Annotated in this window: 120 protein-coding genes (2 of these 120 running past the window's edge); 63 read left to right on the forward strand and 57 right to left on the reverse strand. The window is 58.2% G+C overall.

The features are described from left to right. Positions 1–651, reverse strand: partial view of an argininosuccinate lyase gene (gene argH / locus AC2FH9_RS11265; protein WP_496871571.1) — the 5' end (the start) only. 738 nt of this gene lie to the left of the window's left edge; only the first 651 of its 1389 coding nucleotides appear in the window; it begins with the start codon at positions 649–651; the stop codon falls past the left edge of the window. A 21-nt stretch (positions 652–672) separates the two neighbouring features. On the opposite strand from argH, the gene AC2FH9_RS11270 reads away from it, so the two are divergent. The 11 genes from AC2FH9_RS11270 (at position 673) to yddG (ending at position 9036) form a co-directional block, all read left to right on the forward strand. After that, positions 673–1239 carry a TlpA disulfide reductase family protein gene (locus AC2FH9_RS11270; protein WP_496871573.1) on the forward strand — a complete coding sequence of 189 codons (567 nt, stop codon included), beginning with the start codon at positions 673–675 and terminating at the stop codon, positions 1237–1239. 66 nt (positions 1240–1305) lie between these two features. After that, positions 1306–1671 (forward strand): hypothetical protein, encoded by a 366-nt coding sequence (locus AC2FH9_RS11275; RefSeq protein ID WP_496696463.1) that lies wholly within the window; start codon positions 1306–1308, stop codon positions 1669–1671. A 117-nt stretch (positions 1672–1788) separates the two neighbouring features. Then, the gene (locus AC2FH9_RS11280; RefSeq protein WP_496871575.1) at positions 1789–2175 is read left to right on the forward strand and encodes a hypothetical protein; all 387 of its coding nucleotides are present in this window, start codon (positions 1789–1791) and stop codon (positions 2173–2175) included. Beyond that, positions 2172–3143: a sterol desaturase family protein gene (locus tag AC2FH9_RS11285; RefSeq protein WP_496789416.1), complete on the forward strand. Its 972-nt coding sequence runs from the start codon at positions 2172–2174 to the stop codon at positions 3141–3143. The genes AC2FH9_RS11280 and AC2FH9_RS11285 overlap by 4 nt, the downstream gene beginning before the upstream one ends. Before the next feature lie 88 nt (positions 3144–3231). Further along, positions 3232–3420, forward strand: a complete 189-nt coding sequence (locus AC2FH9_RS11290) for a hypothetical protein (RefSeq protein ID WP_281995235.1) — start codon at positions 3232–3234, stop codon at positions 3418–3420. 85 nt (positions 3421–3505) lie between these two features. Further along, entirely contained in the window at positions 3506–4339 is an 834-nt protein-coding gene (locus AC2FH9_RS11295; protein ID WP_271948473.1) for an EAL domain-containing protein, read from the forward strand. A gap of 179 nt (positions 4340–4518) precedes the next feature. Then, a complete protein-coding gene (locus AC2FH9_RS11300) occupies positions 4519–5694 on the forward strand; it encodes an acetyl-CoA C-acetyltransferase (RefSeq protein ID WP_142635424.1) in 1176 nt (391 codons plus the stop codon). A 7-nt stretch (positions 5695–5701) separates the two neighbouring features. Then, positions 5702–6088, forward strand: a complete 387-nt coding sequence (locus AC2FH9_RS11305) for a hypothetical protein (RefSeq protein WP_496871576.1) — start codon at positions 5702–5704, stop codon at positions 6086–6088. 113 nt (positions 6089–6201) lie between these two features. Beyond that, positions 6202–6924: an acetoacetyl-CoA reductase gene (gene phbB / locus AC2FH9_RS11310; protein WP_271948478.1), complete on the forward strand. Its 723-nt coding sequence runs from the start codon at positions 6202–6204 to the stop codon at positions 6922–6924. 301 nt (positions 6925–7225) lie between these two features. Further along, positions 7226–8173, forward strand: coding sequence for a transcriptional regulator GcvA (locus AC2FH9_RS11315; protein WP_496696594.1), 948 nt, complete (start codon positions 7226–7228; stop codon positions 8171–8173). Next, positions 8170–9036 (forward strand): aromatic amino acid exporter YddG, encoded by an 867-nt coding sequence (gene yddG, locus AC2FH9_RS11320; protein ID WP_496871580.1) that lies wholly within the window; start codon positions 8170–8172, stop codon positions 9034–9036. The genes AC2FH9_RS11315 and yddG overlap by 4 nt, the downstream gene beginning before the upstream one ends. Here yddG and AC2FH9_RS11325 read toward each other — a convergent pair. From AC2FH9_RS11325 to AC2FH9_RS11335, 3 genes are all read right to left on the reverse strand, one after another. Next, on the reverse strand, positions 9033–9197 hold the full coding sequence (locus AC2FH9_RS11325; RefSeq protein WP_142635414.1) for a YdcH family protein: 165 nt from the start codon (positions 9195–9197) through the stop codon (positions 9033–9035). The two genes, yddG and AC2FH9_RS11325, sit on opposite strands and share 4 nt — an antisense overlap. 121 nt (positions 9198–9318) lie before the next feature. Next, complete coding sequence (locus tag AC2FH9_RS11330; protein WP_496749996.1) at positions 9319–10092, reverse strand: tRNA1(Val) (adenine(37)-N6)-methyltransferase; 774 nt, start codon at positions 10090–10092, stop codon at positions 9319–9321. Further along, entirely contained in the window at positions 10089–10304 is a 216-nt protein-coding gene (locus AC2FH9_RS11335; RefSeq protein WP_496696474.1) for a putative signal transducing protein, read from the reverse strand. Before AC2FH9_RS11335 ends, AC2FH9_RS11330 begins: the two co-directional genes overlap by 4 nt. A gap of 56 nt (positions 10305–10360) precedes the next feature. Here AC2FH9_RS11335 and AC2FH9_RS11340 point away from each other — a divergent pair, with 56 nt between their 5' ends. Beyond that, positions 10361–11359 carry a polyprenyl synthetase family protein gene (locus AC2FH9_RS11340; protein ID WP_496696476.1) on the forward strand — a complete coding sequence of 333 codons (999 nt, stop codon included), beginning with the start codon at positions 10361–10363 and terminating at the stop codon, positions 11357–11359. Here the strand turns inward: AC2FH9_RS11340 and AC2FH9_RS11345 are convergent. From AC2FH9_RS11345 to soxR, 4 genes are all read right to left on the reverse strand, one after another. Then, entirely contained in the window at positions 11352–12173 is an 822-nt protein-coding gene (locus AC2FH9_RS11345; RefSeq protein ID WP_496696478.1) for a 4-(cytidine 5'-diphospho)-2-C-methyl-D-erythritol kinase, read from the reverse strand. The two genes, AC2FH9_RS11340 and AC2FH9_RS11345, sit on opposite strands and share 8 nt — an antisense overlap. Further along, positions 12163–13971: a tetratricopeptide repeat protein gene (locus AC2FH9_RS11350; RefSeq protein WP_496696595.1), complete on the reverse strand. Its 1809-nt coding sequence runs from the start codon at positions 13969–13971 to the stop codon at positions 12163–12165. The genes AC2FH9_RS11345 and AC2FH9_RS11350 overlap by 11 nt, the downstream gene beginning before the upstream one ends. 7 nt (positions 13972–13978) lie before the next feature. Next, positions 13979–15625, reverse strand: a complete 1647-nt coding sequence (locus tag AC2FH9_RS11355; protein WP_496871584.1) for an electron transfer flavoprotein-ubiquinone oxidoreductase — start codon at positions 15623–15625, stop codon at positions 13979–13981. A gap of 136 nt (positions 15626–15761) precedes the next feature. Continuing rightward, positions 15762–16217, reverse strand: a complete 456-nt coding sequence (gene soxR / locus AC2FH9_RS11360; protein WP_142635400.1) for a redox-sensitive transcriptional activator SoxR — start codon at positions 16215–16217, stop codon at positions 15762–15764. A gap of 86 nt (positions 16218–16303) precedes the next feature. On the opposite strand from soxR, the gene AC2FH9_RS11365 reads away from it, so the two are divergent. From AC2FH9_RS11365 to AC2FH9_RS11375, 3 genes are all read left to right on the forward strand, one after another. Further along, the gene (locus tag AC2FH9_RS11365; protein ID WP_142635398.1) at positions 16304–16684 is read left to right on the forward strand and encodes a VOC family protein; all 381 of its coding nucleotides are present in this window, start codon (positions 16304–16306) and stop codon (positions 16682–16684) included. Positions 16685–16922: 238 nt separating this feature from the next. Then, positions 16923–17393, forward strand: coding sequence for a transcription elongation factor GreA (gene greA, locus AC2FH9_RS11370; protein WP_142635396.1), 471 nt, complete (start codon positions 16923–16925; stop codon positions 17391–17393). A gap of 17 nt (positions 17394–17410) precedes the next feature. After that, positions 17411–18403, forward strand: coding sequence for a hypothetical protein (locus AC2FH9_RS11375; protein ID WP_142635394.1), 993 nt, complete (start codon positions 17411–17413; stop codon positions 18401–18403). Here the strand turns inward: AC2FH9_RS11375 and AC2FH9_RS11380 are convergent. From AC2FH9_RS11380 to AC2FH9_RS11400, 5 genes are read right to left on the reverse strand one after another with little or no spacing between them, the layout of a single operon-like run. Then, on the reverse strand, positions 18400–19665 hold the full coding sequence (locus tag AC2FH9_RS11380) for a molybdenum cofactor synthesis domain-containing protein (RefSeq protein ID WP_496871585.1): 1266 nt from the start codon (positions 19663–19665) through the stop codon (positions 18400–18402). The two genes, AC2FH9_RS11375 and AC2FH9_RS11380, sit on opposite strands and share 4 nt — an antisense overlap. Then, positions 19662–20153 carry a molybdopterin-guanine dinucleotide biosynthesis protein B gene (gene mobB, locus AC2FH9_RS11385; RefSeq protein WP_496871586.1) on the reverse strand — a complete coding sequence of 164 codons (492 nt, stop codon included), beginning with the start codon at positions 20151–20153 and terminating at the stop codon, positions 19662–19664. Before mobB ends, AC2FH9_RS11380 begins: the two co-directional genes overlap by 4 nt. Then, positions 20150–20794: a molybdenum cofactor guanylyltransferase MobA gene (gene mobA / locus AC2FH9_RS11390; RefSeq protein WP_496701784.1), complete on the reverse strand. Its 645-nt coding sequence runs from the start codon at positions 20792–20794 to the stop codon at positions 20150–20152. Before mobA ends, mobB begins: the two co-directional genes overlap by 4 nt. Continuing rightward, positions 20791–21327 carry a hypothetical protein gene (locus AC2FH9_RS11395; RefSeq protein ID WP_496871587.1) on the reverse strand — a complete coding sequence of 179 codons (537 nt, stop codon included), beginning with the start codon at positions 21325–21327 and terminating at the stop codon, positions 20791–20793. Before AC2FH9_RS11395 ends, mobA begins: the two co-directional genes overlap by 4 nt. Next, positions 21324–22211, reverse strand: a complete 888-nt coding sequence (locus AC2FH9_RS11400) for a formate dehydrogenase accessory sulfurtransferase FdhD (protein WP_496750127.1) — start codon at positions 22209–22211, stop codon at positions 21324–21326. Before AC2FH9_RS11400 ends, AC2FH9_RS11395 begins: the two co-directional genes overlap by 4 nt. Positions 22212–22260: 49 nt before the next feature. Between AC2FH9_RS11400 and AC2FH9_RS11405 the strand changes: the two genes are divergently transcribed. Both AC2FH9_RS11405 and AC2FH9_RS11410 read left to right on the forward strand, forming a co-directional pair. After that, positions 22261–22971: an AzlC family ABC transporter permease gene (locus AC2FH9_RS11405; protein WP_282021650.1), complete on the forward strand. Its 711-nt coding sequence runs from the start codon at positions 22261–22263 to the stop codon at positions 22969–22971. After that, a complete protein-coding gene (locus AC2FH9_RS11410) occupies positions 22968–23300 on the forward strand; it encodes an AzlD domain-containing protein (protein WP_142635382.1) in 333 nt (110 codons plus the stop codon). The genes AC2FH9_RS11405 and AC2FH9_RS11410 overlap by 4 nt, the downstream gene beginning before the upstream one ends. Here AC2FH9_RS11410 and AC2FH9_RS11415 read toward each other — a convergent pair. The 7 genes from AC2FH9_RS11415 to AC2FH9_RS11445 form a co-directional block, all read right to left on the reverse strand. Then, complete coding sequence (locus AC2FH9_RS11415) at positions 23289–23921, reverse strand: hypothetical protein (protein WP_271948503.1); 633 nt, start codon at positions 23919–23921, stop codon at positions 23289–23291. The two genes, AC2FH9_RS11410 and AC2FH9_RS11415, sit on opposite strands and share 12 nt — an antisense overlap. 21 nt (positions 23922–23942) lie before the next feature. After that, the gene (locus tag AC2FH9_RS11420) at positions 23943–24077 is read right to left on the reverse strand and encodes an aa3-type cytochrome c oxidase subunit IV (RefSeq protein ID WP_142635378.1); all 135 of its coding nucleotides are present in this window, start codon (positions 24075–24077) and stop codon (positions 23943–23945) included. Between the two features lie 68 nt (positions 24078–24145). Continuing rightward, positions 24146–24706, reverse strand: a complete 561-nt coding sequence (locus AC2FH9_RS11425; RefSeq protein WP_496691823.1) for a hypothetical protein — start codon at positions 24704–24706, stop codon at positions 24146–24148. Further along, on the reverse strand, positions 24693–26558 hold the full coding sequence (locus AC2FH9_RS11430; RefSeq protein ID WP_496871588.1) for a glycerophosphodiester phosphodiesterase family protein: 1866 nt from the start codon (positions 26556–26558) through the stop codon (positions 24693–24695). Before AC2FH9_RS11430 ends, AC2FH9_RS11425 begins: the two co-directional genes overlap by 14 nt. A gap of 36 nt (positions 26559–26594) precedes the next feature. Then, on the reverse strand, positions 26595–27044 hold the full coding sequence (locus AC2FH9_RS11435; RefSeq protein ID WP_142635374.1) for a DUF6173 family protein: 450 nt from the start codon (positions 27042–27044) through the stop codon (positions 26595–26597). A 5-nt stretch (positions 27045–27049) separates the two neighbouring features. After that, positions 27050–28096 carry an MBL fold metallo-hydrolase gene (locus AC2FH9_RS11440; RefSeq protein ID WP_142635372.1) on the reverse strand — a complete coding sequence of 349 codons (1047 nt, stop codon included), beginning with the start codon at positions 28094–28096 and terminating at the stop codon, positions 27050–27052. After that, complete coding sequence (locus AC2FH9_RS11445) at positions 28096–29802, reverse strand: acyl-CoA dehydrogenase (protein ID WP_496871590.1); 1707 nt, start codon at positions 29800–29802, stop codon at positions 28096–28098. Before AC2FH9_RS11445 ends, AC2FH9_RS11440 begins: the two co-directional genes overlap by 1 nt. A 138-nt stretch (positions 29803–29940) precedes the next feature. On the opposite strand from AC2FH9_RS11445, the gene AC2FH9_RS11450 reads away from it, so the two are divergent. Then, entirely contained in the window at positions 29941–30891 is a 951-nt protein-coding gene (locus AC2FH9_RS11450) for an L-threonylcarbamoyladenylate synthase (protein ID WP_496701792.1), read from the forward strand. Here AC2FH9_RS11450 and AC2FH9_RS11455 read toward each other — a convergent pair whose 3' ends face one another. Next, positions 30892–31446 carry a YqgE/AlgH family protein gene (locus AC2FH9_RS11455; protein ID WP_496700966.1) on the reverse strand — a complete coding sequence of 185 codons (555 nt, stop codon included), beginning with the start codon at positions 31444–31446 and terminating at the stop codon, positions 30892–30894. Between the two features lie 145 nt (positions 31447–31591). On the opposite strand from AC2FH9_RS11455, the gene AC2FH9_RS11460 reads away from it, so the two are divergent. After that, on the forward strand, positions 31592–32404 hold the full coding sequence (locus AC2FH9_RS11460) for a protein-disulfide reductase DsbD domain-containing protein (protein WP_496871592.1): 813 nt from the start codon (positions 31592–31594) through the stop codon (positions 32402–32404). 7 nt (positions 32405–32411) lie between these two features. Then, entirely contained in the window at positions 32412–32828 is a 417-nt protein-coding gene (locus AC2FH9_RS11465) for an NUDIX hydrolase (RefSeq protein ID WP_496696497.1), read from the forward strand. Here AC2FH9_RS11465 and AC2FH9_RS11470 read toward each other — a convergent pair. The 6 genes from AC2FH9_RS11470 to AC2FH9_RS11495 form a co-directional block, all read right to left on the reverse strand. Continuing rightward, positions 32825–36223, reverse strand: coding sequence for an efflux RND transporter permease subunit (locus tag AC2FH9_RS11470; RefSeq protein WP_496709225.1), 3399 nt, complete (start codon positions 36221–36223; stop codon positions 32825–32827). The genes AC2FH9_RS11465 and AC2FH9_RS11470 overlap by 4 nt on opposite strands. 5 nt (positions 36224–36228) lie before the next feature. Next, positions 36229–37683 carry an efflux RND transporter periplasmic adaptor subunit gene (locus AC2FH9_RS11475; protein WP_496785873.1) on the reverse strand — a complete coding sequence of 485 codons (1455 nt, stop codon included), beginning with the start codon at positions 37681–37683 and terminating at the stop codon, positions 36229–36231. Positions 37684–37787: 104 nt separating this feature from the next. Beyond that, positions 37788–38330: a molybdenum cofactor biosynthesis protein B gene (gene moaB, locus AC2FH9_RS11480; RefSeq protein ID WP_496696503.1), complete on the reverse strand. Its 543-nt coding sequence runs from the start codon at positions 38328–38330 to the stop codon at positions 37788–37790. A gap of 6 nt (positions 38331–38336) precedes the next feature. Next, positions 38337–38957, reverse strand: a complete 621-nt coding sequence (locus tag AC2FH9_RS11485) for a LysE family translocator (protein ID WP_496696504.1) — start codon at positions 38955–38957, stop codon at positions 38337–38339. After that, a complete protein-coding gene (locus AC2FH9_RS11490) occupies positions 38957–39553 on the reverse strand; it encodes a metallophosphoesterase family protein (RefSeq protein WP_496696506.1) in 597 nt (198 codons plus the stop codon). Before AC2FH9_RS11490 ends, AC2FH9_RS11485 begins: the two co-directional genes overlap by 1 nt. Then, entirely contained in the window at positions 39553–40317 is a 765-nt protein-coding gene (locus AC2FH9_RS11495) for a uracil-DNA glycosylase (protein WP_496871666.1), read from the reverse strand. The genes AC2FH9_RS11490 and AC2FH9_RS11495 overlap by 1 nt, the downstream gene beginning before the upstream one ends. 40 nt (positions 40318–40357) lie before the next feature. Between AC2FH9_RS11495 and AC2FH9_RS11500 the strand changes: the two genes are divergently transcribed. The 10 genes from AC2FH9_RS11500 to AC2FH9_RS11545 all read left to right on the forward strand — a co-directional run bounded on the left by AC2FH9_RS11500 (position 40358) and on the right by AC2FH9_RS11545 (position 47812). Further along, positions 40358–41017, forward strand: a complete 660-nt coding sequence (locus AC2FH9_RS11500; RefSeq protein ID WP_496749980.1) for a scavenger receptor class F, member 2 — start codon at positions 40358–40360, stop codon at positions 41015–41017. Positions 41018–41091: 74 nt separating this feature from the next. Next, positions 41092–42027: an aspartate carbamoyltransferase catalytic subunit gene (locus AC2FH9_RS11505; RefSeq protein ID WP_496871597.1), complete on the forward strand. Its 936-nt coding sequence runs from the start codon at positions 41092–41094 to the stop codon at positions 42025–42027. Further along, entirely contained in the window at positions 42024–42542 is a 519-nt protein-coding gene (locus AC2FH9_RS11510) for a hypothetical protein (protein ID WP_496693549.1), read from the forward strand. Before AC2FH9_RS11505 ends, AC2FH9_RS11510 begins: the two co-directional genes overlap by 4 nt. Further along, a complete protein-coding gene (locus tag AC2FH9_RS11515; protein WP_496871599.1) occupies positions 42527–42913 on the forward strand; it encodes a hypothetical protein in 387 nt (128 codons plus the stop codon). The genes AC2FH9_RS11510 and AC2FH9_RS11515 overlap by 16 nt, the downstream gene beginning before the upstream one ends. After that, positions 42910–44190 (forward strand): dihydroorotase, encoded by a 1281-nt coding sequence (pyrC, locus tag AC2FH9_RS11520; protein WP_496696513.1) that lies wholly within the window; start codon positions 42910–42912, stop codon positions 44188–44190. Before AC2FH9_RS11515 ends, pyrC begins: the two co-directional genes overlap by 4 nt. After that, positions 44190–44798, forward strand: a complete 609-nt coding sequence (plsY, locus tag AC2FH9_RS11525) for a glycerol-3-phosphate 1-O-acyltransferase PlsY (protein ID WP_142635346.1) — start codon at positions 44190–44192, stop codon at positions 44796–44798. The genes pyrC and plsY overlap by 1 nt, the downstream gene beginning before the upstream one ends. 81 nt (positions 44799–44879) lie before the next feature. Continuing rightward, on the forward strand, positions 44880–45422 hold the full coding sequence (locus tag AC2FH9_RS11530; protein WP_496676669.1) for a GbsR/MarR family transcriptional regulator: 543 nt from the start codon (positions 44880–44882) through the stop codon (positions 45420–45422). A 65-nt stretch (positions 45423–45487) separates the two neighbouring features. After that, complete coding sequence (locus AC2FH9_RS11535; protein ID WP_496709231.1) at positions 45488–46324, forward strand: fatty acid desaturase; 837 nt, start codon at positions 45488–45490, stop codon at positions 46322–46324. Positions 46325–46540: 216 nt separating this feature from the next. Continuing rightward, positions 46541–47017, forward strand: coding sequence for a YHS domain-containing (seleno)protein (locus AC2FH9_RS11540; RefSeq protein ID WP_271948672.1), 477 nt, complete (start codon positions 46541–46543; stop codon positions 47015–47017). A gap of 261 nt (positions 47018–47278) precedes the next feature. Next, positions 47279–47812 (forward strand): outer membrane protein, encoded by a 534-nt coding sequence (locus tag AC2FH9_RS11545; protein ID WP_496871603.1) that lies wholly within the window; start codon positions 47279–47281, stop codon positions 47810–47812. Positions 47813–47856: 44 nt separating this feature from the next. Here the strand turns inward: AC2FH9_RS11545 and AC2FH9_RS11550 are convergent, their stop codons facing one another. Beyond that, the gene (locus AC2FH9_RS11550; RefSeq protein ID WP_496871604.1) at positions 47857–48840 is read right to left on the reverse strand and encodes a quinone oxidoreductase family protein; all 984 of its coding nucleotides are present in this window, start codon (positions 48838–48840) and stop codon (positions 47857–47859) included. Positions 48841–49035: 195 nt separating this feature from the next. On the opposite strand from AC2FH9_RS11550, the gene AC2FH9_RS11555 reads away from it, so the two are divergent. Then, positions 49036–49893 carry a DUF2189 domain-containing protein gene (locus tag AC2FH9_RS11555; RefSeq protein ID WP_496871605.1) on the forward strand — a complete coding sequence of 286 codons (858 nt, stop codon included), beginning with the start codon at positions 49036–49038 and terminating at the stop codon, positions 49891–49893. Positions 49894–49902: 9 nt separating this feature from the next. Here the strand turns inward: AC2FH9_RS11555 and AC2FH9_RS11560 are convergent, their stop codons facing one another. Together AC2FH9_RS11560 and AC2FH9_RS11565 are read right to left on the reverse strand one after the other, a co-directional pair. Further along, positions 49903–50889: an NAD(P)H-quinone oxidoreductase gene (locus AC2FH9_RS11560; RefSeq protein ID WP_496749977.1), complete on the reverse strand. Its 987-nt coding sequence runs from the start codon at positions 50887–50889 to the stop codon at positions 49903–49905. Between the two features lie 62 nt (positions 50890–50951). Beyond that, positions 50952–51644: a COQ9 family protein gene (locus tag AC2FH9_RS11565; RefSeq protein WP_496871607.1), complete on the reverse strand. Its 693-nt coding sequence runs from the start codon at positions 51642–51644 to the stop codon at positions 50952–50954. 111 nt (positions 51645–51755) lie between these two features. Here AC2FH9_RS11565 and rpsU point away from each other — a divergent pair, with 111 nt between their 5' ends. After that, complete coding sequence (gene rpsU / locus AC2FH9_RS11570) at positions 51756–51962, forward strand: 30S ribosomal protein S21 (RefSeq protein ID WP_005614280.1); 207 nt, start codon at positions 51756–51758, stop codon at positions 51960–51962. A 267-nt stretch (positions 51963–52229) separates the two neighbouring features. Next, the gene (locus tag AC2FH9_RS11575) at positions 52230–53357 is read left to right on the forward strand and encodes a CAP domain-containing protein (protein ID WP_496871608.1); all 1128 of its coding nucleotides are present in this window, start codon (positions 52230–52232) and stop codon (positions 53355–53357) included. Between the two features lie 57 nt (positions 53358–53414). Here AC2FH9_RS11575 and ppk2 read toward each other — a convergent pair whose 3' ends face one another. Continuing rightward, on the reverse strand, positions 53415–54332 hold the full coding sequence (gene ppk2 / locus AC2FH9_RS11580; protein ID WP_271948543.1) for a polyphosphate kinase 2: 918 nt from the start codon (positions 54330–54332) through the stop codon (positions 53415–53417). A 276-nt stretch (positions 54333–54608) separates the two neighbouring features. Between ppk2 and AC2FH9_RS11585 the strand changes: the two genes are divergently transcribed. Continuing rightward, positions 54609–55448: a CPBP family intramembrane glutamic endopeptidase gene (locus AC2FH9_RS11585; protein WP_496749975.1), complete on the forward strand. Its 840-nt coding sequence runs from the start codon at positions 54609–54611 to the stop codon at positions 55446–55448. 1 nt (position 55449) lies between these two features. Here the strand turns inward: AC2FH9_RS11585 and AC2FH9_RS11590 are convergent, their stop codons facing one another. After that, positions 55450–55908, reverse strand: a complete 459-nt coding sequence (locus AC2FH9_RS11590; protein ID WP_142635322.1) for an Lrp/AsnC family transcriptional regulator — start codon at positions 55906–55908, stop codon at positions 55450–55452. Positions 55909–56044: 136 nt separating this feature from the next. Between AC2FH9_RS11590 and ald the strand changes: the two genes are divergently transcribed. Next, on the forward strand, positions 56045–57163 hold the full coding sequence (ald, locus tag AC2FH9_RS11595) for an alanine dehydrogenase (RefSeq protein ID WP_271948547.1): 1119 nt from the start codon (positions 56045–56047) through the stop codon (positions 57161–57163). A 194-nt stretch (positions 57164–57357) separates the two neighbouring features. Here ald and AC2FH9_RS11600 read toward each other — a convergent pair whose 3' ends face one another. Together AC2FH9_RS11600 and mscL are read right to left on the reverse strand one after the other, a co-directional pair. After that, positions 57358–58167: a mechanosensitive ion channel family protein gene (locus AC2FH9_RS11600; protein WP_496696599.1), complete on the reverse strand. Its 810-nt coding sequence runs from the start codon at positions 58165–58167 to the stop codon at positions 57358–57360. Positions 58168–58265: 98 nt separating this feature from the next. Beyond that, positions 58266–58694: a large conductance mechanosensitive channel protein MscL gene (gene mscL, locus AC2FH9_RS11605; protein WP_142635318.1), complete on the reverse strand. Its 429-nt coding sequence runs from the start codon at positions 58692–58694 to the stop codon at positions 58266–58268. 134 nt (positions 58695–58828) lie between these two features. Between mscL and AC2FH9_RS11610 the strand changes: the two genes are divergently transcribed. Further along, positions 58829–59527, forward strand: coding sequence for a glutathione S-transferase family protein (locus AC2FH9_RS11610; protein WP_142635316.1), 699 nt, complete (start codon positions 58829–58831; stop codon positions 59525–59527). Between the two features lie 36 nt (positions 59528–59563). On the opposite strand, the gene AC2FH9_RS11615 is transcribed toward AC2FH9_RS11610, so the two are convergent. The 11 genes from AC2FH9_RS11615 to AC2FH9_RS11665 form a co-directional block, all read right to left on the reverse strand. After that, entirely contained in the window at positions 59564–60013 is a 450-nt protein-coding gene (locus tag AC2FH9_RS11615) for a YtoQ family protein (RefSeq protein ID WP_271948554.1), read from the reverse strand. A gap of 62 nt (positions 60014–60075) precedes the next feature. Continuing rightward, positions 60076–61035: a hypothetical protein gene (locus AC2FH9_RS11620; protein ID WP_496871612.1), complete on the reverse strand. Its 960-nt coding sequence runs from the start codon at positions 61033–61035 to the stop codon at positions 60076–60078. A 263-nt stretch (positions 61036–61298) separates the two neighbouring features. After that, the gene (pheT, locus tag AC2FH9_RS11625) at positions 61299–63695 is read right to left on the reverse strand and encodes a phenylalanine--tRNA ligase subunit beta (RefSeq protein WP_496871615.1); all 2397 of its coding nucleotides are present in this window, start codon (positions 63693–63695) and stop codon (positions 61299–61301) included. A gap of 85 nt (positions 63696–63780) precedes the next feature. Next, positions 63781–64188 carry a cupin domain-containing protein gene (locus tag AC2FH9_RS11630; RefSeq protein ID WP_496871617.1) on the reverse strand — a complete coding sequence of 136 codons (408 nt, stop codon included), beginning with the start codon at positions 64186–64188 and terminating at the stop codon, positions 63781–63783. A 67-nt stretch (positions 64189–64255) separates the two neighbouring features. Then, the gene (locus AC2FH9_RS11635; RefSeq protein ID WP_496871619.1) at positions 64256–65047 is read right to left on the reverse strand and encodes a CE1 family esterase; all 792 of its coding nucleotides are present in this window, start codon (positions 65045–65047) and stop codon (positions 64256–64258) included. A 238-nt stretch (positions 65048–65285) separates the two neighbouring features. Next, complete coding sequence (locus AC2FH9_RS11640) at positions 65286–65855, reverse strand: hypothetical protein (protein ID WP_496871620.1); 570 nt, start codon at positions 65853–65855, stop codon at positions 65286–65288. After that, a complete protein-coding gene (gene pheS, locus AC2FH9_RS11645; protein WP_281972601.1) occupies positions 65852–66925 on the reverse strand; it encodes a phenylalanine--tRNA ligase subunit alpha in 1074 nt (357 codons plus the stop codon). Before pheS ends, AC2FH9_RS11640 begins: the two co-directional genes overlap by 4 nt. Before the next feature lie 70 nt (positions 66926–66995). Continuing rightward, complete coding sequence (locus AC2FH9_RS11650; RefSeq protein WP_496676701.1) at positions 66996–68366, reverse strand: glutamate--cysteine ligase; 1371 nt, start codon at positions 68364–68366, stop codon at positions 66996–66998. Between the two features lie 65 nt (positions 68367–68431). Then, positions 68432–68959 (reverse strand): hypothetical protein, encoded by a 528-nt coding sequence (locus AC2FH9_RS11655; protein ID WP_271948569.1) that lies wholly within the window; start codon positions 68957–68959, stop codon positions 68432–68434. Beyond that, positions 68956–69804 carry a GNAT family N-acetyltransferase gene (locus AC2FH9_RS11660; RefSeq protein ID WP_496871625.1) on the reverse strand — a complete coding sequence of 283 codons (849 nt, stop codon included), beginning with the start codon at positions 69802–69804 and terminating at the stop codon, positions 68956–68958. The genes AC2FH9_RS11655 and AC2FH9_RS11660 overlap by 4 nt, the downstream gene beginning before the upstream one ends. After that, positions 69801–70526, reverse strand: coding sequence for a 16S rRNA (uracil(1498)-N(3))-methyltransferase (locus AC2FH9_RS11665; RefSeq protein WP_496701827.1), 726 nt, complete (start codon positions 70524–70526; stop codon positions 69801–69803). Before AC2FH9_RS11665 ends, AC2FH9_RS11660 begins: the two co-directional genes overlap by 4 nt. A 12-nt stretch (positions 70527–70538) precedes the next feature. Between AC2FH9_RS11665 and ubiA the strand changes: the two genes are divergently transcribed. From ubiA to AC2FH9_RS11680, 3 genes are all read left to right on the forward strand, one after another. Further along, entirely contained in the window at positions 70539–71501 is a 963-nt protein-coding gene (gene ubiA / locus AC2FH9_RS11670) for a 4-hydroxybenzoate octaprenyltransferase (protein ID WP_496871632.1), read from the forward strand. Between the two features lie 65 nt (positions 71502–71566). Continuing rightward, positions 71567–73465, forward strand: coding sequence for an OmpA family protein (locus tag AC2FH9_RS11675; protein WP_496696535.1), 1899 nt, complete (start codon positions 71567–71569; stop codon positions 73463–73465). A 1-nt stretch (position 73466) separates the two neighbouring features. Next, a complete protein-coding gene (locus AC2FH9_RS11680; RefSeq protein WP_142635291.1) occupies positions 73467–73787 on the forward strand; it encodes a hypothetical protein in 321 nt (106 codons plus the stop codon). A gap of 130 nt (positions 73788–73917) precedes the next feature. Here AC2FH9_RS11680 and AC2FH9_RS11685 read toward each other — a convergent pair whose 3' ends face one another. Together AC2FH9_RS11685 and hemC are read right to left on the reverse strand one after the other, a co-directional pair. Then, complete coding sequence (locus AC2FH9_RS11685) at positions 73918–74319, reverse strand: carboxymuconolactone decarboxylase family protein (protein ID WP_496749969.1); 402 nt, start codon at positions 74317–74319, stop codon at positions 73918–73920. 469 nt (positions 74320–74788) lie between these two features. Then, complete coding sequence (gene hemC / locus AC2FH9_RS11690; RefSeq protein WP_271948580.1) at positions 74789–75748, reverse strand: hydroxymethylbilane synthase; 960 nt, start codon at positions 75746–75748, stop codon at positions 74789–74791. 107 nt (positions 75749–75855) lie between these two features. On the opposite strand from hemC, the gene hemE reads away from it, so the two are divergent. Continuing rightward, positions 75856–76890, forward strand: coding sequence for a uroporphyrinogen decarboxylase (gene hemE / locus AC2FH9_RS11695; protein WP_271948582.1), 1035 nt, complete (start codon positions 75856–75858; stop codon positions 76888–76890). On the opposite strand, the gene AC2FH9_RS11700 is transcribed toward hemE, so the two are convergent. Further along, the gene (locus AC2FH9_RS11700) at positions 76887–77981 is read right to left on the reverse strand and encodes a CaiB/BaiF CoA transferase family protein (RefSeq protein ID WP_496871635.1); all 1095 of its coding nucleotides are present in this window, start codon (positions 77979–77981) and stop codon (positions 76887–76889) included. The two genes, hemE and AC2FH9_RS11700, sit on opposite strands and share 4 nt — an antisense overlap. Before the next feature lie 154 nt (positions 77982–78135). Between AC2FH9_RS11700 and AC2FH9_RS11705 the strand changes: the two genes are divergently transcribed. The 6 genes from AC2FH9_RS11705 (at position 78136) to uvrC (ending at position 84847) form a co-directional block, all read left to right on the forward strand. Next, positions 78136–79065, forward strand: a complete 930-nt coding sequence (locus tag AC2FH9_RS11705; RefSeq protein ID WP_142635285.1) for an ABC transporter ATP-binding protein — start codon at positions 78136–78138, stop codon at positions 79063–79065. Beyond that, positions 79062–79823: an ABC transporter permease gene (locus AC2FH9_RS11710; RefSeq protein WP_271948588.1), complete on the forward strand. Its 762-nt coding sequence runs from the start codon at positions 79062–79064 to the stop codon at positions 79821–79823. The genes AC2FH9_RS11705 and AC2FH9_RS11710 overlap by 4 nt, the downstream gene beginning before the upstream one ends. Positions 79824–79936: 113 nt before the next feature. Further along, complete coding sequence (locus tag AC2FH9_RS11715) at positions 79937–80734, forward strand: S49 family peptidase (RefSeq protein ID WP_496871637.1); 798 nt, start codon at positions 79937–79939, stop codon at positions 80732–80734. Between the two features lie 168 nt (positions 80735–80902). Beyond that, positions 80903–81865 carry a calcium/sodium antiporter gene (locus AC2FH9_RS11720; protein WP_142635277.1) on the forward strand — a complete coding sequence of 321 codons (963 nt, stop codon included), beginning with the start codon at positions 80903–80905 and terminating at the stop codon, positions 81863–81865. 16 nt (positions 81866–81881) lie between these two features. Continuing rightward, positions 81882–82661, forward strand: coding sequence for an SDR family oxidoreductase (locus tag AC2FH9_RS11725; RefSeq protein WP_271948592.1), 780 nt, complete (start codon positions 81882–81884; stop codon positions 82659–82661). A gap of 290 nt (positions 82662–82951) precedes the next feature. After that, positions 82952–84847 carry an excinuclease ABC subunit UvrC gene (uvrC, locus tag AC2FH9_RS11730; protein WP_496871638.1) on the forward strand — a complete coding sequence of 632 codons (1896 nt, stop codon included), beginning with the start codon at positions 82952–82954 and terminating at the stop codon, positions 84845–84847. Here uvrC and AC2FH9_RS11735 read toward each other — a convergent pair. Then, a complete protein-coding gene (locus AC2FH9_RS11735; protein WP_281995276.1) occupies positions 84844–85728 on the reverse strand; it encodes a DMT family transporter in 885 nt (294 codons plus the stop codon). The two genes, uvrC and AC2FH9_RS11735, sit on opposite strands and share 4 nt — an antisense overlap. A 175-nt stretch (positions 85729–85903) precedes the next feature. On the opposite strand from AC2FH9_RS11735, the gene pgsA reads away from it, so the two are divergent. From pgsA to AC2FH9_RS11750, 3 genes are read left to right on the forward strand one after another with little or no spacing between them, the layout of a single operon-like run. Next, positions 85904–86572 (forward strand): CDP-diacylglycerol--glycerol-3-phosphate 3-phosphatidyltransferase, encoded by a 669-nt coding sequence (gene pgsA, locus AC2FH9_RS11740; RefSeq protein ID WP_496871640.1) that lies wholly within the window; start codon positions 85904–85906, stop codon positions 86570–86572. A gap of 3 nt (positions 86573–86575) precedes the next feature. Beyond that, positions 86576–86821, forward strand: a complete 246-nt coding sequence (gene moaD, locus AC2FH9_RS11745; RefSeq protein WP_142635267.1) for a molybdopterin converting factor subunit 1 — start codon at positions 86576–86578, stop codon at positions 86819–86821. A 4-nt stretch (positions 86822–86825) separates the two neighbouring features. Next, the gene (locus AC2FH9_RS11750) at positions 86826–87269 is read left to right on the forward strand and encodes a molybdenum cofactor biosynthesis protein MoaE (RefSeq protein WP_281995277.1); all 444 of its coding nucleotides are present in this window, start codon (positions 86826–86828) and stop codon (positions 87267–87269) included. A 590-nt stretch (positions 87270–87859) separates the two neighbouring features. Here the strand turns inward: AC2FH9_RS11750 and AC2FH9_RS11755 are convergent. Further along, complete coding sequence (locus AC2FH9_RS11755; protein WP_142635263.1) at positions 87860–88552, reverse strand: Crp/Fnr family transcriptional regulator; 693 nt, start codon at positions 88550–88552, stop codon at positions 87860–87862. A gap of 179 nt (positions 88553–88731) precedes the next feature. On the opposite strand from AC2FH9_RS11755, the gene hemA reads away from it, so the two are divergent. Further along, a complete protein-coding gene (hemA, locus tag AC2FH9_RS11760; RefSeq protein ID WP_496691867.1) occupies positions 88732–89955 on the forward strand; it encodes a 5-aminolevulinate synthase in 1224 nt (407 codons plus the stop codon). 56 nt (positions 89956–90011) lie between these two features. On the opposite strand, the gene AC2FH9_RS11765 is transcribed toward hemA, so the two are convergent. The 7 genes from AC2FH9_RS11765 to AC2FH9_RS11795 all read right to left on the reverse strand — a co-directional run bounded on the left by AC2FH9_RS11765 (position 90012) and on the right by AC2FH9_RS11795 (position 96709). Next, the gene (locus tag AC2FH9_RS11765; protein WP_496749964.1) at positions 90012–90299 is read right to left on the reverse strand and encodes a cytochrome C oxidase subunit IV family protein; all 288 of its coding nucleotides are present in this window, start codon (positions 90297–90299) and stop codon (positions 90012–90014) included. 5 nt (positions 90300–90304) lie between these two features. Beyond that, complete coding sequence (locus tag AC2FH9_RS11770; RefSeq protein WP_496871641.1) at positions 90305–90853, reverse strand: cytochrome c oxidase subunit 3; 549 nt, start codon at positions 90851–90853, stop codon at positions 90305–90307. Next, positions 90850–92772 carry a nitric oxide reductase activation protein NorD gene (locus AC2FH9_RS11775; protein ID WP_496871643.1) on the reverse strand — a complete coding sequence of 641 codons (1923 nt, stop codon included), beginning with the start codon at positions 92770–92772 and terminating at the stop codon, positions 90850–90852. The genes AC2FH9_RS11770 and AC2FH9_RS11775 overlap by 4 nt, the downstream gene beginning before the upstream one ends. 9 nt (positions 92773–92781) lie before the next feature. Beyond that, positions 92782–93591: a CbbQ/NirQ/NorQ/GpvN family protein gene (locus AC2FH9_RS11780; RefSeq protein WP_416383916.1), complete on the reverse strand. Its 810-nt coding sequence runs from the start codon at positions 93589–93591 to the stop codon at positions 92782–92784. A 5-nt stretch (positions 93592–93596) separates the two neighbouring features. After that, the gene (locus AC2FH9_RS11785) at positions 93597–94964 is read right to left on the reverse strand and encodes a cbb3-type cytochrome c oxidase subunit I (protein WP_496676741.1); all 1368 of its coding nucleotides are present in this window, start codon (positions 94962–94964) and stop codon (positions 93597–93599) included. Between the two features lie 15 nt (positions 94965–94979). Then, on the reverse strand, positions 94980–95429 hold the full coding sequence (locus AC2FH9_RS11790; RefSeq protein ID WP_142635251.1) for a c-type cytochrome: 450 nt from the start codon (positions 95427–95429) through the stop codon (positions 94980–94982). 98 nt (positions 95430–95527) lie between these two features. Continuing rightward, positions 95528–96709, reverse strand: coding sequence for an NnrS family protein (locus AC2FH9_RS11795; RefSeq protein ID WP_271948613.1), 1182 nt, complete (start codon positions 96707–96709; stop codon positions 95528–95530). Between the two features lie 232 nt (positions 96710–96941). Between AC2FH9_RS11795 and AC2FH9_RS11800 the strand changes: the two genes are divergently transcribed. The 13 genes from AC2FH9_RS11800 to AC2FH9_RS11860 form a co-directional block, all read left to right on the forward strand. Next, positions 96942–98618, forward strand: coding sequence for a cytochrome D1 domain-containing protein (locus tag AC2FH9_RS11800; protein WP_271948614.1), 1677 nt, complete (start codon positions 96942–96944; stop codon positions 98616–98618). Between the two features lie 123 nt (positions 98619–98741). Next, positions 98742–100526, forward strand: a complete 1785-nt coding sequence (locus tag AC2FH9_RS11805) for a NapC/NirT family cytochrome c (RefSeq protein WP_496691872.1) — start codon at positions 98742–98744, stop codon at positions 100524–100526. Between the two features lie 53 nt (positions 100527–100579). Further along, a complete protein-coding gene (locus AC2FH9_RS11810) occupies positions 100580–100987 on the forward strand; it encodes a cupredoxin domain-containing protein (RefSeq protein ID WP_281972618.1) in 408 nt (135 codons plus the stop codon). Between the two features lie 189 nt (positions 100988–101176). Continuing rightward, on the forward strand, positions 101177–101938 hold the full coding sequence (gene cobA / locus AC2FH9_RS11815; protein ID WP_271948622.1) for a uroporphyrinogen-III C-methyltransferase: 762 nt from the start codon (positions 101177–101179) through the stop codon (positions 101936–101938). After that, positions 101931–102281, forward strand: coding sequence for a c-type cytochrome (locus AC2FH9_RS11820; RefSeq protein WP_271948625.1), 351 nt, complete (start codon positions 101931–101933; stop codon positions 102279–102281). Before cobA ends, AC2FH9_RS11820 begins: the two co-directional genes overlap by 8 nt. Next, positions 102278–103423, forward strand: coding sequence for a cytochrome D1 domain-containing protein (locus tag AC2FH9_RS11825; RefSeq protein ID WP_496691874.1), 1146 nt, complete (start codon positions 102278–102280; stop codon positions 103421–103423). The genes AC2FH9_RS11820 and AC2FH9_RS11825 overlap by 4 nt, the downstream gene beginning before the upstream one ends. A 3-nt stretch (positions 103424–103426) precedes the next feature. Next, positions 103427–104416: a siroheme decarboxylase subunit beta gene (gene ahbB / locus AC2FH9_RS11830; protein WP_496696563.1), complete on the forward strand. Its 990-nt coding sequence runs from the start codon at positions 103427–103429 to the stop codon at positions 104414–104416. After that, entirely contained in the window at positions 104413–104862 is a 450-nt protein-coding gene (locus AC2FH9_RS11835) for an Lrp/AsnC family transcriptional regulator (protein WP_496696565.1), read from the forward strand. The genes ahbB (AC2FH9_RS11830) and AC2FH9_RS11835 overlap by 4 nt, the downstream gene beginning before the upstream one ends. Beyond that, positions 104859–105359 (forward strand): siroheme decarboxylase subunit beta, encoded by a 501-nt coding sequence (ahbB, locus tag AC2FH9_RS11840; protein ID WP_496691876.1) that lies wholly within the window; start codon positions 104859–104861, stop codon positions 105357–105359. Before AC2FH9_RS11835 ends, ahbB (AC2FH9_RS11840) begins: the two co-directional genes overlap by 4 nt. Then, on the forward strand, positions 105347–106561 hold the full coding sequence (nirJ, locus tag AC2FH9_RS11845) for a heme d1 biosynthesis radical SAM protein NirJ (RefSeq protein WP_496785834.1): 1215 nt from the start codon (positions 105347–105349) through the stop codon (positions 106559–106561). The genes ahbB (AC2FH9_RS11840) and nirJ overlap by 13 nt, the downstream gene beginning before the upstream one ends. Continuing rightward, positions 106536–108089 carry a cytochrome D1 domain-containing protein gene (locus tag AC2FH9_RS11850; protein ID WP_496785833.1) on the forward strand — a complete coding sequence of 518 codons (1554 nt, stop codon included), beginning with the start codon at positions 106536–106538 and terminating at the stop codon, positions 108087–108089. Before nirJ ends, AC2FH9_RS11850 begins: the two co-directional genes overlap by 26 nt. After that, entirely contained in the window at positions 108046–108309 is a 264-nt protein-coding gene (locus tag AC2FH9_RS11855) for a hypothetical protein (protein ID WP_142635225.1), read from the forward strand. Before AC2FH9_RS11850 ends, AC2FH9_RS11855 begins: the two co-directional genes overlap by 44 nt. Before the next feature lie 598 nt (positions 108310–108907). Continuing rightward, positions 108908–110858, forward strand: partial view of a 4Fe-4S binding protein gene (locus AC2FH9_RS11860; protein ID WP_496691895.1) — the 5' portion only. Its footprint extends 173 nt past the window's final position; only the first 1951 of its 2124 coding nucleotides appear in the window; it begins with the start codon at positions 108908–108910; the stop codon falls past the right edge of the window.

The following is a 110858-nucleotide window of genomic DNA, read 5'->3' on the forward strand; positions in this document are numbered from 1 at the left end:
GGTCATGACCCGATCAATAGGGAACGAGGTTCCAGCCAGCGCGGCAGCCCCCAGTGGGGATTCGTTCATCCGCGCGCGGGCATCGCGGACGCGGGACAGATCACGCCCGAACATTTCGACATAAGCCATCATGTGATGGCCCCATGTCACCGGCTGCGCCGTTTGCAGGTGGGTAAAACCCGGCATGACCCAATCGGCCCCAGCCTCGGCCTGCGCCAAAAGCGCGCGGATTAGGGCCAGCAGACCGGTATCGGCGGCATCGAACTGATCACGCACCCACAATTTGAAATCGGTTGCCACCTGATCATTGCGCGACCGGCCTGTGTGCAAACGGCCCGCAGGTTCGCCAATGATCTCTTTCAGGCGCGCCTCGACGTTCATGTGGATGTCTTCCAGAGCTGTCGAGAACTGAAACGCGCGGTTCTGGATTTCTGACAATACGGTGAGCAGCCCTTCCCGAATGGCCTCAGCATCACTATCAGTTATAACGCCCGTGGCAGCCAACATGGCGGCATGGGCGCGCGAGCCTGCAATGTCCTGGGCTGCCATCCGCTGATCGAACCCGATCGAGGCATTGATTGCCTCCATGATCGCGTCTGGACCGGCGGCAAAGCGGCCGCCCCACATCTGGTTCGAAGATTGATCGGTCATGTAAGAAAACCCGGAGTTGATATGCACCTATTTCGTCTGATCCCCCTTTATATGGCCCTTGCGCTAGGTGCAAACGCGGCTTTGGCCACAGATGCGGAAACTCTGGGTCCGCTGCGCGAAGGCACCCTGAAGCGGTTGATCCTGCACAAAGAGCCCAAACCGCACACCTTGGTCGAATTTCAGTTGGAAGATGATGGTGGCACCGCAACGCTTGCGGATTATCAGGGCAAATACGTTCTGCTGAACTTTTGGGCCACATGGTGCGCACCGTGCCGAAAGGAAATGCCTCAGATCGCCGAGTTGCAGGCGGAATTCGGGGGTGACAAATTCGAAGTCCTGACATTGGCCACCGGGCGCAACTCATCCGCGGGGATCAAGAAGTTTTTCGAGGAAAACAACATCGAGAACCTGCCGCGCCATCAAGATCCGGGCTCGGCCGTGGCACGTGAGTTCGGTGTCATTGCCCTGCCAATCACGGTCATTCTTGACCCCGATGGCAATGAAATCGCCCGCCTGATCGGGGATGCCGAGTGGAATTCAGACAGTGCCAAGGCGATCATTGCGGCACTGGTCGCAGAAGAAAGCTAAGGTCGTTTTCCCGAAGTCTTGAATTTATGATAGCCTCCCCGTCGTTGTAACGAGGAGGCTTTCTTTATGAAGAACGTATTCACTCTGGCCATCGCTGCCTGTCTGGTTTTGGGCTCGGCATTGGTTGCCGAGGCCAAAGACATCAGGAAAGAAAAAGATTTTCAGAATGCTGTCGCTGGTAAAAAACTGGTAGATGGCGGCACTTGGGTGCTTATTTCACCCGACGGGAAGATTTCCGGACAAACCAGCGACAAGGTCAAATTCTCGGGCGCGTGGATCTGGAACAAACGTTTTTGGTGCCGAACGCTTGTTGTTGGCGGAAATCAGATCCCGCAGGATTGCCAGAAAGTAACGATAGAAGGGAACCAGGTGACCTTTACCCGCAACAAAGGCAAGGGTGATTCCGGGGGGACCTATACGATTACCAACTGACCTCTTTGCACGGGCACCGTGATCCCCAACCGGTGCTTCAGGTCGAATTTCAGCTTACGCGACGCCACCTTTGACAGCCAAGCCTCCGCTTTGCAGTTTGTGGGTCAGGAGGATGTCATGCCGCTGGAGATATTGTTAGTTCTGGTCATCGGGGGGATAGGCGGAATTACTATTCTGCTGCATCTGACTGGCCGTTCGCGGCAGTTCGCCCTGACGCCTGATCTGGCCCGCGCGCAATGGTCGCGCCATTTCCCCGATGACGTGATCGCAGATGTAACCGTAGCGCACGACCAACGTTCCGCGCTGATCCGAACCACAACCGGTTCGGGCCTTTTGTGGTCGTTCGGCGCGGATACCGTGGCCCGCCACCTGCAGGATTATGACTGGATCGAGCATCCGGACGGATTCGAAGTTCAGTTTCATGATTTCGGAACTCCCTCAACCCGCATCCACCTCGATGACATCGAACGCGCCCACTGGCGACACCTGATGGAGCCCGCATGACCGACCAGATTTCCTTTCCCGATGCCGTGCAATGGGCAGTCCCGTTCTTTATCGCCGCAATTCTGGCCGAGTTCGTCTGGATCGCTTTCAAAGGCCGGGGCGGGCGCTATGAAACGCGGGATGCGGTCACCTCGCTGATCATGGGCGCGGGCAATATTGCCTCGGGGTTTCTGCTCGGTTTCATCGCCTACGGGTTCTTTATGTGGTTGTGGCAGATTACTCCGCTGAACCTGGGCACCTCGATCCCGGTGATTATCCTGTGCTTTTTGCTGGACGATTTGCGTTACTATTGGGTGCATCGGTTCGGGCATCGCATCCGTTGGGTCTGGGCCAGCCATGTGAACCATCATAGCTCTCAGCATTACAACCTGACCACGGCGTTGCGTCAGACCTGGACTTATACATTCACCTTCATGATGGTCGTGCGCGCGCCGCTGATCCTGCTGGGGTTTCATCCGGCAATGGTTCTGTTTGTCGGCGGTCTGAACCTGATCTATCAGTTCTGGATTCACACCGAGGCCATCGGCAAGATGCCCCGCTGGTTCGAGGCGGTTATGAACACCCCCAGCCACCACCGCGCCCATCATGGCCGCAACGCACGCTATCTGGATTGCAACTATGCCGGCGTGTTCATCATCTGGGACAAAATGTTCGGCACCTTTGTGCCAGAGCAGGTCGATGACAAGGTCGACTATGGGTTGGTTCACAATATCGGAACCTTCAACCCGTTGCGCGTCGCCTTTCACGAATGGGTCGGAATCTGGCAGGATGCCACGCAATCGGGGTTAACTTTGCGCCAGCGGTTGGCCTATTGCTTTGCCCCACCCGGTTACAGCCATGACGGCAGCCGGGATAGCTCGGAGCAGATCAAAGCCAAGCATATCTCGCGCAACCCCAGGGATCGAGGGACGCCCGGATTTGAGCATTTTGAGACCGAAACGCACAAATCCGAAGCAAAACAAGCTTGAATCCGCCTGTCACGTGCTGATTTTCTTGAAAATTAGCTCAGCCTGCACATATCCAAACGATGTGCATTACGAGTGACCGGAGATTATCATGACCCGTTGGACAACATTTTCCACAGTTTTAGGACTGATAGGCCTGCTTGTCGCAATGCTGACAGCGCTGGCCGCCGGGACCGCAACGCTGATCGCGTTTGGACTGGCCATGATGGTGCTGGGATTTACGGGCGCAGTTATTGGTGCCGCTAGATCTCTGGGACGTGTTCTGGACGCAGCCCGCTGACATTTTCATTTCCATTAACCGCAGATTCACATCTTTGCCCTGAAATTGGATCCTGACCGACGACGGTAGGGAAGCGATTTCGATCATGCGGGACAGGAAACTGGCAGATTTACCCGAAGGATCAGACAGCCCGTTAAACGCGGCCGTGCTGTCGCGCGACAACTCAACGATCCAGATGGCTACGGATGCTGTCAAACACAAACAGTGCAAACTGGCCTTTCAACCGGTCATGCAGGCTAACGCGCCACATGGTATCGCCTTCTACGAGGGCTTCATCCGGGTGCTGGATGAAACCGGTCGTGTCATCCCGGCACGCGAATTTATGCCTCAGCTTGAAAACACCCCGATTGGCCGCGAATTGGACTGCATCGCGCTTGAGATGGGCCTGCGCACATTGGCGCGCACCCCGGACATCCGCATGTCGATCAATATGTCCGCAAGGTCGATCGGATATGGACGTTGGTCGCGTGTTCTTGACCGGTTCATGAAAAAAGATGCCAGTATCGGTGAAAGGCTGATCCTTGAAATTTCCGAAAGTTCGGCCATGACCGTGCCGGAACTCGTGGTCGATTTCATGGACCGGTTGCAACCACGTGGCGTTGCATTTGCGCTGGATGATTTTGGTGCCAGCAATTTCTGCTTCCGCCATTTCCGCGAGTTTCTTTTTGATGCCGCCAAGATTGATGGCCAGTTCATCCGCGGCATCAGTGAAAACCCGGATAATCAGGCGCTGGTTCGTGCCCTGATCGCAGTTGCAAGGGAATTTGAGATTCTGGTCACGGCCGAATCGGTCGAAACCAAAGCGGATGCTGAGTTTTTGGTGGCCAATGGTGTCGATTGTCTGCAAGGATTTCTGTTCGGCGCACCTACGGTTTCTGCGCCCTGGAAAACGGAAAACGAACAGAAATCGGCGGGTTAACCCCAAAAAACCAGGGACCTTGGGTCCTGAGACAAGCTGCCCGTTGCTGCAAATGCAGCATTGCGCTATTGCAGTGATACTTGAGCGGGGGATTACGGGGCGCTCTTGTTGCGGGGGGAACCTCTCGACCTGCGCCGTCAGACATTCCGCCGGACCATGTCGGTAAAGGACTGATCATAATGACCAATGTAGTTATCGCATCCGCCGCACGTACAGGCGTCGGCAGCTTTGGTGGTTCGTTCGCGAACACCGCAGCCCATGATTTGGGCACAGCCGTTCTTGAAGCCGTAGTCGAACGCGCCGGAATCGAAAAAGGCGAAGTCAGCGAGACAATTTTGGGTCAGGTTCTGACCGCAGCCCAGGGTCAGAACCCGGCGCGTCAGGCGCATATCAACGCCGGTCTGCCGCAGGAAAGCGCGGCCTGGGGCATCAACCAGGTCTGCGGATCCGGCCTGCGCGCCGTGGCACTGGGCGCACAGCATATCCAACTGGGCGATGCTGATATCGTCGCTGCTGGCGGGCAAGAGAACATGACCCTGTCGCCCCATGCCGCCGCTCTGCGCGCCGGCCAAAAGATGGGCGACATGAAGTATATCGACACAATGATCCGCGATGGACTGTGGGATGCGTTCAACGGGTATCACATGGGTCAAACCGCCGAAAACGTTGCTGAAAAGTGGCAGATCAGCCGCGATATGCAGGATGAATTCGCCGTCGCAAGCCAGAACAAGGCCGAAGCTGCGCAGAAGGCAGGCAAATTCGCCGATGAGATCACCCCCTTTACCATCAAGACCCGCAAGGGTGACATCGTGATGGACAAAGACGAATACATCCGCCACGGCGCAACCATGGAAGCCATGGCCAAACTGCGCCCGGCTTTTGCTAAGGACGGATCGGTCACCGCCGCCAATGCCTCGGGCCTGAACGACGGCGCGGCTGCGACCCTGCTGATGTCGGCGGCAAATGCCGAAAAGCGCGGGATTGAGCCTCTGGCGCGGATTGCATCTTATGCTACCGCTGGTCTGGACCCGTCGATCATGGGCGTCGGCCCGATCTATGCCTCGCGCAAGGCGCTGGAAAAGGCGGGCTGGTCGGTTGACGATCTGGATCTGATCGAAGCCAACGAAGCCTTTGCCGCACAAGCCTGTGCCGTGAACAAAGACATGGGCTGGGACCCGTCCATCGTGAACGTCAATGGCGGCGCCATTGCCATCGGTCACCCGATCGGCGCCTCGGGCTGCCGCGTTCTGAACACTCTGTTGTTCGAAATGAAGCGGCGGGACGCGAAAAAAGGTCTTGCGACTCTGTGCATCGGTGGCGGCATGGGCGTTGCCCTATGTGTCGAGCGCGACTGATCTAACAATGCCTTCTCGGCCCACTCTTATTTCGGCCCTTGTGATTTGCTTTGCAGGGGCCGCAGACGCACAGAACCGTCAACCGCTTTCGACCAGCCTGACGGAGTGCAGCGTCATCTTTACAGAGCTAGCCGAGCTGAGAGCACGCCGGAACAAGGACCAAACAACCACAGACGCCGCGCTTGCCAGCGCGGCGTTATTCGTTGTGGAAGCTCGTGATCAGGCCGCAAAGGAAGGCATTAAGAACCCCTACAAACACATCCAGTCCGCGCAGGTTCGATTGTCCGAGACATGGCAGGATCGCTTTGGCAAATTGGCTCTGCTGAACGAAAATAATGACTGGATCGACTATTGCCGTGCATTGGGTAAAGATCGTGGCCTCACACTACCCTGAGGCGAAACCAAAAACCTCAGCGCTGCGGCAACTTGCCTGCGCAATATTGTTGCGCTGGTTGGTTCGGAATAGTAACAGCATTACCAAGACGACTTAAATTGGAGGATTCCTAAATGGCACGAACAGCACTCGTCACCGGCGGTTCCCGCGGCATTGGCGCAGCAATTTCCAAGGCGCTTAAGGCCGAAGGGTACAATGTTGCAGCCACCTACGCGGGGAACGACGAAGCCGCCGCGAATTTCACCGACGAGACCGGAATCGCCACCTACAAATGGAACGTTGCGGATTATGACGAATCCAAAGCGGGCATCGAAAAGGTCGAAGCCGAGATTGGCCCGATCGACATCGTTGTTGCCAATGCCGGCATCACCAAGGACGCCCCATTCCACAAAATGACACCCGAGCAGTGGCATCAGGTGATCGACACCAACCTAACCGGCGTATTCAACACCGTTCACCCGGTTTGGCCTGGCATGCGTGAGCGCAAGTTTGGCCGTGTCATAGTCATCAGCTCGATCAACGGTCAAAAGGGTCAGTTCGCTCAGGTGAACTATGCCGCAACCAAGGCGGGTGATCTGGGAATCGTGAAGTCGCTGGCGCAGGAAGGCGCGCGCGCGGGCATCACCGCCAACGCTATCTGCCCCGGCTATATCGCAACCGAAATGGTCATGGCTGTCCCCGAGAAGGTTCGTGATTCCATCATCAGCCAGATTCCAGCGGGCCGACTGGGCGAACCGGAAGAGATCGCACGCTGCGTTGCTTTCCTGGCCTCTGAAGACTCGCAATTCATCAACGGATCGACCATCTCGGCCAATGGTGCTCAGTTCTTCGCCTAAGTTGGCTGTCAAAATGCAAGCGGGCCGGTTCTAAGCAGAACCGGCCCTTCTTTTATCCCGTAAGACCGCGCGCGCTGCGATCAGCGGGAACCAAAAATCCACTTAAACACATTCAGAACCGCTTTGCCCCGCGCCTCATGCGCGCGCAGAATCGCCGATTGTGCAGCTGGATTTGTTGTCATCTCAATCATGGCAGCCTCTCAACTCAAAACAGTTTTACTTGACTTGCAGCCAATATGATCCCTACCTGAAAAAGCTACAAACGAGCTTTTTTGAAGGGTCAGTTAAGAGTTTCTATACTATGAGCGATTACCTGCCCCCATTGACCGCTTTGCGCGCCTTTGATGCAGCCGCCCGGCACATGTCTTTCGCCAAGGCCGCAGCAGAGCTGCATGTAACACCCGCGGCGCTGTCGTTTCAGATCAAATCTCTTGAGGAACATCTGGGTCGCCCCCTGTTTCACCGCCTTAATCGAGCGGTGGAGCTAACCGAAGCTGGGCGAAAGCTCGCACCAGGAGCCGCCGAAGGGTTTAGCACTTTGCTAGCTGCATGGAGTGCGACACGCAGACTTCAGGATGAAACCACGCTTACCGTTGCGGCGGGGCCGGCCCTGACAGCGAAATGGCTTGCCCCGAGACTCTATGATTTCGCCAAGGCTTATCCTGAGATTAATCTGCGCATCTCAACATCGCTCCAGATGGTTGATCTGCACCGTAATGAAGCCGACGTCGCGATCCGTTTCGGTTATGGGGAATATGGTGATCTTTATGCTGTTCATGCTCGCAAGGAATGGTTGACCCCTGCAATGACCCCCGCCCTTGCCGAGCAGTTTCCCACTCCTGAGAGCCTTGTCGATGCCCCGCTGGTTATCAATGAATATGACAGTTTTCTTCAACCACCTTGTGATTGGCCCGCTTGGTTCAAAGCTGTCGGAATCAATGGGTTTGAGCCACATGGCATGCAATTTTCGAATGTAGAGCATTCGATCGATGCGGCCTGCGCCGGGATCGGTGTTCTCCTTGGTCGACGACCGCTGCTCATCAAAGATGTGCTTGAGGGCAGGCTTGTAACCCCGTTCAAGATTGCGATCGAAACCGATGCCCGATTTTCGTTTGTTTGCCTGCCCGGTCGGGAAAACCTTGCGCAGATTGCTGCCTTTCGGGACTGGTATTTGGCAGAGATCGAAAGAACCTCAAATATCTGGGGTGAGTTCAAAATTATCCCTGTCAAAGAGGTGACCGTTGAATGAGTAAAATGACCGCGACAGCAATCGGTTTTGTCGCTGTTTTGCTTTGGTCCCTTCTGGCCCTGTTCACCGTCGGTTCAGCACCGGTTCCTGCGCTGTTGCTGAATACGATCTGCTTCTCGATCGGGGGTACGCTGGGGCTGGTCTGGGCCTGGGCCAATGGCGGGCTGGGGCAGTTGCGGTCCGTGCGTTGGACCACCTATCTGTTTGGCACCATCGGGTTGTTTGGCTATCACGCACTCTACTTCTCGGCCCTGCGCATGGCCCCTGCAGCCGAGGCCGGGCTGATTGCCTATCTCTGGCCCCTGTTGATTGTGCTGTTCTCAGGTTTGCTACCGGGCGAGCATCTGCGTGCAGGGCACCTGATCGGAGCCTGCCTGGGCTTTGCTGGGGCCGCTGTGATCATCGCCGGGGGTGGTGGCGCAGGATTTAAGGCCAGCCACCTACCCGGTTACGGGCTGGCGCTGCTGTGTGCTCTGACCTGGTCGGGCTATTCCGTTATTTCCCGTCGTCTTGGGGATACGCCCACAAGCTCTGTCGCTGTGTTCTGCATCTTTACCGCCATCGCCTCGGGTGGTCTGCATCTAGCCATCGAAGAAACCGTTTGGCCGGGCACGGCCTTTGGCTGGGCTTCGATCGCGGCACTTGGGCTGGGGCCTGTTGGTCTGGCGTTCTATGTCTGGGACATCGGGGTCAAACAAGGCGACATTCAGATTCTTGGCACCGCGTCTTATGCAGCGCCCCTGTTGTCTACCGTCGTTTTGGTGGTTGCCGGGATCGCAGCCCCATCCTGGGGTCTGGCAATCGCAGCCATCCTGGTCACCGGCGGCGCGGCCATAGCCGCGCGCGCCAGCCTTAAAAGTTAACTGGAAAGTCGCTCTATCTCTTCCTTAAGCCTTAGCTTCTGTTTCTTGAGTTGAGCGATATGGAGATCGTCGATGCCTGGCGCGCGCTGGGCTTGTTCTACTTCGAGACCGAGAGTTTCGTGCTTCTTCTTCAGTTCCGTCAGATGTGCGCTCACGCTCATGGCGATACTCCTTCATTGGTGTCTCTGAATAACGTAGGAAGTTGAGCACATCGTTTCCAGCCTGTCACGCTGCAGACGCACAGATTCTATAATAAATCTGACAAATTCGGCTGGTTGGCGCCTATTGATCCGAAAACCCGTTCAGCGCAGCACCGTCGCGCAAAACGGACGATATCTGAGAGGTATAGCTTTCGCCGTCTTTTTCGTGGCGCAAACCCTTGTGCAAAATCAGCGGGGCATGCAGTTGAAACGCAGCCCGACCGCCTTTTCTGGCCCTAAGGACCACCAATTCAGCCTTCCGACCTGCCCGCGCGGCCAGGGGCAGAACTTCGACTGAGCCAAGCCGCCCCTCACAGGCTGACAGCATGTCGGGCAACCGATCGGCCTTTTGGATCATGTGCAGATAACCCCGCGGTGCGAGGCGCTTTGCCGCACAATCGAACCAATCGCGCAACGGGGTATCCTCGCCCAAGGCAATTCCGCGACCCGAGTCCGCCGCAGGGCTGTGGGCACCGGCCAAGTAATAGGGCGGATTCGCAATCACATGATCGAACTGCTGTTGTTTCAGTTCAGCGGGCAGTTTGCTCAGATCGGCCTGCACCACTGTCAGCGCCTGCGCATTCTGATCCGCGTTGCGGGTGGCCAGATCGGCATAGGGCGATTGCAGCTCAACACCCGTGGCGTTCAATCCCGGCACGCGCGCCATCAGGCACAAGATGGCGGCACCAGCGCCACATCCCAGCTCCAGCACGGATTGCCCAGCCTTGGCCGGTACCGCTGCCGCCAGCAAGACAGGATCGACCCCGGCGCGATAGCCGGACAGGGGCTGCCAAAGCCGAACGCGCCCATTAAGAAAGTCGTTCAAACTTAGCTCTGGGTCAGTGAATTGCGTCATCGGCCCAGCGGGATCTCATTGTCGCGCATCACCCGTTCCGCGCGGGTCAAATCATCTGCCCGCACCATAAGGCGACGCGGGAAAATACCGATGCCACCTTCTAGGATGCTCATATTTACGTCCATCTGAAAGCAGTCTATATCCTCGCCCTGAAGTAGGGCGGATGCAAAGGCCAGGATCGTCGGATCAGTGCTGCGCAAAAGTTCTTTCATGGGGATGGATGTAAGGGCAAGGTGAGGCGGAAGTCGAGCCTTGTATCAGGAGTGTGATGAACATCAGCACAGTCTCAAAACCGCATGAGCGGCTGGCCGAGATTCTTTCGGGTGAAATGGACGCGGTCAATGACCTGATACGCACGCGCATGGCCTCAGAACACGCGCCCCGCATTCCCGAAGTCACCGCACATTTGGTCGAAGCGGGTGGCAAGCGCCTGCGTCCGATGCTGACACTGGCCGCGGCGCGGCTGTTCGACTATGCCGGGGACCATCATTTGCGTCTGGCGGCAACGGTTGAGTTCATCCACACCGCGACCCTGTTGCATGACGATGTTGTCGACGAAAGCGCACAAAGGCGCGGACGGCCAACAGCGAATCTGCTTTGGGACAACAAATCCAGCGTTCTGGTTGGGGATTACCTGTTCTCACGCAGCTTCCAGCTTATGGTCGAGACCGGGTCTCTTAGGGTTCTGGACATCCTTGCCAATGCGTCTGCCACGATCGCCGAGGGCGAAGTGCTACAGATGACTGCTGCAACCGATCTGGGCACGGATGAGGCCATCTATCTTCAGGTTGTGCGCGGCAAGACCGCAGCCTTGTTCTCAGCCGCAACCGAGGTGGGCGGGGTCATCGCCCAAGCGTCAGAGGCCCAGGTCAAGGCGCTCTTCGATTATGGCGATGCGCTGGGGATTGCCTTCCAGATCGCTGATGACCTGCTGGATTATCAGGGCGACAGCAAAGCGACCGGTAAGAATGTCGGCGACGACTTTCGCGAGCGTAAGCTGACGCTGCCAGTGATCAAGGCGGTGGCGCAGGCCACCCTCGAAGAACGCGCCTTCTGGCAGCGCACCATAGGCCGGGGCCGTCAAGAGAGCGGTGACCTCGAAACCGCTCTTGGTCTCATGGGTAAATACGGCACGCTTGCGGCGACGCGAAAAGATGCGCTTGGCTGGGCCAACAAGGCTAAGGCGTCGCTAGGCATCCTGCCCGACCATGAGATCCGCACCCTGCTGAGCGATTTGGCAGACTTCGTTGTCGCGCGCCTTAGTTAAGCTGAACCGCACGGCACCACCAGTTGGGGTGGGCTGCGCCAATCTCATAGGCGGCGAAATGGGCAGCTTTCATCGTCGGGTACAGCGCGAAACAGGTCGATCCTGACCCTGACATGCGCGACAACAGCGTCTCTTTTGTATCCTTTAGTGCGTCCAGCACCTGCGCGACGTCGCGAGCCAGAGATGTGGCCGGACTTTCCAGGTCGTTTCGCTGTTTTCCCAACCATTCGGCGCAATCCTGAGGCCCCTCAAATACCGGGATATCCTCTGCCATGGGCGGGTTTTCCCTGCATTCCAAAGCCGCGAATATCGCAGGCGTTGGAACCTCTACACCCGGGTTGACCAGCAAGGCTGGTAGATGTGGGAGGGTGACCGGGTTCAGACACTCTCCGATCCCACGCATACGGCTTGATCTGGCTGCCATGCAGACAGGGACATCCGCACCCAGGCGCAGTGCTGTTTCTGGCGGGACGTGCCCACCCTGGCCCTCGATCATCCGCAAAGTTGCGGCGGCATCGGAAGAACCGCCACCGATCCCGCCTCCATGCGGCAGCACTTTGTTCAGGTCAATATGCCCAGTCCAGCCTGCAGCCTCGGCGGCTTTCCACACCAGATTGCGACTATCGCTTGGCACACCCGCCGCATGTTCGCCGGTGATAGAGATCGACAGCGCCTCACCTGCGGTGAAATGCAGCGTATCGCCCAGATCGGCAAACACCACGAGCGAATCCAACAGGTGATAGCCGTCCACGCGCTGGCCGGTGACGTGCAAGGTAAGGTTGATCTTGGCGGGCGCGAAAGCCTTAGCCTTCATTGGCGACCTTCAGCGGCGCGGCACCTTCCTCGATCAGAACCTCGTCCAGCCCGACCTCGATCTTGCGGCGAATACGCTCGGGGTCGGCCTCACCATCGGCGTCTTCGAGGTCAATGAAAGACAATGCCCGCTTCCACTGGAACTCGGCTTCGCGTGCGCGGCCCACGGCCCAGTAAACGTCACCCAGGTGATCATTCACCACTGGGTCTACCGGCATCAACTCGACGGCACGCTCCATATGCTCGACCGCCTCTTCATAGCGGCCCAGTCGAAACAGAACCCATCCCAAGCTGTCGACGATATAGCCGCTACCAGGGCGTGCGGCGACGGCGCGTTCGATCATGCCAAGCGCTTCGTCCAGATTTTCGCGCCGTTCTACAAGCGAATAACCCAGATAATTCAGGACCTGCGGTTGGTCGGGGTTAAGTTCTAGCGCACGGCGGAAATCGGCCTCAGCATTGTCCCACTGCTTTAGTCGCTCGTACGAGATACCACGGGCGTAGTGCAGGAACCAGTTGCCGCCACCATCAGCATCAATCAATTCAATCGCTGTGCTATAGGTTTCGACAGCCGCAGCATAGTTTTCTTCACGTCTTTGCAAATCAGCCAGCGCCACGTGAACACTTGGCAGATCCGGTCTCTGCGTCGCAAGGGTCTGCAAGACTTCTTCCGCCGCATCGGTTTTGCCTGCCGTGACAAGCACCTCGGCCCGGCCCAGTTCAGCAGCGTGATAGTCACTGCTGCTCGCGGGCACTTTGCGATAGGCTTCGACGGCAAGATCGTATTGCTCCAACTCGTCCAAAAGTTCGGCACTCAACAAGATTGCGTCCACGTGATCCGGGCGCAGAAAGGCTGCGACCTGCGCATAAAGCAGGACGTAATTCTCAGCCGCCTCACTGCTGAGCGCGGCTCCCACGGAAAAGAACACTTCTGCGATACCGTCCTGCGATGTGCGGACATGAGTAAAGGGCAGCGTTTCGCCAGCGCTCAGACGCGATTCGTACCCTTCAATCGAGGGATCAGAGCCCGACTCGAACACGTCATCCAGAAACTGCAGCGCATCCTCATTGCGGTCCAGCTGCGACAGAACCTCGGTCCGTGCCAGCGCTGCGCGGCGGGTAAATCGCGCCACAACACCATTATCGGCCGCAAAGACTGCCTCGGCACCTTCAAAGTCTCCGACCGAGGCCAGTGCCAAAGCTTTGTGGTAAAGCGCGAACTCGCGCAGACCTTCCTGCGCTGCAACTTGGTCAAACTGCTCCAGCGCGCTGGTCATCGCACCCTGGCCCATATGGGCCCAGCCCAATATTAACCCGTCAACCAGCGGCCCGACGCCTTGCGTTTCGGGGTCGCGGGCAAGCAGTTCATCCAGCTTGCCTTCAGCCACCAGATTAGCGGCAATCGCCATTTTCGCGGGCTGGTTGGGCAGGCCTAACTCTTCGATGGTTTGGGCAATCGGCAAAGCGCGCTTAACCTCGCCCAGCGACAAGCGCGCAACGACGACATTCTCCAGCAACCGGTCGTTTTGAGGATCTGCGCGCAATGCTTGCGCAAAATATTTCTCAGCCGCCGTATAGTCGTCCTGAAAAATCGCCTGACGCCCGGCAAGATACGCACCGAACCCAGTGTCGGCATAAGCCGGAATGGCGAATGACGTGGTAAACAGCACAGCCAGCGCTGTGCGACGAATGAGAAAAGTCACCAAATTCCTGCCTTGCGATTGTCGGTTGCGCAATAAGCTAGGGCTTTGACCAGAAAGAGGCAATGGCAGAGCCTTCACGACGCCGCCATTGCCCATTTTTCGCTTACATATTGGGATAGTTCGGACCATCCCCTCCCTGCGGCGTGGTCCAGGTGATATTCTGGCTGGGATCTTTGATGTCGCAGGTCTTGCAGTGAACGCAGTTCTGAAAGTTGATCACGAATCGCGGACCATTTTCATCCTCGACCATCTCATACACGCCCGCCGGGCAATAGCGCTGCGCCGGTTCGTCGAATTCGGGCAGATTGACACTGACCGGAATCGCCGGGTCCGACAGTTTTAGATGGCAAGGCTGACTTTCCTCGTGGTTCGTCATCGCGAACGAGACGTTGGTCAGGCGGTCGAAGGACAGCGTGCCATCCGGCTTTGGATAGTCGATCGGTTTATGTTTACTGGCTTCTTCAGTCGATTCCGCGTCGTTCTTGCCGTGGCCCAGAGTGCCAAACAGCGAAAAGCCCAGAGTGTTTGTCCACATGTCCAAACCGCCCAGCGCCAGCGAGGGCATCAGACCCCACTTCGACCACATCGGTTTGACGTTGCGCACTTTCTTGAGGTCTTTTCCGATGGCACCTTCGCGAACATCTGCTTCATAGACAGTCAATTCATCGCCCGAACGCTCGGCTTTGATGGCATCAAATGCCGCCTCGGCCGCAGCTTTGCCAGACAGCATCGCGTTGTGGTTGCCCTTGATGCGCGGCACATTGACCATGCCCGCCGAACAGCCCAGCAGCGCCACGCCTGGCGCGACCAGCTTGGGCATCGATTGATATCCACCCTCAGTAATCGCACGAGCGCCATAAGCCACGCGCTTGCCGCCTTTCAGCAGCTCGGCCACCATCGGATGATGCTTAAAGCGCTGGAATTCCATATAGGGGTACAGGTGCGGGTTCTTGTAATTCAGGTGAACCACAAACCCGACATAGACCTGATTGTTTTCCAGGTGATAGATGAACGATCCGCCGCCCGCGTTGCTGCCCAGGGGCCAGCCCATCGTATGGGTGACGGTGCCTTCCTTGTGCTTGGCCGGGTCGATCTCCCAGATCTCTTTCATGCCGACGCCGTATTTCTGGACTTCTTTTCCGGCTTGCAGATCGTATTTCGCGATCACTTCCTTGGACAGCGACCCGCGCACACCTTCGGACAAGAAGACATATTTGCCGTGCAGCTCCATGCCCGGCTCGGTGTTCGGGCCGTAGGAGCCATCGGCCTCAAGGCCGAAGACACCAGCAACAACGCCTTTGACTTCACCATTGTCGCCATAGACCAGCTCGGAACAGGCCATGCCGGGGAAGATTTCCACGCCCAGCTCTTCGGCCTGTTCAGCCATCCAGCGGCAGACATTGCCCATCGACACGATATAGTTGCCGTGGTTGTTCATCAGCGGCGGCATCGGGAAGTTCGGAATGCGGATTTTTCCGGCCTCACCCAGCATATAGAAGTTATCTTCGGTGACCGGCGTGTTCAGCGGTGCATCTTTTTCCTTCCAGTCCGGTATCAGCGCATCCAGGCCGCACGGGTCCAGCACCGCACCTGACAAGATATGCGCACCCACCTCTGAGCCCTTTTCCAGAACGACGACGTTCAGATCGGCATCCAGCTGTTTCAGACGGATGGCCGCCGACAGTCCCGCGGGGCCGGCGCCCACGATCACCACGTCATATTCCATCGCTTCGCGTTCAATCTCGGCCATTGCGGGCTCCTTCGCTAACTTTCCGAATTGGCGCATCTAACGCACGGTCGGCGCAATTTTGTTTCACGGCTGATTACATGCTGGGAAAGCCACAGGTCAATCGAAACACGGCGTAACTATGCCGCTATGCGGCAGATCACGTGTCCGGAGTGTCACCCATCAGGTATCTGGGGCCACTTCCCTTGGATTTGGCACGGTCATCAGGATTGTAAAGAGCACATTTGGGCAAACTAAGGCACCCACAGCCAATGCATCCGTCCAGATTGTCACGCAGGCGCATCAACGTATCGATTCGCTGATCCAGATGCGACCGCAGATCCTTGCTGATGTTTTTCCAATCCTGCGGCGTTGGTGTACGATTTCCGGGCAAGCCGGACAGGACTTCTCGGATTTCGGGCAGGGTTAGTCCGAATTGCTGCGCTATCATCACAAAACTCAACCGCCTTATGTCGGCGCGCTGATATCGCCGCTGCCCACCCGCATTGCGCCATGGGGCGATCAGACCCTGCGCCTCGTAATATCGGATCGCTGAAACCGCCAGCCCGGTGCGCTGGGCCAAAGCGCCTATTGCCAGCCCCTCTGAAATCGCCATCTCGCCCTCAAAAAGTTCCTTGACCTAAAGTTAGGTTTAGAAATTACGGTGAGTCGGGACAAGCCTCAAATTGAATAGGAGATCCCATGATGGCGACACTTGAACACACCAATTTCACCGTCCGCGACCCGCAGGCTTCAGCCAAATGGATGCAGGACGTCTTCGGTTGGAAAACCCGCTGGGAAGGCCCTGCAATCGCGGGTGGCTATACCGTGCATGTCGGTAGCGCACATACCTACTTGGCGCTTTATGCACCCAGCGATCCCAAACCCTCGGGTGAAAGCAGCTATGACATCATCGGGGGGTTGAATCATGTCGGCGTTCTGGTCGAAGACATCGACGCAACCGAAGACAAGGTGGTCAAAGCAGGTTTCACCCCCAAGTCGCATGCAGATTACGAGCCCGGCAGGCGGTTCTATTTCGATGATGAGAACGGCATCGAGTTTGAGGTGGTGCAATATGCTTGAAACACTCTGGATGGCCTCAACCACCTGGAAATGGCAGCGCGGTCAGCTGTTTGGACAGCGTAACAGGTGCCCACGGCGCCCAATTCAACGGCGTTAAGTCGCAAATCCAGCTTGCTGTCTTCTTTGACCTCTTGCATTTCACGCATCATTTGGGTCAGGTATTTGCCAACCCATCAAATCGCCCCGACGCTGGTTCCATGCGGCGGGGCGTTACAATTTCAGCGTGGACGACAAGAATATGGAAAAAATTCCCATGACGCCTGCGGGCAATGCTGCGCTTCAGGCCGAACTCAAGAACCTAAAATCCGTCGAGCGGCCAGCTATTATCGAAGCCATCGCCTCGGCCAGGGAACTGGGTGACCTGAAAGAAAACGCCGAATATCATTCGGCCCGGGAAAAGCAGGGTTTTATCGAAGGCCGCATCAAAGAGTTGGAAGGCATCCTTTCACTGACCGATGTGATCGACCCTGCCAAACTGTCCGGTGCTATCAAATTTGGCGCCAAGGTCACGCTTGTTGACGAAGACACTGACGAGGAAAAGACTTGGCAGATTGTAGGGGAATATGAGGCCAATATCGAAGCCGGCCTACTGAACATCAAATCCCCTATTGCCCGCGCCCTGATTGGAAAGGACGAAGGCGACAGTGTCGAGGTACGTACACCTGGCGGCGTACGTTCTTATGAAGTCCTGAGTATCACCTACGCCTGAGCCCCGGAGCGTTCCCAATGTCCGAGCCTACGCCAGAGCAGGAAGCCAATCGGCCAACCTCACTCGGCATATATGATAGGCCAACCAAGCCTTCGATAACCGAGATCGAAATTGCAGCCGTCGCCCTCAGCGTGATCTGGCTGATCGTCTCGGTTGTTTTTCTGGTGCTGCCCGACGAGGTCGACGGCGGAGGCTTTGTCGTGACCTTGCTGGCGGTCTTTATGCCGGTGGCGATGATCTGGGTCGCAGCAATGGCCATGCGCGCCAGCCGGATCATGCGCGAGGAAAGCGCACGACTACAAACCTCGATTGACGCCATCCGAAACGCATATATCGCTCAGCAACAGCGATCTTCCAGCACCTATGAGCCAGCCGTATCCAAAAAGCTGGATCAGATCGCGGAAACGGCCAAGAAAGCCGAAAGCGCGCTGGCCACGTTTTCAACCAAGCGCAGGGAACCCGCACAGCAACCGACAGCCGTGGGGAACGGCGATCAGACTTCGCTGGAACTGGGTACACAAGCTGGGGATATCGTGCCCCCGCTTGGCACCGACATCTTTATCCGTGCGCTGAATTTTCCGGAAACACAGGAAGATACCGAAGGCTTTGATGCCCTACGGCTGGCGCTCAAGGACCGCAAGACAGCCAAGCTTGTACAGGCCTCTCAGGACGTGCTGACTCTGCTTAGCCAAGAGGGCATCTATATGGATGACCTGCGCCCTGACATGGCCCGCCCCGAGATCTGGCGGCAATTTGCGCAGGGTGGGCGCGGACGGGCTGTCGCGGCCTTGGGCGGCATTCGCGACCGCTCCTCGCTGGCGCTGACTTCGGCCCGGATGAAGCAGGATCCCATTTTCCGGGACGCCGCCCATCACTTTCTACGCCGGTTCGATCACATGATCATCGAGTTTGAACCCCGTGCCAGCGATGCAGAGCTGACCGCTTTGGGTGATACAAGAACCGCGCGGGCCTTCATGTTGCTGGGGCGTGTGGCCGGAACCTTCGACTAGATTCCGAAACTTCCATAGGGGATGAACCGGACAAGATCACCCGGTTGGATGTGGCGCGCGCCGTCTTCGATCTCGACCAGCCCTTCGGCCCAGCTTAGCCCGCTGATCCGCCCGGACCCTTCCGAGTTGAAAACTTCGGCTTTTCCGTCTCGGATACGGGCCCGCAGATATTCCCGCCGCCCGGGCTTCTTGCGCTTATCAAAGGCGGCTGGCAGATCGAACCCCTGCGGGTCCCGCCAGCCCTCGCCAGCCATCAGGCCCAGCGCCGGGCGGGCAAAGATTAGGGTGCAGACCAATGCCGCTACTGGATTGCCGGGCAGTCCGAAAACCGGCACTCCGTCCCAAATCCCCAAAGCCAGAGGTCGCCCCGGTTTCAGGGCAATACGCCATTCCTGCATCGCTCCGGCCTGCCGCAACAGCGCGGAGACATGGTCTTCGTCTCCTGCCGACGCGCCGCCACTAGTCAGAACAACATCCGCCTCTTTCGCAGCTTCGTTCAGCCGCTCGCGCAGGGTTTCACGATCATCGGCAACGCGGCCCATATCCAGTGGCTGGAATCCCATCCGCTGGATCAGAGCCAGCAACATTGGGCGATTGGCATCGTAGATTTGCCCTGGCTCAGCAACCTCACCGGCCTCGACTAGCTCATCCCCCGTTGACAGGACGGCTACCCGCAGAGCTTTGCGAACTAGCAGATCACCAGCACCCGTCGCGGAGAGAAGGGCCAGATCGGCAGGTGTCAACCGGCGTCCAGCGGGCAAAGCCAGATCACCTCCAACAACATCTTCGCCCGCATTGCGGGTATTGGCACCCTGTTTCAGGGGGCCGCGAAAGGCGATATGCCCGTCCTGAACTGTCACGTCCTCTTCCAGAATAACGGTGTCCACCCCATCGGGCAGAGCCGCACCAGTCAGAATCCGTATGGCGTGGCCGGGCGCAAGCTGACCATCAAAGGGAACACCAGCCGCAGCACGCCCGTCTTGCAGCGGCATCACCTGCGGCCCATCCGGAACCGGACCGGCAAAGCCATAGCCATCTACCGCCGTATTTGCCTGCGGCGGGTTCGAACGTTGGGCATATACATCGGTGGCCAAAATCCGACCTGCGGCTTGTGCCAACGGAACGGTTTCAGCCCCCATCACGACCGAAAGGCGGTCGCGCAGCAGGGCCAACGCTTCGTCAACCGGCGTCCAGCTCACGCCCGCAGGCAAGGCAAAACAATCGTTGCGCAAGGGCGGTGGGGCAATGTCCGGTTTGCTCATAATCCTACCTCGTGCAGAATGAACCCTGCGATGGCTGCGGTGTCGTCCAGATCAAAAACCGGACGGTCGAAGTTCAGCTCTGTGTCACTGGCAACCGCGCGCACAGTTTCGTTCTCGGCCGCAATCAACGGATTTCCAGCGGCCACCCGATACGCCTCGACCTTGGGGTGGGCTTCGCGTTTGAACCCCTCGATCAGCACAAGATCAACCGGAGCCAAGCGTGCCAGCAGATCAGAGAGAGGCGGCTCGGGTGCGCCGCGCAGTTCCTGCATCATCGCAATGCGCTTGCCGGACGCCAACAGCACCTCGGACGCACCGGCTTCTCGATGGCGGAAACTGTCCGTGCCGGGCTGGTCGACATCGACGGCGTGATGGGCATGTTTGACGGTCGAAACCGAAAAGCCACGCGCGGTGATCTCGGCCACCAAACGCTCCATCAGGCCGGTCTTGCCCGCGTTTTTCCAGCCGGTGACGCCATAGACCTTCATGCCTGCTCCAGCAGCTTTTGCGCCCGCGCCAGATCGTCGGGCGTGTTGACATTGAAGAAGGGGTCAAACGGCTCAGCCGGAAACAGCGCCTCACGCCCATCATGTTTATCGGTCCACAGCACAACCTTGCGCAGCCCGTCATTCAAGGCGTCCCGCAAATCATCTCGCAACGCGACAGGCCAGAGGCCAAATGTCGGATGCCGGTTGACCCGTTTGCCGCCGCCGGATTTCAGTGCTTCATCCCCGGTTCGAGGCGTAGTCGCCAGCACCAGCGGATGGGTTTGTCCTTGAGCAGCATCCATTAGGCGCGCCGCAAGATCGCGCGGAAAAAACGGCGTGTCGGCAGCGGCGGTGACGATACTGTCGGCGCCCTGTTCTGCTGCCCAATCGAGCCCCGCCAGCACACCCGCCAGAGGCCCGGCGAAACCTTCAATCGTGTCGGGCAGAACAGGTAGGTTCAGTTCGGCGAACCGTTCGGGATCACCATTGGCATTCAGCGCCAGACCGACCACCTGCGGGCCAAACCGGTCAATGACATGAGACAGCAGGCTCTGCCCACCGACGGTCAGCAAGCCTTTGTCGCCACCACCCATCCGAGTGGCAAGGCCTCCTGCGAGGATGATGCCGAGGGGGCGGGTCATTTGATCTCCTCAAGCGCGGGCCATTTCCTGAATTTCTGGGTGGGCAGGAAAAGCAATGGACAGACGGCCAATCCGAATGCTGTAAACCAAATAATTGCAGGCCACCCCGTCAATTCGGCCGCCTTGTGACTCAGGCTATAGTGGGCTGGCAAAAACACTAAGACGGCCCCAACAGCAAAGATAAGAGCAAAACAGCACCGATACGTGCGCACCGCCTTTCTGACCTCATCTGGTATCCCGGCAAACTCAGGCAGACCGTGCATCAAAACCCGCTGAAGCACGAGTGCTTGTTTTTGAGACAACTCCGCCCATGCCTGCCAACCAAGCCGAAAGGGGGCAGCGATGTTCCAAATGCTGATGTATTTCTCTGGCGCCCACCCCAGACGGTTACGCAGGTTGACCTCCAATTGCGCCATACCCTCAATGATCGCGCGTTTCGACCGCTCAAGGAGCCAGAACACATAGACCATCAATGGCAGCAAGCCCAATGTCGCGACGAATAAAATAAATAAACCAAAGACTTCCAAAATCATTCCGCACTCTTCCGTCTATGCTTTTTATCTTCGACCGCCACTGTCGACGGGTCCACATCCCGCACCAGTCGATCCTCGCCCGCAAGGCACACGAACCGCTGCCCCCGCATACGGCCGATCAGCGTCAGGCCAACCTCACACGCGATTTCGACACCCCAGGCGGTGAACCCTGATCGTGACGCCAGAACCGGGATGCCCATCATTGCAGTCTTGATGACCATTTCCGAGGTCAGACGGCCTGTGGTGTAGAGGATCTTGTCCTCGGCCCCCACATTTTCGGACAGCATCCAGCCAGCGATCTTGTCGACCGCGTTGTGACGTCCCACGTCCTCCATGTAGACCAACGGTCGGTTTTCCCGACACAGGACCGTGCCGTGAATTGCACCAGCCTCAAGATACAATGAAGGGGTTCGGTTGATCTTGGCCGCAAGATCATACAGCCACGATGTGCGGACCTGAACCTGCGGCAGGCGCACGTCCTCCAGCCCTTCCATCATGTCACCAAACACAGTGCCGACCGCGCAGCCGCTGGTTCGGGTCTTTTTCTTCAGCTTATCCTCATATGAGGTTTCGCGCGCGGTGCGCACCACCACGGTTTCCAGATCGTCATCGTAATCCACGCCGGTAATGTCATCATCGGCCAACAGCATCCCCTGATTGCGCAGGAACCCCAGCGCCAGATATTCAGGGTAATCGCCGATTGTCATTGCAGTCACGATTTCCTGCGCGTTGAGGAAAATTGTCAGGGGGCGTTCCTCGACAACCGAGATCCGGCTGACCGCGCCATTCTGGTCGATGCCTTCGACCGCACGGGTCAAGCGGACCGCGCCAGGATCAGGGGCGATGATGTAGTCGGTGGCATCCGGTTTCGTGGCCAATTGCAACCCTTTCCCAAGATCGCTACTGCTGTTGGCGATACCATAGGAATTTGCCATGGCTTACACCACATCCAAGTCATACTTCTGGAAGGGTTTTCGTGATGGAGCGCCGTTTATCTTTGTGGCAATTCCGTTCGGCACCCTTTTCGGCGTATTTGCGACCGAGGCTGGGCTGGATATTGTCCAGACAATCGCCTTTTCGGCGGCTGTCTTTGCCGGGGCGGCCCAGTTCACCGCCCTGCAGCTGTTGCAGGACAACACACCCAGCCTGATCGTTCTGGCATCGGCCCTGGCGGTAAACCTACGCGTGGCAATGTACTCGGCCTCACTGACACCTTATCTTGGGGCGGCCCCCCTGTGGCAACGGGCCTGCGCCGCCTATCTGACGGTCGATCAGTCCTATGCCTGCTCCATTGTACAGTTCGAAAAAGAGCCCGATATGACCGTGCCGCAGCGCATGGCCTATTTCTTTGGCTCGGTCACACCGATCACGCCGCTTTGGATTTTGGCAACTTATCTGGGCGCAGTTTTGGGCGCACAGATTCCAGAAAGCTGGGCGCTGGATTTTGCACTTCCGATCACATTCCTGGCAATGATCGGGCCGATGATGAGGACGCTTGCCCATGTCATCGCCGCCTTAGTCGCCATAACCGTTGCTCTGTTGACCGTAGGCGTGCCGTTCAACCTGGGCCTGCTGATCGCCGGGACCGCCGGGATGATCGCAGGGGCGCAGGCCGAATTGATGTTAGAGCGGAATAGGTCATGACACAGATTGATCCGGTGACCATGTGGAGCATTATCGTTGGCTTGGCGATCGGCAGCTTTGCCCTACGCTTTACCTTTATCGGCATCGTCGGAGACCGCCCGATGCCACCCTGGTTGTTACGCCACCTGCGCTATACCGCCGTAGCCATCGTTCCGGCCCTGATTGCGCCGCTGGTGGTCTGGCCAACCGCAACGGATGGTCAGCCCGACGTGCCGCGCATGGCCGCCGCAGCGGTTGCTTTGGCGGTTGGTGTCATCACAAAAAACGTGGTCATTGCCATCTTTGCCGGGGCGGGCACGCTCTATGGCTTGCTGTACCTATTGGGTTGAGGCCGCTTCCAACTGGTTCAGGCGCGCATTGTTCGAGGCCAAGCCGGCCTGCAGGTCAGCATCGTCATTCTCGCGGTATTCGGTGGTCACGACGCCGGGGAGTTCACCGAACTGATCGGACAGCTTGACCGGGTAGAAGGTCGTATTGATCTGCTCGAAACCCGGCACCTGCTGCAATAGCTGCGAGGTTGAGTTGGCGCAAAACGCTTCGGATACAGGGCCCATCTGCTTGGCCAGTTGCAGGGCAATTTCGGCCTGCTGTGGTGTCACCTGAATCGTCTGGATACGCGCATAATGCGTTTCGCGCGCGTGGCTGCTGCGATAAGCGCGTTCGACATTCGGCGTGATGCCATACAGAACATCGTTTCGGATCGGCACTACATCGGCGCGAAACGAGCCTGCGGGGTCAAAGATCACCCTCTCGCTGCCGCTTATCATCAGCGAGGTATGCGCCCCCGAACCGGTCCGGGTGCTGATCATGGTATAGAGCGTCAGTGTTGATGGCCCCGGATCACGATAGGAACGGGCCACAACTTCGGTCTGATCGGCCTGCGGACGCTGCGAACCGGCACAGCCAGCCACTGTTGCTGCCAGCAGGCAGGCAATCACAAATCTGATCACGGCGGTCAGCCTCGCCCGGGATTAAGCGGCGAAAACCGCCAGAAACAGGCAAAGGAAAGCAATCGCCACCACGCACCATGTGGTCGCTTTTACGAAACCGTTGAAGGTTTTGGTTTGAACGGTGATGTCCATTTCGCCGTGCTTATGTTCAGCCATGATTTTCAGAATCCTAATTCGCGTGTTTGATACGTTGGATAGTCGAAAATCTCGGGCCTGTCACCACGTCATTCGGGCGCAGGTGACACGGAATCAAAGACCGAACACCCGCGATATCCGAACCCCCACCGCCAGGGCAGGCCCGAACAGGGCGCCCCGCCCAATCGCACCGCGCCATACATGGCCTCGGCGGTTATGGCATGGGCGGATCGTATCTGATCCGAAGTCATGTCATAGCGTTCGGCGTAAATTTCGGCGTTCTCATCCCCGTGTTGCCGCACGCAGGCTCTCAGGCTGTCATCGGCTGACAGGCGCGCGTCATAACTGTCTTCGGGGCGCAGGCCTCCGCCCGCGTGGTGATAGGCCCGGTCATGGCTGACACAGCAACTCTCCCATGGGGGATGCGCCTCGAAAAGGGCCTGAAAGCTGGGAAACGTGTCGGCAACAAAGCGCCAGCTGGCTGACAACCCGCCCGAGCAGCCATCCGTTTCAAACGGCGTCAATTCCGCAGCGCTCCGCTGTGCGATCAGCGCGCGATGGGCGGGCATCTCAAGACTGCGCATAAAGTCCTGCGCGCCGACTGGCGCCGCGATCAGCGCCAGAGAAACGGCCAGATTACGGGCTTTCATCGCGCATCGCATCGGTATCAACGGCCATGCCGAGCACCGTTGCCAGCCACAGCATCAGACGTTCAGCCGGCCCCATTTCAGCGCGGATACGCAAGACTTCTTTGGCCATTGCCGGTCGGTCCGTGATCAGCCCATCCACCCCCATCGAGGCCATGGCCGACATCTGCAACGGGTCATTCACCGTCCAGACATAGAGATCCTTGCCCGCGGCCTGCACCGAACGTACCAGCCCCGGCGTGGCCATGGCGGCGTTGACAGCCACAAAATCCCCTTCGAGACCCGACAGATCGCCCACAGCGGTTGCCGCCAAAACCCCCGCGCGCCAATCCGGGCGCAGTGCCTTCATCTTTTGCACAGCTGGATATTTCAACGACATGGTGGCGATGTCATCCTGCATGCCGAATTCCTCGACCAAGGCCGCAACGCGGTTTTCCAGATTGACGTCATGACCGTAATATTTCAACTCGATGATCACCTTGGCCCTGCCTTTGGCCGCAGCCAGTACGTCGCGCAGTGTCGGCGTGCGTTCATCTGCGTATTCCGGGCCATACCAACTGCCGATATCGATCTCGGCCACGTCTTCCATCGTGGCATCCCAGACCTTCAGGTTCACCCCGGCCAGCTTCATGAAATCGCTATCATGGGCGACGATTATCTCATCATCCGCCGTTTCCTGCACGTCGATTTCAACCCAGTCCGCCCCGTCCTCAATCGCCTTCAGAACCGAGGCCATGGTGTTTTCCGGCCGCAACGCAGCGGCACCACGGTGGCCGATCACCTCGGCCCTGTCAGGGGCCTGAACGCGTTCCAGCAGGGATTGACCGAACCAGAGCCCGACCAATACCGCCACCGCCGCAATGCCAACAGCACTCAGCAGACCAATGCGCAAATTGCCTGGCGCGGGATGTGGTGGTTCAGAGGTTCGGATCTCGAAAAAACCGTCCAGCAAAACCGCAAGTGCTCCCAGCGCGGTGGCTGCCAAAACCAGCCCAGCCAACGACCAGAGCCCGGCGACCAGAAGGCTGTAGACTAGCGCCAGCCGAAGATGCTCTGCCCCCTGCTGGGGCACCAACGCGAATAATGATCCCGCGCCCCAAGCGATCAGCGCGGCAAGAACTGCCCTCAGCCCCAGCCAAAACACCAGTGCGATCTTGAGCCGCCCGCGCTTGCCCTCCATCCGATCCGCGCTGACCTGGAAAGCATCAGCCGGTGGCAGGTTTTCGAACAGAACCAGATGCAGTCCCAGCGCCCATGCGGACAGCTTGCGGATCAGCACCCATGCCATGACCAGCACCACAACTCCGATCAGCGCAACGGCGATCCAGAAAGACGGCGGATGGAAGGTCAGGTAATAGTTGATGTCATACTCGGTCAGCGTCCACCAGGCGATCAGAGCAGCGATAGCGGCGAAAGGCAGGATCAACAGGATGATCCGCAGAACCAGGCGTGCAGCAAATCCAAACAGCGCAGGCAGGCGCGACAGGATCAACTTGATCGCCGCGCTCCCCGCGCGCCACGGATCGCTTTCACCCATCCTCAGCGACCCGGCCATGACCGAGAAGACAAAGACCTCGGCCAGCAGGAACAGGCTGAGCATTGCGATTGCGACCGCAAACCCCAGCGGAGACAGGATGAACGCGGCAATATCCTGATCCGTCAGGGCGGTCTGGCTGGAGAGCGAAACTGCTAGGTTCACCGCAATCGCCACGCCCGGCGCAATCAGCGCAATCAGCAACAGGCGCACGGCGACATAGATCGGCACAAAGACCCGGCGGCGTGCCCACGCGCCCTTGTATGCTTTTGTAACGGCAGAGAAAGTGGCCACGTTGCGCCCCCCAAATGATTGATTCATTCAAGGCTGCGCAGACGTGAATTGCAAGTCAGGCTATCAGTTTTCTTCCAGATCAGCCGCCAGCCGGAATCCGATGCGATTGGCGGGCTTATCCTCGACCGATTTGGGCAGCGCTCGCAGCATCACATTCAACTGGCTGACATGCTGCACGAGCTGGGTTCGCGCCCCGGACCCATCTGCACCGTAAAAAGTGATGATATCAGGGTCGAAATAGCCCATCCCTTCGATCCGCATTACCCCGGCATCACCGCCAGTAAATCCCATGGCGACCTCATGATCCGCATCCAGCGTATTCTCGAAATTCTGGATATACAGGATCAACCGTTCATAGGCCCATTGCGCCGAGCTTTTGGTGGCTACGGGCTTTTGCAACTGGCCGGGCAGGTCCTTGGCGCCGGATTTCGCATCCGGGTTGGCATGCACCTCGTAACATCGGGGCAATGCTGCTGATTCCGCTGCCTCGGCTGAGGTTTCGATCTTGTCCATGCCTTCTACCCTTTGCGCTGAAACTCCCACGCCCCGTCCGCGCGCCGCGTTCGGGTAACAGCACCAATGTGGTAGAGATGGTTCAGATGTGCAACTGCTTCGACCAGAGCAAGCCCATACTCTCCTTCACCGATCTGGCGTTTGAACAAGGGCACAAAGCACTCAGCAGCGGTTTTGGGCTGGTCCAGATAATTCTGCAGACGGTCCAGCGCGCTGTGGTGATTGTCGATCAACTGCCTCATCCTGACCGGCAGGCCGGTAAAGGGCAGTTTGTGCCCGCCCAGCGCCATATGATCCGGGCGCGCCAGGTCTTGCAGGCGCTCGCAGGCTTCCATCCACTCCGCCACGGGATCCGCCATGGGCTCGGTAACATAGACGCCCAGATTGGGGCTGATCGAGCTGAGAACCTGGTCGCCCGTGATCACCAGATTATCGTCACGGCTCCAAAAAGTTGCATGTTCGGGAGCGTGGCCATTGCCCATATGAACATCCCAGTCGCGCCCACCCATACGAATGACGCTGCCCTGTTTGATCCGGGTAAAGCCCAGCGGCATCGGATAGACCGTGTCGCAGAAATTGAAGGGCCGTTCTGTCATCCTTTTGGCAAGGAAATCGGCATCCATCCCGGCGCTTCGGTAGTAATCCAGCGTTTCCTGCGGCCAGTTTTCCTGCACATCCAGCGTCAGCATCCGTGCAAACAGCCATGCGGTACGCGACGTGACCAGCTCGGCCCCGTGTTCAGATTGAAACCAACCAGCATTGCCAACGTGATCGGGATGGTGATGTGTCACCACCACGCGCGTCACGGGTTTGCCCCCCAGCGGTCCCGCCATCAGGTCCGCCCAAATACGGCGCGTCTTGTTCGAGGACATGCCAGTGTCGATCACCGTCCATCCGTCACCATCATCCAGCGCATAGATATTGACGTGATCCAGCGCCATAGGCAGCGGCAACCGCATCCAAAGCACGCCTTCGGCAATTTCAACGGCCTCGCCCAGGGCCGGAGCCTCGGGCCAAGGATAGCGGATCGTCAAATGTGTATCACCGTCCATCAGGCAGCTACCATTTCCTCGGCGCTGAGAGCAAAGACGTCATCTGCACCGTTCTGCGCCTGAACCAAAAGCCCCGAAAACTCAGGCAACAGCGCATTGATATAAAAGCGTGCCAGCTTGAAACGGGTGCCGTTTGGCTCGGCCAGGGCCGCCTTGAGGTGATAGTGACCGCCCAGAACGCGGGCGAATGCCTTCAGATAGGGCACGGCGCCGGCAAATCGCGTGTTCATGTCGGACTGCGATATCAGCCACTCGGTCGTTTCACGCAGGCTTTCCGTGGCCTCCCAGACAGGACCCGCCAGTTCCGGCATCGACCCACGCGCGCGTTCGGCGTGATCCTCGATTTCGTCCAGCAAACGGGACGCCGCTTCGCCGCCATCCATCATCTTGCGTGCGACAAGGTCCATGGCCTGAATGCCGTTGGTGCCCTCGTAAATCGCGGTCACACGGACGTCGCGATAGAACTGTGCCGCGCCGGTCTCCTCGATAAAGCCAATACCGCCATGGACCTGCACGCCTTCTTCCGAAACCCGCATACCGGTTTCGGTACCGAAGGCCTTGTTTATCGGCGTCAACAAGGCCGCGCGCGAAACCCAGTCCGCGTCGCCTGTTGCATTGGCCATATCAATCGCGGCTGCGTTTGCAAGCATGATCGCGCGCGCAGCAAAAGTATCCGCACGCATACTCATTAGCATCCGGCGTACATCGGCGTGATCGAGGATTGTGCCCGAAGGTGTCTTGCCTTGCTTCCGCTCAAGCGCATATTCCAGGGCCTGCTGATAGGCGCCTTCGGCGGCACCGATACCCTGTCCGCCGACGCCTAGTCGCGCGTTGTTCATCATGGTGAACATCGCAGCCATTCCGCCATGTTCCTTACCCACAAGCCAGCCTTTGGCACCATCATACTGCATCACGCAAGTTGGCGAACCATGCAGGCCCATCTTGTGCTCGAGCGAAACCACTTTCAGGTCATTTGCCACACCCGGATTGCCATTCTCGTCCGGCAAGTATTTGGGCACCAGAAACAGCGATATTCCCTTGGTTCCGGGAACAGCATCGGGCAGGCGTGCCAACACCAGATGGCACACGTTTTCAGCAAAATCGTTATCACCCCAGGAAATGAAGATCTTCTGACCAGACACCGAATAGGTGCCATCTCCATTCGGTTCTGCCTTCGACGTCAGCGCACCCACATCCGATCCCGCCTGCGGCTCGGTCAGGTTCATCGTGCCCGACCATTCACCAGCGATCATTTTGGGCAGGTACAGGTTTTTCAGCTCATCACTTGCGTGGTGCTCTAGTGCTTCGATCTGGCCCTGCGTCATGAGCGGCGCCAGTTGCAGTGACAGGCAGGCCGCAGACATCATCTCGTTGACGGCAGTGGTCAAGGTCATCGGCAGCCCCATACCGCCATACTCGGGATCGGCACTCATGCCGATCCAGCCCCCCTCGGCAATAGCGTTCCAACCGTCGCTAAATCCTGGCGAGGTACGCAACACGCCGTTTTCCAGACGCGCGGGCTCCAGGTCTCCGTTTCGCTGAAGCGGCGCCATAACCTCTTCGCAGAGCTTTCCAGCCTCGGTCAGGATCGCGCTTACGACGTCTTCGCTTGCTTCCGCGAACTTGTCGGTCGCTGCAATACGATCAAAATCAACCGCATGACGGAACAGAAATTCGTAATCTGCAACTGGTGCGCGATAGGGCATAATATTACCTCGGGGCTGTCTTGAACGGTCCGCGACGCCGGGGTTGGAAATCCGCTGACTCGCCGTTATTCATCTGGGTTTGAACGATTACGTACCCATCCTTATGCTACAAGCAATCAAAACGCGGCGTCACTCACAATGATCTCTAACGGTACACTCGAACTGTCAGCCGACCCGGCGGGAATTGCTCAGGCTGCGGATCTTTTGAGGCAGGGACAGCTGGTCGCTTTCCCGACTGAAACGGTCTATGGGCTGGGTGGGGATGCCCGCAACGGAGAGGCTGTCGCCAGCATCTATGCCGCCAAGGGCCGGCCCAGTTTCAACCCTCTGATTGCGCATGTCGCATCGGTAGAGTCCGCGCGCAGGTTTGTTGAATGGTCAGATCAGGCCGAGGCTTTGGCACAGGCGTTCTGGCCCGGCCCGCTGACTCTGGTTCTGCCGCTGCGGGAAGGGCACGGTGTATCGTCGCTTGTCACTGCCGGGCTGGATACATTGGCGGTTCGGGTGCCTGCGCATCCTTCTGCCCGGGCTATTCTCGAGATGTTCGACGGGCCGGTCGCTGCGCCCTCGGCCAACCCTTCGGGACAGATCAGCCCGACAACAGCCGCGCATGTCCGCGCCGGTCTGGACGGGCGCATCGCTGCCATTCTGGATGATGGTCCCTGTGGTGTCGGGCTGGAATCCACCATTGTCGGCCTCGCTGGAGAACCTGCTCTGCTACGCCCCGGAGGGGTGGCTTTGGACCAGATCGAGGCAGCTCTCGGCTCGGCATTGCATCTACACCAATCGGGCGACACGCTAACAGCACCCGGACAGATGCTGTCGCATTACGCCCCGGACGTGGCGGTCCGGTTGCACGCGCAGACTACACATGGTGACGAGATTCTCTTGGGATTTGGGCCGGTCGAATGCGACCTGAACCTGTCCGCTGATGGCAACCTGACCGAGGCGGCGGCCAATCTGTTTGCCGCTTTGCACAAGCTCAACAGCACCGGACGCCCGATTGCCGTGTCCCCTATTCCGGACCACGGATTGGGTGCCGCTATCAACGACCGGTTGCGCCGGGCCGCAGCGCCACGTGACAGTTGATCAGGCGCGCCCTGCGCTGGCCGACAAAGTCAGAGGATCGACGCCCAGCGTTGCCAGCGCCGCCTCCCATTTCTGATCATCGGGGACATCGAACACCAGCTTCGAATCCGCATCGGTTGTGAGCCATCCGTTCATCGCGATCTCATCCTCAAGCTGCCCGGGTCCCCAGCCTGAATACCCTAGCGTCAGCATAGAATTCAGCGGCCCTTGCCCCGAGGCCAGGTCTTCAAGCACGTCCAACGTTGCTGTCATGCTGAAATCGTCCGAAATCTGCAGGGAATGGAGGTTCGCGTCATAATCGGCGCTGTGCAGGACGAATCCGCGCGACATCTCGACCGGGCCGCCGAAATGCACCAGACGCTCACCCACGATCGGGATACGGCAAGCGATATTCAACTGACCCAGCAGCGTCTTTATGCGTAAATCCGAAGGTTTGTTGATGATCAGACCCATCGCGCCATCGTCGCCATGGCTGCAAATATAGACAACCGAATGATCGAAACGCGGATCGCCCATCCCAGGCATCGCAATCAACAGTTTACCGGTCAGATCCATAAGACGACATCTCTTGCTGAGCTCCCATCAACAATGCCCCCGCAGTCCCGGTATTGGCAAGGGACGAGCGGCGATTTCGCTAGATTTCATTCGAGTGACCCGAACGTGACTTGGAATTCGCCTCGAGACCACGCATCTATAGGGTATGAACATTCACAAGACATTTCTGGCAGCCGCGCTTGCCGTGACCGTTGGCGCGATTGGACCGGCATCTGCACAAGTGGTCGGCTCGGTGGCCGAATTGGATATCCTGGACGGCGGGCGCACAGCAAATGGAGCCTATCTTGGGGCGCTGCGGGTGACCCTGCAGGACGGCTGGAAGACCTATTGGCGGGCGCCGGGCGATGCGGGCATTCCGCCACAGTTCGACTGGAAAAGATCAACCAATGTCGGCAGCGTGTCGATCACATGGCCCGCGCCGGATGTCTTTGACCAGAATGGCCTGCAGTCGATTGGATACGAAAATCAAATGGTCCTGCCGGTCGAGATTTCGCCGAAGAACCCGGCCAAACCCGTGCGGCTGAAAGGCACGGTGGATCTGGGGGTCTGCAAAGACGTCTGCATCCCGGAACGTTTGGGCTTCGATCATACCCTGAACGCCGAAGCAGAGCGCAACCCGACGATCGCGGCGGCACTGGCCAAGCGTCCCTATTCCGCCAAAGAAGCCCGGGTCGCCAACGCGCGGTGCCACCTGACCCCGACGTCTGACGGAATGCAGATCGAGGCGCGCGTCACCATGCCTTCCGCCGGTGGCCGCGAGGTTGCCGTGATCGAGCCCGGCAACCCCGAGCTGTGGGCCTCGCAAACCGACGCCAAACGGCAGGGCGGTACTCTGGTCGCCACATCCGAGGTGATCAACGCCTCGGGCGGTCCGTTTGCGCTGGATCGCTCAAAGATCCGGATCACTGTTCTGGGTGCCAATCACGCGGTGGACATTCTGGGGTGCAGCGCTGGCTGACCCCATGATGCAAACTCCGAAAATCGGTGCGCTTGCGGTCGTCATTCATGACGGGCACGTCCTTCTGGTTCAGCGTAGCAAGCAACCGGATAAGGGGCTATGGGGCTTTCCCGGCGGCCATGTGGAATGGGGCGAAACCGTCCTGCAGGCAGCACAGCGGGAACTGCGCGAAGAAACCTCGGTGATTGCCGAGCCGTTGCGGTATCTGGACAATCTGGACCTGTTGCGCCGCGACGCTCATGGCGCGGTTCTGTCTCATTACCTGTTGGTTGGCGTGGCCTGCCAGTATCAGACCGGGCAACCGGTTGCGGGGGATGACGCAATGGATGCACGCTGGTTCCCACTGGACTTGATCCGACAAGGCGCACTGCCCATGAGTGACCGGGTCACAAACCTGTTGGAAACCGCACTACGTCAGGGCTAGGCGGTGCGTCCTTTGAGACGGGCGTACAACAGGCCCGACAAAACAATGCTCACCACCAGAATCACCGTGGCGCCGGCAGTAAAAGCTCCAAACCCCATCCGCAGGATTGAGGGGCCCTCTGGCCCGGCATAAAGCCCCGAAACAAGGCCCGGTGGAGACCCGGTCACCGCAGGCCAGATCATCGTCAACGCAAACCAGAGCATCAAGGCAAACCCGGTGACAACAAGCGCCCCCTGCACCACACGATCCGGCGCCCGAATTGCGCGACGCATGGCCGTCATTGGCCGCGACAGATCGTTCAGGATCCCCAGCAGGGCAGGAACGAGTAGCAATACCAGCACCATCCCAAACGCCAACCCATAGACCAGCGTGATCACAGTCGGTTTGAGGAACTGTGCCTGCTGCGATCCTTCGTACAACAGTGGGGTCAGGCCCAGAACCGTGGTCAGCGTCGTCAGCATTACTGGCCGCAATCTGTCCGATGTCCCCTCGACGATGGAGGGCATCAGCCCACGAGTCTGCTGATACTCGTCAATCGTCGTCACCAGAACAATCGAGTCGTTGATGATGATTCCGGTCATCCCAAGCAGGCCAACGACCGTGAACATGCTGAGCGGAACCTCCCAGATATAATGACCCCAAATGGTTCCGACCAAACCAAACGGAATGATCGCCATCACCACCAATGGTCGGGTCCAACTGGCAAAGACCCAGGCCAGCACCAGATAGATGCCCGTCAGGCACAGGATCAGACCGGTACGGGCTTCGGACAGAAACTCTTCTTCCTGCTCGCTCAGACCTGCCATGGTCCACTCGACCTGACGTGTGGCTGCGATATTGGGCAGAATTTCCTCGCTCATCGCACGGGCGATCTCGGCCGCGCGTGTTGGATCATCCTCGGAGATATCGCCATAGACCGAAATCACCCGCAGCCCGTTTTCACGCCGCACGGTCGAGAATCCGGATTTACGCTGAACCGAAACGATATCGGCCAACGGGACATAGACTCCATCGGGCGTGCGCATCAGTGTGCGTTCCAGGAAATCGGCGGTCAGTTCTCCTTCAGGCAATTCAACCCGGATCTCGGCACTGCGCGGGCCATCAGGAAAGGTCGCGGCCTCGATCCCGTTCAGACGGTCCCGCAGCACCCGGCCCAATGTTTCGATCCGAAAGCCCAGCGCCTGTCCCTGCGCGGTCAGATCCAAAATGTATTCTTCCTTGTCATAGGCCAGATTGTCTTCCAGCGCTGAAACCTCAGGGTATTTCGAAAGCGCGACCTGCAAGTCCTCGGAAGCCGTTTTAAGCGTGTTCACATCGGCGCCGTAGAGCTGCACATCAATCGCATCTCCTCCCGGACCAGACCGCCAGCCCCTGAAGCTGAGCAGCTCAAGTTTGGGATGGCTTGGCGCCATTTCCTGCAACTCTCCGACAAACTCGAAGCTCGAATAGGGGCGCAGGTCGGCATCTATCAACTCGATCGAAATCCCGCCCAGCAAATCCGTGTCCTTGCCATCCGCTGCCGAAAGTGCACGGCCCGCGGATCCCCCGATCTCGGCCAGCACGTAATCAATGGGGTTGCGCCCGTGCCGCTCTTCATAGCGTTGGCCAAGCGCCTCTACCGAGGTCTGTAGTTGGTGCATCATGGCCAACGTATCCGCGCGGCCTGCGCCCTCGGCCATGATAAAATTGCCTGTAACCGATCCACGCTCGGGCGCATTGAAGAACCGCCAGTTCACGTCCCCGCGGATGAACAGGGAAATCTGGCTGGCCAGAATGACGATCATCGCCGACACCACCACATAGCGTGCCCAGATTACCCAGGCGATCAGCGGTCGGAACAGCGTATCACGCACCCAGCGAAACCCCTTGTTAACCACACGGTTCGGCAGATCATACCAATGTTCCTTGGCAGAGTGCGCAATCGCGTGGGCCATATGGTTGGGCAGAATCAGAAAGCATTCGATCAGCGAGGCGATCAATACCGCTATCACCGTGAAGGGGATGTCGCGGATCAACTCTCCGAAACGGCCACCAATCGCAGTCAGGCCGAAAAAGGCGATAACCGTGGTCAGCGTCGCAGCAAAGACCGGCATCGCCATGCGACGTGCGGCGCGTTCGGCGGCCACCATTGGTGGCTCACCCAGCCGTCGCGCGCGAAAATCGGCATGTTCACCCACAACGATGGCGTCATCCACGACGATACCCAGAGTGATAATCAAGCCGAACAACGACACCATGTTGATCGACAGGCCACCAATATACATGAACGCAATCGCCGCCGACATTGCCACCGGGATACCCGCGGCAACCCAAAAGGCAATCCGCGCATTCAGAAACAGAAACAGAAGGCAGACCACAAGACCCAGCCCAACCAGCCCGTTATCGACCAGAATATCCAGCCGGTCGGTGATCGCTTGCGCCCGTGTCCGGATCAGCTCGGCCTTTACGCCCTCGGGCAGGCTGGCTTGCATCTGCGAGACGACATCTTCGACCGTGTGTTGAATTTCTATCGCGTCGCCCAGATTTGACCGGTCCACACGGACGGACATTGCCGGGTTCTTGCCAACAAAATAGCTGCGGTTTCGGGTAACCCCCTCGATCCGGATCTGCGCCACATCACCGATCAACAGCTTTGAGCCATCGGTGAAATTGCGCAGCGTAATCCCTTCGATCTCTTCCGGGCTGCGCTTTTCGGTGCCGGTGCGAATGCGCGCATTGGCCCCTGTTACATCCCCTGCCGGATTGGCGTTGACCTCGGCAGCGATGGCTAAGGCGATCTCGGATAGGGTGATGTCGTTGGCGATCAGCTGTGCTGTGGGCACCTCGACTACAACGCGCGGCGCGGCGAGGCCCCGGATCGTGGTGCGGGTCACGCCAACAGCGAACAAACGGTTGATCAGCTCATCGGTGAACTTGGCCAGCTGTTCAGGATCGACAGGGCCAGTGACGACAACATCCGTGACGCGATCGCGCCAGGCGCCGCGTCGGATGGTCGGCTCATCAGCGTCGTCTGGCAGGTTGGTGACACTGTCGACCGCTGTTCTGACCTCTTCGACCGCGCGAGACATATCCCAGTTCGGCTCGAACTCCATCCGGATCTGGGCTGTGCCCTCGCGCGAAGTCGAAGAGGTGCTGGACACGCCTTCAACGGCCAGAAGGGCCGGCTCCAACAACTGAACGATGCCATTATCAACATCTTCAGGGCCAGCTCCATCCCAGCTAACGCTGACATCCACCCGTTCAAGGATCACATCGGGAAAGAACTGCGCCCGCATATTCGGGATGGCCGCCGCGCCCAGCACCAGCATAACTAGCAGCAGCAGGTTGGCGACCGTCCTGTGGCGCGTGAAATAGCTGAGTATCCCCCCAGCCGCGCCGGGAATTTCGCGCATCATCGCGCCTAACCTCCGGCTCGGTTTTCGATGCTGCGCACCAACGACGCGGGAACCTTGGCTTCGCCCAGTTGGCCCAGCACGCGGGCTTTGACATCTTGAGGCAATGCATCACTGGCTTCGACCTGCGCCACCAGCTGGGCACGCTGTTCCTCGGACAGCTCGACCATATCCGTCTGGCCCCCTGCGTTGGCCTCATCCCGCAGCGGCCTGACCCGGACACCGGCCCCAAGCAGAGGCGTTCGACCAATGACAACCTCGCGACTTTCCAACCCCCGCCCGCGCAGCAGCACCTCATCCCCCTGACGGCGGATCAACTGCACTGGTAGAACCTCAAGCCGGTCATCCTTGCCCAGAATCAGAACCGTCCCTGCTGAATCCAGAACCGAAGACGGCAGGCGCACCACGTTCTCAAGCGGCTGTTCCTGAACCGAGACTGTCACGAAATCACCGGGCTTGAATCCCGAAGTATCCTCGAGCAAGGCATAAAGCAGGCGACCGGTTTGCCCTTCTCCGGCCGAGCCGCTATCGCGGCTTATGCGGCCCTGCGCCGCAAGATCTGCTCCTGTAACCTCTAGCGATACAGTGACCGGGGAATTGATCAGATCCCCTTCAGCATCCAGCAGGCGCACGAATTGCGCGGTCGAGACGCGAAAGGCCACCTCAAGTGCTTTAGGATCAACCAATTCGGCCAGTTTTTCGTTGGCTGACACGAGGCGACCCTCGACCAAAGTTACGTCGGTCAATGTGCCCCCGAACCGGGCATGGATGGTCATGTCTTCCAAATCACGTTCGGCGGCGGCCAGTGCGATACGAGCACGCGACAGCAACGTCGTCGCCTGATCGACGCGCGATTCCGCCTGTGCCAGCGCGATCCTCCGGGCCAAAACAGATTGCTGTGCCGATGCCTCGGCCAGTTCCGCCTCTTCCACGGATGCCGCCGCGCCCACTCCCCGGCTTTTCAAGTCTTTTTGACGCTGCAGGGCACGTCCCCGCAATTCGGCCTGCGCCTCGGCCGAGTTCAGCTCATCCTGCGCCAGCAGCAGCGACCGTTCGGCATCGCGTTCCTCAAACTGAGCATCCAGCAGGTCCGACTTGGCGCGGTCCAGCGCCGATTGTGCATCCGCCGGATCAAGCTCGACCAGAACCTCTCCTGCAGTGACAGCACCGCCATCTTCGAAATCTTCGGACAAGGTTATCACACGGCCACCAAGCGCTGCACGCAGTTCCAGGCGGCGGCGGCTTTGCACCTCACCAAATGCTTCAAGATAAGGCGTTACGGTTTCCACTTCGGCATTCCGGACAGTAACCGCAAAAATGCGCTCCCGCGCCTGCGGAGCGGCATCCTCGCGCGTCAGAACATCCTGCACTGCACCCGCGATCATCTGAACCGCCACAAACAAGAGTGCCAACGTCAAGGACGTCAGGAAAACTCCGGCAAGGCTCTGCCTCAGAAAGCGCATTTACTATCACCCCGTTCGCATCAGGCTGGCATTTCAGAAGGTAGCTTTGCCCCGAAAAATGCCAAGCCACAAAGCGGTAATACACATTTGAACGTGTAACCAGCTTACTTCCGTCGCAGATGTTCGTCCAATCTGGGCATAATTTCCACGAAATTGCAGGGCCGGTGACGATAATCGAACTGTTTTAGCAATATTCCATCCCAGGCATCCTTGCAGGCACCGGGGCTGCCGGGCAATGCAAACAGATAGGTGCCCCCGGCGACGCCACCTGTGGCGCGCGACTGGACGGCAGAGGTGCCGATCTTTTGCATCGACAGGATTGTAAAAACCGTGCCGAATGCGTCGATTTCCTTCTCGTAGACATCCCGATGCGCCTCGACTGTAACGTCGCGCCCTGTCAGGCCGGTACCCCCGGTCGAGATGACGGCATCTATTTCAGGATCTGCGATCCACACGCGCAGCTGTTCTGCAATCTGGGCGCGCTCATCCGGAAGGATCTTGCGGTCCGCGACCAAATGGCCCGCCGCCTGAATCCGATCCACCAAAGTCTGTCCCGATCTGTCCTCGGGCAGCGTCCGCGTATCCGAGACAGTGAGGACGGCGATCCGAACTGGAATGAATTCTTTGCTTTCGTCGATGCGTGACATATGACGTCAGGCCCTTTCCATAATCGCAAGCCGAATGGCGAGCGCCGTAAAAATCCCTCCGGTCACCCAGCCCATGAAACGCGACGCACGCGGGTTCGAGACCAAGACTCGGCCCGTGCCACCGGCAAACATGCCGACCATCCCGTTCACCACAAAGCCGCCCAGCGCGATGATAAGGCCAAGGGTCAGGAACTGCGGCAAGATTGGCCCCAAGGCCGGGTCCACAAATTGCGGGATGAAGGCCAGCACGAACAGGATGACCTTTGGATTGGTGAGATTGACCAGCAGCCCATCACGAAACGCAAGTTTCCCGCTATGTGCCGGTGCCTCGGTCGGCGCAGCACCGTTTTTGATCGAACGCCAGGCCAGATACAGCAGATAGGCCACCCCCAACCAACGGATCACATCAAACAGCCAGGGCAGCGTGGATACCGCCGCGCCAAACCCAAGCCCAGCCAGCAGGACATGCACCATCGACCCTGCAGAAATACCGGCGCTGGCCGCGAGCGCGGGCCGTGCGCCTTTGCGCAGGCCCTGCCCAAAGCAGAACATCATATCAGCGCCTGGGGTAAGGTTCAGAGCGAGCGCAGCCGGGATAAACGCCAGAAGGGTTACAGTTTCGATCATCAATGCAGCTCAAACCAATTTGGTCTGGGCCCCAGATTGGCCACCTGGGTGCGCCCGATTGCCCCGCGATACCCCCAGCTGTCATGGATATGGCCATGCAGAGAAAGCTGCGGCTGCACCCGCTCGATCGCGTCGCGCACCGCGACCGAACCGACGGCGCCGCCCATCGACGTGACATCGCCATGCCCTTTGGGCGGAGAATGCGTAATCAGAATATCGGCAGCGTCGCACCGATCCAGCAACTCGGCGGCCTCGGCCTCGGTCAGATCGCAGGACCAACCGCCAAAAGGCGTCACGGGCACACCATATCCCAGACCAAACAGGCGCACCCCGTCCACAGTCATCCCGGTACCGTGCAGCACGTGGACACCTTCGGGCACAGCCACTGTCAGCTCTTGGACGCTTTCGGCATTGCCGGGGGTTAGGACCAGAGGGGCCGAAATGCCCGCAAGCATCTCCATCGCCTGATCCAGCCCTTGCCGCATATTGCAGAAATCACCAGCACCGATCACCAGATCCGCCTCGGCGCTGGCGGCAACCAATTCTACCGCCCGACTGCGCGCCATATGCAGGTCGGAAAAGGCCAGGATGCGCATCACTTGCCCTCCAGCCGGGCCTTCAACTCCAACAGATCTGCCCAGGCCTGCCGTTTCATTGGCGGTTGCCGCAGCAAGTAAGCAGGGTGAAACATCGGGATGACCGGCAGCCCCCAAGCCTGATCCCACTGGCCGCGCAACCGAGTTATACCGCGTTTGCCCAGCACCGCCTGACAGCTGATATTGCCCATCACGACCAGAACCTCGGGCTTGGCCAATGCGACGTGGCGCTCCAGAAACGGCTTCATCATGCCGATCTCTTCGGGCTTGGGATCCCGGTTCTGCGGGGGCCGCCAGGGCAGAACATTGGTGATATAGACGTTTTCGGCACGGTTCAGCTCAATCGCGGACAACATCCTGTCCAGCAACTGCCCGGCCCGGCCAACAAAGGGCTTGCCCTCGCGATCTTCATCCCGGCCCGGAGCCTCGCCTATAATCATCACCCGAGCACCCGGCGTCCCGTCGGCAAACACCAACTGGCGCGCACCACGTTTCAAATCGCAATGATCAAACGCATCCATCGCAGCGCGCAACTGGTCCAGCGATCCAGCAGTCTTGGCGACTGAATCGGCAATCGCCAACGCATCGACCGGCTTGGGCTTTTCCGGCGCCGTTTGTACCGCTGTGGGCTTTTTGGATTTCGGCGTAGTGTCTGGCAACGCATAGCGGTTCACCGGGATATCCCCGATCGCATCCGTCGCGCCGAGTTCAATCTGCCAATCCAGCAGAGCCCGCGCTGTGTGATAATCCAAAGCCGATTCCATAGACCTCAATCTAACCTCCTTTTGACCGAGGGAAAGCGAATTGGCCTTGATTGCGCGCTCGGTCGCACCGACCATTGGGGCAATCATGCTGATCCTGTTTCGAATCCTCTCAATTTGGGCGCTGCTGGCCTTGGCCAGTGGGCCGGTTTCGGCGCAGCTGTTTGACCGTAACGACCAGTGCCGCGCGGGGCAGTTCGCCTGTGGCAGTCGGTGCTGTTCCGGTGGGCAAAGATGCAGTTTCGACAATCATTGCATCCCGCTGGGCGGCACCTATTGCGGCGGCGGCCGCAGCTGCGGGCCGTTCGAGCGCTGCGTGGCAGGCGGGTTGCGCTGCGCACCCAAAGGGGCCAACGCATGCACCACGCGTCTGGACTGCCCCGGCGACAGCTTTTGCAACGCGCGCGGGGAATGCCAGCGAAACACCCCCGAATTCGACCCGGATTCAGCCACCAGCGGCAGCCCCATCACCTGTGACGACGGCTTGACCTGTGCGGCCGGATCATCCTGCCTGCCAGGCGGAGGATGCGCGCAGCCCGGTTGGTTCTTGTGCGAGAAAACCGGATCACAATGCCGCCCCGGATTCAAATGTTCGAACCATCAAGGATGTGTGCCGGTTAAGGCGATCGACTGCGGCTATGGCAAATGGTGCAAACCCGGCGAACTGTGCTTGCCCGAAGGCGGGTGCGAGAAACTGCCCTAACGCCTTGATCCCAAGGTTGCCTTGCGCGGCGCGGCTTTCTATAAGCGGGCCGATTGTCAGACAGGAGTCCGCCCATGCGTTTCGCCCATCGTCACCTTCTTGGCATCGAGCACCTGTCCCAATCCGATATTACCGCCATTCTTGATCTGGCCGAGACCTATGTCGAGATGAACCGGCAACCGAACAAGCACTCGGATGTGCTGGCGGGGCTGACGCAAATCAACATGTTCTTTGAGAACTCGACCCGTACTCAGGCCAGTTTCGAACTGGCAGGCAAGCGGCTGGGTGCGGACGTGATGAATATGGCAATGCAGGCCAGCTCGATCAAAAAGGGTGAGACGCTGATCGACACGGCGATGACGCTGAACGCAATGCATCCCGACCTTCTGGTGGTGCGGCACCCGCATTCCGGCGCGATTGATCTGTTGGCGCAGAAGGTGAATTGCGCCGTACTGAACGCAGGCGACGGGCGGCATGAGCACCCGACACAGGCGCTGCTGGATGCGTTGACCATTCGCCGCGCCAAGGGTCGCCTGCACCGGTTGAACATCGCGATCTGCGGCGACGTCGCCCATTCCCGCGTGGCGCGGTCGAACTTGATCCTGCTCGGCAAGATGGAAAACCGCATTCGCCTGATCGGCCCGCCAACGCTGGTCCCCAGCCAATTTGCCGAGTTTGGAGCCGAGATCTATGACGATATGAACGAAGGCCTTCAAGACGTCGATGTCGTGATGATGCTGCGCCTTCAGAGAGAGCGGATGGATGGCGGGTTCATCCCCTCGGAACGTGAATACTATCATCGCTACGGGCTGGATGCCGCCAAACTGGCGCAGGCCAAACCCGATGCCATTGTAATGCATCCCGGCCCAATGAACCGCGGGGTCGAGATTGACGGAACGCTAGCCGATGATATCAACCGCTCGGTCATTCAGGAGCAGGTTGAGATGGGTGTCGCCGTCCGCATGGCTGCGATGGAACTGCTGGCCCGCAATCTGCGCGAGGCCGCATGAGCGATCTGGCCGTCGCATCCCATGAACACGGCGTTATCCGCCTGTTCGCACTCGACATGCGCCCGGAAGAGGCCAAGTTTCTGCGCGAACCCGGAGCCGCCGATCAGATTCTAGGGGTAGCGGGGCTGGATCCCGAGCAGGTCGACGTCTTTCCGGTCTCGGACCTCGAAGACCTTGGCCTCTATGGCTATCTGACCGAGGGCTGCGACGTGTCCGCAGATCAGCTGGACCGCACAGCGCTGGATGCGATTGACGGCTGGGTTCTGGTAGTCCGCAGCGCCGCATTTCGCGGTCGTGCAGCCGCTTTGCGCCCCGACCGCAGGCTGCGCCTGATCGGCCTGTACACCGAAGAAGCAACAAGCTGGGCAGGTGGCCGGATTGAGACGGAAAGCGCGAAACCGTATTCGGCGTCGCAATCCGCACCGCAAAATGACAAACCGCGTCGCATGGGCTCTGCGGTTCTGGCGCTGCTGATCCTTCTGGTTATCGGAGGTGCCCTATGGCTGATCCTGTGACTTTCCCGCCCGACAAAGGGGCCTATATCCGCACCAACACGTGGATGGCAGCCGCGGCTATGGCAGGGGCCATGGTCATCCTTTGGCTGATCGGTAATCCCTATGTCTGGACCGGCGCGCCAGCGGGCCTTGCTGCAATCGGCATTCGTGCGTGGTATCTGGCCTCAGAAGAGCTGACGGCCGCATGGGAAATGACAGACACTACTCTGACCGGTCCTGGCCCGCGCAAAGTGGCGCTGAACCAGATCGAGGCTGTTAAAACCATGGGTAGCTTTGTTCAAATCGTCACAAAAGGCGGGGACAAGCACCTGATCAAGTATCATGCAGATCCCGCCGCTACCAAAGCCGCTATTGAAAGGGCCATGGCATGAGCAATCTGATCTTCACCAACGCCCGCCTGATCGACCCCGAAACTGGCGCGGACGCACCGGGATGGGTGCATGTGGCTGATGGCCGTATCGTGGCCAAGGGCGAAGGTGCGGCCCCGTCGATTGACGCGCAGGTCATCGACTGCGGCGGGCATTGCCTGGCACCGGGCATCGTCGATCTCGGCGTCAAGGTTTGCGAGCCGGGCGAGCGGCACAAGGAAAGCTATAAATCCGCAGGCCTGGCGGCGGCGGCAGGGGGTGTGACCACGATCGTGACGCGCCCCGATACCTTACCCGCCGTGGACACGCCGGAAACGCTGGAATTTGCGACCCGGCGCGCACAGGCGGATGCCCCGGTCAACGTGCTGCCCATGGCGGCCCTGACCAAAGGGCGCGAGGGGCGCGAGATGACCGAAATCGGATTTCTGCTGGATGCCGGTGCCGTCGCCTTTACCGACTGTGATCATGTCATTGCAGATACCAAAGTGTTCACCCGCGCGCTGACCTATGCGAAATCCTGTGGTGCGCTGGTGATCGCCCACCCTCAGGAACCGGGGCTGAGCGCTGGCGCCGCCGCCACCAGCGGCAAATTCGCCGCCTTGCGCGGATTGCCCGCCGTTTCCCCAATGGCCGAGCGTATGGGGCTGGACCGCGACATTGCGTTGCTGGAAATGACCGGTGCGGCCTATCACGCCGATCAGATTACCACCGCCCGCGCCCTGCCCGCGCTGGAGCGGGCCAAGCGGAACGGGCTGGACATCACTGCTGGAACCTCGATCCACCATCTGACGCTGAATGAGCTGGACGTGGCCGACTATCGCACCTTCTTCAAGGTCAAACCTCCGCTGCGGTCGGAAGATGACCGGCAGGCTGTCATCGAAGCGGTGCGGGCAGGTCTGATCGACACGATCAGTTCCATGCACACGCCACAGGACGAAGAAAGCAAACGCCTCCCGTTTGAAGAGGCGGCCTCGGGCGCGGTGGCGCTGGAGACGTTGCTGCCTGCGGCTTTGCGCCTGTACCATGCTGATCAACTGGACTTGCCGACTCTGTTCCGCGCGATGGCTCTGAACCCGGCTAAACGACTGGGCCTGGACAGCGGTCGCCTGTCTGAGGGCGCGCCGGCCGACCTGGTTCTGTTCGACCCGGATGTGCCCTTTGTGCTGGACCGGTTCACGCTTAGATCCAAATCGCAGAATACGCCATTTGACGGCCAGAGGATGCAAGGTAAGGTCACCGCAACCTATGTGGCAGGCCAAGAAGTTTACCGGAGACCCTGATGCCCCTGATCGACAGTACGATGACCCAGCTGATCCTCTGGGCCGCGATTGGATACCTGATGGGGTCGATCCCCTTTGGCATGATCATCGCCAAGGTGATGGGACTGGGAAATCTGCGCGATATCGGGTCGGGCAATATTGGGGCGACCAATGTACTTCGCACCGGCAACAAGGCCGCCGCCGCGCTGACTCTGATCTTTGACGCCGGGAAAGGGGCCGCTGCCGTCTTGCTCGCCCGTGCCATGGCCGGGGAAGACGCCGTACAGGTCGCCGCATTGGCCGCGTTTCTGGGCCACTGTTTTCCAGTTTGGTTGGGCTTCAAAGGTGGCAAGGGTGTCGCGACCTTTCTGGGCCTCTGGCTAGCGCTTGACTGGGGCGTGGGCATTGCCTGCTGCATAACTTGGCTGGTGGCCGCTGCCATCTGGCGGATTTCGTCGCTTGGGGCCCTTGCAGCAGCGTCCCTGTCTACAACCTGGGTCATGGTTTTGAGTGACGGGTCGACGTTTATTCTGGGAATCGTCCTGACATTGCTTGTGTACTGGCGCCATGCCGCCAATATCTCGCGCATCAAAGCTGGCACCGAACCCAGGATCGGGTCCAAGACCTGATATCCGCCCGAGTTAATTGGTTCTTGATCGAATCATTTCTATCTGTAATTTCTGTCATTACAGAAATTACTGGATACAATCATGCACCTTACTGAATCCATGCGCGACTTTATCCTCCATTGGGGGGAAATGGGTACCAAGTGGGGTGTGAACCGCTCGGTCGCGCAAATCCACGCGCTATTGCACATCTCGCCCGAACCGATGACTGCAGATGAGATCTGTGAAACGCTCGGGCTGGCCCGCTCGAACGTCTCGACCGGGCTGAAGGAACTGCAAGGCTGGAAGCTGATCAAAGCCAGCCGAAACCTGGGTGACCGGCGCGATCACTTTCATTCGATCCGGGACATGTTTGACCTGACCAAAGCTGTGGTTGAAGGCCGCCGCGAACGTGAATATGCGCCCACTCTGGCCGCGCTGCGTATCGTTGCCCAAGAGGCTCAGAATGACGGCACCTCGCCCAAAGTGCGCCAGCGGATTGATGAGACGCTAGAGACCATGCAAATGTTCGACGACTGGTATGTCGATGTGAACCGTCTACCTCGCCGCGTTCAACTGGCAATCGTCAAACTTGGCGGACGCATCGCCCGGCTGCTGCCCAAGGGACAAGGGGACAAGTCACCCTAAAAATTTTACCCTCAAATTTCTCTCAATACAGAAATCTCAGAATATGATGTAAGAAGGAGCATGACATGATCCAGCCCAAACGCCCGCCCGAACGCGCCCCGAAAGGCATCCAATGGGCCGACCTGGTTCCCCTGAACCGCTGGGACAAGATCAAGGAACTGATGCTGCCGCTGCCCTGGCTGCTGCTGTCTCTGACGCTCTACAGTACTGCCCTCTGGCCACTTGGTGCTATGGCCAGCTTTCTGTTCTTTCTGTGCGCCCTGCGCCTGAACCACGAAGCGATCCATGGCAATCTCGGGCTGTCGCGGCGGCAGGATTCCTTGGTGATGCATGTGCTCAGCGCGCTTATGTTGGGTTCTAATCACGCTTTCTGCCAATGCCACCTGCTGCATCACAAACACGCCATGGGTCCGGGCGATTGCGAGGGGAATTGCGGGCACATGACCCTGGCGCAGGTCTTGGTATACGGACCCCGGTTTCCCTTCGACATCAACCGTGCGGCCTGGCGGGTCGCCAACGCCAAGGCCCGTCGCCGCATCCTGATCGACTGGGGGCTGGTGCTTGCCGTGATCGCCACTGCTGTGCTGAGCGGATCGCAAACCCTGCTACTGCACGTGGCTGCGATGAGCACAGCCCAATGCCTTGCCGCCCTGTTTGCGGTCTGGATAACCCATCAGGGCACGCATGACAGTGGCGTTGCCGCGCGCAGTCAGCGCGGGGTGCTGGCGCGGCTGGCCTATCTGATGTTCTACCACCGCGAACACCATCTGTTCCCGAAGGTTCCTGTCAGCCGGTTGCCCGTTCTTGCGGATCGGCTGGAACGTTCGGTTGCAGGATATGCCGCAAGTCGCAAGCCGGTCATCGGCTGGCTGGAACCCCGCCGGTTCCGGGTTGAACCCTAATCCTTGCTGATACGCGCACCCAAGGATCCTGAGCGGAAACGCACAGGATCCGTTTGCCAGCACACAATCACCTTTAGTTGTTTTGAACGTGATCAATACGCTGCCCACTTCGTGGTCGTGGCGGCCAATTACCGACCGCACGGAACAAAACAATCAGGGTTGCCCAGACTCAATTACGGAATCCCCCGGCAGCTCGATTCACGAAAGGTGAAAACAATGAACAAGATCAAATCCCTTATCGGCGGCGTCGCGCTGTCTGTTGCCATCGCAAGCTCAACCCTGGCTGCAGGCGTCGAACTGAACGCAAGTTCGACCGGTCTGGCGCTGCAGGGCTATGACCCGGTCGCTTACTTCACCGCTGGCGAAGCCACCAAGGGCGATTACCGCATCACTGCGCTGCACAACGAAGCCTTGTACCGCTTCGCCTCGGAAGAAAACAAAGTCGCGTTTGAAGAAAACCCCGAAGCCTACCTGCCCGCATATGGTGGCTATTGCGCATTCGGCACCGCGATGGGCTTCAAGTTTGACGGCGACCCGAACTACTGGAGAATCGTCGACAACAAGCTGTACCTGAATCTGTCCGCAGATATTCAGGAACGTTGGGAAGGCGACATCCCCGGCTTTAACGAGCGCGCCGACACCAACTGGAAAGATATCGCCGACAAGAGCCCTTCGGAATTGCAGGCGCAATAATCCGCCCAAGAAAAACACCGGATCGGCGGCAGTTCACCCTGCCGCCGATTACCATTTGAAACCGCCATTTTTCACCCTAGTTGTTCAAGCAGGAACGAGCCCAAAAAACGTGGGCCAGTGCCCCGAAGCGGCGGCACAGAAATCAGGTACGGAAACAGCCAAAAAACAGCGATCCGGTCGTCAGACCGGGCCCTGGCAATACCACGTACAAATGAGCAGCACAGGTTTGCTGAAGACCAATTCGAAAGAAAGGTTAACAGAATGACAGGAAGATTTTTTATTGCGGCCTTTATCGCCTCTATTGCGGCCGGAGGCGCCTCGGCGCAATCCTCGGGCAACTGGACGGGCTTTTACGGCGGCCTTCAGGTCGGCTATGCCGATATCGACACCAATGTTTCGGGCGTCGACGGTGATGGCGCGATTGGTGGTATCGTGTTGGGATATGATTATGATCTGGGGGATTGGGTTGTCGGTGGCGGCTTCGACTACGACTGGACCAGCATTGAACTGACCCCCGGCGTCGAGGTCGAAGACGTTTGGCGCCTCAAAGCACGCGCCGGATACAAAGTGACTCCGGTGGGGCTGCTATATGGTATCGGGGGCTATGCCGAGGCGAGTACGGACAGTCTTGGCAGTGACGATGGTTGGTTCATCGGCGCTGGGTATGAACAGATTGTCGCCCCCAATGTCAGCGTTGGAGGCGAAATCCTGTATCACGAATTCAACGATTTCGATTCGACCGGAATTGATGTGGACGCGACCACAATCCAGGCCCGCGCCACCTACCGATTCTAAGAAAACAGTGACGGAACCCGGCACAAACGCCGGGTTCCTTTCATTTACAGCTCAAGAACAGTGCTGCCTGTGGTTTGGCGCGCCTCAAGTGCGCGATGGGCCTCGGCCACCTGATCCAGCGGGAACCTCTGATCAATGTGGATTTTGACCTCGCCGCCTTCGACCTTGTTGAACAGGCGCCGCGCCATGGCCTGACAGACCGCGTGGTCCGAAATATGTGTGAAGAGCGTTGGCCGCGTTATCTTGAGCGATCCTTTCTTGGCCAGAATACCAATGTCGATCAGAGGCACCGGGCCCGAGGCATTGCCGAACGAGATCATCATGCCAAGCGGTTTCAGGCTGTCGAGCGATCCGTCAAACGTGTCCGACCCGATGGAATCCATCACCGCGTCTACGCCTTTGCCTTTGGTGATCTGCGCGACGCGCTCGGCAAAGTTCTCGGTCCGGTAATTGATGCAATGCGCGGCACCGTTGAACTGCGCCAAACTGCATTTTTCATCGGTTCCGGCAGTACCGATCAACGTGATCCCCTCGGATTTGGCCCATTGGCAGGCAATCAAGCCAACACCCCCGGCAGCTGCATGAAACAGCACGGTATCCCCGCGTTTCAGCGGTGTGGTGCGATGAAACAGATATTCGACTGTCATCCCCTTGAGCATCATCGCGGCCGCCGCATCAAAAGAAATTCCATCCGGAAGCGGGCACACCTGTGCGGCGGGCATGACCCGTGCCTCGCAATAGGCTCCGGGCGGAGAGGCAGCATAGGCCGCGCGCTGCCCGGGTTCCAGATGCGTTACACCTTCCCCAACGGCTTCGATCACGCCAGCGGCCTCCATGCCCAAAGCCTGAGGCATATCCAGCGGATACAGCCCAGTGCGCTGATATACATCAATGAAATTTAGCCCGCAGGCATGATGACGAATACGAACCTCACCGGGGCCGGGTTCACCAAGTGGGCGATCTTCGAACTTCAGAACCTCGGGGCCGCCGTGTTCATGGATGACGACGGTTCGTGCCGTTTTCTGCATGTTGTCCTCCTCTAGCCTCAGGCCAAGCTAACATGCCTGTGACGCAGGGCAATCGACACGATTGCGCGAGGCGCAACCCAAACGCGAAAATTTGTGCTATACTATGCCCAAGGCGTTGCTGGCTGGTCCGGCCAAAAGCAACAAGTCGCCGGATTGACCCCGCTGCGCAACATCGCAAAGCAGGAGGGGACGGCAATGGACAAAACGATTGGCAATCCGATCACCTGGGCGGCACGGAACATAGGTGCAACCGGGGATCACCTAGCTGAAAATATCAGCCATATCGGCAGCGCGGATACACGACACCTGCCAGTGGTTCGTACGCTGACGATGGATGATCTTTGGGCCTGCCTGAGGGCAGGATACAGCGATTTTCTGGATACAAGGGCCGATGCGATATTCGTTGTGCTCATCTATCCGATCGCAGGTTTTCTGATGTTCGGAATTGGGCTGAACACAAACATGGTTCCAATGCTGGCACCGCTGGTTGGTGGTTTTGCGCTTGTGGGTCCGGTGGCCGCCCTTGGCCTGTACGAAATCAGCCGCAAACGAGAACAAGGTGGCGAGGCTGGTTGGCTGGATGCGTTTGGCGTGTTCCAGTCCCCTTCCCTGGGTGCGATTCTGGCTTTGGCGTTTTACATGGTCATGCTGTTTCTGGTTTGGCTGATGGTCGCGCAGAGCATCTATGTTCAGACACTCGGCCCTGACCTGCCCGCGTCGCTGGGTGCCTTTCTAACCCAAGTGTTCACCACCGCCGCTGGATGGACCATGATCTTGTTCGGGAACGCTGTTGGGTTTCTGTTTGCCCTCGTCGCCCTGGCAATCAGCGTCGTCAGCTTTCCGCTGCTGCTGGACCGCAAAGTGGGCGTTCCGGTCGCCGTGGTGACATCCGTACGGGTGTTGCGTCACAATCCGGGCGTCATCCTGGGCTGGGGATTCATCGTTGCCGCGCTGCTGGTCATCGGAGCGATCCCGATGTTGCTGGGCCTGATCGTCGTGATGCCCGTACTGGGCCACGCCACCTGGCATCTCTATCGGCGCGCAGTGGCCTGAAACACAGCTTTATCCCGCAACTTTCAGAACAATCTTGCCAATATGGCCAGAGCTTTCCATCCGGGCATGGGCCGCCGCCGCATCAGCCAGATCAAACTCACTATCCATGACAGGGGCAACTTTTCCCGCCTCGAGCAAGGGCCAGACCGCTTCGTGCAAATCCGAAGCGATTTTTGCCTTGGCCAGATCGCTTTGCGGGCGCAGGGTACTGCCAGTCAAGGTCAGGCGTTTGACCATCATAAGCGCAAAATTCAGCTCGACCACGGGCCCCTGAAGGAAGGCTATCTGCACCAGCCGTCCATCCTCGGCCAGCGCCTTAACGTTGCGTGGGATATAGTCGCCGCCCACCATGTCCAGTATCAGGTTCGCCCCGCCCTCGGCCCGCATCGCGGCTACGAAATCCGCGTCACGGTAGTTGATCGCCTGTTCGGCACCCAGCTTTTCACAGGCCTCACATTTTTCAGCCGAGCCTGCAGTCGTAAAAACCCGCGCTCCAAAGGCGTTCGCCAGCTGAATCGCCGTTGTGCCGATACCACTGGAACCACCATGCACCAGAAACCGCTCACCGGCCTTCAGGCTGCCGCGCATAAAGACGTTGGACCAGACGGTAAAGAAGGTCTCGGGCAGGCAGGCGGCTTCTTTCAGGCCCATCCCCGCTGGCACCGGCAAACAATGCGCCGCAGGTGTGGCCACATATTCGGCATAGCCACCGCCCGGCAGCAAGGCACAGACCTGATCGCCAACGGATAGGTCTTCGACCCCCGCCCCGACGGCCACGACCTCACCCGCGGCCTCAAGACCCGGCAGATCACTGGCACCCGGAGGTGGATTATAGGCACCGGCGCGCTGCAGAGCATCCGGGCGGTTCACCCCCGCATAGGCGACTTTGAGGATCACTTGACCGGCCAAAGCTTGGGGCATCGGGCGTTCTGTCAGTTGCAGAACATCCGGACCGCCGGGTTCGGTGATTTCAACGGCGCGCATCATCTGAGTCATGGGTAGATCTCCTTTGGCCAATGCCTAGCAGGCTGAAACGTCAAGGCCCAGTAGCAAGAGGACTACTTGCGCGGTGTCAGGAATCCGGGAAGCGTGCCGTGGGTTTTAGTCGGAGCCTTCACCTGCCCGGCCAGCCAATTCGGAACAGCAAGAAACGGTCTGAACAGAGGATTGTCCCTAACCTGCCCCTTAAGCTTTTCGAACTGCATGACATTGTCGATACGACGGTCCAGAAACTCCCACGTTTTCTGATTCCCGGGCGAATCGTCCCCCAACCAGAACAACAGGGTCGAGGAATAGACCCCCGACAATGTCGCCCGCTTGGTGTACCAGTTCACGTCGTCCGACGTATCTCCCAACGTGTCCCAGATCAGATCACAGGTTTGCCATACTGCCCTTGCGCCATCAGCCGCGTGGCTTGGCAGCGAAAACATGGTCATACCCCGGCGCACGAGTTCCTTATCCGGCACGGCCTGTAGCCGGAACCGGACGGCAGCGGCGATCCGGTCACGGAATTTGATATCGCCCAAATCCTCAGTTTTAAGGCGATCTGCCATCACTGCGTCCCCGCGCGCATGAAATGCCAACGCTAGGTCAACGGCACCACGCGGACAAATCGCCCGCACCAGAACGTCATCCATTCCACATTCTTCAATCGCCCCGCGAAAGCTGGTTTCCGACCAGCCATCGAAGGGAACATGTGTCAGCATCGCATCCAAAAGCTGCTGCTTGGCGTCTTCATAGGTGGTTGTCATGGCGGTTCTCCGGTTATCAGGACCAGTACTAGACAAGATAGAGGCGCTTTGCTATACGGCCAATTCCTGCAATTTCCTTGCAACTCTATCTAGAAAGGTGGTGACAACCACATGCAGGTTAGTGTTCGCGACAATAACGTCGATCAGGCGCTTCGTGCCCTGAAGAAAAAGCTGCAGCGCGAAGGCGTGTTCCGCGAAATGAAGCTTAAGCAACATTTCGAAAAACCGTCCGAGAAAAAAGCGCGCGAGAAAGCTGAAGCGATCCGCCGTGCCCGTAAACTGGCACGTAAGAAAGCACAGCGCGAAGGTTTGCTCTAAGCACCTTCCTCGTCCAGTTTTGGATGACACTATTTGACGACCCCCGAGGCATCGCCCGGGGGTTTGTCGTTTTCAGGGTGACGTTGCGCGCTTTTTCGCGACTGGCTGACGCAACCCAGCGTCAATGCGCGATAAATCGCGAACTCAGATTCAACTTCCGGTGGCGATCTGCCCACCAACCGCGAGCGGCACGATTGTGTCTTCTCGTCGCCAAGTTCTCGCCACTAATGTCCCGCCAAAATAACGCAATCTATTGGAGGCAGAATCATGTCAACGGCCAGCGATCTAGAACGGCAGATGCTCGCATTGATCAATGCAGAGCGGGCGAAGGCGGGCTTACAACCGGTCAAGCTTGAGCTTCGGCTGAACGCAGCGGCGGAAGATCACAGCGAGTGGATGCTGAACGTCGATAAGTTCAGCCATACCGGCGCCGGAGGTTCGCGACCATCGGACAGAATGGAAGATGCGGGCTTCGAATTCTCCGGAAGCTGGCGTGCGACTGAAAACATCGCATGGCAGAGTGTCCGCGGTGCGCCGGGGCTGTCGGATGACGTTCAGGATCTGCACAACAGCCTGATGAACAGTTCCGGCCATCGCGCGAATATTCTGGACGCCAACGTGACCGTTATTGGAATTGGGCTTGAGGTCGGAAACTATGACGGCTGGAACGCCATCATGGTGACCCAGAACTTTGCACGGACCTCTGCGCCTTTGCAGCTTGATACCAGCAGTTCGGGCGGTTCCGGTGGTTCCACACCTCCACCGCCCTCGGGGCAGTTGGACGTCAGGGCTGGCAAGATCGGCACTGCTGCGGATGACTGGTTCGTTTTGAAATCCGGACAGGCTGGCCTTTTGGATGGGCGCGGCGGTGATGATATCCTGGTTGGCGGCGGCGGCCGTGATAAGCTGCTTGGCCGCTCCGGCGACGACACCCTGAACGGCGAAGGCGGAAATGACACTCTGGTTGGCGGTGCTGATAATGACGACCTGAATGGGGGGGATGGCAAAGACCTTCTGAAAGGCGGCTATGGCATTGACCAGCTGGACGGTGGCGGCGGAAAAGATGTGCTTAAAGGCGGAGGGGGCAACGACATTCTTGTCGGCGGCGCGGGCAACGACAAACTGATTGGCGGCAATGGCGCAGATGTCATGACCGGTGGCACCGGAGTGGATCAATTCTACTTCACCAAGGGCGCGGATACTGTAACGGATTTCACTGACGAGGATATCGTCAACTTCCGGCAGGCCAAGTCTATCGTTGGGTATAACGATCTGATGAAGAACCACATTTCACAATCCGGAAATGACGTCATCATCGATGCCGGTAACGGCCACACCCTGACACTAGAAGATACCTTGTTATCGGACCTAGCCAGAGACGACTTTGTGTTCTGAAGGCCGGACAAGCGAAAACTAAAGCCACGCCCCCGGAATCCGGGGGCGTTTTCGTGATCAGTAAATCTTGGGCACGTACAGGTCGTCCGGCAAAACACGCCGTTCGTATTCCGGATTATATTTGCGATCCGGGAGATCGACTTTTTCCTGCGGTACATCCGTATAGGGGATCTTGGTCAGAAGATGCTCAATACAGTTCAGGCGCTCACGCTTTTTGTCGTTGCCTTCGACGATGTACCAGGGCGCCTCGCGGATGTTGGTACGGAACAGCATGTCCTCTTTGGCTTTGGTATAGGCCTCCCAGCGGATACGGGATTCCAGATCCATGGGGGACAGTTTCCACTGTTTCATAGGATCGTGAATCCGCATAAGGAATCGCAGCTGCTGTTCCTCATCCGTGATCGAGAACCAGTATTTCAGCAAGATGATCCCGGATCGAACCAACATCCGTTCGAATTCGGGAACGTCCTGAAAGAACTGATCAACCTGATCTTTGCTGGCAAACCCCATCACCCTTTCGACCCCGGCACGGTTATACCAGGACCGATCGAACAGAACGATCTCACCGGCGGCGGGCAGATGCGGGACGTAACGCTGGAAATACCACTGGCTCTGCTCACGACGGCTGGGCGCCGGCAGAGCAACCACCCGGGCAACACGCGGATTCAGACGCTGCGTAATCCGCTTAATCACCCCACCCTTGCCAGCACTGTCCCGGCCTTCAAACAGGATACAGACCTTGGCACCGGTATGCTGCACCCAGTCCTGCACCTTGATCAGTTCAGCCTGAAGTCGCAGCAAGTTACGGAAATAGACCTTGCGATCCAGCATGTCGGGATGCTGATCCTTGTAGATCTTCCGCACTTCCACCGACAGCATGGGCTCGCTGAATTCGATCTCAAAATCTTCGTCCAGCGCGTCTTCCAACTCGGCTTCGAGCCAGTCTTTTGGTGCATGGTTAAATTCGTCGGTCAAGGTCTGCTCCTTATCAATTAACGGGTCAGGACCCTATCAGGCGCGTGTAACCGCCTGATGTCATCACGGAGGTAGATGAAAGCCTTTTTCTAAGCTTATCTGCCGGGGTCAGCAAGATCACTGCCCCAGGAATTCGGAAACTTGGCATTTCCGCTCGGCTGGATCATTCAATCGCCAGAGCCACCCCTACTTCAGTTTGTATGAAGCCTGTTAACACGACTTGCCAGCCCGAGTGTTCTGAGGGCATCAGAGCACAGGTCATTTCAGAGAGGGGCCGTGGCGCATTTCATATCTGTTCTGCCGGTTGTTTGGCCCTGGTTTATCCTGATCGCCGCACAGATATGCGCTGTTTCGGGGAAATGGTCTTTGGGGTTCGTTCTGCTGACCTGTTTTGGCCTGATTGCTCTGACCTTGGGTCTGGTCACGCCCTTTGCCGCAGCTATTGCGTCAGCAGGTCTTGCCGGAGCGTTGATGCTACGCGGTTTGAACGGTGCGTTTTCCTTTGTTGGACATATCGCCTTGATCCTGTGGTGCCTGGCCATGGGCGCACATCTGGTTCCGGGCTTTCATAACCTTCTGGTACTGGACCGGGTTCCTTCCGGTCCGGGCAGCACCGATTTCACGATGTACCTGAACCTGGACAAGCCTCTGATCCTGTTCGCCGTCCTTCTGGCCTGGCCACGCATGAATGATGGGGTAGCGTATATACGCAAATCGCCGCTGGCGGTCGGGCTGGTCGCATTGCCGGCCCTGTTTCTACTGGGCCTCTCAGTTGGTGCCATCCGGCCAGAGTTCACCCTTCCCCATTGGTGGATGATCTTTGCACTTTCCAACCTGTTTCTGACCTGCCTCACGGAAGAGGCCTTTTTCCGTGGCTATCTGCAATCAGCACTTTCCAAACGCCTGGGGGCTGCTGCGGGGATTGCTGCGGCCAGCCTGCTTTTCGGGCTTGCACATTTTGCAGGTGGACCTGCATTGGTTTTCTTTGCAGCCCTTCTTGGCGCGGCATGTGGCCTGGGATATTACGCGACAGGACGTCTTTGGGTTCCGGTTCTGATGCATTTCGCCTTTAACGCGGCGCATCTGGTGATTTTCACCTATCCCGGCCCAGCCTAGGTTAAACCGGCAACGCCGTCGTCTTGAACACAGTCCGAAGCGCGAATGAGCTTTGCATCTGCGCCACGCCTGGAAGTCGAGACAGATATTGGCGATGGATGCGGGCGAAATCCTCGGTGTTTTCGGCAACGACCTTCAGTATGTAGTCCGCAGTTCCTGCCATCAGGTGGCATTCCAAAACATCCGGGATCCGCGCAACGGCTTTCTCAAAAGCCTCCAGTACTTCCTCGGCCTGGCCCTGCAAGGTGATCTCGACAAACACCGTTGTTGGCACATTCATCTTGCGCGCGTCCAACAAGGCAACGTAGTTGCGGATATAGCCATCGGCCTCAAGCCTCTGTACCCGCCTGTGGCAGGCCGAAGGCGACAAATTCACCTGCTCGGACAATTCGGCATTCGACATACGACCATTCCGCTGCAAGGCGGCCAGAATCTTTCTATCTGTCGTATCAAGGCTCATCCACGCAATTCCTTTGCGGGTTTTACCCATTGTAGCGAAGATTTTCCCGAAGAAAAGCCGGAATGCGGGCAGAGTTTCACAGAAATTGCACCCGAAACCGCCCATTATTTAGGCAGTTTAGGAACGGAGAGACCTAATGAAAATCGGTTGCCCCAAAGAAATCAAGCCGCAGGAATTCCGTGTCGGCATGACGCCCAACGCCGCACAAGAGGCGGTGTCTCGTGGCCATGACGTGATAATCGAAAACGGAGCTGGCATTGGCGCCGGGTTTGATAACGATGATTACGTCGCCGCAGGTGCCCGCATCGTGGACAGTGCAGAAGAAGTTTTTGCCACCGCAGAGATGATTGTCAAAGTCAAAGAACCCCAGGCGGGCGAACGCAAGATGCTGCGTGAAGGGCAGCTTTTGTTCACCTACCTGCATCTGGCCCCGGATCCGGATCAGACCCATGACCTGCTGGAATCGGGCTGTACGGCTATCGCCTATGAGACAGTGACCGATGCAAATGGAGGTCTGCCCCTGCTTGCACCCATGTCCGAGGTTGCGGGCCGTCTGGCACCACAGGTCGGATCTTGGACGCTGCAAAAGGCCAATGGCGGCCGCGGAGTTCTGATGGGTGGCGTCCCCGGCGTTGGTCCAGCAAAAGTTGTGGTTATCGGTGGGGGCGTCGTCGGCACCCATGCCGCCAAGATCGCCGCAGGTATGGGCGCGGATGTGACGGTACTGGACCGGTCCCTGCCCCGGCTGCGTTATCTGGACGACGTGTTCGGCGGTCAGTTCAAGAACCAGTATTCAACTGCAGGTGCGACCGCGGAGCTGATCCAGACAGCCGACATGGTGATTGGCGCTGTGCTGATCCCGGGTGCGGCAGCGCCGAAACTGGTGACGCGCGCGCAGCTGTCCACCATGAAACCCGGCGCGGTTCTGGTGGATGTTGCCATCGACCAGGGCGGCTGTTTTGAAACCTCTAAGGCCACAACCCATGCGGACCCGATCTATGAAGTTGACGGCGTCATGCATTACTGCGTGGCCAACATGCCCGGCGCGGTTGCAAGAACATCAACAATAGCACTGGGCAACGCCACAATGCCCTTCATGCTGGCGCTGGCGGATAAAGGATGGAAACAGGCCTGTCAGGATGATCCGCACCTGCTGGCTGGCTTGAACGTTCACGCCGGCCAACTCACCTATTATGCGGTTGGCAAAGCGCTTGGGATTGACGTGGTATCCCCCAACGTCGTCATCAAATCCTGACGGAAGCCTCCAACCCCTGAAGCGCCCTCTCCCGAGGGCGTTTGCAGCGTTGGGCATAACGCCGCCTCTTCGAAGCGGCGTGACCTGTTCACAGCGTTGAACGGGGCACCAAAAACAACGACGCCGCGCGGTTAGCGCGGCGCCGGGCCCAACCGGAGGAGGGTATTTTAATGCCCGAGCGACGGGCGGGAGCATCATCCCTGTTTCTGGATCTCGACCGAATGCGGGTATGGAATCGAAACGCCTTTTGCATCAAACGCTTCTTTGACTGCTTTGGTCATTTCAAATTTGACATCCCAATAATCGACAGCGGCACACCACAAGCGCGCCGTCAGATCGACCGAGCTGTCCCCCAGATTTGTGACCCGCACCCAGGGCTCGGGATCGCCGTGGATGCGCCCATCAGCCATTGCGAGGTCCAGAATGATTTTCATCGCCGCATCCGCGCTATCGCCATAGTCGATACCAAACACCAAATCTACACGACGCGTCTCGTGTGCCGAGTAGTTGGTGATAACTGACCCCCAAGCCTGGCCATTGGGTACAATGATCTGCACATTGTCGGGGGTCACGAGTTCGGTCGTGAACAGATTCAGATCTTTGACAGTTCCGGCTGTTCCGCCGATGTCGACATATTGGCCAAGCTTATACGGCCGGAAGACAACCAACATCACGCCTGCCGCCAGATCACTAAGTGTACCCTGCAGCGCCAGGCCTATGGCCAGCGAAGCAGCACCCAAAATGGCAACGATACTGGTTGCTTCGATCCCGAAGATGCCCAGAACAGCCACAATTACCATGGCCAGAATGGCCCATTTGATCATGCTGGCGGCAAAATTGCCCAGCGTCGGATCAATATGGGGCGTTTTGTTGATACGGCGGCGAACAACCCCAGCGATCATACCTGCCGCAATCCAGCCCAATATCAGAACAATCAGAGCCTTGCCCGCACTCATCAAGATTGGCACATAGCCATTTGCCATATCCATGGCTTGATTTGCCATTTCCATCGTCTGCTCCAATTCGGGTTTCCTTCTGCTTTCAGATCGTTAATTGAATCCCACCTATCTGGTGGGGTCCTCTTCTGCCGTAACTGCAGGAGTCACTTTTTCAGTGCGTCGCGGATTTCCATCAGGATGTCCAGCTCGCTTGGCCCGGCTGGCGCTTCTTCTTCCGCCGGTGCTTCCTCTTCTGCCGCCTCTTTGACCCGGTTCACCATTTTGACCAGCATGAAAACCACCCAGGCGATGATCAGAAAGTTGATGATCGCCATGATGAACGCACCATATGCAAAAACAGAAGCACCGGTTTCCCGCGCCGCTTCCAAGCTCGCCCCTTCGGCGACATCACCGGCCAGAACGGAGTAGTTGTTGGTGAAATCAACCCCACCCGTGAACAGGCCAATCAATGGATTGATCAGATCGCCAACAAGCGACGTAACAATTGCGGTAAATGCGGCTCCAATGATGATACCCACCGCCATATCCATGACATTGCCTTTGGCAATGAATGTCTTGAACTCCTGGAACATAACATCCCTCTTTCCCTGTTGTCATTTTTATGCGCCTAAACGCACGGCAACTGTGCGCTAATTGCACTATAAAATGTATGTTTTTATGGGAAATCGTGACTATTTTTCCCCAATCGGCTTATTCAGGAGACCCCATGACACATTTTGCGTCTTATTCCATTACAGACAAATGGCCCGCCAAAGACCCTTCGGTCATTCAGCTCTATTCTTATCCGACACCTAATGGCGTCAAAGCCTCGATCATGCTTGAGGAAACCGGCCTGCCCTACGAGGCGCATCTGGTCACGCTTGCGGATGCGGATGTCAAAAGCTCCGAGTTCCTGTCGCTGAACCCCAACAACAAAATCCCTGCAATCATTGACCCGAACGGTCCTGATGGACATCCCCTGGGCCTGTTCGAAAGCGGTGCGATCCTGTTGTATCTGGCCGAGAAGTCAGGGAAATTCATGGGTCAGACACAAAGCGACAGACATCGCATTACCCAATGGCTCATGTTCCAGATGGGTGGAATTGGTCCCATGCTTGGGCAACTTGGCTTCTTCCACAAATTCGCCGGGAAAGAGATCGAAGATCCGCGCCCCCGTGAGCGTTATCTCAACGAGGCAAAGCGGCTGTTAAATGTCGTGAACAATCAACTTGATGGCCAGGAATGGATCGCCGGGGATTACTCGATCGCCGACATTGCAATCGTCCCCTGGCTGCGCGGGTTGGATTTTTATGGTGCCCGAGACATTGTTGGCTGGGATGAGTACGCAAATCTCCAACCTTATCTTGATCGGTTTCTTGCGCGTCCTGCCGTTCAGCGCGGGCTGCAGATTCCTTCCCCAGGTTAACACGTGTGGGGTGAGGCAATACCTCACCCCATCCATTTAGCTTGGAAGCTTACCCGTCAGAACATACCGCAGCACATCCACCACCTGCGAGGGATGTTCAGCAACAGCCAGGGCGGCTGCATCCACCTCTTTCAACGCGTGCTGATGATCTGGCCCGTGCACTACGATGATCGACTTGCCCAAAGCCGCCGCATATCCCGCGTCAAAGGCTGCGTTCCATTGCTTGTATTGATCGCCAAAGCGGACGACCACGACATCCGCGTCTGAAATGCCCTTGCGGGTTCGGATCGCATTGACCATCGCACCCTTGTGGTCATGCCAATACTTGTTTGGCTCGGACCCCAAAATTGCAACGCCGCAATCGTCGCTGGCTTCGTGAACCGTGACAGGGCTGTTGAACGAAATGTCCAACCCTTTCGCCCCGTCAATGATCTGCTCGCGCCAGTCGGTGTGTATCTCTCCGGACAGGTAGACGTTCAGGCCCATTGATTTCTCCTTTGATTTTATTGGCGACCCTAAAGACAAAATGGACCTGACCCAAGGGGGGCTCAGAAAGCCAGCCGCCAAAACACCGGCTGCCCGTTGGGAACTGCCCTACGGGCCGCGCTGCGCTGCTTGCTTTCCAGAAACCCCGGCATCTCGGATGTTGGCTCGAACCCGAAACTGCTGGGCAAACGGGTATAGATCGACCGAGGCGGCAACCGTCCCCAGGTGATCCCTTTCAGCTGCGCGCCCGGTTCTGGCTGGTGCATCCAGACTTCGCGAATGGCGAATTCGTCGCGCAGCAGCACCAACACTGCCAACATCATGACCTCAGCCCATATTTTCGCATATTTCTGCTGCAGCGCCTGCTCGTATTCACGCGTCAGACGCAACTCACGCGACCGGGGCGCCCGGCATTGCAGTCGACGCCGGGCATGGCCGACAAAGCGCAACCAGTCGGACTGAATTTCTTCAATCAGACAATAGCCACTTGTTAAATCTATATCCAAGCGGCACCAGGCCAGAGTCGGACGGCCATGCGTGCGTACTGGGTGCCAACAGCTTTGGAACGCACCCACCGCCGCGCGCTGTTCGAATTTCCACAACAGCTCGGCATGCTCGGTCGGGAAGCCCAACTGCACCACAAGGTTATGCGCCTTGCGCGTGGTTTGTTCACCCGACCAGCGCTCAAAGCTCAGGCAGAAATCCAGCCATTCGGACTGATAGACCGCTTCTAAACAATGGAACGCCGCAGGGCTTAGCCCCTCCAGACGCACGGCGCGATCCGCATGGGCCACGGCCAGCACATCGTGCCGCCGCAAAACCCCGCCGCACTGCGCGATCATGGGTTTCAGCAAAGGACGCGCCAGCAAACGGGACAGCCCCGATTGCTTTAGATCCGAAACCGACATTTCGGCCTCCATCGACTGGCACAGCAACCAGGGGCTTTGCCGGTCGGTATAATAGTAGAATGGCATCTCTTCCGGCAGAATCTGCCGGATCATCGAGATGTCTTGGCGTTTCATGACAACTCTCCAACGGGAAACAGGCCCGCCGGTCAGTTGGCGGGCAATCAGGGTTTGGGCATTGCTTTTGCGAGGCTGGGATCTGGCATTGGGCCGACTCCGGATTGTGATTGCATCAGGGGGCTGGACTTACGGCCAGGGGGTGATTCCACTCAACCCCTGGATTTTCAGGACGCAGGGACGTTGCAGCACGGCAACACTGGCGTCTGAGAAACGAGAAAAGCGCGCCGAAGGGCGCGCTTTGCATTTGGATTACGGTCGCGTTAGCCGCGCAGAACGCCGCCCGTTGCCTTGGAAACCTTGGCGATGATCTTCTCGGCCACCGCTTCGATGTCTTTTTCTTTCAGGGTCACATCTGTTGGCTGCAGCCGAACGGTGATGGCCAGAGATTTCTTGCCCTCACCCAGGCTTCCGCCAATAAACTCATCAAAGACGCGCACATCTTCGATCAGCGCCTTGTCGGCCCCGGCAGCGGCATTCACCAGCGTCAGTGCCTCGACGCCTTCATCGACGACAAAGGCAAAGTCACGCTCGACCGCCTGCAGATCGCGCAGCTCCAGCGCCGCGCGGGTCGCCCCGGATTTACGCGGAAGAGGCACCTCATCCGGCCAGATAGTGAAAGCCACCGCCGGGCCCTTGATGTCCATCGCCTGCAACACACGCGGATGCAACTCGCCGAAAACGCCCAGTACCTTTTTCGGACCCAGACAAATTTTGCCGTGCCGACCCGGATGCCACCAGGCGTCGCCCTCGCGTAGGATCTGAACCTTGGCGGGTGCGCCGATGGCGGCCAAAACGGCCTCGGCATCTGCCTTGGCGTCGAACACATCCGCCGGGCGTGTGGCGCTATGCACATCCTTGGGGCCGTCGCGACCGACCAGCAAGCCGGCAATCTGGATTTTCTGATCGCCTGGCTCGCCGTCGTGAAAAACTGGGCCAACTTCAAACAGCGCCACATCCGCATAGCCGCGCGCCTGATTGCGGGCAGCCGCTTGCAACAGCCCCGGCAGCAGATCGGGGCGCATATGGCTCATCTCGGACGAAATCGGGTTTTCCAACTGCGTCGCTTCGTCGCCACCGCCAAACAGCGCTGCGGATGTCTGATCAATGAATGTATAGCTGACGCATTCGTTATAACCCAATGCGGCACAGGTGCGGCGCGCCATCGACTGGCGGCGCTGAGTAGCTGTCATAACCGGTTTCGGAATGCCATCAGTGACCCTCGGCAGCGGCTTGCCCTGAAGCTTGGTCAGGGAGGCAATTCGTGCGACCTCTTCCACCAGATCAGCCTCGCCCATGACATCGGGGCGCCAGCTGGGGACATGGGCCATCTCGCCTTCAAGGCGGAAACCCAGACGGGTCAGGGTCTGGCGCTGCTCGCTTTCGGGAATGACCATCCCGACCAGCGATTGCACCCGGGCCGAGTCCAACTTGTAGGATCGCGCATGGTTTGGCGCTTTGCCTGCCTCAACCACTTTAGAGACCTCGCCACCGCAGATATCCAGGATCATCTGCGTTGCATGTTCCAATCCTTCCAGCGTGTATTCCGGGTCGACGCCGCGCTCGAATCGGTACCGCGCATCCGAGTTGATTTTCAATGCCCGGCCTGTCAGTGCAATTTGCACATGATCCCAGAACGCGCTTTCGAGGAAGACGTTCACGGTACCCTCGGTACAGCCGGTTTCTTCACCGCCCATGATCCCTGCAATGGATTCCGGGCCGTTGTCGTCCGAAATCACCATCATGCCCGGTTGCAGCGTGTATTCCTTTTCGTCCAACGCCACCAGCTTTTCGCCGCCCTTGGCCCTATGTACGCGCAGGTTGCCCTGAACCTTGTCCGCATCAAAGACATGCAGCGGGCGGTTCTGGTCGAAGGTCATATAGTTGGTGATATCCACCAAGGCCGAGATCGGACGCAGGCCGATCGCCTTCAACTGATCCTGCAGCCACTGCGGGCTGGGGCCGTTCTTGACACCCTTGATCAGACGCCCGGTAAAATGCGGTGCTCCGTCCAGCGTGTCATCATCAATCGTCACCTTGATCGGGCTGACGAAATCGCCCGGCACCGGCACATAGTCGCGCTCTTTCAGCGTGCCGACCCCGCGTGCCGCCAGATCGCGCGCGATCCCGGCGACGCCCAACGCATCGGGGCGGTTCGGGGTGATCGCAATCTCGATCATCGGATCGACCTTTGCGGGATCATTCTCGGCCAGCCAGTCAACGAACTGATCGCCGACCTCACCCGAGGGCAGCTCGATGATGCCGTCATGCTCTTCCGATAGCTCCAGCTCGCGCTCCGAGGCCATCATGCCAAAGCTTTCGACACCGCGGATCTTGCCGACGCTGATGGTGATGTCCAGGCCCGGAATATACATGCCCGGTTTGCATACCACGACAGTGATACCTTCGCGCGCATTGGGCGCGCCGCAGATGATCTGCAGATCTCCCTCATCCGTCGCAACCGTACAGACCCGCAGCTTGTCGGCATCAGGGTGCTGTTCGGCATGGGTCACTTTTCCCAGCGTAAAGCCCGCCAATCGGTCCGCCGGATTGACGATCTCTTCGACTTCGAGCCCCAGATCGGTCAGCGTTTCGGCGATCTCATCGACCGACGCGTCAGTGTCCAGGTGATCCTTGAGCCAGGAAAGGGTGAATTTCATCGGTCGTATTCCGCATAATCTTGGGTCAGCCCGCGTGTAACGGATATTCAGACAAGGGGAAAGAGGCCGTGTGCCACATGATCACCTACTGTTCGGCAACTGTGTTGGCGACGCTATCCGATCCGGCAAACACCGCCAAAATCCGCGCGATGCTTTCGCCCGTATTCGCCCCCACATGCGGGGATCGGAACGCTTCGACAAAGGCATCACCGGTTTTGTAGGTCTTTGTCCCCGCCGCGCCGTAATCGACAGTGATTTCCCCTTCCAGCACATAGGCCACCAGCGGAGCATTATGTCGGTGACTACCGGTCACCTGACCCGGCTGCATGGTAATGATGGCCATGGTGATCTGCGGTGTGCCGCCCGGGTATTCCAGTGGCTCTCCGATCACGGACTTGTCCGTTTGCACCAAAACATTAACAGGCGGATAGGCGTCGCGCGCCAGGGCAGAGGTCGCGGTCAGGATCGCGGCGGTCACCAGCAGGGGTTTCATCGGGCAAGGCTCCTTGGTCAGATGGCCTGCGCAGATGACCGCGGATGTTAGGGGGCTGTCAAACAGATCAGGGATAGGCTGGAGGGCGCCCGGCCAGCTCATCCAACTGCCAGCCGATCCAGCCATGAGGGATGAAATGACCGCCCGGATGCGTGTCCAGCGTGACGCGGCCCTGTGCGCAATCGGTCCACTCCACGCGGCTGAGGGTCAGGAAAGGCTTCACGCTCCAATCGCCACGCGGGGTTGCACCGTTGCAGTCGAACTTCGCTTTCCACAACGCCACCGGATAGGTCGTGTCCCCGCCCGGCCCCAAGGGAAAATCCATCACCGTGTCATCCAACCCATGCACATGTCGCACCTGGCGCGGGGCTTGCGGGCAATCCTCGGTCTGGCGAATGCTGCCAGCCACCGCCAGCAGGGCCGCAATATCATCGCCGGATTGACAGACAAAGCGCCACGCCATCGCACCGCCATAAGAATAGCCCGAGACATAGATGCGATCCGGGTCGATCGGATAGCGCGTCGCCACATCCTCTAGCACCCGATCGGCAAAGGGGACGTCATCAGTGTCGGACGTCCAGAAATCCCAGCTTTTGCCGCGCCCGTTCGGGGCCACCAGCAGCACGCCGCGCAGTTTGGTGGCCCCTGCGATCCTTTCGTGGTTGACCACCACATCCCCCTGCCGCGCCCAGCCGTGGAAATGCAGCAATACCGGCAGAGGGCTTTCGCCGTCCCAGCCATCGGGTTCAAGCACATGATAGGAACGGTCGCCCAGCGGGCAGGCTGTGTCGCCGTGGCAGCCATTTGCTGCAGCTTGGAGCGGGAGAAGGAAAAACAGGCAGGTCAGAATCCGAAACATAACTCGGAGCCTACCCGGCCAGCGCACGAAGTCACGTCACAACCCCGTGGGAGGCTGAAACAAGCCGCGCCATAGCCAGACCGCGGGATGGCGATCCTCGGGAAGTGGTGGGCACTTTATGCCAGCCAAATCCGTGCACTGTTCGAGCGTTGTGCTAGGCGGAGACAAATCGCCAGCCCGTGCGGGCGGTCTGGCTATGGCGCGGCGGCCTATCGGCCTTTGCTCCGCGCTGGGACTTCTAGCTGCGTTTGCTAGCCAAAATCGCTAGGTCTAATTTGAAGCCCAAATCTTCTCCATTAAGTTCATTTCTCGCAGCGTTGACAGCACTCTGAAAATCTCTGTTTGCTGCCCAAATTACATCTGAAAACTCATCGACACTTACATCATCTGTTTCGTGCTTTTCAGACATTTTATTCGCGAGAATTGAAGCTGACTTGTATAGCGCCCACATTGCTGCCGCGGTTTTCTGGTCGGCAAAAATCAGAACTTCGTTTAAAGCTGATTTACAATCTGCAAATGCCTTGAGCTTGTCATTTTGGCTCTCGTAAAGTCTTTGATTGACGATAAGATCGACGCTTTTGAGATAGTCCCGATAAACTGATCGCTTTTCTTCATCGATCTTGATGTCGCGGTCTTTGTCCTTTTGAATAGGATAGACTTTCTTGGCAATGTGCAACGCAGTGAAAGAAGCAATGAGTGCTGCAGTAAAAGTAAACAGCCCTTGTACAACCCGAGGGTCGAAACTTGCTAGCCAATAGAAATCACGGCACACATTTTCACATGCCGTGATCACTTCCACTTCACTCAACGCGACAAACCGCCATGCAGATTCGGCATATCCAGCGCCGCAAACCCATAGTGCCGCAGCCAGCGCAGGTCGCTGTCAAAGAACGCTCGCAAATCCGGGATGCCGTATTTCAGCATCGCCAGACGGTCGATGCCAATCCCGAACGCAAAGCCCTGATAGACCTCGGGATCAATGCCACCGGCGGCAATCACTTTGGGGTGGACCATGCCGGAACCCAGAATCTCCATCCAGTCGTCGCCCTCGCCGATCTTCAGCTGGCCGTTATCCCAAGAACAGCGGATATCGACCTCGGCCGATGGCTCGGTGAAGGGGAAATGCGAGGCGCGGAAGCGCAGCTCAACATCGTCGACCTCGAAGAACGCCTTCACGAACTCTTCCAGAACCCATTTCAGGTTCGCCATCGAGATGTCTTTGTCGATGGCCAGCCCTTCGACCTGATGGAACATCGGCGTGTGGGTCTGATCATAATCGGCGCGATAAACGCCGCCCGGACAAATGATGCGGATCGGCGCGCCCTGCAGCTCCATTGAGCGGATCTGGACCGGCGAAGTATGGGTGCGCAGCACATGCGGCGGGCGCTCGTCGCCCTCGGCACGGTGCATATAGAACGTGTCCATCTCGGCGCGCGCGGGGTGGTGGCCGGGGATGTTTAGCGCGTCGAAATTGTGCCAATCGGTCTCAATCCGCGGCCCTTCGGCCACCGAGAAACCCAGTTCGGCAAAGATCGCAGTCAATTCCTCGGTCGCCTGGCTGACCGGGTGGATCGAGCCCTGACGGCGCGCACGGGTCGGCAGGGTGACGTCCAGCCATTCGGTGCGCAGACGTTCATCCAGCGCGGCATCGGCAAGACCGGCTTTCTTGGCGGCCAGGGCCGAGTTGATCTCATCCTTCAGGGCGTTCAGCGCGGGGCCTGCGACCTGACGTTCCTCGGGGGTCATCTTGCCCAACTCGCGCATCTTCAGCGCGACCTCGCCCTTTTTGCCCACGGCGGCGACGCGGATCGCCTCAAGCGCGTTCTCATCGCCCGCCTCGGCGATTTGCCCCAGATATTTTGCCTTAAGATCGTCCATGACGCCCTCTGAATTTGGTCGCCAACCTGCTATCGGCCCCGCCCCGCGAATGCAAGCGGGACGCGGTGGGTCAATAGCTGTATTCGGGATAAATTCGAGTCAGATCGCCGTTCCAGTCGCCATTGTAGTGTTCCAGCAACTCATCCGCCGGAACCTTGCCGGTATCGAGGCTTTCCTTGAGCGCGTTCAGGAAATGCGTCTCATCCGGCACCAGACCACCGGCGCCGGGATAGGCCCGGGCCTTGAGACCACTTTCCGAGATCGCAACCACTTCGCGAGCAAGATCATGCATGTTGATGTCGCCAACCCGCGCCTGCAGGCCATTGACGGCTGCCTGAACGCGCAGTTCCTCGCGCGTTTCAGCATCCCAGCCCTTGACCAGATCCCAGGCCGCATCCAGCGCGCCCTGATCATAGGTCAGGCCAACCCAGAAGGCAGGCAGCGCACACAGACGTCGCCATGGGCCACCATCCGCGCCGCGCATCTCCATGAATTTCTTGATCCGCGCCTCGGGGAAGGCGGTGGTCAGGTGATCGGCCCAATCGGACAGAGTAGGTGTTTCACCCGGCAGCGCGGGCAGTTTGCCCTGCAGGAAATCGCGGAAGGACATGCCCAGCGCGTTGATATACTGGCCATCGCGATAGACAAAGTACATCGGCACATCCAACGCGTATTGCACGTAGCGCTCGAACCCAAAGCCTTCTTCGAACACAAAGGGCAACATACCGGTGCGTGCATCGTCCAGATGCCGCCAGATATGGCTGCGCCAGCTTTTCTGGCCGTTGACCTGTCCTTCGAAGAAGGGTGAATTGGCAAACAGCGCCGTCGCCACAGGCTGCAAAGCCAGCGCCACGCGCAGTTTCTGCACCATGTCGGCCTCGGACCCAAAGTCGATATTGACCTGAACCGTGCAAGTGCGCCGCATCATGGCGCGGCCCATGGAGCCTACTTTTTCCATGTAATCGTTCATCAGCCGATAACGGCCTTTGGGCATCAGAGGCATCTGCTCATGGGTCCAGATCGGAGCCGCGCCCAGACCGATAAAGCCCACGCCGATCTCATCCGCGATATCCTTGACCTCGCGCAAGTGGGTGTTCACCTCGTCGCAGGTCTCGTGGATGGTTTCCAGCGGAGCGCCCGACAATTCCAGAGCGCCGCCCGGTTCAAGGCTGACATTGGCACCGTCTTTTTCCAGACCGATCAGATGCCCGGCCTCGCGCACCTCGGCCCAGCCATGGCGATCACGCAGCCCTTCAAGCACAGCCACGATCGACCGTGTGCCTTCGAATGGCAGCGGTTTCAGTGAGTCTTTACAATAGCCGAACTTTTCATGTTCGGTTCCGATACGCCAATCGGCTTTGGGCTTGCAGCCCGCTTCCAGATATTCGGCAAGTTGCTCGTGGCGTTCGATCGGTCCGCCGCCGGACTGGGGGATGGACATGAACCGTGCTCCGATCCTGATGTGTCTGTCTTGTTGGTCAGTCGTGGTCGCAAACGACGGCGGTGTCAATGCAACCGCATATGCGCAGGGCGCATCGGCTGACGCTCCCAAATTACTACGGGATGGACGGCCCCACCGTTCAATTCCGACAACATATGTTCTGTTTTCAACCCCGGTAGCGCCGAGAACACGTCAAACAGCGCTTCGGCCCCTTCGGCATTCACAGGAATGTGAAGTGTCGGCTGGCCAGGCTGTTCCAACACCCAATGCGCCGGATTCGAGGATGGGTCCAACGCCAACCGTTCGATTTCCCGCGTCGCTACCATGCCACCGTCCAGCGGGCCAAAATAGGATATCTGGCCTTCGTCGATGGTCACAACTCCGGGGCCACCGACGCCGGTGCGAAACCTGGCGCGCTGAACCCCGATCACGGCCAGTGCAACCGACACCGCCACCAAAACCCAGCCCAACCAGCCCAGCAACCCACCCGGGCCGCTGATCCAGCTGAGGCCAACCAACAGAATGACACCGGCAACCAGCACTTCGCGCCAGCGCCACAGGGCCAGTTTCGCTTCGGGTCGGATGAAACTCATGCGGTATCCTCTGGGTTTATGAACAGGATGAGCGAGTACTGCCCCGCGGATTGAAAACCGATACCGATATAAGCACGCGCAGCGGAATCGGAAGCCGCAAACAAAACCGCGCGTTTCGCACCCGTACGGCGCGCCTCCTCCAGATGCAGCGCGACGGCCAGACGCGCATATCCACGGCCGCGCATTTCACGAGGTGTAAAGACCCCACCAATCTGCACGACTTCTTGCAAGCGCGCGTTAAAACCAGTCATGGCGACAGGCCGATCGTCGACCAGCAACACACGATGAGAATCACGTGCGGTATAGGCGTCGCAATCCAAGCCAGCCTGTTTTTGCGCTCGTGACGAATTGAATTCCATTGCTTCGATCAGGTAGTCAGACCGCCACCTTTCGACGATTTCACGATCAAACGCACCCAAAGGCACCAATTCTGCGCTTGTAGCATCCGGAATAGTAAGCTGTTCCAAATCCAGCGTGAAACCCGGTTCATCGCTGTTCAGCGTTGCCGGCCGTTCCTCCCACCCCGCAAGACGCATGATCCGGCGGGCCTGTGTTGCCTCAGCCGCCATTCCAAACAAGGCACGCCCCCGGATCAGATCAATCGCAGCGGCCAGTTCTTCATCCGTGCAATCGGGGCATTGCGGTAAAACCATGCCCTCATTCGTGATGGAGAACGCCGCACGGGGTTCGTCGCCCAACACCCAGATATTAACGGCACGTCGGTCCGTGCCCCGCAATCCAAAATCACGCAGATTGGCCAAGGGGAACATCGACGTCTGAATGTGGCGCATTAGAAACTGGTCGATCTTCGGTAGATCCGCCTCCTGCGCGAGACGCCAAATCATGACCAGTCCCCCAACGCCTGCTGCCACATGGTCAGAGCCGCAACGGCTGCTGTATCCGCGCGCAGGATACGCGGGCCAAGACTGACGACATGGGCATAGGGTAAGGCGGTCAGCCGGGCGCGTTCACGTTGGGAAAAGCCGCCCTCGGGTCCGATAAGGATCGCCCATGGCAACCCCTTTTCATTCGCCGCCAGGCGCAGGGCCGAGCCGACCTCGGCCTCGTTACAGAACATCAGTTGACGCCCCTCGGGCCAGCTATCCAGAACTCGGTCCAGCCGCTGCAGATCGGCGACCTCGGGCACAAAGGTACCTCCGCATTGCTCGGCGGCCTCGACCGCGTGGGCTTGCAAGCGGTCCTGGCGGATACGTTCGGAATTGGTGAATTCTGTCTGCACCGGCATGATCCGCGCCGCACCCATTTCCGCCGCCTTTTCAACGATGAAATCGGTGCGTGCCTTTTTGATTGGGGCGAACAGGAACCACAGGTCGGGTGGCCGTTGCAGCGGTTTGGTCTGTTCGACACAGGTCAGTACACCGCCACGCTTTCCCGCTTCGGCCACTTTGGCCTGCCATTCTCCGTCCTGTCCGTTAAACAAGGCAACCTGCCCCCCCAAAGCCAGGCGCATGACACCGAACAGGTAATGTGCCTGCTCGCGCGTCAATTCTACCGATTGCCCCGGACCCAAAGGGTGCTCTACATACAGTCTGATCTTTGCACTCATGAGACCTTACATATGCAAGGCAATGCGCCAACACCAGACGGTCAGGTCGCTGATGCGGTCAGCGGCAACTGGGTCGACACCTATGCGCCGGAATTCTCGCGCCCTTACCTGCGGCTGAGCCGGGCTGATCGGCCTATCGGCACATGGCTGCTGCTGATCCCCTGCTGGTGGGGGCTGGCGCTGGCCATCCTCAGCGACGGCACCCCGCGGTGGGAGGACCTCTGGATCGCCATCGGTTGTGCCATCGGTGCCTTTTTGATGCGCGGCGCGGGCTGCACATGGAATGACATTTCGGACCGCGACTTTGATGCAAAAGTGGAACGGACCCGGTCGCGCCCGATCCCTTCTGGGCAGGTCAGTGTTCGGCAGGCCGCGATCTGGATGGTGCTGCAATGCCTGCTGGCATTGTTGGTTCTGCTGAGCTTCAACCAGGCCGCCATCGCCATGGGCGTGCTGTCCCTGTTGCCCGTCGCTGTCTACCCCTTCGCCAAAAGGTTCACCTGGTGGCCACAGGTATTTCTGGGACTGGCCTTCAACTGGGGCATCCTGCTGACCTGGGCCGCGCATACCGGAACGGTCGGCGGCCCGGCTATCACTCTATACCTGGCCGGCATCGCCTGGACGCTGTTCTACGACACGATCTATGCGCATCAGGACGCCGAGGATGACGAGCTGATCGGTATCAAATCCACCGCCCGCCTGTTCGGGACAAATACTGCGCATTGGTTAAAGTATTTCCTGGTCGCCACTGTATCCCTAATGGCGCTGGCCATTATAGACACCATGACGCGGCAGGCCCCAACTACAGCCATGTTCGTTGCACTTGCCGGACCTTGGGCGATGGGATGGCACATGACGTGGCAACTGCGTGGGCTGGACACTGAAGACAACGCCAAATTACTGCAACTTTTCCGCGCCAATCGTGACACCGGCCTTATTCCGCTGATCTTCCTTTGCATTGCTGTGCTGCTCTGATTGCACCTCGGCGCGGGCCTCTGTAAGAGTCCTGCTCAATAACTTCAGGAGTCGTCTGCCCGCACATGCGCCTGCCCTATTTCCTAGCTGCCTCCCTGATATTCCTCGTTTCGGCCAGCCTGTCGCTTGTGGCCGCAGGATATGCGGTAACCAAAGTCGAAGAAGCGTCGGAACTCGCCGTGCGGCGTGCGCTTGACCTAAAAGGGCATGACTGGGCCGAAGTCGAATCCGATGGCCTGCGCGTTGTCCTGACCGGCACAGCCATTGACGAAGCAACGCGGTTCAATGCGCTGACCGCAGCCGGGACCGAGGTTGATACCTCACGCGTTATTGACGACATGCAGGTCGCCCCCACCCGGCAACTGGCAGCACCGCGCTTTTCCGCTGAAATTTTGCGAAACGACAGCGGTATTTCGATTATTGGTCTGATACCCGCAAGCCAAGACCGCAGCGAGCTGATCGAAAGGTTGCGCCGGATGGACGGCGACACCGTTTCGGACCTGATGGAAACGGCGGATTACCCTATACCCGAAGGCTGGGACGACGCGTTGAACTATGCGCTCGAAGCGTTGACCCGCCTGCCGCGCGCCAAAATATCGGCCAGCCCCGGTTTGGTGAAAATCACCGCCATTGCAGACAGCCTGCGGGAAAAAGAACGACTGGAACAGAGCCTGACCCGCGCAGCACCTCCCAGTTTGCGAATCGGGTTGTCGATCTCGGCTCCGCGCCCCGTAATCACCCCCTTTACACTGCGCTACCTGATTGATGCCAACGGCGGCCAGTTCGATGCCTGCTCGGCCCAGAATGAAAAAGCGCGGGATGCCATCGTCGCTGCTGCCAAAGAGGCAGGCCTTGCCGGCCCGTTTAACTGTACAATCGGATTGGGCGTGCCCTCACCCCGTTGGCCCGAAGCGGCAACGCTCAGCATTCGCGCCCTGTCCGAGATTGGTCAGGGTTCGGTCACGATTTCGGATGCGGATATCACGCTGGTGGCGGCGCAGGGAACAGAGGCTGGGGTCTTTGACCGTGTGGTGGGCGAGCTGGAAAATGCGCTGCCCGAGGTTTTCGCCCTGCACGCCGTCCTGCCCAAAGCCGAAACCGACGACTCCACCGGCCCCCCCGAGTTCTCGACCACGCGCAGCCCCGAAGGGCTGGTCCAAATGCGCGGTCGTCTGAGCAATGAGACATCGCGCGACATGGCCGACAGTTTTGCCCGCGCGGCATTTGGATCGGAACAGGTTTATACCGCCACCCGCATCGCCTCCGACTTACCCGCTGACTGGCCGGTGCGTGTTCTGGCGGGGCTGGAAGCGTTGTCTCTGCTGCATAACGGCGCTCTGACTGTTACCCCTGACGACGTTTCTCTCAGCGGGGTCAGCTACGACCCGGACGCCAAAGCCCGTATCGCCGGATTGCTGTCGGAAAAGCTTGGGGATGCCAAAGGTTTCACCCTTTCGATCACCTATCAAGAGCCGCCGAAACCCGCAGATAGCCTGCCCGACCCGGAGCTGTGCGAAGACCAGCTTGCCGAAGTTCAGGCCAGCAGCAAAATCGCATTCGAACCGGGATCGGCCACGGTTGCCGCGGATTCTCGCGATACAGTGAATCAGATCGCCGAGATTCTGCGCGAATGCGGCCCCATCCGGATCGAAATTCAAGGCCATACAGACAGTCAGGGCCGCGAAGAGATGAACCAGCAGCTTAGCCAGGCGCGGGCTCAGTCGATCCTGAACGAGCTGCGCGGACGCCGCATTCCGACCTCAAGCTATTCGGCCGTGGGATATGGCGAAACGGAACCGATCGCAGACAACGATACCGAGGCTGGCCGAGAAGAAAACCGTCGCATTGAATTCCGCCTGATCCGGCCCGAGCCCATTGCCAATTCCGAGACCGGGCTTGAGGCGCTGGAGGCCGAGACAGAGACGCCAGAAGACGCCGCAGATACCGGCGCAGAGGATCAGTAAGTTGAACAGAATAGAATTCATCATTGCCACCGCCATCATCCTGTTCGCAGCCTTCTGCATGGGGTGGTTCGCCAACTGGCTGGCCCATCGTCTGTCTCGTGTTCGCCAAAGCGACGTCGCCGATCTGGATCGCATGAGCCAGGAATTGCATGAGGCCGAAGAAACCCGCGATCAGGCCATCACCTATCTGCAACAGCGCGAGGCCGAGCTAACCAATCAGCTCACCCAGACCGAGGCGGAACTGGGCGCTGCCATGGACGGGTTGCGCGCTGCGCGGCAGGAGGCCGAAGAATTACGCGGCCGGATCAACAACGCGGACTAAGAGAACTAGAGGAATCGGCAACTTGCGACACCCGCAAATATGGGGCGCCGTTGTGTGTTTCAGACACCTGCCAAACCGGGCCCGAAAATCCCCTCAGCTTGATGCAGCTTGGGCACAGTTCAATTCATGATCATGTCTCAGAGGTTGTTTCTGCCTCGTCCAGAACCTTGCGCGCGACACGAAAGCATTCCAGCGCCTGCGGCACGCCACAATAGATGCCGATCACGTGAATAATGGCCCGGATTTCTTCTTTGCTGACGCCGTTGCTGATGGCGCCGCGACAGTGGAGTTCCCATTCGTGCATCTTGCCCAGCGCGCCGATCATGGACAGGTTCATCATTGACCGGGTCTTGGCGTCAATCACATCGTCGCCCCAGCCGAAACCCCAGCACCAAGCGGTCATTGCCTCTTGAAACGGTCGGGTAAAATCGTCGGCGGCGGCCAGGTTTTTCTCAACATATTCCGCGCCCAGGGTGCTTTTGCGTTGCTCCAGCCCTCTGAGGAACAGATCTTCGTCGAAAGTATCGGCCATCTTGGTCTCCGGTAATCGTCACAATGAAGCGGTGCGCTGATGCACTCTACGCCTCTTACAGGTACTATCAACGCTTGCACTTTACGCCGGTTAAGAAAATGTGACGAATTTTCTAGCCCCTTGGCACGAGGATCATTCCACTGCCCCGCGCATCCAGTCTTGAAGCCAGGCAATTATATGTACTGACATCGCTTCACCAGCGGGCTGCGATTGTGCAAGCGGTTCAAGACGTCGCGGCGATTTAAGACACCCAAAAGTAAACGGGCCGCCGTCTTAATGAGACAGCGGCCCTTACTGACTGAATGTCGGGGTTTGGTCTCGCCCCCTCGAATACCACTTAAAAATGGACAGACTAACAAAAACTTTCGACTTCTTCGAGACCAACCCGATTTCTCAATCGGTGTGCATCCTTAATGCCTGATCTTTGGAAGCGCGACAGTGAACTAGTTCACATTAAATAAATTTTTCTTCAATTCTTCCAATCAAAGAACCCGGGGCCGGCCTTTGTCAGTAGTTTTTCGGCCATTGCGCGCGCCATTTCTGCACCATCACCAATCACGCCAGTGGCGTCTTCAGCGATAGAATCAGACCCGTCCGGGCGCAGGACTTCTCCGCGCAGGCGCAGAATGCCACCACTGATATCAGCCAGCCCGGCAATCGGAGTCTCGCAGGACCCGTCAAGCGCGGCCAGCAAGGCGCGCTCGGCCAAAAGTCGATACCCGGTTTCGCTATGATGAATTGCCTCCAACATCCCTGCAGCACGGGGATCGTCACTGCGACGTTCGATACCGATTGTACCTTGTGCAATGGCGGGCAGCATATCCTCGGGCGAGATAGCAGTTGCGGGAACGTCGTCCATATTCAGGCGCCGGATACCTGCCATCGCCAGAAACGTGCAATCCGCTACGCCATCGGTCAGTTTCTTCAGGCGCGTTTGCACGTTGCCACGGAACTCAACCACATTCAGGTCAGGGCGCCGGTTCAACAGCTGAGCTCGGCGGCGCAAAGACGAGGTGCCAACCACCGCGCCATTGGGCAGGTCATGAATAGAATTCAGGCTGGGCGAAATAAAAGCGTCGCGCACATCTTCGCGCGGCAGGAACGTGTCCAACACAAGACCCGCGGGCTGTTCGACCGGCATGTCCTTGGTCGAATGCACAGCAATGTCGATATCACCTCGCAGCATCGCTTCTTCGATTTCCTTGGTGAACAGGCCTTTGTTGCCGATCTCTTTCAGCGGGCGGTCCGCGTCGATCATCGCGCGATTGTCGCCGGTGGTCTTGATCACCACGATTTCGAATGCATCTTCGGGCAGATCAAAGGCTGTGCCTAACCGCTGCCGGGTTTCATAGGCTTGCGCCAGCGCCAGGGGCGAACCACGGGTGCCGATTTTCAGCGGTGAGGCGGGTGAAGGCAGGGTCAATGTCATGGACACAGCTTTAGTCGCGTCACATTGCCCTGACAATGGGGGCAGAGCTTGACAAATTGCCGCCGAAGGAAGACCCGTTGCCACAAACCAGACGATTGGGGGCACAGATGGCCGAAACAAAGAAACTGCTGCGGGCATTGGCAGGACAGGTGCAGGATGTGCCTCCGATCTGGATGATGCGCCAGGCCGGGCGGTATCTGCCAGAATATCGTGCAACGCGCGCGCAGGCCGGGGATTTCCTGTCTCTGTGCTACAATCCCGAGCTTGCGGCCGAGGTCACATTGCAGCCGATCCGTCGCTATGGGTTCGATGCAGCTATCCTGTTTGCGGATATCCTGCTGGTACCACAGGCGCTGGGTGCGGACCTTTGGTTTGTCACCGGTGAAGGCCCGCGTTTGTCGACCATCACGCAGCAATCCGAGTTTGATGCGCTGAAATCGGTCGAGGATATCCACGAAACACTCTCGCCAGTCTATGAGACAGTGCGCATCCTGTCACAGGAGTTGCCGTCCGAGACAACCTTGATCGGTTTTGCTGGCGCGCCGTGGACAGTGGCGACCTACATGATCGCCGGACGCGGCACCCCGGATCAAGGCCCCGCCCATGCGCTGCGCGAGGGGAATACTGCGCTGTTCGAAGCGTTGCTGGACCGGATCACGCTGGCCACGATCGAATATCTTTCAGCCCAGATCGAGGCCGGGGCCGAGGTAGTCAAGATATTCGACAGCTGGGCCGGATCGCTGAAGGGTGAGGCGTTCCGCAAATATGCGGTCGAGCCGTGCCGCGTAATCACCCAGGCCATCAAGGAACGTCACCCCGGCATCCCGGTGATCGGATTCCCGCGAGAGGCCGGAGATGGCTATATCGGGTTCGCCAAAACCACGGGGGTTGATTGCGTCGCGCTGGACAATTCGGTCTCGCCGGAATGGGGCGCCGAGCATGTCCAGGTGGATGGTTGCGTACAGGGCAATCTGGCATCGTCGCATATGGTGACCGGCGGTCAAGCGCTGGTGGACGAGACCCGGCGGATTGTCGATGCATTCTCCAAAGGGCCGCATATCTTCAATCTGGGTCATGGCATCACGCCCGATGCCGATCCCGACAACGTTCAGCGTATGATCGACGCAGTGCGCAACCGCTAGGCTTTGGGTCGGGCGTCCAGCTCGGTCAGTATGTCTTGTGTATGATCTCCGCGGCGCGGGCTGGGTCTGGGCTTCCACTCCCGCTCGGAAAACCGCGGCGCGGCGGCGGCCTGTAGCATACCGTCGGGGGCAAGCCAGGTCTGGCGTGCTGTGTTCATGGCATGGTTCTGCGCCTCGGACGGATTGAGCACTGGTGCAACACAGGCGTCACTTGCTGCAAACAGCGCCGCCCAATGATCACGTGGTTTGCCAGCAAAGATTTCAGCCAGTCGCCGGGTCAGCGCGGACCAGGTGGAAGCATCATATTGCTGCCGAAATTCGGGATCGCTAGACAGGTCCAATATCTGCAGGAACTCGGCATAGAATTTCGGCTCCAGGCACTGCACCGCCACAAATCCACCATCAGAGCAGGCATAGGTTCGGCTCCAATGGGGACCGTCCAGAAGGCTGTGTCCGCGAGTATCTGTCAGGTTTCCGGTTTGGCGCAGGCTCATCAGCAGGTTCATCATATGGGCCGAGCCATCATAGATGGCGGCGTCCACGACCGAGCCCTTTCCTGTGCGTGCCGCATTCAGCAATCCGGCCAGAATGCCCGCGACCAGATACATGGCACCGCCACCGATATCACCCACCAAAGTGGCCGGGGTTTGCGGCGGTTGGTCCGGTTGCGACGCGTACCAGAGCGCCCCGGACAGGGCGATGTAGTTCAGATCGTGCCCGGCATTCTTGGACAAGGGGCTGTTCTGTCCCCAACCCGTCATACGGCCATAAATCAGCTTTGGGTTCAGATCGCGACAGATATCAGGGCCAAGGCCCAGCTTTTCCATCACACCGGGTCGAAACCCTTCGATCAGTGCATCAGCCGTGGCGATCAGGCGCCGGGCCACATCCAGATCGGCCGGGTCTTTGAGGTTCAGGCTGATCGACCGCTTGCCCCGATCCAGAACTGACTGTTCGGGCATGCCCGGAGTCGCGGCCTGACCCTTGCGGTGGATGGTGATCACATCTGCACCAAGATCGGCCAACAGCATGGCGGCAAAGGGACCGGGGCCCAAGCCCTCGATTTCGATGATCCGAATTCCACTTAACATACCAGTCCTCCTGCCCGCGCAGGGTTTCGGGGCCAGCCAGAAAATGCAAGCCCGGACTGGAAAGGCCAATTGGAAAGCTGAGCAAAATGTGTGAATTGGGCCTGTTCTGTGGCTAACTCGCAGGGTAGTGTCGCCGCCAGAACGGGGGAGGCGCATGACAACAATTCTGTCCATCAGGGATTTGCGAAAGTCCTATGCCGGAGGTTTTGAGGCGCTAAAGGGCGTGTCTCTGGACATCGAGCAGGGAGAAATCCTGGCTCTTCTGGGTCCCAACGGTGCAGGCAAGACCACGCTGATTTCGACGGTGTGTGGAATAACGACGCCAACCTCAGGAAGCGTGACCGTCGGCGGCCACGATATCCAGACTGATTTTCGCGCAGCCCGCCGGATGATCGGTTTGGTTCCGCAGGAAATCGCGCTCGAACCCTTTGAAAAGGTCTGGAACACTGTGCGATTGTCGCGCGGGCTGTTCGGGCTTGGGCAGAACAACGCACGTATCGAAGAAATTCTGCGAAAATTGTCTTTGTGGGAAAAACGCAAAAACGCAATCAAAGAACTATCGGGCGGTATGAAACGTCGGGTTCTGATCGCAAAAGCGCTGGCACACGAGCCACGTGTTCTGTTTCTGGACGAGCCGACCGCAGGTGTTGATGTCGAACTGCGCAAAGACATGTGGGAAATCGTGGCCGAGTTGAAGCAGGCCGGTGTCACCATCATTCTAACCACCCACTACATCGAAGAGGCCGAGGCCATTGCCGACCGTGTCGGTGTCATCGACAAGGGTGAACTGCTACTGGTTCAGGACAAGGACACTTTGATGGCGCAGATGGGAAAGAAGCAGATCGAAGTCATGCTGACCCAGCCCATTCAAACCGTCCCCGACAGTCTGGCCGCACACAATCTCAAACTGAATGGCAAGGGTGACGCGCTGGTTTATACCTACGACACAAACGCCGACCGCACTGGCATCACCACCCTGTTGAACGATGTGGCCGAGGCCGGACTGATTTTACGCGATGTACAAACGCGTCAGTCTAGCCTTGAAGAGATCTTTGTCAATATGGTGTCGGGAGAAGCCACATGAACTGGTCCGCCATTACTGCCATCTACCGGTTCGAAATGGCCCGGTTCTTCCGCACCCTTGCGCAAAGCTTCATATCTCCGGTCCTGTCGACATCGCTGTATTTCGTTGTCTTTGGCACGGCGATTGGCAGCCGGATACAAGAGGTCGAAGGCGTATCCTATGGTGCGTTCATCGTTCCGGGGCTGGTCATGTTATCTGTTGTGACGCTGTCGATCTCGAACGCCTCTTTCGGGATCTATTTCCCAAAGTTTCTGGGAACGATATATGAGCTTCTTTCGGCGCCGGTGAATTTCATCGAGATCGTCATCGGCTATGTCGGAGCAGCGGCGACAAAGTCGCTGTTTGTGGGTGTCGTGATCCTTGTGACCTCTGCATTCTTTGTGGATTTGCGTATTGAACACCCGCTTGCCATGGTGACATTTCTGGTCCTGACCTGCCTCAGCTTTTCCTTGCTGGGCTTCATCATCGGCATCTGGGCCAGCAATTTCGAGCAGATGTCTTTGGTTCCGCAACTCGTGGTGACACCGCTGATCTTTCTGGGCGGTACCTTTTATTCGATTTCGATGCTGCCCCCGCTGTGGCAGACCATCACCCTGTTCAACCCGGTCGTCTATCTGATCTCGGGCTTTCGCTGGTCGTTTTACGGCCTGGCCGATGTGCCGATCATGTTCAGCCTTTTGGCCATACTGGCGTTTACCGGCGTGTGTCTGGGCATCATCGGATGGATCTTCAAAACTGGCTGGCGCATCCGGAGTTAGGCCATGCACGGCGTTGCATTTTTGCCCATCACCTTCAGTAAATACGTTCACGCGACCGATAACGGTCAGCCGCTCCCTTGTTTACCGCGTGGGCGCACTCTACATCGGCACCCATGAAGGTCAGCCTGCCGTTTCTCAAAAAACAGCCAACCGTTTCGGTCGTGCGCTTATCGGGTGCAATCGGCATGTCCGGGCGCGGGTCGATGTCTGACACAACTCTGGCACCGGTTCTCGAAAAAGCATTTCGCAAAGGCAAACCTGCCGCCGTCGCACTTGAGGTCAACTCGCCCGGCGGATCCCCGGTCCAAAGCTCATTGATCGGTGCGCGCATTCAGCGTCTGTCGAAAGAATTGGATGTTCCCGTTTTCGCATTTGTCGAGGATGTGGCAGCTTCGGGTGGCTATTGGTTGGCAGCGGCAGCTGATGAGATTTACGCCGATGACAGTTCGGTACTGGGTTCGATTGGCGTGATCTCTTCGGGGTTCGGCGCACATCTTTTCCTTGAGAGGCAGGGTTTCGAACGGCGAGTGCACACGGCGGGTCATTCGAAATCCATGTTGGATCCCTTTGCCCCGGAAAAACCCGAAGATGTCGCAAGGCTTGAAGGCCTGCTACGCGATATCCACGAAAACTTCACTGCTCATGTCAAAGCACGACGCGGGGCAAAGCTTGAAACGGGTGCTGATCTGTTCACTGGCGAAGTCTGGCTGGCACGCCGCGCACATGAACTTGGCCTGATCGACGGCATCGCGCATCTCAAACCCAAAATGCAGGACCTATTTGGCAATAAAGTAAAATTCCGCCGTTACGGGCTGCGCAAGCCATTCTGGTCACGGTTCGGCGCCTCCTTGGCACAGGACGCGGTTGCCGGACTTGAGGAGCGTGCCGCATACGCACGTTTCGGTTTGTAACGTGATTATCAAGATCGTGACCCTCTTTTTGATTGCCATGGGCGTCCTGGCAATGTTCGGCAAACTGCGGTTCCCGGGGCAGAAAAAACTGCAATCCGCAAGATGCCCGCGCTGTCATCGGTTCAGGATCGGCAAAGGTCCCTGTGCCTGCGAAAAAGGAGGCCGCGCATGACGGCATGGCTGTTATCCGGTCTCGGTTTGTTGATCCTGTTGCTGGCGGGGGATGCGCTGGTACGCGGTGCCGTAAACCTCAGCCTGCGGATTGGAGTACCGGCGTTGATCGTTAGTTTGACGATCGTGGCATTCGGCACCTCGGCGCCAGAACTTCTGATTGCAATCAGTGCAATTAAGGAAAACGCACCGGGCATCGCCCTGGGTAACGTTGTGGGGTCGAACACGGCCAATATCCTGCTGGTGCTGGGCCTGCCTGCGCTGCTTGCCACGTTGCACACCAGCGAATGTGACAGCCGCAAGAACTATGTGTTCATGTTGCTGGCAACCGTTCTGTTCATCGGCCTTGCCTTCTGCGGCGTGTTCAACCTGTTCAGCGGCGCGATTTTGCTGGCTGCTCTCAGCTTTGTTCTATGGACCGCCTTCCGAGAAGCCCATGCCCATCGCAAGGCCTGTGGCAAAGCCTGCGCCGAGGATGACGATTTTGATGGCCTGGAAGAAGCCGATCCAGACATGCCCTATTGGAAGATTTCAGTCTACCTGGTGCTCGGACTGATAGGCCTGCCGATGGGCGCACATCTTCTGGTCGACAACGCTACAATCATTGCCCGCACTTACGGCGTCAGCGAGACTGTAATCGGACTGACACTTATAGCGGTGGGAACTTCTCTGCCGGAACTGGCGACCACTGTTATGGCTGCACTGCGCCGACAAGCCGATGTCGCATTGGGCAATGTTATCGGGTCCAACATGTTCAATCTGTTGGCCATCGTCGGCATTGCAACCCTGTTTGGGCGCATTCCTGTTGATCCAGAATTCCTGCGATTTGATCTTTGGGTCATGCTGGGCGCATCACTCCTTTTGGTCCCCTTTGTATTTTTCAAACGGGATATCACCCGCGGATGGGGAATTCTGTTGACAAGTCTTTACGCGGTTTACGTTATTTCCTTGTTGGTGTGACACAAAGAGAGGCCGCATGACCCGAGCCCTAGTTACCGGTGCCGGAATTCGCCTTGGTAGGGCAATGGCCCTTTATCTGGCCGGGCGTGGGTACGACGTGGCGGTCCATTACGCCTCCTCTGAACAAGAGGCATCTAAGGTTGTCGCTGAAATCAGGGCCCTAGGCCGCAATGCGGTAGCTCTGCAGGCCGACCTGTTAGAAGAAGCAAGCGTGGCTGCCCTGCTGCCACGCGCATCCGAGGCGCTGGGCGGACCCATTACCTGCCTGGTCAACAACGCTTCGATATTTGAATACGACAACATCCACACGGCCACCCGGCAAAGCTGGGACCGCCACATGAACAGCAACCTGCGGGCGCCATTCGTTTTGACTCAGGCGATGGCTGAACAGGGTCTGGAACCTGAAACCGATGATGCAGGAGAGCCGCTGGCAACGGGCCTGATCGTAAATATGGTCGACATGCGAGTCCGCAAACTGACGCCCGAATTCATGTCCTACACCGTAGCCAAAATGGGGCTATGGGCGTTGACCCGTACTGCAGCTCAGGCGCTAACCCCGGCGATCCGCGTCAATGCCATCGGACCGGGACCGACGATGCAGGGTCACAGGCAATCCGAAGATCACTTCAAAGCACAGCGCGCCAACACCATTCTGGAACGTGGGTCAAACCCCTCTGACATCACCGCTGCACTTGGGTATTTCCTGGATGCTCATGCGGTCACCGGCCAGATTCTCTGCGTGGATGGCGGACAGCATTTGGGATGGCAGACACCGGATGTTCTGGGCGTGGAATAACGTTTGGTGCTGGAAGTTTTGCACCGCTCTCATTTCTGTTATCAATCCGTTACAAAAATGTCTTTTTTTTCATACACTTGCCATGTGTAGAAATTTTTACTGTTTAAATTCAATAGATTACATATGTGCCTATTTTTTAAGCAAATCAAGGAATCCTTAATGAAACAAGGGAAAATTCAAGCCCCACAAAAGTTATCTGCACAGTTATCCACAGAATACGTGGATTTGTTTTCCCTTGATCTGAAGTGCTCAAGATTGCAGCCATGGTCAAAGAATCACATATTTTGGCCATGACCTCTCAAGACGACACCAACAGCTCTCAGAATGACGCCCATTCGACGGCCCAGTCGACAGGATACGCCTGCATCCAGCGATATGCGAAAACGCTCGACAGTTCACCTGGCGTGTACAGGATGCTGGATGCGGACAGCCGAGTTCTTTACGTCGGCAAGGCGCGCAATCTGAAGGCACGGGTGTCGAACTATACAAGACCGGGACACTCTGGCCGGATCGAGCGGATGATTGCGGCCACGGCCTCGATGATGTTCCTGACGACCCGGACCGAGACCGAGGCGCTGCTGCTTGAACAGAACCTGATTAAGCAGCTCAAACCGAAATACAACGTGCTGCTGCGCGACGACAAAAGCTTTCCCAATATTCTGGTGGCAAAGGACCATGTCTTTCCACAGATCAAAAAGCATCGGGGAGCAAAAAAGGAAAAGGGCGCGTATTTCGGCCCCTTCGCCAGCGCGGGTGCCGTGAACCGAACCCTGAACCAGCTGCAAAAGGCCTTCCTGCTGCGCAACTGTTCTGACTCGATGTTCGAAAGCCGCACCCGTCCCTGCCTGCTCTATCAGATCAAGCGGTGTTCTGGGCCTTGTGTCGGGTTGATCTCGGATCAGGATTACCGTGAAAGCGTCAAGGATGCGGAAAGATTCCTGTCAGGCCGGTCGACCAAAGTGCAAGAGGAGCTGGCCGAACAGATGATGGCCGCGTCTGAGGCGATGGAGTTTGAACGCGCCGCTGGCCTACGCGATCGCATCCGGGCGCTGACGCAGGTGCAGACCTCCCAAGGCATTAACCCGCGCGGTGTGGCCGAGGCGGATGTGATCGGCCTGTATATGGACAGTGGGCAGGCTTGCGTTCAGGTGTTCTTCATCCGCGCCAACCAGAACTGGGGCAACAAGGACTTCTATCCCCGCGTCGGGGCAGATGTGTCAGCCGCCGAGGTGATGGAGGCGTTTCTGGGTCAGTTCTACGACAACAAGGAACCACCCCGTCAGTTGATCCTGTCAGATGCCATTGAAAACGCCGATCTGATGCAGGAGGCGCTGACCGAAAAAGCCGGTCGCAAGGTAGAAATCCTTGTACCCCAGCGTGGTGAGAAACAAGAACTTGTCGCAGGGGCCATACGCAACGCGCGTGAATCCCTGGCCCGGCGGATGTCGGAAAGTGCCACGCAGGCCAAACTGTTGCGCGGGATCGCCGAGGCATTTAATCTGGATGCCCCGCCAAACCGGATCGAAGTCTACGACAACTCCCATATTCAAGGCACCAATGCCGTGGGCGGCATGATCGTGGCCGGCCCCGACGGATTCATGAAAAATGCCTATCGCAAGTTCAACATTCGTGGAGATGACCTGACCCCCGGTGACGACTTTGGCATGATGAAAGAGGTGCTGACCCGCCGCTTTACCCGCCTGCAAAAAGAAGATCCCGACCGTGACAAGGGAATGTGGCCCGATCTGCTGCTGATTGACGGTGGCGCCGGGCAAGTGAGTGCCGTCCATGAGATTATGGCGCAGCACGGGGTCGAGGAGATCCCCATGATAGGTGTCGCCAAAGGCGTTGACCGCGACCATGGTAAGGAAGAATTTCACCGCACTGGCCAAAGGCCCTTTGCGCTGAAACGCAACGACCCGGTGCTCTATTTCATTCAGCGCTTAAGAGACGAGGCCCACCGGTTTGCCATCGGCACCCATCGAGCCAAGCGTGCCAAGGCCGTGGGGGCCACACCGCTGGATGAAATCCCCGGCGTGGGGGCCGCGCGCAAACGTGCCCTGTTGGCTCATTTCGGCAGCGCCAAAGCAGTTGGCCGGGCCAACCTGGCCGATCTGAAAGCGGTCGAGGGGATTTCGGCCGGCTTGGCGCAAAAGGTCTATGATTTCTTCCACGACAAGGGCTAGGCCCGCCGCCCTCGCCACAGGATGTACAGCCCCGAGGCCACAATCAACGCGCTGCCGATCCACATGGTCTGGTCTAGTTGCTCGCCGAACAGGAACACGCCCAGACCGATACCGAACAGCAGACGCGTATAGCGGAACGGCGTCACGGCCGAGACCTCTCCGATCCGCATCGCCTTCATAAGCGAGGCATAGGCCATCACACCCATAAGCACCGCACCGGTCAGAAACAGACCGTTGTACAGATCGAGCGGGACGATTGGCACGTCCTCCCACAGGCGATAGGCCAAACCGGCAACGATGATGCTGAGGAAGCCGTAAAAGCCCAAAACCTCGGTCCCCAGTGTCGCCGGGGCTGCGCGGCTGGCCAGATCGCGACCGGCAAAGCCCAACATGCCCAGCACCGCCAGAATGGACAGCGCCGAAAAGCTGTCTCCGGTCGGTTGCAGGATGACTACAACGCCAATCAGACCGATCAGAATCGCGCTCCACCGTCGCCAGCCAACTGTTTCGCCAAAGATCAGCGCAGCGCCAGCGACCACGACCAACGGAGTGGCCTGCAAAATCACAGTAGCTGAGGACAAAGGCGTCAGCACAATGGCTAAGACATAGAATAACCGTCCGAATACCTCGAAGAGCACGCGCACTTTCATCGGGCGCGACAGGACATCCGGCTGAAACAGTTGCGTGCCGCGCGCCAGTGCAACCGCCGCAAAGACCAGCGCCCCACCCACCCCGAACAGAACCATCACCTGCCAGATCGGTACGGCACCCGAAGCCGCTTTCAACAGCGCGTCTTCCAGCGCAAACCCCGCCATTGCGGCGATCATCCACAGGCTGCCGGTCAGATTTGACCGGGCATCGGTTTGTATATGAGCTGTCATGATGTGCCTTCTGTCCCGGATACGTGCGGTGAACCTGACCGCAAATAGAACAAACTCCAAGGGGCATGGACGCACCACGCGCTGCCTGCGGCGCTTTGACCAAGTTCATGGGACAAGTACGGTTTTTTGACTGTCTATCTTTTCTGTTGGATTTTAGCGATGTAGGGTCCGCTGCATGAAGTGGAACCTACCCAATATTCTGACCGTCCTGCGTCTGCTGGCAGCCCCGGGGCTGGCCGTGATGTTTTTGTATTTCACCCGGCCCTATGCCGACTGGTTCGCGTTGATCCTGTTCCTGACAGCCGCCTTAACCGACTGGTTCGATGGCTATCTGGCACGAGCGTGGAAGCAGGAAACAAAAATTGGCGCCATGCTGGACCCGATTGCCGACAAGGCGATGGTGGTGATCGCGCTGATGATCTTGGTCGGGTATTCGGCCGAACACTGGACGCCGTGGCTGGTCCTGCCTGCCACTGTGATCCTGTTTCGAGAGGTCTTTGTGTCAGGCCTGCGCGAATATCTGGGTGATACGGCTGGGACGCTGAAAGTTACCAAACTTGCCAAATGGAAAACCACGGCCCAGATGGTGGCGATAGCCGTCTTGTTTTCACAGGGCATCTTCGAGCATTACTTTGTGATGGCCAGCTTCGGCATGGACCCAACGCTGATCGACCAGATTCTGACCGGGCAAGAAGAAGACCTGAACGGCCTGCGCTGGCATCTTGAAGGGATGTTCTGGTCCAGTCGGTTCGGCCTGTGGCTGCTGTGGATCGCAGCAGCGCTGACATTGATCACCGGCTATGACTACCTACGTAAAGCCATGCCACACCTGAAGGAGAACTAAGGGATGGATGTGCTGTATTTCGCATGGGTCCGCGAACGGATCGGACTGCCGAAAGAACGGGTTGAAACCGAGGCCGCCACCGTATCCGATCTGGTCGCAGAACTTAGCGCGCGCGAGGATCGCTATGCAGCGGCCTTTGCGGATCTGTCGGCCTTACGTGTTGCGCTGGATCAGGAATTGTCGGATTTTGACGCCCCGTTGGCGGGCGTTCGTGAGGTTGCCTTTTTCCCACCAATGACAGGTGGCTGAGGTCATGCGCATCGTGGTGCAGGAAGACCCGTTTGACCTAGGTACCGAGGCAAATGACTTTGCGGCGGGCGATGCTGCAAATGGCGCAATCGTGACCTTTACCGGTGTTGTGCGTGATCTGGCCACGGGCGATTTGGACGTGATGGAGATTGAGCATTATCCGGGCATGACGGAACGGGCCTTGACCCAGATTGCGCAAGAAGCAATGGACCGCTGGTCGCTGGGCAATGTGCTGGTGATCCATCGGCATGGCAGGCTCGCTCCGGGGGATCGGATCATGATGGTGGCCACTGCCGCACCGCATCGCAAGGATGCGTTCGAGGCGGCCGAATATCTGATGGACTACCTAAAATCCCGCGCCCCCTTCTGGAAGAAAGAAATCACCACCGCTGGTGCGGAGTGGGTTTCGGCCAAGGACGAAGACGAAGATGCGCTGACCCGGTGGTAAACACGGGTCCCTGGATATAAGCCTTTGCACCATGCTGTTCGTATCCGGTGCTCACATGCTTATCATCATCTGCTACAAATTTGGATCCGCCATACATATGCTGGATAAAGGTGTTGGTTTCAGGCAGCCGCTCAGTTTCGATCAACTCTAGAACCGAAAGCAAAACATCCCGCATGTGGGCAAAGATGTTGAGACAATCTTCCTCCGCCGAAGCCGCAAAAGAAATGACTATCGACAGGAAAGCGATAATCAGCTCTGTCAGAATGCCGGTTCCAATTAGATAGTCGTTGAACAGATTTCTGACATCGTAGTAGCCCCTAAAGGTTAGAGTTTCCCATTCGATTTCGACCCTAAGTACAGGCGGAAGATGCCGACTGGAACTTGACGGCATATCACTCAGCTGCGTGGATCCAGGAAGCACCAAAACCAGCTTGTTTTGGAGTTCTGGACTACCTGACGTTGCACAAGGCCCTTATCCGGAAACAGGGAATCGTGTTCACGGGATCGATGCGCATGTCCTAGCCTGAATAAAGAAGCACGTTCTCGGGGCTCTTTGGCGCACCCGGCAAAGCACCGGCCAATAAATTCGGTCACTTTTCGGAGGGGTCACTTTCTGCATAGTCTCGCAGTACTTGAATGTCCGAGAGCAGGGCATGTGTCCGGTCAATTTTAACGCCAAACGGCTTTAGCCGCGAAAAGGCGCGGCTCAGGCTTTCGGGCTTCATGCCCAGGCGCCCGGCAATCAACATCTTGTCATAGGGCAGCTCGACAACGCAGTCCCCCATCTCGGCTTCGCAGAGAGTCAGAAGAAATTCTGCCACCCGCTGTGCGCCGGTCTGGGCCTTAAGCTGCTCAAGCTGGGCGACCAGAGAATGCAGATGGGTAAAGGTAGCTGCCAGAATTGACACCCCAATTTCCGGGTCCTCTCGCATAAGGGACAAAAGGACCGGACTTGGAATGTGCATGATCTCACAGGCCGAAACTGCCTCGGCCGAAACCGGATAGGGAACGTTACGCAAGGCGACCGCTTCGCCAAAGCTTTCGCCGCGGGTGAAAACGCTGACAACTGCTTCGGCACCGGTAGGGGACATGCGAAACAGCTTTACCCAGCCCGACAGAACCACATGAATGGCCTGGGCTTTTTCTTCCTGTAGAAAAATCGTCTCTCCGCGATCATATTTCCGCCAGATCGCGTGGCTTAACAGCGTGTCGATATGATGCTCGGGAAAGCTCTTGAGCAATAGTGACTGCTTGGCGATCGCTTTTAGTGCCTCATGCGCCACGAAGCTTTCCCCTCTTTTCTAGTTGCGTACCCGATCAGTACGTCCGTCCTCTTAAGGCTATGCCAAACCTTCGGCTTCCAAGCCAGCCTTTCCTTTCTGCGGCTTGACATTTGTCATGTTGCGTAGCGGGCCCGGCACATAGTCTTGCTGGAAAGCCAGTATTCCCGGGAGTGTTCGAGATGGACTACGAGCGTTTTTTCAGCCAAAGCCTTGAGCATCTGCGCGACGAAGGCAACTACCGCATCTTCATTGATCTACAGCGCCGCTGTGGCGCGTTCCCGAATGCACGCCAGACGGACGGCGCTTTACAGCGCGACGTACGAATTTGGTGTTCCAACGACTATCTGGGAATGGGCCAGCATCCTGATGTAGTCGGGGCAATACACAAGGCACTCGACCGTTGCGGCGCGGGCGCAGGGGGCACACGCAATATCTCGGGCACGACACATGACCACGTTTTGCTGGAACAGGAACTGGCCGACCTCCACGGGAAAGAAGCCGCCCTTCTGTTCACCTCTGGCTATGTGTCGAACTGGGCGGCACTTGGGACGCTGGCTGCGAAGATCCCAGGTCTGATCGTATTCTCGGACGCTTTGAACCATGCCTCCATGATTGAAGGCATCCGCCATTCGCGGGCACAAAAAGTGATCTGGAAGCACAATGATCTGGCGGACCTCGAGGCAAAGCTGGCCGCAGCCGATCCAGATGCGCCCAAGATGATCGCCTTCGAATCTGTCTATTCGATGGATGGGGATATCGCTCCGATCAAAGAGATTTGCGACCTGGCGGATAGATATGGTGCGATGACCTATCTGGACGAGGTCCACGCCGTTGGCCTTTATGGCTCGCGCGGTGGTGGCATCGCCGAACGCGAAGGGTTGATGGATCGCCTGACTGTCATCGAAGGGACGCTGGGCAAGGCCTTCGGCGTGGTTGGCGGTTACATCGCGGCATCCGCTGCCTTGTGTGACTTTGTCCGCAGCTTTGCCAGCGGGTTCATATTTACCACCGCCCTCCCGCCCGCAATAGCAGCAGGCGCTGCCGCCTCGATCCGACACCTCAAGCAATCCAATACCGAGCGCGATCTGCAGAAAACCCGCGTTGCGCAGGTGCGCGCCAAACTGGACGCCGAAGGCATCCCGCATTTGCCCAATCCCAGCCACATCATCCCGGTGATGGTAGGTGACCCGGTGAAATGCAAATTCATCTCGGATACGCTGCTGGAAGAATTCGGGATCTATATTCAGCCGATCAACTATCCGACCGTTCCCAAAGGCACCGAACGCCTGAGAATTACCCCCTCTCCGGTTCATACGAACGAAGATATCGACCATCTGGTCGGTGCCTTATCGGCCCTGTGGCAACGGTGTCAGATCGCGCGAATGCCGATGGCCGCACAATAACTGAGGCGTCCCTGCGCTTGGAGAACTGCCGCCCCACGGGGGCGGCTTTTTTCATGTCAAAACAGTGAGAGGCCGAAGATCACCATCGCAAATCCGGTCAGTACATTGGTGAAACCGCTAAGCCAGGCCGGGCTGTGCGTCAGGTCCAGATATCGTGCAAGGATAATGCGGGCTTTGGACAGGGCCAGGATCAAAATGCCTGCGCTCAACACCGGTGAGGACAGGGGGAGTATCGTCAGCAGGGCCGAAGCGGTGCTCAGAACCAACAGGCTGAGCCATGCGCGGGTGAGCGGGTTTGAGAGCATCCAGCGGGAGCTGTTTTGATCCGGTGAGGTTTGGGTCATGCCCGTCATCCCAGCAGGTAGATCACGGGGAACAGCATGATCCAGACGAGATCGACCATGTGCCAAAACTGGGCGCCGGCCTCGATATTGCGGGGATTGTCCCTCCAGGCGACCAGCAGCAGGATAACAACCCCAGCCAACACATGTGCCGCGTGGAAGCCGGTGAGCAGATAGTAGAACAGGAAGAACGGATGGGTCTCGTAGGTAATTCCTTGTGCAGCCTTGTCCGTGTATTCCACGCCTTTGATAATCAGGAATACAACGCCCAGCGCGGCAGCTGCGATTAACGCCAGGCGGGCAGCAGTCCGACGCGCAATCTGCCGCCAATGCAAGGCTTGCGCGGCCAGATAGCCAGAGGTGACCAGAACCGCAGTGTTCAGCGCGGCTCCGGTGCGGTGCAGATGCGATTGCGCCTCGGCAAAGCCCGCCGGATCGGTCAGGCGCACGCCCATGAAAGCGATCAGGCCCGCGCCAAAGACCAGCAGCTCCGAAATGATCAGAACCCACATCAGTAATTCGCCGGGCAACTCGTCGATAAGGGACGCGTCGCTCATGCGCCGACCAGTTGGCGGTAGATTTGCGGCAGCGCCATAGTCAGGCGATGCGGGTCCGGGATGACGGCAAAGCCACCCTGCCCGAACATCCGCGGGAACCAGCTTTTACCTGTCTTGTCGATGGTGACGCCAAAGACCGATTGCCCGGCTCGGCGCGCCTCGCGCACGGCCATGTGGGTGTCTTCGATTCCGTGGCGGCCTTCGTAGTGGTCAAGATCATTGGGTTTGCCATCGGTGATCACCAGTAACAACCGGCGCTTACGCGTTTGGGTGGCCAGATCGGCCGAGCAATGGCGGATCGCGGCACCCAGCCTTGTATAGTGCCCTGGGCGTAACGATGCGATGCGCTGTTCAACCTGGCTGCCCATCACCTCATCAAACCGTTTGCAGCGTTGCACATAGACCCGCTGTCGTTTCAGTGAACTGAAGGCGTGAATGGCGAAATCATCACCACAGGCGTTCAGGCCCCAGGCCAGCGCTGCCAGCGCCTCGCGTTCGATGTCGATCACGGCGCGTCCAGTCACGGCACTTTCGGTCGAGCGGCTGACATCCAGCAGGATAGAAACCGCCAGATCGCGTGCCTCGGGGCGGGATTGTTGCCAGATGCGTTCGGTACCTTCCCCGTTTGCACAGCGGTCAACCTGCGCCCGAACGGCGGCCTCGATATCCAGCTGATCGCCGTCCAGATGGCCTCGGGTCATCACGCGGCCCGGGCGCAGCGCTTCGAACTGGCGTTTGACGGCGCGGATACGGCGGGCGGTGGCGGGGTCTTTTCCAAACTCGGCGGCATCCTCACGAATATCGGCGTCCGAGGTTAGAACGTTGACGTGATCGGGCAGGTATTGCCCGGTGCGCACGTCCCATTCCGGATAGAGAATACGGCCCGACAGACGTTCGCGATTCACATCCTCGGGTGCCAGGTCCAGATGCAATTTCAGCTTGGTCGGTGGCGCCTTGGAAATCTGGCCCAAACCGATCTCATCCTGATCATCGGCGGCCTTTTTGGCATTGTCGGGATCATCGTCATCAATGCGCCGGTTGATGTTAAGAAACTCGGCCCAGCTGAGGATCGCCTCGAATTTATGAAGGATGAAACTGTCACTGCGTTCAGCCTGGTCGGATTTGCGCCGCCGGGCACGGTGGGTTTTCTCACCCGATTCCTCGGGCGGGCCTTCAGTATCGGGGTTTTCGACATCGTTATGCTCTGAAAAACCAACAGCGCGCAATTCCGGCCACAGAGGGACAGGGCGGAAATGTTGATATCCGCGTGGGGCAGTCAGGTCATCGTCAAATGACATGAATTGCCTGGCCTTCGGGGATAAAGACGCGGGGTCGCCCAGCCGATGGCGGATCAGTTCTTCAACCGCTGTTTCCACGGGCGGGAGGCCGGATTTGTTGCGGTCATGCAGAACACCTTTGCAAAGCTCGGTGTAAAGCGGTCGCAAGCCGGGGGCGTTGTCCAAGGTCGCATTAACCATCGATTGTGCGGCGCTCAGCGCGTGCAGATCGGCGCGCAACGGATCATCTTCGACGATCCGGGTTCCCGCATGGGCCGCTGCGGCGGCCAGCCAAACATACAGCGCTCCGTTCGCCTCGCGCGCGGGAAACACCGCCAGACGGTCCGGGAGGCGCAGCACTTCGCCATCGAACGAAGCGCGCGGCATCAGTTCAACTTCGGTACCCAACCGACGGCGCCAGCTTAGGCGATGGTGTGAAACTTCGGGCGAGACCGGGCGCAATTCAACACCCGGACTGCCCCCAAGCCCGCGAAAAAGGACTGCCAGCCGCCCCGCGACCTCAGAAAGGTCGACCGCGGCTCCAACATGCACCTGGGGTGCATCGAGACGGCTGGCAAGGGAGTGCCACAGTTTCCCGATCGTTTCTTCGGGTTCCCATGGCTCAAAATCGATCCTGAGCATCGGCCGGCCTCACCCAAAGACAGCCGTGACAAGATCGAGGAGCCCGCGTTTGATGTCCTCGTCATCTGTCAGAGGTTCGATCATGGCGGCAAGGATCGCGCGGTCGGTGGACATGCCCTGCGCGATCAGCGTGGCGGCATAGACGACCAGACGGGTGGAAACGCCCTCTTCAAGATCCTGCCCCCTGAGCCCGCGCAGTTTACCTGCCAAGCGGATCAGCGGTTTGCAGCGTTCCAGCGCCAGCCCGCTTTCTTTAGCGACCACCTTTGCCTCCATCTCGGGCGACGGAAAGTCGAACTCCAGTGAGATGAACCGCTGCCGGGTCGAGGGTTTCAAGGTTTTCAGGATATTCTGATATCCCGGGTTATATGAGGCGACCAGCATGAAACCGGGCGCGGCCACAAGCTCCTCACCGGTGCGGTCGATCGGTAGGATGCGCCTGTCGTCAGTCAGCGGGTGCAGCACGACGGTCACGTCCTTGCGCGCCTCGACCACTTCATCCAGATAGCAGATCGCGCCTTCGCGCACCGCGCGGGTCAGGGGCCCATCGACCCAGATCGTTTCCCCGCCTTTCAGCAGGTAGCGCCCGATCAGGTCCGCAGCGGCAAGGTCATCGTGACAGGCCACTGTGTAAAGCGGGCGGCCAAGACTGGCGGCCATATGCGCCACAAACCGGGTCTTGCCGCAACCTGTCGGGCCTTTCAGCAGGACCGGCAGGTTGTTGGTATAGGCAGCAGCGAACACGTCACATTCATCACCCTGTGGCAGGTAGAAGGGGGCGTCAGCCGCCCCCGTTCTCAGTTTCATGGAGCCATCCATATCCATCACTCCGCTGGGGTTTCGGCCGCGCCGGCTTCAATGATCTCTTTCCGGGGAACCCAGATCGAGTAGATGAACAGCAGCGCACCCAAGACCACGACGATGCCAGAGCCAAGGCGCATCCAATAGAAGATCGCGACCTGATCCTGCACATCCATGAAGTAATCTCCGACCACCCGCTGCATGTGCGTCTGCACTGTTCCAGCAAAGGTCAGCACAAAGGTCATGAAAACCATACCGCTGGACATCAGCCAGAAGCTGCCCATGTTCAGAACCTGATTATAAGGATCGCGGTTCTTCAGGATCGGCATTGCATAGCTGAAGATTGCCAGGTTGAGGCAGACATACGCACCATAGAACGCCAGGTGACCGTGAGCCGCAGTGATCTGCGTACCGTGGGTATAGTAGTTCACCCCGTGCAGCGTGTGCAGGAAGCCCCAGACACCGGCACCGAAGAAGGCCAATGTGGCACAGCCCAGCGACCACAGCAGCGCCGCTTTGTTCGGGTGGTCCCGACGGCCCTTCCAGACCATCACAAAGGCAAAGGCCATCATCGCAAAGAAGGGGATCACTTCGAGGCTTGAGAAGATCGAGCCGATCCACTGCCAGTACCCTGGTGTGCCTATCCAATAGTAATGGTGACCTGTACCAAGGATACCCGAAAACAACGCGGCGGCGACAATGACATAGAGCCATTTCTCGACAACCTCACGGTCTACCCCGGTCAGCTTCAGCATCAGATAGGCCAGGATCGAGGCCATGATCAGTTCCCAGACACCTTCGACCCACAGGTGGACAACATACCACCAGTATTGCTTGTCCAAGGACAGGTTGCCCGGGTTGTAGAAGGCAAACAGGAACAGCAGCGCCAGACCCCAAAGACCCAGCAACAAGATGTTGGTGATCGCGGTCTTCTTGCCCTTCAGAACGGTCATCGACACGTTGTACAGGAAGATCAGTGCGGCCACGACGATGCCGGCCTTGACCCATTTGGGTTGCTCAAGGAACTCGCGCCCTTCTTTACCCAGCAGCCAGTTGCCTTCAAACAGGTTGAACGTATAGGTCAAGACCACGCCCAGTGTACCGACCACCAGAATGATCAGCTGCAGATAGGCCAGCATGGGCGAATGGATCTCACGCTCGGCCTCTTCCGGGATCAGAAAATAGGCCGCACCAAAGAACCCGAGGATCAGCCACACGATCAGCGAGTTGGTGTGCAGCATCCGCACGATGTTGAACGGCAAAAGCTCGCTCAGGAAATTGGGTGATACATAGATAAAGCCGGCCAGAAGGCCGCCCAGAACCTGTATCGCGAATAGGGCCATTGCCACCGCAAAGTAGGCATAGGCGATTTTTTGGGATTCGTATTTCATTGCTCCGTTCCCTTCTCAGCCCGCCTCGTTGGGCGGCCAGTCCTGAGCGTCGATATTGTCCGTCCAGATCAAAAAGTTGGTCAGATCACGGATGTCTTCGTCGCTGAGGTTGAAATTGGGCATCTGACGACGACCGGGAATGTCTGTCGGCTGCGCCTCCATCCAGCCTTTGAGGGCTTCAAAGGCCGATTCCGGGTCGTCCAGCACGCCCCAACGTGTCATCACATTGCCAACCTCGGGTGCAAAGTATGCACCTTCGCCAAGGATGGTATGACAGTTGATGCAGGCGTGTTTTTCCCAGACGTGCTTGCCCCTGATCACACTTTCATCGAGCTTTGCTGCGTTCTCAGAGTTCACGATATACCAGTGAGAATGGGCCGACAGAGCCAGAAAGATGAGGATAAAGAACAGTGACCCGCCATAGAATATATTGCGTGCCATGCTCTTGGTCATGACTTCTCGCATTGCGCTCTCCTTTGCGCAGATTAGCTAGTCTGGCTAAAATGACGGGATGGGCACGGTATATCCTTAACGAAAGTCAAGACTTGCAAAAGGAAATGAAATCACGCTGACCGTTGCACCTTGGGACCCGTCAGCGCCGGCCACATCGCGATCAGGAAAAGCGCAAAGGCGCTGACCCACAACCCGTCCGACAGCAGCATCGCAACCATGTAACCTGCATTCAGATCTGCACCAATCCACCGCGACAGGGCCGCCACCGCCATCAGACCATAGGCCACCGCCATTGGGCCGGGTGCCACCAGCGCGCGACCACTGTGGCCAAGCGCGGCGCGGCTCATGACCGCCAGGGTCATGCCGCCGACGCATCCGATGCCCAGGATGTGTAGGGCTGCGATCTCGTTTCCGAAACCCAGCACTGACAGCCCCCAGAGGATCAGTCCCAGCGCCAGCATTGCAAGCCCAAGATACAGTGCCAATAAGATCGGCTCCCGCGTAGCCCAGCCCGCGCGCCAGCGGGCCATGCGCGAAACCTGTGCCACCCCTAGAACCAGCGCCATCGATCCAGCCACAGCACCTGACCCCAGCACCAGAACGATTGGTGGCAGGGTCAGGGCAACCGCCATCGCTGATTTGTCCAGAATTGGCACAGATATTGGCCAGTTCGCCTCGGGAACGCCCGCGCGTCTCATGGCGTTTCGGGTAAAGGCCGGGGTGATCCGTCCGCCAAGAATGGCAATCATCGCGCAGAGCGCCAGCAACCCCGCGCGCAGCCCGGTATGCAATGTGTCATCCGTCATCCCGGTCCATTCAAGATGCGTGAACAGATCAGCAATCCAGATAAAGCTGAGCAACAGCAGAAAGAGCATGTTCTGAGGTTTCGGCTTCCGGATGAGCTGGGTTGCAATCTTGACCGCCAGAATCGGTACAAAGGCCAGGTCGACCACCGCCACAAGCGCCGCAGGCAGCATCCCCGAAAACCACATCGCCATCCGACCAGCCAACCACAATCCGGCGGCCAACGTTATGAACTGCGCACGCGCATCTGGTGCGCCGGTCCAATTTGGCACTGCGGTCAGAAAGAACCCGCCCAGCGCGGCTGTTGCATAGCCGAAGATCATCTCATGCGCGTGCCACATGGGCGGGGCCATGCCATAATCCGGCACTGCATATGGCACCGTCAGCCACAGCCCCCAAACCACTCCGACAAAGAGGCCATAGAGGCCGGCGGACAGAAAGAATACACGAAACCCTTCACCAAACACGCGGGTGATGATTGCGGGCATGGCTGCTCTCCTTGGTGTTTTCCAAGCCCTAGCAAGCCGCCCGGCTGCGCGACTTAACAAAAATCAAACCGGCCGAAAAAGTGTGCCAAAGATACAGATTTTCCCAGCCGGAAAATTGACGTTTTTCCCTGCCCGCCACCTGAATTGCGCGGCTGGTGTTGACTTTCGTCAAGGAGCACCCTTGCGCGATGCCCCACGCTTGGACCGCCTCACCAGCAAATGGAGAGTGATCATGTCACTTGGAATCAGCTATACCAAAACGGGCCGCGTCTTCGGGGTCGGTTTGGCGATGTTGCTGGGCAGTGTCGCTGCACCAGCTTTCGCCGAAGAGCCAACTTTGAACGAAGAAGCGTTTGAAGCGTCCAAACAACTTTACTTTGAACAATGCGCGGGGTGCCACGGTGTCTTGCGTAAAGGCGCCACTGGCAAGAATCTTGAACCGCATTGGAAGAAAACCGCAGCTGACGGCGCCGTGACCGAAGGCGGCACACTTGCGCTTGGGCAAGAGCGGCTTGAGAAGATCATCGCCTGGGGCACCGAAGGCGGGATGAACAACTTCTCGGACATCATGTCCGAGCAGGAAATCAAAGACATGGCGACTTACATCATGATGGAGCCGCCCAAACCACCTGAAATGTCGCTGGACCAGATGATGGCGACCCGCAAGGTATATGTTGAAGAAGAGGACTACCCAACCGAGCCGATGCATGGCCGTAACTGGGAAAACTTCTTTGTTGTTATCGAGCGCGACGTCGGCAAAGTCGCTGTTATCGATGGCGACACCAAAGAGGTGCTGACACATATTCCGACCGGCTATGCGGTGCACGTTCTGAAAGCATCCGAACACCATTCGCTGGAAGAGCCGGAACAGCCCGGTCGTTTCTGGTACACCATGGGCCGCGACGGCAAGATGACCAAGATCGACCTCTGGCAGACGCCGGACAAGATGTTGGTGTCTGAGGTAAAGATTGCCTATGATGCCCGCGACGTTGCTGTTTCCGGCGATGGCAAATACGTCATCGGCGGGGGCTATTGGCCGCCGCACTTTGCAATCGTTGACGCCCAAACGATGGAGCCGGTCAAGGTTGTATCGACCCGCGGCGTGAACGTGGACGGGGACTATGTGGAAGAGGCTCGCGTGGCCGCTATCTACACAACTCCAAATGAGCCGACCTGGATCGTTGCCGTCAAAGAGCTGGGGCAACTGTGGCAAGTAGATTATACTGATCTAGACAATCTGCGGATCGACAAGATCGACAGCGCCAAATTCCTGCATGACGGGTTCTTCGATCCGACGGGCCGGTATTTCCAGATCGCTGCAAACGCATCGAACAAGATGGTGGTTGTAGATACCGAGACCCACAAGCTTGAGGCGATGATCGACACGGCCGCGTTGCCGCATCCCGGTCCGGGCGCAAACTGGATTGACCCGAATTGCGGGCCGGTAGCTGGCACAACCCACCTCGGGGTTGGCACCGTGACGGTCTGGGGCAACGACCCCGAAAACCGACCCGATGACGCCTGGAAGATCTGCTACGAAGTGGAAACAGACGGCCCGGGCCTGTTCGTCCGTACGCATCCGGAATCGGACTATATTTGGGCTGACCAGACCAAACACCCGGAACCGGAAGTGCAGCAATCTGTGCAGGTCATCTCGAAAGAAACCGGCGAGATCGTGAAAACCATCCAGATCACCGAAGACGAAGGCAGCGCCGCTGTTCACTTTGAATTCAACGCGGATGGAACCGAGGTCTGGGTGTCCAAGTGGAACCTGTCGGATTCAAAAGAACCCAACGGTCAGATCGTGATCTTTGACGCCAAGACTTTGGAAGAGATCGGTCGCATCGAAGGGCTGTACGCCCCGACCGGCAAGTTCAACGTCTACAACCGGTCGAACCACGTCACCTGACGGGTTTCGATCAACTCGGAGCAGGGCGGGCCCCTCGCCCGCCCTGTCCTTGTTTCATCCATCAGCCGAATGCGCAGGCCTGACACGCCGCGCCAGTCAACACAGCCAAAACGGAGCCCGGACATGACCTCCGATCCAGATAAGAAACCACCGATCTGGCGTCGGTATTTCCTGTGGGGAATGCCTGTGGCCGGTATTGCCGCTGCCTTTGCCGCCGGGATCGTCTTTTGGGGTGGGTTCAACACCGCCATGGAAGCCACCAACACCAAAGAGTTCTGTATCTCGTGCCATGAGATGCGCGATTTCGTCTATGAAGAATACACCGGGACCATCCACGATGTGAACCGATCGGGGGTCGGGGCGGTCTGTTCCGACTGTCACGTACCCAAGGACTGGACCCACAAGATGATCCGCAAGATCAAGGCGTCCAAAGAACTGTATGGCAAGGTGGTTGGCTCGATCAGTACACCCGAGAAGTTCGAAGCTAAGCGTATCCATCTGGCGATGAATGAATGGGAAAGGATGAAGGCCACAGATTCGCGCGAGTGCCGCAACTGCCACGACTTTGAATCGATGATGCCCGAGTTCCAGCGCCCCCGCGCGCGCCAGCAACATTTGAACGCAATGGAGACAGGCCAGACCTGCATCGACTGCCACAAAGGGATTGCGCATTCGAACATCCGCGACAGGGCCACAGATGAATATCTGGAACAGATTGAAGCCCCGAATCCTGATTTCATCCGTGCAATTCCGCCAGAATACCTGGCCAGTCTCGACCGTGTAGAAGCCAAGGAGGCGGCTGAGGCCGAAGCCGAAAAATCGGCCAAGACAGCACAACAAGAGGCGGTGCAAGCCCAGATCGCAGCCGCTGTGGACGCTGCAGTCGCCGAAGAACGCGCCAAATCAAGCGGTGAAGAATCTACAGCCCCGGCAGGCGGTGGCAGCGATATCGGAGGCGATATCGACTGGACCAGCATCGCAAGCGCGGATCTGAAGCTGTTTTATCCCGGTCAGGCTTCGTTTGAATGGGTTCAGAATGGCAAGTTCCACGGCGGCGCCCGGCCACTGACAAAAGGTGGCGACCAATGTTCGACTTGTCATGCCAAGGAATTGGACATGATTGGAAACAAGATCGTCGCAGGCGGCGAGCTGGAACCAACCCCGATCCCTGGAAAACGTGGTGTGATCGACGCAACTGTTCAGGCGGCCCATGATGCCGAAAACCTCTATATCCGCCTGCAATGGCCGGATGCAGGTCACAATCCTGCACCATTTGTGGATGGCGGGAAGATGGACCCGGACAACCAGATCAAGGTCGCCATGATGATCACCGGAACCGGGATCGAAATGGGGGATCAGGTGGGCTGCTGGGCCTCGTGCCACGCGGACAACACCTATATGCCGTTTGACCCGGGTGCAGATGCGATTGTCGCCAATGGCGATGTTGCAGGCCGCCTGGCCGCTCAGGACACTGTGACCAAATATATCAGCGAAAGCCGCACCGAGGTCGAAGTCAAAGGCCGGCGTGGGAAAGCTCTGGGTGGCTGGGACAAATTGCAGGCCGAAGCGCAGATCGCGCAATATCTGGATGACGGCACCTATCTGGATCTGATGCGCGTCTATGCCGATGGCAGCGCCAGCAACGGCTATCTACTGGAACAACGCATAGTCAATGATGGCGAAATCGCCGCCTCGGCCAACTTGTCGGGTGGTATTTGGACCGTCACGTTCTCGCGGCCCTTAAACTCGGGCGCACCAGGTGATGTGCCATTGGAACCGGGCAAGACCTATACGGTCGGCTTTGCAATCCACGATGACTTTGCCGCGGCACGATTCCACCACGTGACGCTGAACACAAGCTTCGCGCTGGACGACGACAGTGCCAATATCAACGTGGTCGGACAATGACTGATGGGGCCGGGTAAACCGGCCCCAATGTATTTGGTATGGAGACTTGGACGATGAAGATCCGCCTACTTCTTCCTGCATTTCTGGCTTTGGCGTCACCTGCGGTGGCCGCTGACGAAGACACAGCTGAGATCTGCGCTGAGGCAGAAACCCGCTACGTGGATCTGTTCGGTCAGCCGTCTTCAGATGTGGAAGATGCAGAGGTTGTGCTGATGTACAAATACAATTTCTGCCCAGCCCAACTGACGGTCAAAGCGGGGACCACAGTGCGTTGGGTGAACGTAGACAAACGCACCAGCCATAGCGTCCTGCTGAAAGATGGCAGCAAAGCCGAGAGTGACCGCCTGTTCCCCGAGGAATTTGTTGATCTGACATTTCTTGTTCCCGGCGCCCAGGATTACCTGTGCGGACCACATTGGGAGACACAGAACATGTTCGGAATGGTCACCGTAGAGCCCTGATAAGCGGCAGGCTGAAAGATGCGCGGGCGCAATTCCCGTGCTCCTTAACTTAAGTCAAGGAGGTCGGTTTACCTGTGCGCCAACTTGTTTCCATGACACGCCCGGTTCCCCCAGCAACGTCCCATATTCGCGCATGGAAACGACCAAAACACCGGGTTCCGAAGACATTCAGAACAAGCGAGTTTGCACATGAGCGGTAAGGTTTTTCTGATTGGTGCCGGCCCTGGTGATCCCGAACTGATCACCATGCGCGCCCTGCGTATGCTGCAGGAGGCGGACGTGGTGGTCTATGACCGCCTTGTTTCGGATGAAATTCTGGCCATGCACACCGAGGGCGCGCGGCTGATCGCCGTCGGCAAGGCCCCCAAGTGCCACACTGTTCCTCAGGATCGCATCAACGAAATCCTGCTGGAACACGCACGCGCAGGTCACGTTGTGGCCCGGCTGAAAGGCGGGGATCCGATGATCTTTGGTCGCGGCTCGGAAGAGGCCGCTTTTCTGATGGCACACGGTGTTACGGTCGAATACGCACCGGGCATCACGGCGGCACAAGGCGCATCCTGTTCGACCGGCGTGCCCCTGACCCATCGCGGACTGGCGACCTCGGTTCAATATGTCACCGGGCACAGGCAGTCCGACAAAGTTCTTGATCTGGATTGGAAACGACTGGCGGACCCGGATACGACGCTGGTCGTCTATATGGGCGTGGCCAATATCGGCCAGATCGCCATCGGCTTGATGACCGAGAACCTACCCGGATCCACCCCGGTCCTGGCTGTTGGGCAGGCCACCAGTGCCTCTGAACGCCGCCTTGTATCCCGACTGGACCAGATTGCCGCGGATGCGCGCAAGGCGGATCTGAAGGCTCCTACCTTATTCATTATCGGAAAGGTCGTTTCGCTTTATGCCAATCAGGCCCTGACCGAGATTTTGGAGCGGGCGCATGGGTAGCCTGGCGCATATGGACCGCAAGCAGCCGGGCTGGGCCGCGCATACTGTTCTGACTGCCGTCGTTCTGGTTGCCACTTCCGCTCTGGCCGCTGACGCCATCGACCCAACCGCCCTGAAACGGTTGGTCCACCAGGATTGCGGCTCGTGCCACGGATTGTCCCTGAAAGGCGGGCTTGGTCCTGATCTGCGACCGGAAACTCTGGAACATTACGAGGCGGACGTCCTGACGGGGGTCATACTGGACGGCATCCCCGACACGGCTATGCCCCCCTGGCGCCCCCTGATCAGCGAAGAAGAGGCCGAATGGATCGCCCGATACCTGCTGGAACAGGAGGCAAAATGAAACAACTTGCCCTTGGCATCGTTGCCCTAATGATGATGACACCTGCCAATGCAGACCCCACCGCCACCGGAGATCTGGGCCTTGTGATCGAACGGGCAAAAGGGTCGGTCTTATTGGTGGACCAGTCGGACCGGGCCGCATTGGCACGGATCGAAGGGTTGGGCGATCTGTCCCACGCCTCCCTGGTCTATTCACCCGACGAACGCTTTGCCTATGTTTTTGGCCGCGATGGCGGGCTGACCAAGGTTGATATAGTGACCCGTCAGATTGCAAATCGGGTCGTGCAGGCTGGCAATTCCATTGGCGGCGCGATTTCGGATGACGGCCAACTGGTTGCGGTGTCGAACTATGAGCCGGGTGGCGTACGCGTGTTCGACGCGGATACGCTGGAACTGGTTGCCGACATTCCCACCGACAGCAAAACCATAGGTCTTGTCGATGCGCCGGGCCGTCGGTTCGTGTTTTCCATGTGGGACACGGGCGAGACCTGGATTGCTGATTTCGCAAATGGCGCGCCCGAGATCACCAAGATCACCGATATGGGTAAGAACCCCTATGACGCGCTGATCACCGCCAATGGTCGCACTTATATCACCGGTCTGTTTGGTGAGGACGGGCTGACCGCGCTGGACCTATGGGCAGACAATCCAAAACCGATCCGCGTGCTTCCAGGCTATGGGCGCGGACAGGAAGAGATGCCGGTATACAAGATGCCTCATCTTGAGGGCTGGGCACTGACGGATCGCGAATTTGTCCTGCCCGCGGTCGGCCACCATGAAGTTCTTTGGATTGACGCCGAAACCTTGACAGAAACAGGCCGCACCCAAACCCATGGTCAGCCGGTCTTTGCCATGGCGCGCCCGGATGGGCGACAGGTCTGGGTGAATTTTGCCCATCCATTGAACGATACGATTCAGGTCATCGACAGCGTCAGCAAACAGGTCATCCACGAATTCTCTCCGGGCCCTGCCGTCCTGCATATGGAGTTCACGGCACGCGGGCATGAGGTCTGGATCAGTGTCCGCGACGCCAACAAGGTCGTGGTCTACGACACGCATAGCTTTGAAAAGCTGCGCGAGATCGCGGCGGACAGCCCCTCGGGTATCTTTTTCACCGCCCGCGCGCACAGAACAGGGTTGTAACCCATGCAACATATCACTGACCCGATCGACCGTCGCCTGCTGGACGATTTTCAGCGCGAATTTCCGATTGTCGACCGCCCGTTTCAGCCAGTGGCCAAGGCGCTGGGGCTGGACGAAGCTGAAGTGCTGAACCGTCTGGCGCGAATGCGTTCGACCGGCCGGATCACCCGGGTCGGGGCCACGATCACTCCGGGCGCGGTGACGGCCAGCACTCTGGCCGCGGTGGCCGCACCCGAGGAGCATCTGGAGGACATTGCCGCCCTGATCGACGCAGAGCCCGGTGTGAACCACAATTATCAACGTGAGGACAAATGGAACCTCTGGTTTGTAGCGACCGGCCCTGATCGCGCGCATGTGGACGCCACTCTGGCCCGGATTGGCCTGCAAACCGGTTTGCAGGTTTTGGACTTGCGTCTGGTTCGGCCGTTCAATGTTGATTTGGGCTTTCGAATGACAGGCAAGCAACGCAACGTACCAGCACCGCGCAAGGTGGACTGTTCCGTTCTGCAAAAGGGTGATCGCTCGTTGATGCAGGCGCTTAGTTCCGGCTTACCGCTGGTTTGCGAACCTTACGCAGCACTGGCCGCCTCTTTGGACCGTAAACCAGAGGACGCCATGACGCGGATCCGGATCTTACACGAGGCTGGAATTGTCTCGCGTCTTGGCGTGATCGTAAGACACCGGGCACTGGGCTGGTCGGCCAATGCGATGGTGGTCTGGGATATGCCAACTGATCAGGTCGATCGTGCCGGACCTGCGCTGGCAAAATACCCTGGCGTGACACTGTGTTATGAGCGTCGACCCGTTGAAAACATCTGGCCCTACCGCCTGTATTCCATGATCCACGCCCGCTCGCGCAGCGAAGCGCGAAACGTCCTGGCCGGGGCTGCGGCATTGCCTGAGCTGTTTGGCGCGCAGCACAAGGTGTTGTTTTCGACTCGCTGTTTCAAACAGACCGGCGCGCTGATCCAACCCAAGGAGACAGCGGCATGACCCTGGACGAAACTGATCGGGCAATCCTGAACCGAATGCAGGACGACTTACCTCTGACCTCACAACCCTATGCGATGGTGGCCCAAGAACTGGGGATTTCGGAACAGGATCTGTTGGTTCGCCTATCACGGATGAAGGATGAACGGGTCATCACGCGCTTTGGCCCGTTCTTTGACGCGGCCGCGATGGGCGGGGCTTTTTGCCTATGTGCCATGGCCATACCGACAGAGGCATTTGAATCCGTCCTGACCAAAGTCAATGCGCATCCCGAAGTTGCCCATAATTATGAACGTACGCACCGGCTGAACATGTGGTTCGTATTGGCCACCGAAACGCCCCAAGGGATTGAGGCCTGCGCCGATGCGATCGAACAAGAGACGGGGATCGAAGTTCTCAGATTTCCCAAGTTGCAGGAATTCTTCATCGGCTTCCGGGTGGCGGCATGATCGACGCAAAAGACAGACTGATTATCGAGGTTCTGCAGGGCGGATTGCCCCTGGTGCCTTCGCCCTACGCTCGGGTCGCTGAAAGCCTTGGAATGGACGAACAAGCGCTGCTGTATCGCCTCGCAGAACTTAAGGCGCGCGGCGTTATACGTCGTATCGCCGCAGCCCCGAACCACTACAAACTGGGCATGACTTCGAACGGCATGACAGTCTGGGACGTCGATGACAGTCAAATCGCTGATTTGGGGGCACATATTGGCGGTCTGCCTTTTGTCACCCATTGCTATGAACGTCCACGTGCCCTGCCCGACTGGCCTTACAACCTGTTCGCCATGGTCCATGGCAAAGACAGGGGTGAAGTCGAAGAAAAACGGGCCGAGATTGCCGGTATTCTGGGCAGTGCCTGCCGGGCCAAGGACATCCTGTATTCAACGCGCATCCTGAAAAAGACCGGGCTGCGCCTGAAACCGAAAGGCCAAACGCCATGTTCCGCCTGACTGAATACATGCAGCAACTGGTCACCCCGACCCCCGTGCGCAAGCGCCGCCCCGGCCCGGTTAAGCCGGTGGTCATCTGGAATCTGACCCGGCGCTGCAACCTGAAATGCCGCCATTGCTATACTGTTTCGGCGGATGTCGCGTTCCCGGGTGAGCTCAGCCACGAGCAAGCCATGGTAACCCTTGAGGATCTCGGCCAATTTCGCGTCCCGGCCCTGATCCTCTCGGGGGGGGAACCGCTGGATCGGTTCGATTTCTTTGATATCGCCAACCGGGCGCGCAAGTTGGTGCCGATGCTGGCGCTGTCGACGAATGGCACGCGGATTTACGATGAAACCGCCGATATGATCGCTGATGTCGGCTTTAACTATGTCGGCATATCACTTGACGGAATCGGGGCCACAAACGACTGGTTCCGAGGTGTCGAGGGCGCCTTTTCAGATGCCCTGCGCGGCGTGCGCGAGTGCAAGAAACGCGGCATCAAGGTTGGTTTGCGATTCTGTTTGACCGAGGGCACACAGCACCATCTGCCCGATCTCCTGCAGCTATGTGATGATGAGGGGGTCGACAAATTCTACCTGTCTCATCTGGTCTACGCCGGTCGCGGCGACAAGAACAGGGGCGAGGATGCCGAGCATCTGCGCACGCGCAAAGGTCTGGATCTGTTATTGGACCGCGCGTGGGAGGCTGCCTCGGGCGGGCGCCCGCTGGATATCGTCACCGGCAATAACGATGCCGACGCCGGATATTTTCTGAACTGGGTCAGGACGCATTTTGATGCCGAAAAGACCTCGCATATACGTGCGCATTTGGCGGCCTGGGGCGGGAACTCCAGCGGGTTGGGGGTGGCCAATATCGACAATCTTGGTCGGGTCCATCCCGACACCTACTGGTCAGATTACACGGTCGGGAATGTGAAAACGACGCCGTTTTCCGAGTTGTGGACCGGGGACGACAAGATGCTGGCCATGCTGCGCACTCGCCCACGTCCGCTGAAAGGGCGCTGTGGAGTTTGTCAGCTCAGGGATGTTTGCGGTGGCAACACGCGCATCCGGGCCCTGCAACTGACGGGCGATCCCTGGGCCGAGGACCCGGCCTGTTACCTGTCAAACGATGAAATTGGCGTGGAAAAAGTGGGCAAACGCCTGCAGGTCACACCTTTCCGGGGGAAAAGCCATGATCCGGCGCATCAGTTCTTTTAGGGCTCGGACGCTTGGAACATTGTGCGCGCTTCTGCTGACCAGCGCCGCATGGGCCGACGCCCAGTCCGACTATGCCGAACATTGTGCGTCCTGCCACGGTGACACCCGGCTGGGCGGTGTTGGTCCGGCCTTGATACCCGAAACGCTAAAACGCATGCGCGGCCCGCGGGTCGCCGCCGTGATCGCCGAAGGGCGCACCGCCACCCAGATGCCAGCCTTTGCGCATAATCTGAACGCCCTGCAGATCGAGGAGTTGGCAGGTTGGCTGAAATCCCCGCTCGAGACCGCCCCGGACTGGGCCGAGGCGGACATCATGGCCAGCCGTACGCTGGACGCAGACTATGTCGAGATTGATGCGCCCGTCTGGTCCAGTGATCCGATGAACATCACGTTGGTGGTGGAAACCGGAGACCACCATGTCAGCGTTCTGGACGGTGACACATTTGAGGTTTTGGACAGATTTGAAACTCCTTTTGCCGTTCATGGCGGCCCAAAGTTCAGCCCCGATGGACGTTACGTGTTCATCATGTCCCGCGATGGCTGGGTCCAGAAATATGACATCTGGGCGTTGCAACAGGTGGGTCGCGTGCGGGCGGGACTAAACAGCCGCAACATTGCCATGTCAGGCGATGGCAAATGGCTGGCGGTGGCGAATTACCTACCCAACAGCCTAACCCTTTTGTCCACCCGGGATCTTTCGGTGGCAAAAGTCATCGAGATTAAAAGCAGGAAAGGTAATCCCAGCCGCGTTTCGGCCGTTTATCAAGCTCCGCCACGGGAAAGCTTTGTGCTGGCCTTGAAGGATGTGCCAGAGATTTGGGAGGTCTTCTATGGCGCCAATCCACCCCAATCCGGGCTGGGACACGATTTTCGTATCGAAGGGCAGTTCAAGAACCCGAACCCTTTCCCAGTACGCAAGATCACTACGCCCGACTATCTGGACGATTTCTTTTTCGACCAGACTTATGAATACGTCATGGGCGCATCTCGCGACGGGAACGGCGGTCAGGTGATTGATCTGGTCATTGGCCAAAAAGTGGCTGACCTGGATCTGCCCGGCATGCCGCATCTGGGTTCCGGGATTACCTGGCGGCGCGGCGATACAACTGTGATGGCAACGCCGCACCTGACTGATGGCACCGTCTCGGTGATCGACATGGAGACATGGGAAACGGTCAAGCGGATCAAGACCGAAGGGCCGGGGTTTTTCATGCGCAGCCATGAAAACTCGCCATATGTCTGGGCCGATGTTTTCTTTGGGCCCAACAAGGATGTGATGCATGTGATCGACAAGCAAACCCTTGAGATCGTACGGACCCTGCGCCCAGCGCCGGGCAAAACCGTGGCCCATGTGGAATTCACCAAGGACGGAAGCCATGCGTTGGTTTCGATCTGGGAAGATGACGGCGCGGTGATCATCTATGATGCAAAAACACTGGAAGAGGTCCGCCGTCTGCCGATGCGCAAACCTTCGGGAAAGTACAATGTCTGGAACAAAATCACCTTCTCGGAAGGAACCAGCCACTGAGGGCAAATGGCCGGTGTGGAAACTGGCCATATTGCTGTATCCAGCGTCTGCGCTGACCGTGGCCATAAACCTTTTTCTGGCTGGCCTGATCGCCAACAGCGCCGGATTCGGAGTGATTGAGCCTGTCACCGCCATCCTGTGGTCAATCCCATTGGGTGTACCTGCCTGCTGGTTTGCAGGGCGCTGGGTACGCAGTTTGATGGACGAAGCAGACGGCTAGGTCGGATTCTCCAAAGGCCTAACCGAAGTCAAGTATCTGCTTTCGGGAATCTCTTAGGACTTGGGAAAGATCACCGAGTTGGATTCTCCATGCCCGCCCATAATCCTTTGCACATTTCAGCTGTTTGCGCGTCCCGCGCAGCTTGTGCGGTGGCAGGTATAATCCTTCTGCTTTTGCAGCTGCTTAGCCCGGCGCTGGCGAGTCCCGGGCAAAGCATGTGGGTTGAGATCTGCTCGGAGGGCGGCGCGGTCTGGGTCGAGGTTGATCTTGAAAAAGGCGATGCAGACCCGACCGCACCTTGCCCCAAATGCGCCGATTGCGCGCTGTGCGCCGTGACCGGTGCCGCACCTCTGCCCATGCCGCTGGAAGTGACGCAACGAGGAAGGGTTCAATTCTTATCTTGCCAAAACAACAGGTCCTTCGAGCTAAATGGCTCTGACCGGCTGTGGCCAGAAACCCGGGGTCCTCCCCCTGCACCAGAATTTAAAACCGAACGCGCCCCGCGCGCGTCCATGGCGTCCACCCCAATCATTGGAGGTGCGCCGTGGTCGTAAGTCGCGCAATCCATTTCCTGCTGGCCTTTTTTCTGTCCTGCCTGATGGCGATCAGCGCACATGCCGACAGCCTTGCCAGCTTTTTGCCAGAACTTGAGCCCGCGGACCTGATCCCCGGCGCCGAGGCATTTGGCCCGATCAGAAAAGACATTCCGGTTGCGCCGATCCTGAAAGGGGGCAAAACGATTGCCTGGGCCTTTCTGACCTCGGATTTCGTGGGCACCACAGGCTATTCCGGCAAACCCATTCACGTCGTTGCAGCGATCGACAATGATGCGGTGCTTACTGGCGTTAAGCTGGTCAAGCATTCGGAACCCATCGTACTGATCGGGATTCCGAACGCGCGTATGGTCGAACTGACCGAAGGCTATGCCGGCCTGGACCTTAGGGTTGAGGCTGAAACAGGCGGTGAGGGCCATGACCTCGACATTATCTCGGGCGCGACTGTCACAATCATGGTGATCGACGACAGTCTCGTGCGTGGCGGCATCAAGGTAGCGCGGGCGCTGGGGCTGGGTGGCTTGTCACCGCTGCAGGCCGACGGGCCGAAGCGCGAAGTCGATATGGCACAAGACGCCACTTATGACTGGACAACGCTTTCGGGTGACGGCTCGGTCCGACGCCTGACACTGGATGTCGGTCAGGTCAACGCTGCGTTCGAGGCCACCGGCGACCAGCGCGCCATCAGGCGCCGTGAACGGGGCGCGCCCGACGACACCTTCATCGACATGCATCTGGCGTTGGTTTCGGTCCCGTCGATCGGCAAGTCACTGCTGGGCGAGGCCGAGTATCAAAACCTGACCGAGTGGCTGGGCGAGGGCGAGCAAGCCATCCTGGTGCTGGGTCGTGGCGCCTATAGCTTCAAGGGGTCAGGCTATGTACGTGGCGGGATTTTCGACCGTATTCAGCTGATTCAAGGTGATAATTCGGTACGCTTCTTTGATAAACAGCAAGAGCGTCTGGGCAGAGTTGCGGCCGCCGATGCGCCCAGTTTCACCGAGCTGGATATCTTCAAAATCCCCGCTGAGGCAGAGTTTGATCCGGCCGAACCGTTCCGCCTGCAACTGTTGGTGCAACGCGCCGTCGGTGCGGTTGAAAAGACGTTCCTGACCTTCGATTTGGGCTACAAACTGCCTGAGCAGTACCTGTTGCCAGTCGTAGCCCCCACCGTTGTGGATGACGCCACAGGTGAAGCCGCCGCCAAAGCCGCTCTTTGGAAACGTATCTGGAAGGATCGCACAGTCGAGATTGCCGGTCTGGGCGTCATGCTGCTGATACTGACGGCGACCTTCTTTTTCCAGTTCCATGCCACGATGAACGCGCGGGTCTTTTACTGGTTCCGCATCGGCTATCTGACAATGACCCTGTTCTTCATCGGCTGGTACGCGAATGCCCAGTTGAGCGTGGTGAACCTGATGGCACTGGCGGGCAGTTTGCGCACGGGTTTCTCATGGGATGCCTTCCTACTGGACCCGCTGGTGTTCATCCAATGGTTCGCCGTGGCAGCCGCCCTGTTGTTCTGGGGACGCGGTGCCTATTGCGGCTGGCTGTGCCCGTTTGGTGCGCTGCAAGAACTGACCAACAAGATCGCGCGGGCTTTTCGCGTGCCGCAATGGACCCTGCCCTGGGGCCTGAATGAACGGCTGTGGCCCGCGAAATACATGATCTTCTTGGGTCTCTTCGGCCTCAGCTTTGTCTCCATCCCGCTGGCCGAGAAGTATGCCGAGATCGAGCCTTTCAAGACCGCGATCATTCTGAAATTCATGCGCGACTGGCCGTTTGTGGTTTTTGCGCTGGCCCTGTTGGGGATCGGCCTGTTCGTTGAGCGGTTCTACTGCCGCTATCTCTGCCCGTTGGGCGGAGCACTGGCGATCCCGGCCCGCATGCGCATGTTCGACTGGCTACGCCGTTACAAGGACTGCGGCACCCCCTGTCAGACCTGTGCCAATGAATGCCCCGTTCAGGCGATCCACCCCACAGGTGAGATCAATCCGA

It is taken from the genome of Ruegeria sp. CDSC081 (genome assembly GCF_059610485.1).

Coding starts and splice junctions, on each gene's coding strand:
- AC2FH9_RS11435 (WP_142635374.1), bottom strand. CDS start 27,044: ATGGACAAGATCGAAACCTCAGCCGAGGCAGCGGAATCAGCAGCATTG.
- AC2FH9_RS11470 (WP_496709225.1), bottom strand. CDS start 36,223: ATGATGCGCGAAATTCCCGGCGCGGCTGGGGGGATACTCAGCTATTTC.
- AC2FH9_RS11305 (WP_496871576.1), top strand. CDS start 5,702: ATGCCTTCTCGGCCCACTCTTATTTCGGCCCTTGTGATTTGCTTTGCA.
- hemC (WP_271948580.1), bottom strand. CDS start 75,748: ATGACATTGACCCTGCCTTCACCCGCCTCACCGCTGAAAATCGGCACC.
- AC2FH9_RS11735 (WP_281995276.1), bottom strand. CDS start 85,728: ATGACAGCTCATATACAAACCGATGCCCGGTCAAATCTGACCGGCAGC.
- AC2FH9_RS11590 (WP_142635322.1), bottom strand. CDS start 55,908: ATGAGCCTTGATACGACAGATAGAAAGATTCTGGCCGCCTTGCAGCGG.
- AC2FH9_RS11450 (WP_496701792.1), top strand. CDS start 29,941: ATGATCTCTAACGGTACACTCGAACTGTCAGCCGACCCGGCGGGAATT.
- moaB (WP_496696503.1), bottom strand. CDS start 38,330: ATGTCACGCATCGACGAAAGCAAAGAATTCATTCCAGTTCGGATCGCC.
- AC2FH9_RS11635 (WP_496871619.1), bottom strand. CDS start 65,047: ATGTTTCGGATTCTGACCTGCCTGTTTTTCCTTCTCCCGCTCCAAGCT.
- AC2FH9_RS11600 (WP_496696599.1), bottom strand. CDS start 58,167: ATGGCAAATCAAGCCATGGATATGGCAAATGGCTATGTGCCAATCTTG.
- uvrC (WP_496871638.1), top strand. CDS start 82,952: ATGACCTCTCAAGACGACACCAACAGCTCTCAGAATGACGCCCATTCG.
- rpsU (WP_005614280.1), top strand. CDS start 51,756: ATGCAGGTTAGTGTTCGCGACAATAACGTCGATCAGGCGCTTCGTGCC.
- AC2FH9_RS11430 (WP_496871588.1), bottom strand. CDS start 26,558: ATGAATCAATCATTTGGGGGGCGCAACGTGGCCACTTTCTCTGCCGTT.
- AC2FH9_RS11560 (WP_496749977.1), bottom strand. CDS start 50,889: ATGACTCAGATGATGCGCGCCGTTGAAATCACCGAACCCGGCGGTCCG.
- AC2FH9_RS11630 (WP_496871617.1), bottom strand. CDS start 64,188: ATGAAACCCCTGCTGGTGACCGCCGCGATCCTGACCGCGACCTCTGCC.
- AC2FH9_RS11280 (WP_496871575.1), top strand. CDS start 1,789: ATGCCGCTGGAGATATTGTTAGTTCTGGTCATCGGGGGGATAGGCGGA.
- AC2FH9_RS11700 (WP_496871635.1), bottom strand. CDS start 77,981: ATGTTAAGTGGAATTCGGATCATCGAAATCGAGGGCTTGGGCCCCGGT.
- ubiA (WP_496871632.1), top strand. CDS start 70,539: ATGCAAGGCAATGCGCCAACACCAGACGGTCAGGTCGCTGATGCGGTC.
- AC2FH9_RS11565 (WP_496871607.1), bottom strand. CDS start 51,644: ATGACAACCACCTATGAAGACGCCAAGCAGCAGCTTTTGGATGCGATG.
- AC2FH9_RS11440 (WP_142635372.1), bottom strand. CDS start 28,096: ATGGACGGTGATACACATTTGACGATCCGCTATCCTTGGCCCGAGGCT.
- AC2FH9_RS11805 (WP_496691872.1), top strand. CDS start 98,742: ATGACCTCCGATCCAGATAAGAAACCACCGATCTGGCGTCGGTATTTC.
- AC2FH9_RS11285 (WP_496789416.1), top strand. CDS start 2,172: ATGACCGACCAGATTTCCTTTCCCGATGCCGTGCAATGGGCAGTCCCG.
- AC2FH9_RS11800 (WP_271948614.1), top strand. CDS start 96,942: ATGTCACTTGGAATCAGCTATACCAAAACGGGCCGCGTCTTCGGGGTC.
- AC2FH9_RS11295 (WP_271948473.1), top strand. CDS start 3,506: ATGCGGGACAGGAAACTGGCAGATTTACCCGAAGGATCAGACAGCCCG.
- hemA (WP_496691867.1), top strand. CDS start 88,732: ATGGACTACGAGCGTTTTTTCAGCCAAAGCCTTGAGCATCTGCGCGAC.
- AC2FH9_RS11775 (WP_496871643.1), bottom strand. CDS start 92,772: ATGCTCAGGATCGATTTTGAGCCATGGGAACCCGAAGAAACGATCGGG.
- AC2FH9_RS11540 (WP_271948672.1), top strand. CDS start 46,541: ATGAACAAGATCAAATCCCTTATCGGCGGCGTCGCGCTGTCTGTTGCC.
- mobB (WP_496871586.1), bottom strand. CDS start 20,153: ATGAAGGTCTATGGCGTCACCGGCTGGAAAAACGCGGGCAAGACCGGC.
- moaD (WP_142635267.1), top strand. CDS start 86,576: ATGGATGTGCTGTATTTCGCATGGGTCCGCGAACGGATCGGACTGCCG.
- pheT (WP_496871615.1), bottom strand. CDS start 63,695: ATGAAATTCACCCTTTCCTGGCTCAAGGATCACCTGGACACTGACGCG.
- AC2FH9_RS11825 (WP_496691874.1), top strand. CDS start 102,278: ATGAAACAACTTGCCCTTGGCATCGTTGCCCTAATGATGATGACACCT.
- pyrC (WP_496696513.1), top strand. CDS start 42,910: ATGAGCAATCTGATCTTCACCAACGCCCGCCTGATCGACCCCGAAACT.
- hemE (WP_271948582.1), top strand. CDS start 75,856: ATGGCCGAAACAAAGAAACTGCTGCGGGCATTGGCAGGACAGGTGCAG.
- AC2FH9_RS11270 (WP_496871573.1), top strand. CDS start 673: ATGCACCTATTTCGTCTGATCCCCCTTTATATGGCCCTTGCGCTAGGT.
- AC2FH9_RS11850 (WP_496785833.1), top strand. CDS start 106,536: ATGATCCGGCGCATCAGTTCTTTTAGGGCTCGGACGCTTGGAACATTG.
- AC2FH9_RS11510 (WP_496693549.1), top strand. CDS start 42,024: ATGAGCGATCTGGCCGTCGCATCCCATGAACACGGCGTTATCCGCCTG.
- AC2FH9_RS11725 (WP_271948592.1), top strand. CDS start 81,882: ATGACCCGAGCCCTAGTTACCGGTGCCGGAATTCGCCTTGGTAGGGCA.
- ahbB (WP_496691876.1), top strand. CDS start 104,859: ATGATCGACGCAAAAGACAGACTGATTATCGAGGTTCTGCAGGGCGGA.
- AC2FH9_RS11795 (WP_271948613.1), bottom strand. CDS start 96,709: ATGCCCGCAATCATCACCCGCGTGTTTGGTGAAGGGTTTCGTGTATTC.
- AC2FH9_RS11705 (WP_142635285.1), top strand. CDS start 78,136: ATGACAACAATTCTGTCCATCAGGGATTTGCGAAAGTCCTATGCCGGA.
- AC2FH9_RS11495 (WP_496871666.1), bottom strand. CDS start 40,317: ATGGAATCGGCTTTGGATTATCACACAGCGCGGGCTCTGCTGGATTGG.
- AC2FH9_RS11345 (WP_496696478.1), bottom strand. CDS start 12,173: ATGAAGGCTAAGGCTTTCGCGCCCGCCAAGATCAACCTTACCTTGCAC.
- AC2FH9_RS11515 (WP_496871599.1), top strand. CDS start 42,527: ATGGCTGATCCTGTGACTTTCCCGCCCGACAAAGGGGCCTATATCCGC.
- AC2FH9_RS11365 (WP_142635398.1), top strand. CDS start 16,304: ATGATGGCGACACTTGAACACACCAATTTCACCGTCCGCGACCCGCAG.
- AC2FH9_RS11555 (WP_496871605.1), top strand. CDS start 49,036: ATGGACAAAACGATTGGCAATCCGATCACCTGGGCGGCACGGAACATA.
- AC2FH9_RS11335 (WP_496696474.1), bottom strand. CDS start 10,304: ATGAAAGAACTTTTGCGCAGCACTGATCCGACGATCCTGGCCTTTGCA.
- ahbB (WP_496696563.1), top strand. CDS start 103,427: ATGCAACATATCACTGACCCGATCGACCGTCGCCTGCTGGACGATTTT.
- AC2FH9_RS11790 (WP_142635251.1), bottom strand. CDS start 95,429: ATGCGAGAAGTCATGACCAAGAGCATGGCACGCAATATATTCTATGGC.
- AC2FH9_RS11325 (WP_142635414.1), bottom strand. CDS start 9,197: ATGAGCGTGAGCGCACATCTGACGGAACTGAAGAAGAAGCACGAAACT.
- AC2FH9_RS11535 (WP_496709231.1), top strand. CDS start 45,488: ATGATCCAGCCCAAACGCCCGCCCGAACGCGCCCCGAAAGGCATCCAA.
- AC2FH9_RS11275 (WP_496696463.1), top strand. CDS start 1,306: ATGAAGAACGTATTCACTCTGGCCATCGCTGCCTGTCTGGTTTTGGGC.
- cobA (WP_271948622.1), top strand. CDS start 101,177: ATGAGCGGTAAGGTTTTTCTGATTGGTGCCGGCCCTGGTGATCCCGAA.
- AC2FH9_RS11395 (WP_496871587.1), bottom strand. CDS start 21,327: ATGATTTTGGAAGTCTTTGGTTTATTTATTTTATTCGTCGCGACATTG.
- AC2FH9_RS11780 (WP_416383916.1), bottom strand. CDS start 93,591: ATGGATGGCTCCATGAAACTGAGAACGGGGGCGGCTGACGCCCCCTTC.
- AC2FH9_RS11655 (WP_271948569.1), bottom strand. CDS start 68,959: ATGAGTTTCATCCGACCCGAAGCGAAACTGGCCCTGTGGCGCTGGCGC.
- phbB (WP_271948478.1), top strand. CDS start 6,202: ATGGCACGAACAGCACTCGTCACCGGCGGTTCCCGCGGCATTGGCGCA.
- AC2FH9_RS11770 (WP_496871641.1), bottom strand. CDS start 90,853: ATGAGCGACGCGTCCCTTATCGACGAGTTGCCCGGCGAATTACTGATG.
- AC2FH9_RS11490 (WP_496696506.1), bottom strand. CDS start 39,553: ATGCGCATCCTGGCCTTTTCCGACCTGCATATGGCGCGCAGTCGGGCG.
- AC2FH9_RS11300 (WP_142635424.1), top strand. CDS start 4,519: ATGACCAATGTAGTTATCGCATCCGCCGCACGTACAGGCGTCGGCAGC.
- AC2FH9_RS11715 (WP_496871637.1), top strand. CDS start 79,937: ATGAAGGTCAGCCTGCCGTTTCTCAAAAAACAGCCAACCGTTTCGGTC.
- AC2FH9_RS11720 (WP_142635277.1), top strand. CDS start 80,903: ATGACGGCATGGCTGTTATCCGGTCTCGGTTTGTTGATCCTGTTGCTG.
- AC2FH9_RS11685 (WP_496749969.1), bottom strand. CDS start 74,319: ATGGCCGATACTTTCGACGAAGATCTGTTCCTCAGAGGGCTGGAGCAA.
- AC2FH9_RS11465 (WP_496696497.1), top strand. CDS start 32,412: ATGCAAACTCCGAAAATCGGTGCGCTTGCGGTCGTCATTCATGACGGG.
- nirJ (WP_496785834.1), top strand. CDS start 105,347: ATGTTCCGCCTGACTGAATACATGCAGCAACTGGTCACCCCGACCCCC.
- AC2FH9_RS11650 (WP_496676701.1), bottom strand. CDS start 68,366: ATGTCCATCCCCCAGTCCGGCGGCGGACCGATCGAACGCCACGAGCAA.
- AC2FH9_RS11375 (WP_142635394.1), top strand. CDS start 17,411: ATGTCCGAGCCTACGCCAGAGCAGGAAGCCAATCGGCCAACCTCACTC.
- AC2FH9_RS11340 (WP_496696476.1), top strand. CDS start 10,361: ATGAACATCAGCACAGTCTCAAAACCGCATGAGCGGCTGGCCGAGATT.
- mobA (WP_496701784.1), bottom strand. CDS start 20,794: ATGACCCGCCCCCTCGGCATCATCCTCGCAGGAGGCCTTGCCACTCGG.
- greA (WP_142635396.1), top strand. CDS start 16,923: ATGGAAAAAATTCCCATGACGCCTGCGGGCAATGCTGCGCTTCAGGCC.
- AC2FH9_RS11615 (WP_271948554.1), bottom strand. CDS start 60,013: ATGGGCCTGAACGTCTACCTGTCCGGAGAGATACACACCGACTGGCGC.
- AC2FH9_RS11380 (WP_496871585.1), bottom strand. CDS start 19,665: ATGAGCAAACCGGACATTGCCCCACCGCCCTTGCGCAACGATTGTTTT.
- AC2FH9_RS11315 (WP_496696594.1), top strand. CDS start 7,226: ATGAGCGATTACCTGCCCCCATTGACCGCTTTGCGCGCCTTTGATGCA.
- AC2FH9_RS11550 (WP_496871604.1), bottom strand. CDS start 48,840: ATGCAGAAAACGGCACGAACCGTCGTCATCCATGAACACGGCGGCCCC.
- AC2FH9_RS11355 (WP_496871584.1), bottom strand. CDS start 15,625: ATGGCCGAGATTGAACGCGAAGCGATGGAATATGACGTGGTGATCGTG.
- AC2FH9_RS11665 (WP_496701827.1), bottom strand. CDS start 70,526: ATGAGTGCAAAGATCAGACTGTATGTAGAGCACCCTTTGGGTCCGGGG.
- AC2FH9_RS11610 (WP_142635316.1), top strand. CDS start 58,829: ATGACACATTTTGCGTCTTATTCCATTACAGACAAATGGCCCGCCAAA.
- AC2FH9_RS11505 (WP_496871597.1), top strand. CDS start 41,092: ATGCGTTTCGCCCATCGTCACCTTCTTGGCATCGAGCACCTGTCCCAA.
- AC2FH9_RS11425 (WP_496691823.1), bottom strand. CDS start 24,706: ATGAAAGCCCGTAATCTGGCCGTTTCTCTGGCGCTGATCGCGGCGCCA.
- AC2FH9_RS11575 (WP_496871608.1), top strand. CDS start 52,230: ATGTCAACGGCCAGCGATCTAGAACGGCAGATGCTCGCATTGATCAAT.
- AC2FH9_RS11410 (WP_142635382.1), top strand. CDS start 22,968: ATGACACAGATTGATCCGGTGACCATGTGGAGCATTATCGTTGGCTTG.
- AC2FH9_RS11455 (WP_496700966.1), bottom strand. CDS start 31,446: ATGGATCTGACCGGTAAACTGTTGATTGCGATGCCTGGGATGGGCGAT.
- AC2FH9_RS11675 (WP_496696535.1), top strand. CDS start 71,567: ATGCGCCTGCCCTATTTCCTAGCTGCCTCCCTGATATTCCTCGTTTCG.
- AC2FH9_RS11350 (WP_496696595.1), bottom strand. CDS start 13,971: ATGGGCAATGGCGGCGTCGTGAAGGCTCTGCCATTGCCTCTTTCTGGT.
- AC2FH9_RS11445 (WP_496871590.1), bottom strand. CDS start 29,802: ATGCCCTATCGCGCACCAGTTGCAGATTACGAATTTCTGTTCCGTCAT.
- ald (WP_271948547.1), top strand. CDS start 56,045: ATGAAAATCGGTTGCCCCAAAGAAATCAAGCCGCAGGAATTCCGTGTC.
- AC2FH9_RS11485 (WP_496696504.1), bottom strand. CDS start 38,957: ATGATCGAAACTGTAACCCTTCTGGCGTTTATCCCGGCTGCGCTCGCT.
- AC2FH9_RS11330 (WP_496749996.1), bottom strand. CDS start 10,092: ATGACGCAATTCACTGACCCAGAGCTAAGTTTGAACGACTTTCTTAAT.
- AC2FH9_RS11835 (WP_496696565.1), top strand. CDS start 104,413: ATGACCCTGGACGAAACTGATCGGGCAATCCTGAACCGAATGCAGGAC.
- yddG (WP_496871580.1), top strand. CDS start 8,170: ATGAGTAAAATGACCGCGACAGCAATCGGTTTTGTCGCTGTTTTGCTT.
- AC2FH9_RS11420 (WP_142635378.1), bottom strand. CDS start 24,077: ATGGCTGAACATAAGCACGGCGAAATGGACATCACCGTTCAAACCAAA.
- AC2FH9_RS11710 (WP_271948588.1), top strand. CDS start 79,062: ATGAACTGGTCCGCCATTACTGCCATCTACCGGTTCGAAATGGCCCGG.
- AC2FH9_RS11855 (WP_142635225.1), top strand. CDS start 108,046: ATGTCTGGAACAAAATCACCTTCTCGGAAGGAACCAGCCACTGAGGGC.
- AC2FH9_RS11530 (WP_496676669.1), top strand. CDS start 44,880: ATGCACCTTACTGAATCCATGCGCGACTTTATCCTCCATTGGGGGGAA.
- pgsA (WP_496871640.1), top strand. CDS start 85,904: ATGAAGTGGAACCTACCCAATATTCTGACCGTCCTGCGTCTGCTGGCA.
- pheS (WP_281972601.1), bottom strand. CDS start 66,925: ATGGACGATCTTAAGGCAAAATATCTGGGGCAAATCGCCGAGGCGGGC.
- AC2FH9_RS11545 (WP_496871603.1), top strand. CDS start 47,279: ATGACAGGAAGATTTTTTATTGCGGCCTTTATCGCCTCTATTGCGGCC.
- AC2FH9_RS11810 (WP_281972618.1), top strand. CDS start 100,580: ATGAAGATCCGCCTACTTCTTCCTGCATTTCTGGCTTTGGCGTCACCT.
- mscL (WP_142635318.1), bottom strand. CDS start 58,694: ATGTTCCAGGAGTTCAAGACATTCATTGCCAAAGGCAATGTCATGGAT.
- AC2FH9_RS11765 (WP_496749964.1), bottom strand. CDS start 90,299: ATGACCCAAACCTCACCGGATCAAAACAGCTCCCGCTGGATGCTCTCA.
- AC2FH9_RS11785 (WP_496676741.1), bottom strand. CDS start 94,964: ATGAAATACGAATCCCAAAAAATCGCCTATGCCTACTTTGCGGTGGCA.
- AC2FH9_RS11475 (WP_496785873.1), bottom strand. CDS start 37,683: ATGCGCTTTCTGAGGCAGAGCCTTGCCGGAGTTTTCCTGACGTCCTTG.
- AC2FH9_RS11820 (WP_271948625.1), top strand. CDS start 101,931: ATGGGTAGCCTGGCGCATATGGACCGCAAGCAGCCGGGCTGGGCCGCG.
- plsY (WP_142635346.1), top strand. CDS start 44,190: ATGCCCCTGATCGACAGTACGATGACCCAGCTGATCCTCTGGGCCGCG.
- AC2FH9_RS11750 (WP_281995277.1), top strand. CDS start 86,826: ATGCGCATCGTGGTGCAGGAAGACCCGTTTGACCTAGGTACCGAGGCA.
- soxR (WP_142635400.1), bottom strand. CDS start 16,217: ATGGCGATTTCAGAGGGGCTGGCAATAGGCGCTTTGGCCCAGCGCACC.
- AC2FH9_RS11620 (WP_496871612.1), bottom strand. CDS start 61,035: ATGAAACGCCAAGACATCTCGATGATCCGGCAGATTCTGCCGGAAGAG.
- AC2FH9_RS11460 (WP_496871592.1), top strand. CDS start 31,592: ATGAACATTCACAAGACATTTCTGGCAGCCGCGCTTGCCGTGACCGTT.
- AC2FH9_RS11405 (WP_282021650.1), top strand. CDS start 22,261: ATGGCTTACACCACATCCAAGTCATACTTCTGGAAGGGTTTTCGTGAT.
- AC2FH9_RS11660 (WP_496871625.1), bottom strand. CDS start 69,804: ATGATTTGGCGTCTCGCGCAGGAGGCGGATCTACCGAAGATCGACCAG.
- AC2FH9_RS11290 (WP_281995235.1), top strand. CDS start 3,232: ATGACCCGTTGGACAACATTTTCCACAGTTTTAGGACTGATAGGCCTG.